The sequence below is a fragment of the Psychrobacter sp. UBA3068 genome, from assembly GCF_002366815.1.
GTDB classification, from domain to species: domain Bacteria; phylum Pseudomonadota; class Gammaproteobacteria; order Pseudomonadales; family Moraxellaceae; genus Psychrobacter; species Psychrobacter namhaensis.
In genome coordinates this window covers 43,997-153,893 of record NZ_DFBY01000007.1, presented here as the reverse complement: position 1 = coordinate 153,893, position 109,897 = coordinate 43,997, and the positions used below count along the sequence as shown (strand labels likewise).

The window sequence follows — 109,897 nt, the reverse complement described above, 5'->3', positions numbered from 1 at the left end:
TTTGCCAATTAGGGACACGCCCTAGTCAGATTTAACGTTAATCCTAAAAAACCCATCCATCAATAATAGAAAAATAATTTATGATTACTTTGCACGGTTTCCCCGCAAGCAACTACTACAATATAGTGAAACACGCTCTGTTGTACAAAGCGTTGCCCTTTCAAGAAAACCTTATTTATGCTGGTAGCGATGCGCTGCTGTCCATCAACCCAGTCGGTAAAGTGCCTGCTATCACAACGGATGAAGGTATGACGCTCTCGGAGTCGAGCGTCATTTGTGACTTTATAGAAGAGACCTACCCTGCCATACCGCTATATCCTAAATCTGCTACAGAGCGTGCAATTGTGCGGCAAATCATGAAGATAGCAGAGCTGTATTTTGAATTGCCAAGCCGCCGCCTCATTCCTTATGTGTTTTCAGGCACCAACGCCCCTGACGCCGTCAAAGAAGAAGTACGTCAAGTACTCACACGCGGCATCCCTGCTCTCAATCGCTTATGCCAGTTTTCGCCGTGGATTGCCGGTAAAGAGTTCACGATGGCGGACATCTATATGCACTATGTAAACGTCGTGGTTAAAGCCTGCGCCTCAACCCAGCTTGACTGGGACGTGTTGGCAGAGATACCGGGTATGAAAGAATGGAGTGACACCATGCGCCAATCTGACATTGCTCAAAAAATAGAAGCAGACCGCTTGGCCAATATGCCTGAATTTATGACACACGTGAAAGCCCAGATACAGGCGGCGCAGCCTAAATAAGATTATTTAAAATAAATATTAATAATGCAGGAGCAAAATTATGACCGATAAAAATAAGCAACTGGTTTCAACCATCAGTGACGACAACAAACTCACCTTGTCTTTAAAAGATATCGACATGCCGCAGCCCGGTGCCGATGAAGTGGTTGTGCGCATCGAAGCGGCACCATTGAACCCCTCTGACTTTGGGGTCATGTTTAGCGCTGCTGACATGTCAACTGCCGTACAGTCGGGCACCGATGACAGCCCTGTCATTACCGCTGATGTACCCGCGAAATTCATGCCAGCCCTAAAAACACGGGTGAATAAAGACACGCCTGTGGGCAACGAAGGCGCAGGTACGGTTGTCGCAGCAGGTTCTTCGCCAGCAGCGCAAGCTTTGATGGGTAAAGTGGTGGCTGTGATTGGCGGCGGTACGTATCGTAAGTATCACTGTGTCCATGTCAAAAGCTGCCTAGAAATGACAGAAGGCACCACGGCTATGGAGGCGGCCTCATCGTTTGTAAATCCCCTCACCTCACTTGCGATGGTCGAAACCATGCGCGCTGAAGGCCATAAAGCCATCATTCATGCGGCAGCGGCGTCTAGCCTTGGTCAAATGCTCAATCGCCTCTGTATGGCTGATGGGATTGATCTGATCAACATCGTTCGTAAAGAAGCGCAAGAAAAACTGTTGCGTGATATGGGCGCAAAATATGTGGTCAACTCAAGCAGCGAGTCGTTCACAGCGGACTTAACCGCAGCAATTGTCGAGACAGGTGCTACCATCTCGTTTGATCCCGTTGGTGGCGGAAAATTAACCAGCGACATCCTAAACTGCATGGAAGCGGCCATTACCCGTGATGTGGAAGAATACAACGTTTATGGCTCAAACACGTTCAAACAAGCATATATTTATGGCGCATTAGACCGTGGCCCGATCACCATCAATCGTAACTTCGGTTTTGCTTGGGGCGTGAATGGGTTTTTATTGTTCAATGCTCTTGGAAAATTGGGTAATGAGACGGTCAAGTCAATGCGTAAGCGGGTTGCAGAAGAAATCACCACCACATTTGCTAGCAGCTATACGCATGAAGTCACGCTAGAAGAAGCGCTACAATTAGAGTCTATCAAAGCTTATGGCAAACAAGCGACTGGTGAAAAGTACTTAATCACGCCTCAGGGTTAATTGTTAGTTAAAGAACAGTTTGAAATAAAAAAAGCAGATATCGATGATATCTGCTTTTTTATTTGCTTGCTGGTAATAGAAGATAGCGTGTCATTAGTAAATTAACCTAACAAAAACGACTAAAGTTATTTACCATGACATCCGTTATGAAAACAAGAAGCAGTCTTTGGAAATTTATTTACGATCGTCAGCCTTACTTACATATGGTTGACTCTACTCATCTTTCATTTGTGTACAGGTTTTTTTCTCTAAAAACATAGTGCAAATTTATTATGCCACGACAGGCGCAATAAAAAAGACACATATAAAAGCCAGCAGATATATAATATCCATATTTAAAGTATGGATACGGAAAACATGGATATCGAAAGCGGTATCGCTAACCAAGTAGAAATCATCTATGAGGATGAATTTTTGGTAGCGATTAATAAAGAGGCTGGTCTCTTGGTGCATCGCAGTTGGCTGGACAAAGGCGAGACACGCTTTGCCATGCAACTCACCCGTGATGCGGTAGGTTGCCATGTATTCCCGGTACATCGGTTAGACAAACCTACATCAGGCGTATTGTTGTTTGCCAAGAGCTCTGCTGTGGCGCGCAGCCTTACCGAGGCTTTTACTGAACACAAGGTAACCAAGCAGTATTTAGCTGTGGTGCGCGGCTTTATGCCAGAGCAAGGCACCGTTGATTATGCGTTGAGTTTTAAGCCCGATGCCATTGCCGATAAATTCGCCAATTTAGACAAACCCGCTCAAGAGGCAGTGACCCATTGGCGACGTTTGGCACAGATTGAGCTGCCATTTGCAGTGTCAAAAAAGCATGATACTACCCGCTATAGTCTAATGCGCTTAACCCCCGAGACCGGGCGCAAGCATCAGCTACGTCGGCACATGAGACACTTATTCCATCACATCGTGGGTGATACCAGCCACGGCGATGGACGGCACAATCGATTTTTTCGTACTCAATATGACTGCGCGCGTATGCTGCTACATGCTCAGACTTTAGCGCTCAGCCATCCGGTCACTGGTGAGCCGTTGTTGCTAACAGCGAAATTAGACGATCAATGGATGCGCATTATGGAAGAGTTTTCTTGGGTAGAGAGCGCTAAAAACTAAGCCGTGTAAAATTTAGGGTTTATCTTAGAAACTCCCTTCAAAGGAGTTGACGTGCTGGCGCTACAGCCAAGTGAATTCAATGTCATACACAGGGATATTTTGATCAAAAATACCTACTACAGTACCAACAGTCCGAGGCACGATCATTGGTGAACTGATGTATGGAAAAAAGAAGTCTATGAGCTGAACTATCTGGCTGAATCTTTTGATCTCAGATCTTTGACAGACAAAGAAAAAGAATACGGACTAGGTGGAAACTGCACCCTGTTCGATGCCGTTCGCCATTGGGCGTATTCTGCGATTAGAGAGTATTGAGGGAGTATTTGACCCCAATTAAATCAGTACTTAAACACGCTCAGAATGTGAATATGATGTTTTCAGAGCTGCTCTCTTATTCAAAAATCAAAGCCACTGTAATCAGATAATGGCCTTTTTAATAGGTTTAGTGAAAAGTGATAGCAGATAAGCCCATGTTTTTTGTATCGGGTAAACGCTCCTTAAATCACAGTGCTTCTATGTTCCTGGGTATATATTTTTCTTAAACTATTGTTTCCTTTACTGTACGTTACGTTTCTTAGATTGACAATGTGGGCTATTGTTTGCAAAATATTCGGCTTGCTCAATTTATTAGTTTAATTAAAGTGTTTGATGGATTTCTTAAGTTAACATTTCTCCTATCAGGCCTCTTGAAGTATAAGAGACATATTTGGTTAACCTACTCTCTATGAATTACGGTTTTCACATGGAAAATTCTAATGAATATTTATGATCTTTCTGACTATCAGCTTTATAAATTAAAATCTTTGGATCCTAATCTAAGCTCGGATTGGCCTGAAGTGCTTCAATCTATGCTACCTGAATTAGATCGAGAGAGTGTTGCCAGTATCTACAACCATCTACTTGTGCCTCGAGGTATTTATCTTGATGCTGATAGAAATTTAGCCCATAGGCGTCCTATTACGTTAAGAGAAGTCATGGCTAGCACCCATGTTCAGGAGCCTGATCTATTAGCTCTAGTAACGAATATGTCTAACATTATTGCTTCACGTTCTACGTGTTATGATGCTTCAAAACTTGCTGATGAAATCGAAGCAATATTTCGTTGTCTGGACCACCTTAATCTACAAAATGAACATGAGAATATAAAAAATATACGTGTCGCTTTTTTATATGACTTAGCACAATGGTTAGATACTGTTGAGTTGAAAGTTTCTCCTGGGCTTCGAAAACTTGATTCTTCTATAGTTAAATCTTACTTAAAGGAGGTCTTTATCAAGCAAAAAATACAAGGGCAAGATTTCCGCCGGTGGGATTCTACAGATCTAGATTTTCAAGATCTTACTGATGTACCTACTTTCATTAGAAATGAGGGAAAAAGTAGAAAGTTTTTTGTTGTAGAAGGACAAGATTATTGGTTTTTAGTTGGAAATTCAGATGTATCTGGAAAGAACCCTTATTCATTTCGGCGCTTTCTTCATGAAGAAACTAGTGGATCGGAGAAATACACTTATCTGACCCATGTTGTTATCAAAAAAAATGAGATGCAAAATTCAGAGTATCTATCTAGTGTGGCTTATGCTATGAGTCGCTTTTATACACTGGATCTCGGGACTCCAGATACACTTCTTAGTTTTATTAAAGAAATCAAGTTTTTGAAAAGTAAGTACTTAAAACCCTTACTAAAAGAACGTTTAGAACAAACTGGCGCTTCTACAGACGCTGTTGTGAATGAGCGTATGTTAAATTATGAAAAGCAAGTTTCTATATTAATACTTCAAAAACTACCCAGAATTCAAGCCACACTTCATAACAAAGTGGATCAAGGCTACCTATTTTATCACTTAGATAAATTAATCAAACAGATGATAGAAAGCGTTCACGATTTTAGACTGCAACCTTTGGTCAGTAATATCAACAGTAGTGGGATTTTGTTAATTAAATTAATGGCGCTAAGAAAGTTGCTGACGAAATCTTATGGTTTTATTCTCTCGCAAGATTTAAGTATAGAGGAGCGCACCGATGCTATGACTACACCACTCCTGAAGGTTCAAGAAAAAATAAATGCGACTAAAGTATCTATGAAAGAACTTAGAGACTTAAAAGAAAATCTTGATAATTACTCCCAAGTTAAAAATAATGGAAGCTTTTGGGAAAAAATAGCGTTGGGAAGAAAGCCTAATTACACGCTAAAGGATATTAATAAAGAGAAGTTACTTCTTAAAAAAGATGTTTTTACATCTATAGTTCGTATGGCTAAAATTCAAGAACAAGGCATGGTCTATGTAGAATTAGAATGCGATGAAATAATAGATAGAAATTATAGACATTATGCGTTAGCAGATGGAAAACTAGGTATCACTCGTCTACCGAGGATATTGCAATTACCTGAAGACCCAAGGAAGCTTAAAATCGAATCTATAAGCCAAATAGTAAATTACAATGTTTTTGAAGCTAATCCATTGTGGGACCCTCTAAGTAATAGATATATAACGCATAAAGAGTTAGCAACTACTTAAGTACAGCGTGGCTCTATTTAAACTCTTAGATCAAGTGCTATTGATAGATAAAAAATTTACTGTCATAGCACTTAATCTAGAATGGTCAAGAGCAGTTTATTCGATCACGCGACTAACCGACTATATCAAAATTAGACCCTAAAGTAATGCCTTCCAAATTTGCACAGAACCCTAGTATCACCCTGATTCATCAATTCTATGCACGTACGCGAGCATAAATCTTATAAAATACACCTTAAATCTATTGCCCTATAAAGCATGCAGACGATAAGAACCCAAATTATCTGAATACAAAAGCCGTTAAAATCCTGTTTAATCCAAGATATAGCCTATTGAACACGCAATCTACTTCCTATTCATTCATTGTGGTACAATTATCCCCAAGGTTCACTTGGGGATAATATTTCTTATAAAACCTACGATTAAAAGCTTTCAATCAAATAATCTATAATTTAGGTGTCCACCTTGGTGTCCAAAAAATTCTATGTATTTTTTAAAAGACACTTTTTAATAAGTAATAAGATCTGTGCAAAGCATCTTCTCAATTTACGCATAATTAGCAAAGAGACAATAATCTTCGCTCTCCTTATTTATCACCATTTATGATGGTTACGGGTACATATCATGGCTGTCGATACTGCATATGACATTAGTAAGCTTGAATGCCGAGATAAAGACTATTCGGTCAGTGTTTCAGGCGTGTCTGGATTAAGCATTCGTATCTCTCCAAATGGCAAAAAAGAATACTACCTACGGTATGCGCATCCGCATATTGGCGGCAAACGACCGCGAATGATGCTTGGTAAGGTGGATGACATCAGTTTGTCTGAGGTTAAGTATCAAGCAGAGACCATACTTGCTACGGTTGCTAAAGGATCTGACCCCAAAGCGATTCAGCAAAAAGAGCAAGTGAATAAATATGCGCACCTAAAAAACGCCACGTTTTCTGAAATTGCACAAGCGTGGCGGGATCATAAGACCGCAGGTCATCACAGAAAATCTAAAAAATCTGCGTTTAGTGAGTCGACCCTCAAATTTTGGGATTTGTGTCTAGGATACATGTGCCAAGAGATTGGCGACCTGAGAATGAACGATATCACCAGCGAGATGATATTAAGCGTCTGCGAGGCAATTCAAAACAATAAAAACCAAGCAGCCTTTGTTGGCGCCAGTACTCGGCTATATACCGAGAAAGTATTCTCATTTGCTGTCGCGCGAGGATTGTGTGATAGAAATGTGGCGATTGATACGCGCGGTGAGCTGGCACCTGCCAATTCCGGCAATCACTTGCCAGCCATTACCAAGCCAGATCAATTCGCGACTCTGTTAAAGGACATGTCTGACTTCAAAGGCGCAAGCAAGATGACACTAGAGGCCATGAATTTACTGCCTTATGTGTTTGTTCGTAGTATCGATTTGCGCTCGATGCGCTGGCAGGATATTGATTGGGACAGCAGCCTATGGGCGTTCTCCCCTACCAAAGGCGAAGGTCGTGATGATATGGTTTCGCACTTAGTGGTGCCTTTAGCCACGCAAGTGATTGAGCGCTTACGACACCTTCAATCCATCAGCGGTCATCAGGAATACGTCTTTGCATCGGCGCGCGCCTCAAACAATGCTTATATTAGCAAAGCGGCGCTGGTGCAGGTGTTTCATCGGCTTGGCTACAAAGATGTGCAGTGCGCGCATGGCTTTCGGGCTTCTGCCAAAACCTTATTGATGGAGCAGCCAGAGCTGCGTTATTCAGACATCGTCACCGAGCTGCAGCTGGGTCATAGAATCAAAGACACACATGGCGGCGCTTACAATAGACTCGATGAGATCGATAGTCGGGTAAAAATGATGCAAGCGTGGGCAGACTATATAGATAGTCTTCGAGGCTCTGCTAAAGAGGTCTAGTGCATTTTATGTAATGACAGCCTCAAAGTGTGACCTGCCAGCTGGCTATCGTAGGTTCTGATAAGCCATTCGACTTAGGATAATTGATTAGCGTACTAATCATTGGTTTCACGATATAACGTGGTCTGCGACTCTTCTCTAAAGTCCTCGTACGTGATGGCGGGCTGAGTCTCTGATTGATCTAAGCTATCTAAGTTATCTAGGCCATTGTCGATGGCTGCTGGTGTTGCAGCCGTACTATTATTGACCGCTCCTTGAGGGTCATCATTCGTTAAGCTGTTGTGTTGTGGCTCAACGGTTGGGAGACTATCAGGGCTGGTATCAGCAAGCAGCGGCTTATCTACCGTAGTTGGGGCAGCGGTACTAACCACGGCTACAGGATCAGTTGCTACCTCATTATTCGTACTTGTCTCAGCTGCATGGAGCGCGTCGCTCTGCGCTGAAGGTGACAGCACCCCTGTAAAAATCAGTATCGCGACGACAATACCAATCAGTAATGAACCAACTACCATACCCATAATCAGCGATTTTTTGTGACTCGCCAGCTTATCATTGTCATGTGCTGGCGCTACTTCTTTAATAGTGGGTTGTATTGGCACATCTTGAGTGTCTAAGTGAGTGTCATCATCAAGTTTATGAGCGGTTTCGTCAGTATCAGAACACATAGGCGAAGCTGGTTCTGTGGCTTGATTGGTGTGATTGAGATCATCATCAAAATTGATATTAAATAGATCGTCATCTAAATCGCTGTTGTCTAAAGAGCTGTCGGTATATTTTGTCTCTTTTTTTATTAGCGGTTCTGATTTAAACGTGTCTTGATCTGGAGACTCATCTGAAAAATCAAAGGTCACGTCTGTTGTTGTAGTGGTTGTACCTGTGGCGTCAAACTGCCCTTTTCTATCATTATCTTGATTGGCAAATGGTTCAGGATTATTTGTACTGAAAGGCGCATCGGCAAAAAAATTGTCAGTGTCGCTATTGTCTTTTTCACCGTCCTCATCACTGTGAACCCGACTGATAAAGCGTTCATAGATATTATTTTTGGTTCGATTACGATAACGCGATTTTTTACTGGCAATTTCCGCCAGTTTTTCCTCAAAATCCGTTGCAATATCTTTTTCTTTGTCGCTCATAGAAGGTTACCAAACCAGTTGATTTTGCTGGTATTAGATGACGGCTAAAATAGAGTTATTATATTTTTTGCTAAAATGTAACAATATCGATGGCAAACAATATAGTTGCTCGCCTCACTATCTTCAAGCACAATTTATTTGATCGATCTCATATCTGTAAATTATATCTAAAAACATACGATCGTTACCCTAAAAAATAGAGACAGTAGATAGCTAACAGGTTTAAGAATATGGACTTAAAACAACTTAATGCATTTATTGCCATCGCAAATTTGCGCAGTTTTAGCGCGGCAGCAGCCCAAACGGGACTGTCACAACCGAGCTTGAGTCGTTTGCTCAAACAGCTCGAGACAGATATGGGTGTGGAATTGATTGACCGTTACCACAGACCATTGCATCTGACCGAGGCTGGGGCATTCTTTTACGATAAAATCAGCGCCATCTTGACAGAGATTGACACTGTCACCAGCATGACCCAGCGGTTATCCGCACCAAGTCCTATCTTAAACATCGGCTTTGTCCCCTCTGTGCTTTATGGTTTGCTGCCTGAAGTCATTGCCATGCTAAAGCAGTCTAGCCCTGATATTGAAGTCAATCTCAAAGATATTAGCTCCTATCAGCAAATGGACGCGCTCAAATCTGGCGACATTGACATCGGTTTTGGGCGCTTCGCTCACCAAGATCCATGGATTCAGCAAATACTACTGCGCCATGAGCGTTATGTGGTGGCCCTGCCCAAAGCGCATGCGTTAGCCCACGTACGTGAACAGCGCTTGATAGACTTGGCAAATAACCGCCTGATTTTGTACCATCAAACCCACTTGCCGATATCAACCACCGTCACAAAACCGAAGTCAACCAAAGGTAATCTCTCAGCCCTCACTCCTGGTACAAAAACCAGCCGTGCCAACAACGAGCAGGCCGTGCTTAGCCAGCCGATTACCGAGCCTTTGCTGCACTTGTTTGCACAATACGGTATTTCACCCTTTATAACCACGACGGTGAGTGACTTACAAGTAGCCCTAGGCTTAGTGGCTGCGGGTGAAGGGATTACGCTTGTCCCTGCCAGCCTACAAACGGTGCGTACCGAACAAATCAGCTATCAACGTTTGGTGCATGAAAACGTTACCTCCCCTATCTATTTACATACCCTCAAAGATTTTGTTCATCCAAACATACCCGATTTGCTGACCGCGATTTATCATGTTTATGAGCAGCGCGGTATCACCTATCGACGTCAGCAGTTTACCTAATAAATAAAGAGGGTCTTGAAATACGCGGTTATTGTCCATGTACTCTTATCATAACTATAATTAGTAAAGAAAAATTAAACAATAGACGCTATATGTAACCTTTCGTTTGTCTTATTAATGAAAATAATCATTATCTCGTATCATTATAGGTGTGCTAAAGTCGCTGCTAGATGTTTCTTTTTGTTTTTTAATTCTCTCTTTCTTATTACTGTTCTAGTTGCAGGCACCCTATCACAGGACAGTGATAGGGTGTCGCTTGCTATAATTTGAGGTATTTATGACTGCACAACGAACACACAACCTTGATAGCGCTGCCAGCCAGGAAGGCTTTAGTTGGCGCATCTTTGGTCCCGGTATTTTGATGGCGACGGCAGCTATTGGTGGCTCGCATTTGATTTCATCCACACAGGCTGGTGCCATATATGGGTGGCAGTTGGCTATTATGATTGTTTTAGCCAACGTTTTTAAGTATCCATTTTTTCGATTTGCCACCGACTATGTTTACGATACAGGCGAAAGTTTAATCGCTGGTTACGCCAAACGCTCCAAGGTATATCTTTGGATATATTTTATTCTATCCATACTTTCAGCCGTGATCAGTACGGGCGCGGTATCGCTGATCGCTGCGGTGATATTGGGCTTTATGCTGCCAGCTTCCTTGGGTCTATCAACGATGGCTTTGTCTGTCATCATCGTTGCCGTGTCGTGGTTCTTTTTGATTGCTGGACATTACAAGCTGCTTGATGGCGTGACCAAATGGATTATGATTGCTCTGACGACAGCGACGGTTGCCGCCGTTATTATTGCTGCGGGCAAGCCGACGGTGATGGCTGCTGATTTTGTCGTTGTTTCGCCTTGGAACCTAGCGACTTTAGGGTTTATCGTGGCTCTGATGGGCTGGATGCCAGCGCCCCTTGAATTTGCTGCGATTACGTCTATGTGGACGTCTGCCAAAGTCAAAGCCGATCACACCACGCACCGCCAAGGTTTGCTTGATTTTAATGTGGGTTACACTGTCTCAGCGATTTTGGCGTTGTTTTTCTTATCTTTAGGCGTGTTTGTCCAATATGGCTCAGGGCAAGAAATTGAGCTGGTTGGCGGCGCTTATATCAACCAGTTGATCAACATGTATACGGCGACCATCGGTGAATGGTCCAAACTGCTGGTCGCCTTCGTCGCCTTTATGTGTATGTTTGGCACCACGATCACCTGTGCTGATGGTTATGGCCGTGCCAACGCTGAGTGCTGGCGTTTGCTCAAAGGCGAGAAGGAGATCAACAAAAAACAAATTGCCTTTTGGACGACTTATGCCATCGGTGGCGGGTTGGTTATTATCACCTTCTTTACTGGCCAATTAGGTGCAATGCTCAAGTTTGCGATGATATCAGCGTTTGTTTCGGCCCCTATCTTTGGTTGGTTAAACTATTCACTGGTCACCAAACATAAAAAGCTATCCTTTGGCATGAATGCGTTGTCGATTGCCGGTTTGATTTTCTTGGCAGGTTTTGCGCTCCTGTTTTTGGCCAATCTTGCCGGTTTGTTTGGCTAAGACAAGCAATCTAGATATTTGACCTTAGACAAAAAGCCCTTTTAGCCTCGCTATAAGGGCTTTTTTCTGCCTGAGAACTTTGAGCATTCAATCAATACGTCTTCCTATTTGTAACTAAATGTAAAAATTTGGTAGTAAAAAATTCTGGCGTTTTAGTAATACGAATAGTGCTTTATATGAATCACTGTATTTTGGATAATGCTATTTGATAAATAAATAGTATTATTTTAATTAAATTAATTATTAAAATAGATTAATCAATACTAAGAAAACATCGCTTTGCCGTCATCGATAATTGGGTATAATCAATCCCAATAATGAGAATAATCACCCCTCCATGTAAGGATTAAGACATGACATTACCTTCAGCAGGCGCCCGCTTTCGCAGTGCCCTGACCCAAAAAAACGACAACAACCAACCCCTACAAATCGCTGGTGCCATTAATGCTTATACTGCGATGATGGCGACCCAAGTCGGTCATAAGGCGTTGTATCTCTCGGGTGCTGGCGTGGCAAATGCGTCATTTGGCCTGCCTGATCTTGGTATGACCAGCCTTGATAACGTCCTAGAAGATGCCCGCCGAATCACCGATGCCGTCGATACGCCCTTGTTGGTTGATATCGATACGGGTTTTGGTGGTGCGTTCAATATCGCTCAAACCATCAAAAAGATGGAAAAAGCGGGCGTGGCGGCGGTACATATCGAAGACCAAGTGGCGCAAAAGCGCTGTGGTCATCGCCCAAATAAAGAAATCGTCAGTATCTCAGAGATGGTGGATCGCCTAAAGGCCGCATTAGACGCCAAAACTGACCCTGATTTTGTGGTGATGGCACGTACGGATGCGCTGTCTGTCGAAGGGCTGGATGCGGCTGTTGAGCGTGCGGTGGCCTTTGCCGATGCTGGTGCTGATATGATCTTTGCTGAGGCGTTGACCGATATTGAGATGTATCGTAAGTTTACGGACGTACTCGACATCCCAGTACTCGCAAACATGACAGAGTTTGGTCAGACTGATCTATATACCACTGACCAGCTATACAGTGTGGGGGTCGAGATGGTGTTGTACCCCCTATCAGCGTTCCGTGCGATGAATAAAGCGGCTTTAAACGTTTATCAGCATCTGTTGAAGGATGGCACGCAACAACAAGTCGTCGATACCATGCAGACCCGTATGGAGCTGTATGATTTCTTAAACTACCATGAGTTTGAGCAAACACTAGACAAGCTGTTTGCCGATAATAAATGATCATAAGCAGCGTTTTTTAAGTGACAATGTTAAGTGACACTGTTTTTTAGTCCATTGTAATAACCCGTTAAAAAGCTACCAACAAAAGGAATGGAAACATGGCAGCACAAAACCAATCAGCAAAAGTATTGTCAGGCGCAGGTCTTCGTGGTCAAGTCGCTGGCAAGACCGCCCTATCTACCGTGGGTAAATCAGGCTCTGGATTGACCTATCGTGGCTATGACGTATCAGAGCTGGCGGACAAATGTATTTTTGAGGAAGTCGCGTATTTGCTGCTTTATGGCAACTTACCAACGCAAAGTGAATTAGACGCTTATCAAGCCAAGCTAAAAAAACTGCGCGGCCTACCGCAAGCGCTGAAAGACGTGCTTGAGCGCATTCCTGCCAGCGCCCATCCAATGGATGTGCTGCGTACTGGCTGCTCAATGCTTGGCAACCTTGAGACTGAAACTGACTTTTCTCAGCAAAATGATCAAACTGACCGTATGCTGGCAGCGTTCCCATCGATCATTAACTACTGGTATCGCTTTAGTCACGACAACGTACGTATCGAGACTGACACTGATGATGACACCATTGGCGGACACTTCTTGCATCTGCTCAAAGGTGAAAAACCAAATGAGCTCCATGAAAAAGTCATGAACGTTTCACTCATTTTGTATGCAGAGCACGAGTTTAACGCCTCAACCTTTACCGCGCGCGTGTGTGCCTCTACCCTATCTGACATTCATTCTTGCATTACCGGCGCGATTGGCTCACTACGAGGCCCGCTGCATGGCGGTGCCAATGAAGCAGCCATGGACATGATCGAAGGTTTCAGTTCACCTGATGAAGCCGAAGCAGAGATGATGGGCATGCTGGCGCGTAAAGATAAAATTATGGGCTTTGGGCATGCCATTTATAGCGAATCAGATCCGCGTAATGTGGTGATTAAAGGATGGGCTGAAAAACTGGCCGCTGACGTTGGTGACGAGGTGTTATACCCTGTATCAGTACGCTGTGAAGAAGTGATGTGGCGCGAGAAAAAACTGTTCTGTAATGCTGACTTTTTCCATGCGTCTGCTTATCACTTTATGGGTATCCCAACCAAGCTATTTACCCCAATCTTTGTCTGTTCACGCTTAACAGGCTGGGCGGCACACGTGTTTGAGCAACGTGCCAATAACCGTATCATTCGCCCAAGTGCCGAATATACTGGCGAAGAGTTGCGTCCTGTGCCAGATATGAGTGCGCGTTAGATTTGTCACTATCGGCTAGCGATGGTGCTGGCTGATAGACGTATGACGACCCAGCCTTGCTCGCCTGCATCAAGGTTTAGGCTGGATCGTCACACGCTCATCCTTTTTAGGTAACCTTATTCATATAACTTTGCAACCGCGTCTTTCTAATTTCCCATGATATTTTTTAGCAAAGCCTACTAGTTTGAATGGTGACATAGCGGGTTTTGCTAAAACATAACGCTTTTACGTCATTGTAATGTTTGACACTCGAGTATTAATTCAAATCAGCCAACAGCCAAAGGTGACTTATGGACAACGCCCTCGTACAACCCATGAATGACTCATTCAAAAAGCCACTTCCGGGAACGGATCTTTATTATTTTGACACACGCGCTGCTGTCGAGAGTATTGAAGCGGGCGCCTATGACAAGCTACCGTTCTGCTCAAAAGTACTGTGCGAAAACTTGGTTCGTCGTTGCCCGCCAGAAGACTTAACAGCTGCCCTAAAGCAGCATATCGACCGCAAGCAAGACCTTGATTTTCCTTGGTATCCGGCGCGCGTCGTTTGTCATGATATCTTGGGTCAGACGGCCTTTGTTGATTTGGCCGGCTTACGTGATGCCATCGCTGAGCAAGGCGGTGATCCCTCTAAAGTAAATCCAATTGTGCCGACCCAGCTGATCGTAGATCACTCATTGGCCGTTGAGCACGGCGGTTTTGAAGAAGACGCGTTTGAAAAAAACCGTGCCATCGAAGAGCGCCGTAACGATGACCGCTTTCATTTTATCAACTGGTGTCAGTATGCCTTTGATAACGTCAATGTCGTACCACCTGGTAACGGCATCATGCATCAGATCAACCTAGAGAAAATGTCACCTGTCGTACAGGTCGTACAGAACAAAGCCGGTGAAGAAGTTGCTTTTGCTGATACTTTGGTCGGTACGGACAGCCACACACCAATGGTCGATGCGTTAGGCGTTATCTCAATCGGTGTGGGCGGACTTGAGGCCGAAAGCGTCATGCTCGGCAACCCATCGTATATGCGCTTGCCAGATTACGTTGGCGTCAAATTAACGGGCAAATTGCAAAAAGGCATTACGGGCACGGATTTGGTGCTTGCCATGACCGAGTTTTTGCGCGATGCAGGCGTGGTCTCTACTTATATTGAATTCTTCGGTGAAGGCGCGCGCCAGCTGACAGTAGGCGACCGTGCCTCTATCTCTAATATGACGCCTGAATATGGCGCAACGGCGGCCATGTTTTATATCGATGAGCAAACCATCGACTATTTACGTCTGACGGGTCGTAGTGAAGATCAAATTAAATTGGTTGAGCAATATGCCAAGCAGACAGGCCTATGGGCTGATGGCATGGAAAACGCTGAGTACGCACGCGTACTTGAGTTTGACTTGTCATCGGTCGTGCGCAACATGGCAGGGCCTTCACGCCCGCATGCCCGTGTCTCTACCACAGATTTGGTTGCCAAAGGTATTGCGCATGGTGCTGATGAAAAACTGCCTGAACCAAAAGACGGGCTTATGCCAGATGGCGCGGTTATTATTGCTGCTATTACCAGCTGTACCAACACCTCAAACCCACGCAACATGGTTGCCGCAGGCCTCGTCGCCCGTAACGCCAATGCCAAAGGCTTATTGCGCAAGCCGTGGGTGAAGTCATCCTTAGCCCCTGGCTCAAAAACCGTAAAAATGTACCTAGAAGAAGCAGGCCTGATGCCTGAGCTACAAGAAATCGGCTTTGATGTGGTCGGTTTTGCCTGTACCACGTGTAACGGCATGAGCGGTGCGCTTGATCCTGATATCGAAAAAGAAATCATCGATAACGATTTATTTACCACAGCGGTGCTGTCTGGCAACCGTAACTTCGATGGTCGTATCCATCCTTATGCCAAGCAAGCATTCTTAGCATCGCCACCATTGGTCATCGCTTATGCCATCGCGGGTAACATTCGTTTTGATATCGAAAAAGACGCGTTGGGTCAAGATCAGGACGGTAATGACGTGTATCTAAAAGACATCTGGTTCGATGATGATGAAGTGGATGCTATCGTTGCCGCCGCTGTCAAGCCTGAACAATTTAATGCCGTTTACATCCCAATGTTTGATGAAGCCAAAAAAGACACGGGTAAAGCCTTAAGTCCGCTATATGACTGGCGAGAGATGACCACATATATCCGTCGCCCACCGTATTGGGAAGGCAAAATGGCCAAGAAAAATGCACTCACCGGTCTGCGTCCGTTAGCGGTATTAGGAGACAACATCACCACCGATCACTTGTCACCTTCTAATGCTATCTTAGGTGATTCCGCGGCTGGCGAGTATCTTGATACCATGGGCCTACCTGCTGAGGACTACAACTCTTATGCGACCCATCGCGGTGATCATTTGACCGCGCAGCGTGCCACTTTTGCCAACCCAAAACTACTCAATGAGATGGTACGCGACGATAATGGTGAGATCGTTCAAGGGTCATACGCCCGTGTTGAGCCAGAGGGTCAAGTCATGCGTATGTGGGAAGCGATTGAGACCTACATGAACCGTGAGCAGCCGCTGATTATCATCGCAGGTGATGGCTATGGTCAAGGGTCAAGCCGTGACTGGGCGGCAAAAGGCGTACGTTTAGCAGGCGTGGAAGTGGTTGTCGCTGAAGACTTTGAGCGTATCCATCGTCAAAACTTGGTCGGTATGGGCGCCCTACCACTACAGTTTGAAAAAGGGACCACCCGTGATACTTTAAATATAGATGGTACAGAAGTATTTGATGTCACAGGTGATGTATCGGCTGGCGGTCGCATGACCTTAGTCATCAACCGTGCTGACGGTAGCAAAACGGAAGCGCCTATTATCTGTCGCCTTGATACAGCAGATGAAGTCAAAATGTACAATGCGGGCGGTATGCTACAGCGCTTTGCCAAAGAGTTTATCGAAGGGACCTTAGATATTGCGTAATTTTTAGCATTCTATGAGTATATAAGGAGCCGATGTTGTATAGCGTAGTTATATGACATCGGTTTTTTTGCTTGCAACCTTTAAACTTAGCCTTTTTACTAATATCTAAGTATCGAGGTCAGCTAAATATTGAGTTTGCCTCACCAATGGCGTAACATGTACAATATAATGTACAAGTTATGGAGTATATCATGAGGGTCGTTAGTTTTTCAGAAGCCAGAAAGCACCTAAAATCGGTGCTAGACACCGTCAATGACGACGCCAATGCCACTATTGTCACTCGACGTGACGCTGATGATGCGGTTGTTATGTCGCTTGATTATTACAATAGCCTGATGGAAACCGTCTATCTGCTCAAATCTCCTGCCAATGCCGCGCACTTAGCGGAATCTATTGCGCAATATCAAGCTGGCAAAACCGTCACGCATGAGCTGATTGATATAACAGACGAAAGTAATAGCAGTGATGACAATGAGCGTGCAGATGGCGACATTGAGAACGCTTGAACGCAAAAATTTTCATATAGTCAAAGGGTTTGATAGTGAGTGAGCAATTAGCATGGACAGATGCGGCGTGGAAAGATTACTTGTATTGGCAGACACAAGACAAAAAAACACTCAAACGTATCAATAAACTTATCACCGACTGCAAACGCAGTCCGTTTGATGGCATTGGCAAGCCTGAACCCCTAAAAGAAAACCTATCAGGATTTTGGTCCAGACGCATCGATGACGCCAATCGGTTGGTATATACCGTCGATGATAACTATTTGACCGTTATTTCTTGTCGCTATCATTATTAACGTCATGTCTTAGTCGTTCGTACTTATTTATCGATGACACCTAATCATATTACAACTTAAAAAGGATTTAACACAGTGACCCAAACCACTTCACCAACCCCCTCTTTTGCCCCACAAGTCTCCGTCCCTGCTACTTATATGCGTGGAGGCACCTCAAAAGGCACGTTCTTTAAGTTATCCGACTTACCTGTGCGTTGCCAAGTGGCTGGCGCGTCGCGCGATAACTTCCTCTTGCGCGTCATCGGTAGCCCTGATCCTTATGGCAAGCAGATCGATGGTTTGGGCAATGGCAGCTCTAGCACTTCAAAGACGGTCATTTTGTCCGCCTCTGAAAAATCAGATCATGACGTGAATTATCTGTTTGGACAGGTCAATATCGCAAAGCCGATGATAGATTGGGCGGGTAACTGTGGCAACTTGACCGCAGCAGTGGGTGCGTGTGCTATTAATATGGGTCTGGTCGCTGCCGATAAAATTGCTAATAGCATTCATGAAAACGCTGATAGCGGTATTTGCGAAGTGCGTATTTGGCAAGAAAACATCGGCAAAACGATTATTGCGCATGTGCCAGTCTATAAAGATGTAAATGATAAAGTACAGGTTCAAGAAACAGGCGACTTTGAGTTAGACGGTGTCACCTTCCCTGCCGCTGAGGTCAAGATTGAGTTTATTGATCCGGTCGACTCATCAAGTGATATGTTCCCAACAAACAACTTGGTCGATGACTTTGATGTTTCTGGCTGTGGTCTAAAAGCTGATCGTGTCAAAGCAACCTTTATCAGCGCGGGCATTCCGACTATCTTTATGCGCGCAGAGGATTTAGGCTTTACAGGCACCGAGTTGCAAAGCGATATTAATAGCAATGATGAGCTACTAACCAAGCTAGAAAAAATCCGTGCGCGTGGCGGGGTCGCTATGGGCTTATTTAAAGACGAAAGTGAGGCGCAAACTAGCCAGCATATCCCTAAAATCGCTTGGGTTGGCAAGTCGCAGAGCTACACCGCATCGAGTGGTAAACCAGTCGAAGCAGGCGAGATTGATTTGGTCGTGCGAGCAATGAGCATGGGGCAGTTGCATCATGCCATGATGGGCACGGCAGCAGTAGCAATTGCCGCAGCAGCAACCACGCAAGGGACATTGGTCAACGAAGCCGCTGGTGGCGGCCAATCTGAAAAGCAGCTTGATGAAGTGCGCTTCGGTCATCCATCGGGAACCTTGCTAGTCGGCGGTAAGACTGAGCTGGTCGATGGACGCTGGCAGGCCAAAAAAGTATCCATGAGCCGCTCTGCGCGCCGTATTATGGCAGGCGCGGTATTTGTGCCAGCGGATGCGTTTTAATCTCACTGATTAGCCTGTTGCCTTGGTCTCACCATATATCATGATCATGCCTCCGATAGTAACCAAGGCCAAGCCAATTTATATAAATATGATTACGTAAAATATTAATACCCATGAGCTAAGCGTTTATGCCAACCACCCCATCACGCCGTGCCCCCTTAGACAAAAAACCGCTGCTAAAAAAAACGGAGCGGCGGGCTTTGCTATGGGATATTCTCAAAAAGCTGGCCGTCTTTGCCGCGCCTTACAAAGGCTTAATTGTGGCAACCTTGATATTAACGGTGCTTGGCTCCTTTACCGCGCAGGTCAACGCCTTTGTGCTGCGCTACGCGGTCGACACCTTGACCGAAATCGCCACCTTGTCCGAGCCTTGGGCAGCTGGCGTACGCATGTTAACGATCATCAGCGCGGTACTACTGACCAAAGAGATACTGTCGATATTTATCTCGTTTGGGCAGCGATTTTTTGGTGAAAAGATTCGCATCAACCTCTCTCGGGACTTGTCACAAAAAATCATCGAGCGGATTCTTACATATCGTATGGCGTTTTATACCAGTAGCGAAAATGACAGTGGAAAACTGCAAACTCGTATCGATTATGGTGTCAGTAGCCTAACCACCCTAGTACAAAACTTCTTTATCGATATGTTACCGCTGTTTGCCAGTGCGATTGTCTCGCTCATCATTATGTTTTCGACCAACGTTTGGATAGGTTTGGTCGGCCTGATCATCATCCCGATTTACTTTTTTATCAGTCAAAAACAGGCAAAGCGCCTACAAGGATTTCGGCGACAGATGCGTGGATACCGCGAAGCCAAGAGCGGTTTGGTGATCTCGCTCATTAACTCTATCAGCGTGGTGAAATCTTTTGTCCGTGAGTCGATTGAGGCTGAGAAACACTTAGCCATTCAAAAAGAGATGACCGACAATCAGCTGCGTATTCGCAGTATTGGTTTTATTTATGATGCCATAAAAACCTTTATCGAACAGATTGGTGTGGTGGTCATTATTCTGCTTACCGCTTATTTTGTGCTGCAAGGTGAAATGACCATCGGCATGATTTTATTTCACGTCATGCTGTTTCAGAATGTCGCTGCGCCGATTCGGCAACTGCATCGCATCTATGATCAGATCAATAATGCCCTCACTTATGCCGAAGGATTTTTTGATATTTTAGAAGATGAAAGCCAAGTCGAAAATGTTGATGGTATAAAAAACCAAGATTTAAAAGGTCACATTGAGCTGAAAAACGTTGATTTTACTTATCCCAATGGTACGCAAGCGCTAAAAGACGTCAGCTTTACCATTAAGCCCAATCGCATTACCGCTTTGGTTGGGTTAAGCGGCGCTGGCAAGAGTACGATTATTAGCCTACTTGTGAAGTTTTATGAGCCAGACGCTGGCAAGATCTTGCTAGATGGGCACGATTTAGCGGATTGTGACACCCATGAATTACGCCAGCACATCGGTTTGGTGCTACAAAGCAATCATATTTTTTCAGGGACCATCAGTGAAAATATCCGCTATGGCAATATGAATGCCAGCATCGAGGATATCATTGTGGCTGCCAAAAAAGCCTCTATTCATGAGCAAATTACCAAGCTGGCGGATGGGTATGACAGTACGGCAAAATCTTTGTCGGGTGGTCAACAGCAGCGTATCGCGCTGGCAAGAATGTTCTTAAAAGACCCGCCCATTGTGTTTTTGGATGAGCCGACTGCCAGTCTGGATGCCATCGCCAGTCAACAAGTCAAAAAAAGCTTGGATTTAATCAAAAAAGACCGTACGGTCATTATGGTCTCGCACAATATCGCGCAAATCATCGACGCTGACGACCTTGTCGTGATAGAAAACGGCCAAGTGGTAGAGACAGGTACTCACGAGGCGCTATATCAAAAAGGCGGCAAGTACTTTGAGATATTTAGTGCCATGTCTGACAGCTTAAACTTGGACAAGATCAGTCAAACCTTGCATGGTTAATGCGTGTCTAAATCGTTATAATGCCACTCTTTTAAAGCCCATTGTTAGAAGCCAATCAATTATGACTTGTGAATTTTCTATAAAAACCTTTGATGAGTTGACCTCAGTTGATCTGTACCACATTCTAAAGGCGCGCTCCCAAGTGTTTGTGGTCGAGCAAAATTGCGCCTACCAAGACATGGATGAGGTGGATTTTGATTGTTTGCATCTGATTGCCCATCAAAATGAAGCGCTGGTGGGTTATTGCCGCATCATTCCGCCTGAATTTAACCAGCTGAAGTCCAATCTTGCCGTCACCGATTCGGCTGTTAAATCCAACCACACATCCATGTCTGCCATTGGTAGAGTGCTCGTACTCTCAGCGCACCGAGGTAAGGGTCTGGCAAGGCAAATAATGACCCATGCTATTGCCCACTGCCGCAAAAAATACGGTAAAAAGAGACCCATTATTATCTCTGCCCAAAGCTATTTGCTCCGCTTTTATGAGTCTTTAGGCTTTGTGCCTGAAGGTGACCACTATCTCGAAGATAACATTGAACATGTGAAAATGGTGTTGTACGTTGCCAAAAAAACCAAAGTGAGAAAAGAGCGTACTGATACTGCCACAACCACGACCAAAATTTTAAGCGCTCTATTGTTTATCATGGCAGCTTTATTTATTTTAGGCCTACTGTATCTGATGATTTAAACGGCTGCTAAGGTCGTAATTCTTAACATAATTCAATTTGGTTGTTCCATATTGAGTGTGCTACTTTTAAATGATGACTAAAACCCCAGTTGGTCAATAAAATAGCCCACTTAAGGAAGAGGAGACAGCCATGTCACAGTCCCAAAATGCGACCGTCGAGAGCAATGTTCGTCCAGAGTATGACGATGAAATTCAAAAAATTGCCGACTATGTTCTTAATTACTCTATAGATGAAGAGTCACCAAACAGTACCGAGGCATGGAGCACCGCTCGTTATTGTTTGATGGATACGCTTGGCTGCGGGCTACTGGCGTTACGCTTTCCTGAGTGCACCAAACATCTAGGTCCAGATTGCGCCGATCAACTGACTCCCAATGGCGCGCGCGTCCCTGGGACCTCTCATAAGCTCGACCCCATCAAAGCCGCCTTTGATATTGGCTGTATCGTGCGCTGGCTTGATTACAACGACACGTGGCTTGCGGCTGAATGGGGACACCCTTCAGACAACTTGGGCGGTATTTTGGCAGTGGCGGACTATATCAGTCAGAAAAACGTCAGCCAAGGTCGTGCGCCCCTCACCATGCGTGAGGTGCTCGAAGCCATGATTATGGCGCATGAGATTCAAGGGGTACTGGCGTTAGACAATTCCTTTAACCGCGTTGGGCTCGACCATGTGTTTTTGGTTAAGCTAGCCTCAACAGCCGTGGTCGCTAAACTCTACCAGCTACCCCGTGAGCGAGTCATGGCAGCGATTTCTCAAGCGCTGGTCGATGGTCAAGCATTGCGTACTTATCGTCATGCGCCCAATGCCGGTAGCCGTAAGTCTTGGGCGGCCGGTGATGCGACCAGCCGCGCTGTGCGTTTGGTTGATATTACTCGACGCGGTGAAATGGGCATTCCAGGCGCACTCACCGCGCCGCAATGGGGGTTTTATGACGTGTTGTTTAGCCACACCAGTAAAGACTTAGCCACCAAACCTGACCATGAGAGACAGTTTACTTTTCAGCGGGAATTTGGCAGTTACGTCATGGAAAATATCTTGTTTAAACTAAGTTTTCCTGCCGAATTTCATGCGCAAACGGCTTGCGAGGCCGCTGTTATTTTGCATCCACGCATTGATGGCAGAATTGATGAGATTGAAAAAATTGTCCTGACCACGCATGAATCCGCGATTAGAATTATCTCTAAAGAAGGAACGCTGGCCAATCCTGCCGATCGCGATCACTGCCTCCAATACATGGTCGCCGTGCCTTTATTGACAGGTGATTTGATGGCGGAGAACTATGAAGATGACTATCATGAGCAGCATCAGATTTTGATTGATGGGTTACGCCAAAAGATGGTGGTGGAAGAAGATCTGCGTTATTCAAAAGACTACCATGACCCAAGCAAACGCTCGATTGCCAATGCGATTCAAATATTTTTTAAAGACGGCACCAGTACCGATAAGGTTGCGGTGGAATATCCTATCGGTCATAAACGCCGCCGCAAAGAAGGCTTGCCTGTGTTAGAAGCTAAGTTTCGTGCCAGTCTGGCGACGCGATTTATCGACAGTCGTTGCGCGTCTATCTTTGCATTGTGCAGTGATCAAGAGCGCTTGGAGCAAACACCTGTACATGAGTTTATGGACTTGTTTGTCGCGAACTAACGTGTGAGCCCCAGCGCATTAACCACCTGTTTATAAACAGGCTCAAACCTACCTTCTTAATGCTGCTGTCATTACCAAGGTATGGGTTCCCCTGCCCAATCAACAAAGCTTCCTGATTGCGCCGCCGTCATGTGGCTTAGCACCTCTAATAGGCACTCTGCACTATAAGCGGGCGAGAATAACTGTCCGTCAGCCACGTTCCCTTGGAATGGGGCTGACAGTTGGGTGTTCACCGTGCCTGGTTGCATGACAACGACACACACGTCTTTGAGCGACCGGCCCCACTCGATACTCAGATTTTTCATCCCCATATTAAGCGCCGCTTTACTCATACGATAGCTATACCAACCGCCCAACTGGTTGTCACTGATACTGCCGACACGTGCCGATACCGTCGCAAAAACCGCTGGTTTATCATGACTACGTTCAGCATTCGCCAATAGGGGTTTGATATGTTTGGCAATGAGCAAGCTTGCCCAGGCATTCACTTGCATGTTCTGTATAAAAAAATCAGTCTCAATCTGCCGGAGTGCTTTTTCTGGCTGCTGCGCGGCCGTGTGTAGTAAACCTGCACAATTTATCACCCAATCAATGTGCGCGGTTTGCTGCTTGATGACGTCAGCCGCTTGTTGGATACTTTGCTCGTCACAGATATCCATAGGTATCCAATGCAGATTGTCTGCGGCAAAATCAGGAACACTGCTATGGTAAGTTGCAAAAACATGAGGGATGACTTTTTCACTATGGCTGGCAGTGTTATCTATTAATTGCTCAACCATGGCTCTGCCGATGCCGCCTGTACCGCCGATAATGAGATAAGTTTTATTATTCATGACGATTCCTTTTTTTTGGGTCTTTTGACAGTTTTTTGAGTAACTAGGATCTGTTCTACCCTTCATTTTGGCGGATTTTTGTTACGTTTACCATGATAAACATGCGTCAGACGTTAACCTGTATTGATGATCGGCCGCGCTCACAACAAAATAATAGCGGTCAACGTCATATTATTTACGCTACAATCATCAAGTACTGTCTGCTAAATGAACGCTTTTATACGGATATGACCGACTTATGCTATCACCCCAAGATCAATTGACTGAGCTGGTACGTACGCTTGAAACTCAGCAACACGTCTTTACCACGGATCCGCTGCTTATCACTGAAAAATTACAAAGTGAAGACGGCAAACCCCTGCAAAAATTGCATCGCCGTGCTTCACGTATCGATAGTAACGGTGCACTGGCGCAAGTGTTGGGTAAGATTGATGGTCGCATCAAGGGTATCATGGTTGTCATGAGCATCGTGTGGTGTGTCTCAGGATTTTTAGGACTGTTTACCTTACTACAGAGCAACGTAGTGAATTTCTTTTATGTGTTGGTCTGTCTGCTGGGGTTTCATACCATTATGCTGGTCGGCTGGCTTGTGATGACCCTGATGAATCAAGGCAAACAATCTACCAATTGGTTTGCCAGTTTTGTCAGCCCCAGTTATCTCATACGCGGCAAAGATGATGTCACCAAAGCTGCCGTTGATTTGTACGAACGTCAATTGCAACACAGTGGTATGCGTTGGTATTTAGGCAAGTTTAGTCATCAATTATGGCTGGCCACCTTAACCGGTATGCTGTTTGCGATTGTATTTTTATTGGTCGTACGTCAGTACAGTTTTAGCTGGGAGTCAACCCTACTCTCCGATCAGGCACTCATAGCGTTGACTCAAATACTCGGCTGGTTGCCAAGCATGGTGGGATTTGATGTGCCAGACAATGCGGCGGTCACTCAAAGCCGATTGGTGACAGACGCGATGCCCCTATCCGTTGCACGGCAATGGGCAAGCTTATTGGTAGGAAGTTTGCTGATGTATGGCATGGTGCCGCGAGCGATAGCATGGACGTTTTGTGCGCTTATGTTTCGCCGTAAAAAAATGCGTTTGGATATCAAACTGCCTTATTACCAAAAAATCTTGAATTTTTGGCAGCGTCATGTGGTAGATGCTGATGATTATCAGGAAGCGCCAGCACCTATCGCCCCAAAAGCGGCGGTTAGCGCTGGCAAGAAAGTGGTGGCTTTACTCGAATACCCATCAGAGCAGGACAACTGGTGGCAAGCGAGTTTGAAGGCGACTCTTAATGCCAGTAGTGAGGTTGAGAATTTCGGGATTATTGATGATCGTGATGATATGGCACGATTAAAGGCTTACTTAGACCACCATCCTGTACAGGTCCTACTAGGCATTCATGAAAACGCACTGCCCGACCGTGGCACACTGCGTAAGCTTGACCAAATCGCCAGTCACGCAAAAGAGGGGCTAATCGTACAATTGCTTGGTGATACTACCCTGACCGATAAAACAGAAGATCAAACGTCTGAGCAGTTCTTAGAATATCAAAATATTCGTTACCAACAGTGGCAAACCGCGCTCTCGGCTCGAAAAATCGGTCTTGTTCATAGTGGCGCTTAATTTATAGTGATACTTAGCACAATGTAGTGATGCTGACAGCCCTGTCTTTTTTGAACAGGATTCATTAGTCAGGACAAGAAAACTGATACGACACCATTTTTTGTACAGTGTTGTTTGCTAAGTTTAGTATCATACCAAAATGACAAGGATGGTTTATAGTGGCTAGGAGGCCCGTATGGCAGCAGATAATACCCTTATGACACTGGGTCAGTATGGTCAGCTATTAGATGGTTACAAGGAGGCATTGAACCAAAGTATATTGGCCATATCCCCTGAATCCTGGCAGTCAACGCTGGCCAGTATTTTACCCACGCACTGGCAAGAGTGGCTGATACCGCTGGCTGGTGGCCCATTTTTCTTACTGTTTTTAGCAGAATGGTTCTATCAATCCAAACGTGGCAAGAGTGACAGCTTTAGCTGGCGTCGCACCATGACCAACTTTAGTTTGGGTGGTTCTTATTTAGGGTTTGAGCTGGTTGTCCACGCCCTTATCGTGCTGCCCATTTGCTTGTGGCTGTATCAATATCGCTTATTTACCATTGAGGTGACATGGCTGACCGCCATTCCTATTTTTGTTGCTGTTGAGTTTAGCTACTATTGGTTCCATCGTGCCTCGCACCGCGTAAACTGGTTTTGGTCAGCGCACGTCGTGCATCATTCCGATGACTATATGAACCTCTCTACCGCCATGCGCCAAAGCTTGCTGTACTCAGTGACAGGCTGGTGGATATTTTTTGTCCCACTGATGATGCTGGGTGTTCATCCAGTATGGGTATTCTTCTTTTACGCGTTAGATTTGATTTATCAGTTCTTTATCCATACCGAAACCGTCGAAAAATTCCCAAAATGGGTGGAGTACATTTTTGACACACCCTCCAATCACCGTGCGCACCATGGGACCAATGGCGCATATATTGACCAAAATTACGGCGGTGTTCTCATTATTTTTGATCGTTGGTTTGGCACTTACGTCGAAGAAGATACTGTCAATAACCCCGTGAAATACGGTGCTGTTGGTGAAGACAGTCATGATAATGTCGTCAATTTAATATTTGGCGTTTTCTACCGTATGTGGCAACGATTTTTTCGTGCCAAAGGGCTTAAGAAAAAGCTCAAAGTGTTGTTTAACGCGCCTAGCGCTGCATCACCTAAGAGCAACTAGCGATTAAAAATAGTTTTGTATGAGTATAAGAGGCTCAACCAGATTTATTGACCATAAACGGCTACTCTATTTTTTGGGTGTTAGGACTGTATAGAATTCACTAAGCAATAACGATACTTTGGATTGGTATTTATATCGCTGCCGCCATTTGGTAGAAAATGCTTTTGCTAGGTTGAAGCATTTTAGAGGCATCGCCACTCGTTATGATAAGCTTAAAGACAGTTACGGGGCTGCGATCATACTAGCTTGTGTTTTTATTTGGTTGCCGCTGATTTGAATTCTATACAGTCCCTAATCTAATAATTGTGTTGTATCATACTGCTATGAAGAAGAGATATCTTGTATTTACCGATTTAGATGGAACATTACTCAATCACCAGGATTATAGTTTCGCTCCTGCAAAAGAGGCCTTAGCACTTTTAAAATATCGCTCAATTCCTCTCATTATCGCAACGAGCAAAACCTTTAGTGAAGTAGTAGTGCTTCAAAAGGAGTTAGGCATGCGGCAGCCTTTTATTGTTGAGAATGGTGCTGGGATATTTGTGCCCTCAGAGTCTGTACTTGCAAAAGAGATGGCGTTTAAAGAGGAGTGGATAAAATTCTCTAAGGCGCACTCCTACATAGAACTGAGAATTTTTTTCACACACATGAAACGGAGCTACTCTATAAAAGGTTTTGGAGATATGAGTGTTGATGAAGTAATACAGCATACAGGTTTGCCAAGAGAAGAGAGCTTAAATGCCATGAAACGCGACTTTAGTGAGCCTTTTTTGATGCAAGACGAAAGAGAGCTTGAGGCTCTTAAAAAAGAAGCAAATGAAAAGGGCTTTGATATAGTAAAAGGGGGAAGATTTTTTCACCTTGTCTCACTCCTACAAGACAAAGCAAAGGCCATGCTGACACTTGCTCACATGTATGAAGAGTATTACAACCAAAAGTGCACCAAGATAGCCCTTGGTGATAGTGCAAATGACTTTACTATGATAAAAAAAGCAGATATTGGTGTTTTAGTTCCCCTTTATGATGGCTCTTTTAGTGCCATAGGAAACGCAGATATAAAAAGAGCAGACTACCCAGGACCAAAAGGTTGGAATAGCTCTATACTGGAGATATTTGATGGACTCTAAAGCGCTTGCAAGAGAGATGTTTGCCGATGCACTTGAGGCGTCTTTGCTAAAAAATTCATCTCAAAATATTGCTAGCTTAAAGAAAATATTTTAAGTGTAGGTAGCAAGAAATATGGTACCCCCTAAACATAAGACTGTAGGGGCACAAATATGATAGATGTAGCGATAATAATAAAAGGTAACCGTGAAGGTTAGAGTGCCGCGCTTCGCTCGCAATGACACTTGCTGTCACTGCGAAGTTTTGAAAAATCATGGCAGTCTAGTTGTATGAGATAACATCAAAAGGGAGAATAAGATGTCAGATTTTTTTCAAAACGGCGTTATAACAACACTACAAAATGTGGGAAATCGCTCCTTAGAAAGCATAGAAGAAGAATTACTGCAGTTTTCAAAACGCAGAAATATGGTGCTTTTGCTTCCCGCTCTCTACTCAGAGTTTGAAATGCCAGCGATGCAGACTATTATTGATGAGCTTAAAAACGTGAAGTATCTCTATAAAATTATACTTGGACTCGACGGTGCAACTGAGGAGCAGTTTTTAGAAGTAAAGAAGCGTATGAGCGTTTTGGAGTGTAGTGTTGAGGTACTTTGGAATGATGGTCCAAACGTACAAAAGATATATAAAGAGCTTACAGATGAGGGTTTTCCTGGTTTAGACATTTCAGGAAAAGGTCGTAATGTCTGGACGATGATAGGTTATGGTCTCACAGATCAAGATAACTATGCTTTTGCCCTGCATGATTGTGACATAGTAAACTACTCACGAGCGCTTGTTGCACGGCTTTTTTACCCCATAGTACACCCAGGACTTGATTTTGAGTTTAACAAAGGCTATTACTCTCGCGTTACAAACAAGCTCCACGGTCGTGTGACCCGTCTTTTTTATACACCACTCATAAAAGCACTCAAGATCACTTTTGGCTCAAACCAGTACTTGGAGTATATGCAGAGTTTTCGTTATGCCCTCTCTGGAGAGTTCGCATTTATTCGTTCTCTTGGTCGTGGTATTGCGATTTCTCCTACTTGGGGGCTTGAGGTTTCAACACTCTCAGAAGTTTATAACAACACCTCAAGCCGTCGTATCTGTCAAACAGAAATCATGGAGAGTTATGAGCATAAACATCAAGACTTAGGCTCAAAAAGTGAAGGTGGTGGCATTTACAAGATGGCAAACGATATAGCCAAAACTCTTTTTAGAATTTTAGCTCAAGAGGGAGTGGTTTTTTCAGAAGCCTCTTTTAAAACACTCCTTGCTTCATACTACCAGCAGTCGCGTATTGAGATTTCAAAGTACCATACACTCAGTAAGATAAATGCCCTTGCGTACAACCGCCAAAATGAGATAAGGGCAGTCGAAGCTTTTGAAGAGGCTATCAAAGAAGCTGCAGCTGAGTTTTGTGAAGATCCAATGGGTGTGGCCTCCCTCTCTCCGTGGATTACAGTGCGTTCCGTTTTACCTGACTTTTCCGATAGATTTAGAGCGATGGTAAAGGAGGAGACAAAATGACAGTTATAACCCCAGTTCGGGATAAGTGATTCATTAAGCTGCTGATAGTATTGATATACTCTATTACTCTTGAAGACCAGCTAAGTCTTTGAAAGCAGACTTCTCTATAAACTACTGTCAAAAGCATGACTTTATAAGATCAGATAACAATTATGCAAATAGTATCGACAACTTAAGCACCGGCTTATCCCGAATTCAGGTTATGATAAGCTTAAAGACAGTTACGGGCTGCGATCATACTAGCTTGTTTTTTTATTTGGTTGCCGCTGATTTGAATTCTATACAGCCCCTAATTAGTGACATAAGATTCTATTATGAATAATGATAAAAAAGACAACCACGCGAGCAATAAGTCAGTCGGGCTCTTTGCGGATAAGGCTTATGAAAGAACACCTGATGCAAAAAATCAGACAGCCCCTCAATCGAATCAAGCGATTACTACGGATGAATCCGTATCATTAAACAAACCAGCCGAGCCTCGGCATACCGTATCTAAAAAAACCATTGCCAGTGGCGAGGCACTTAAACTGGCCGTCGTTGGTCATACCAATACCGGTAAAACCTCCCTACTTCGTACCTTATTACGCGATGTGTATTTTGGTGAAGTAAAAAACGAAGCAGCAACCACGCGCCATGTGGAGCAAGCAAAACTGACAGACAGTCAAACGGGCGAAGTGCTGGTGGCATTATACGATACGCCTGGTTTAGAGGATGCCTCTGGACTCATGGATTGGCTTGAAGACAATACCGCTAGTCGCCGTGATGGTATTGAACGCTTGCAGCAGTTTTTGGCAGCAGATATCGCGCAAAGTGCAGACAATAGTGATACCTCTGTAGGTGAGGACTTACAAGATTATGATTATAGCCAAGAAGCCAAAGTGATTCGCCAATTACTAGCCAGTGACATGGCCATCTATGTCGTCGATGCGCGTGAACCTGTACTCGGTAAATATAAAGATGAGTTGGCGATTTTGTCTTGGGCCGCCATACCTGTTATGCCCGTGTTTAATTTTACGGACAGTCAGGATGCCAATATTGAAGACTGGCAGACAATGCTGGCAAGACGTAATTTACACATCTCCACGCGTTTTGATTCCGTGGCTTTTGAGTTTTCAGATGAAATGCGATTGTGGCAAAACCTTGCCACTATGCTCACTCACTCGGAGATGCTTGAGCAGCTGATGGCGCGCCGTACTGAAAATTGGGCGCAGTTGTATGATGAGGCTAGTATTATCATTGCGGATTTTTTATTAAATGTCGCGGCGTATGTGCGGGAAATCAATCAAGATGACGACCCGATGCCAGTACTACAGCAAATGCAAGAAGCGGTCCGGCAAAGCGAGCGCACGATGCAGCATAGCTTGCTCAATTTATATAAGTTTTATGACAATGCAGTCGCAGCAACCCCGCTTGAACTACAAGCATACCAGCAAGACCCATTTGATCCTGAACTTCTTAAGAGCTATGGTATACGCACCACGTCTGGCGCGGCAGCTGGTGCATTATTAGGATTGGGTATTGATGCTGCCGCACTAGGCACGACATTAGGTCTGGGCGCTGCAATAGGTGGTATAGCAGGCGGTTTGTTGTCTAATACCGGTAGTATCGCGGACAGAGTGGCCGGGGTAAAGCGTTTATACATTGACCCTGCAACCTTGACGTTATTAGCCACTCGGGCGTTAGACTTACTCACTGCCCTACGCCATCGCGGTCATGCGGCCACCGATGCCACACAGCTACTGTATAAAAGCGAGAACAATCACCTTGAAACATTGCCCACAGATGACCGTGCGGAGGCAGAAGCCAATCCAATGACCGTGTGGCCCACGCATAAACTACCAAATGAGCTAAAAAAAGCGCGGGGAAAACCGCAATGGTCATCACTCAGTGGTGGTAAGTCAGAACAAGCGCAGTTGCTACGAGCAGATATGGCATGGTCACTTGCCGGTAAGTTGCAGTCGCACAAGCTTCAGGAGTAGTCGTGAACGGTTATGGCGCTGGGCTTAATAAGGCACTTAAGGCGTCAATGCCGCGCACGTCTGTTTGCTGCAAATAAATTGGATACAGCGGATAATTGGTAAAATTTTGCTCGATATCCTGCATGAGTTGCTGCTGGCGCTCAGCACGCCGCCGCCAAAACGCATCAGACTGCGTCGGTGCTATCAACTGATTGATGACGATCGCGGCGGGTGTGAGCTTACTGTCTTCTAACTGCTTGATAGCCCGCTTGGTTTCAGCCAATGGTAATACATCGGCGGTCATCACCAATACAATTGCGGTTTGGGCGCGGTCATGAAGCAGCAATCCTGCCTGACGGAACAACTGTTTGCGTTTTTCTAGCACAGATACCGCCTGCTCCCAACGATCAGATTTTTTTTGGGCAAACGGATTTGGCACATTGTCTGTTTGCGGGTTATTTTTTTGGTGGATCTGTTTGTGGTTATGACTGTCCAAATGGGTCGCCACCGAGCGCAGTTTGGCCTGTCGCCGCTGTTGTGCAAGCAGTCCATCTGTCCATGCGCCCATCATTTCAGGTAGGACGAGTAGTCTTAAAGTGTGTCCTGTCGGTGCGGTATCAAAAATAATATGCTCATAATTGGCATCTGCTGCCGCAACTAAATGCTGACACATAGATTCGAGCATCGCCGCTTCTTGGGCACCAGGGGCTGATTTTGATAACTGCATATGCTCACGAATTTTGGGCATCATATCTGGATTGGCATAAGATTTAATGGTGCGTTCCACTTGCGCAAAATGCTCATCGACGATGATGTCAGGGTTTAGCTCAATGGCATCGAGATAAGGAGAGATTGCCGTTTTTTCATTACTTACACGTGCGTTTAGTACATCGCCCAAACTGTGTGCTGGATCGGTGGAAACAATCAAGGTTTTTTGATGCTGACTGGCATAATAGCTGGCAAGCGCAGCGGCCGTCGTGGTTTTGCCCACGCCCCCCTTACCGCCGATGAATATAATTGGTTGCGTTGCCAGTTGCTCTACGAATGCTTGCAATGGGTGTAAGGCCATACTCGGATCTCATTTTTTCATCAAACTATAGATTACTAGCAGCAACCAACGTGGTCAAAAGGACATCTGTCCATACCCATTCGTGTATGCCATTCATGGAAGTTTTCTAAAAATAACGGCTGCAATTCTAAGGTATAAAAACTGGCGGGATTATCAATCCCCAAACTCTCAGCAAACATGAGTAGCATAAAAAAATCTTCTTCATCACGCGCAGCACGTGCCATCGTTTGGCGATAAGGTGCATGATAAAACTCATTTAGCCCAGCCACAAACCTTTGCCACCAAGATGGGCGGTTTTTTATATCGTTTGGCATGTTGGTATTTTCCATAAAATTTCTCGTGTTTTCCTTATTACTTATGGTCTATCATGCCTATGTGACACAAAAAACGCCAGCAGTTGCTGACGTTTTTGATAGATACTTATTTGATAGCACACAACATGTTTTACGTGTTGGTTTTTCCTTTGTGCCGCGACCACTCTTTGCGTAGTACGGATAGACTCTCAAACGTCACTAAAATGGTGGCGATTAGAATAATGATATCCATAATAATCAGCAACCAATTGCCATCAGTGTAAAAGGTTTTGAGCTGAATCAATAGCGCAAAGACTGTCATGACTAACAAGAATGACAACGGTGCTAAAGTGTACCAAACAGGTTTGCCTTTACGTAGTAAGATGACGGTGACGATCATCAAGGTTAAGGCAGCCATCAGCTGATTGGTTGTACCAAACAGTGGCCAAATAATCATGCCACCTGCACCGTCAATACCACCTGCACCAAACGCCAATAATAGGCAGCTACCGACTGCAAGCAAAGTTGCTACGACGCCCTTACTCAATACTGGCAGGTTATAGAACTCTCCAAACTCTTGGAATATATAACGTTGTAGACGCACACCAGTATCCATCGTGGTACCCGCGAACAATGCCGCCATCACAGTGAGCATAGTTTGTGACAGCACTAGGTCGATACCAACACCCGCATTTAATATGGTAGCGCCCCCATCAATAAAGGCACCGATAGAACCGTCGCCGAATTTTTGATAAACCGCCTGCCAATCGCCAAGGGTGGCAAAACCTGCGGTGGCTGCCAGTATCGCGCCGAGAGCCAGCATACCTTCACCCAACGCCCCAAAGTAACCAACGAAACGGGCATCTTCTTCTTTATCAATCTGTTTGGACGTCGTTCCTGTCGCCACCAAGCCGTGGAATCCCGAAATTGCACCACAAGCAATGGTGACAAACAATAACGGCATAAGTGATGGCGTACCAACTGGCAGTGCCGTGTTGATGGCTGGCGCGACAATGTTGGGTGTTGCGATAAAAATAGCAGCATATAATAAAATCAAACCGACAAATAACTGTAAACCGTTAATATAGTCGCGTGGCTGTAGCAGCATCCATACAGGTAATAAAGACGCGATCGCTGCATAGGCAAACAAAACCAGAATCCATACTGCATTATCAGGTAACCCCAAAACTGTCTCAGGTAAGACAATAGGGAACATAGGACCCAAGTAGATAAGTCCATACAAAGCACTTACGCCGATAATTGAGACCCAAACCAAACTCATCTTATAGCGATAGATACATTGCCCAATGATAAAGGCCACCACCAATGCGCCCCAAACTGGTAATACAGCCGATGGCGTTTTAATCATCATGTTAGCAATAGCAACGCCAAATACCGCATTTACCATTAGCAATAGCAAAAAGATAACAATCATCATCAAACTACGTACGCGTGTACCCATGACCGTACCGGCAATAGAGCCAATCGACTGACCTTTATTGCGCATACTTGCCCAAATGGCCGACATGTCATGTACGCCCGCCATAAAAATAGTGCCTAATACCACCCAAATGATGGCAGGCACCCAGCCCCAAATCACAGCAATCGCAGGACCAATAATGGGTGCAGCACCTGCCACCGACGTAAAATGATGCCCCCATAATACATACTTATTGGTAGGGACATAATCTACCCCATCTTTCATCGTATGCGCTGGCGTGGGACGACTGTTGTCCAACGCCAAAATTTTGGTGGCGATAAATTTTGAATAAAACACGTAGCCGCAGAGCATAGCGGCAACGCCGAATAATAATACAATAGCACTATTCATCTTATCTCTCCCTAGACAAGTAGTAGGTAGCCTTATAAGTTCAAGCTTTTTAAATCAAAATGTGAAAAATATGCTAAATTAGTGTGCAACGAGTGACTCAACTCATCGATCATCAGACAAATCGTAAAATTTTGCAGGACCATCACCAAATAATAAATCCTTGTATTTTACAATTAGGGCGCATCACTAATCAGCATCTAGTGTGGTGAGTCGTTGAATGGTATTCTGCTGAAATAGTAACCGATTTAACGGTAGATGTAACGTTGGCGAGACATAAAAAACAACAAATAAAGGCAGCATAATGGCACATTATTTTGGATTCGTACCTTCAGATAAATTAAAAACATTGATCAGTGAGGCCGAACAAGTCGTTGCTTCAAATGAGCAGGTAGACTACTACCCTTATCGCGATGCTCTGACGCATCAGACGGCTCGTGACCTTACCGATAATTTATTGGTTGGTTTGGTAGACATTATCCCAAATCCTGAGCGACAAGCATCCATGCGTAAAATCGTTGGAACGATTGAGCGTGCGACCGATACCCTACTCAACATCCTGCTTGGTAAAGAGAATAATGAAGAGGTACTTCCGAGTTTTCATTTTCTAAGAGATCGGGCGACTTTTATTGATAACGACGGCGTGAAACGTGTGGGCTTTAAGCTGTCTGCCGCAGGCGCAAAAACGATTGACGAAGGTTTTGCTGCTATCACACCTGAGCACGTAGACCGAGACAAGTTTAAAAAAGCGCTTGAAACCGTAAATGAAGAGACACTGACGCATTTTATCAGTCGCTATGCTGACACACTAAAGCTAGGTATGATCAAGCGTAAGTCTGTTCCAGTCGCCAAATCTGCGATTGATAAAGGCATGAATATGGCACTGAATAAGCTGTTGCCTGACTTACCAGATAGTTCGCTGAACCGTTTAGCAGATTACTACCGCCCATTTATTGTAGAAAAGTCAGAATAACCCTTAAAATTGGATTAATTTTATCCCAAACATCACATGAGGTTGGGCAAATTCACTAAAATTTGCTAAAATAAGCGGCACTTTTTATCGAAGGCGCACCCGATGACCCAAATCAGTAACCAAGAAATTGAAAAAACATTACGCAACTCAGAGTGCCTTATCAGCAGTATTGAAGTTGCTGCCGCTTATGAGCGCCTTGCCGCTCAACTCAACCTCCATTATGCTGGTCTAAATCCGATCGTTATGGTCGTCATGAATGGCGGGCTTATCCCAGCTGGCCAGTTGTTGACGCATTTGACGTTCTACCATCGTATGCACTATATTCACGCTTCTCGCTATCGTGATAATGAAGGCACCAATGAGCTTGATTGGAAATTTAAGCCTGATGTTAGCATTGAAGGTGAGCATGTTTTATTAATAGATGATATTTTTGACGAAGGCATCACGCTAAAAGCAGTCGTCGAAGAGCTGAGTAAAGAAAAACCATTATCTATGGAATGTTGTGTATTACTTAACAAAGAACATGATCGCAAAGTCGCCGACTTTGATGTGGATTTTGTAGGAATTAATGTTGCGGATCGTTATGTCTATGGCTGTGGTATGGATTTCCACGGTTACTTACGTCACCTGCCGGGTATCTATGCAATTAAAGAAGACAAAATCTAACTCCATCGAGTTATGTTTAAAAAAGCATCCAAATCGGATGCTTTTTTATTGCGTGAAAAACAAATATAACTAAAGATAGTAACTAAAACTGTTGTGCTAAGCCTGTATGGCGCTCAGTTGGCGTCTGAACCGCCTTTTCAAAAGCAGTTTTTGTGCTGTAGATGGTCACTTGTTTTTTAGCACGTGTCACCGCCGTATAAATAAGCTCTTTGCTTAGCAATCTTGCATGACTATTATCGAAAGTAATGGCCACATGGTCAAATTCAGACCCTTGTGATTTATGAATCGTCATCGCATAGGCGGTGGCAACGATCTCTTCATTGAGTAAATTCACAGCAATACCTTGAGTTTTGCTTTCAAAGAACACTTCTAATCGATTCCTTTCGTCACCTGTTTGCAAACAAAAGCCAATGTCACCATTGAACAATCCTAACTCGTAGTTATTTTGTAGAATCATAATGGGACGGCCATGGAACCATGTGTTTTGACCGAGCGGTAGTTTTAGCTCAGCAAGGTGCCATTGTGTCAGATAGTTATTGATATAGTGATCACCCCACTCCCCATTGTGGCCAGCACTTAGGATTTTAAATTGGTTAAAGGTTACCATTAATGAGTTTATAGTACTTTTTACTAATTCTGGCACAGATTTTTCTATTTTATTTTTTAGAAGATTTTTAGTTTTATTTATGTATGGCTTGTATTTTTGGGTTATTTTTTGGATAGTTTCTTTGTTACTTAGGCTATTTATCATTTTATTATCTATAAGTGTCTCTTCTTGTTGCGTATTTACATATTGAAATCTCAATGCGTCATCTCGTTTTAGTAACTGCCAAATTTTTTGAATGTCTACCTCTACCTCATGAATTTGATGGGCAAGCTGACCAATGCCTGAATCTGAGCTAAACCGACGGCTCTCGATTAGCTCTGCATGAACAGCCTGTAATGTCGGAATACGGCATAGATCGGCCAGCACCGCTCCTGCATCCACGGCTGCTAACTGATTGGCATCTCCCAACAAGATAAGCCTTGCTCCTGGTTTCACTGCACTTACAAGATAATTAGCCAACTCAACTCCAAGCATCGATGCTTCATCAACGATGATAATATCTTCCCCTAGTGGGTTATTGGCATCGTAACGTGGTCTACCCGTTCGACCGATTCCTAGCAAACGATGGATAGTTTTGGCTTCTTGCAATTGCATCGCTACATTTGCTGTGTCTAAAGCGGCTTGCAAAGACTCTTGCATTCGCTGGGCCGCCTTACCAGTTGGCGCGGCTAACGCTAGGCTCGCACTATCTGTACTGAATCGAATGCTCTCCTGTTGATCGCCCCTCCTCTCTGCAGCTTCTTGTAATGCAATAACCAGCTGAGCGACCGTATAAGTTTTACCCGTGCCTGGACCGCCAGTGATGATACTAAATGCATTGTTGTTGGCCACGTTGATGGCTTTTACTTGTTGCTCGTTTAAATTGTCAGGTATTGATAACGCTAGAGGGGTTACTTCTTGTGCTAGAGTCCTATTGATATGCTGTGCTAAGTTAAACTCTGCTTGCCAAGAGCGATGTAGCCAAAAAATTATTGATATGGTTTTTGCTTTTATATTTTGATTATTAGTTAGTTTATAAATGATGGGTTGATTTATTCTGCTTAGGCTATTTTCTTCAATAACATCAGCATCAACCTTTGCAAATAAAGCGTGTTGTTCCACTAAATCTATCAAAAAATTTAAGTCAGTATTTTTCAGTAGTTGATATAAGCTGACAATCGTATTAAAACGCTTGGTTAGCCTCTCTTTTTCATGATTGCTAAGCGCCAGCTGCATCCAAAGCTGATTGCCCTTGCCAAATAAAGTGTCTAGCAAAGCAAATAATGATATATCAACTGTTGCGTTATCTTCTATTTGAGTGTTTATTTGGTTGTCTATTAGCGCAAAAACTGGCATTGCGAGTGTTTCTAATAACTGTTGCTGCCACGCATACAATGTAACGACTTCATTGTTGATTTGACCTTGTAGTGGTACTTCGTGCTCAGCTTCCTCAACGGTTAATACCGTATGCCCTTCTTCTAAATGCGTCGCTAACATAACAAAAAAAGCCGTGAACAAATTGCTGTCTTCTATTTTATCGACTTGATCGCTATTAGTATTGGTTGGTGCCTCTGTCGCATTATATGCTGAATGCGTTTGCTGGCGACGTAATAGGATATAGTCACTAAGGTTACTGGCCCAAGTTTCTTGTAAACCAATTGCCGCTTTGCTTTTGTTGTTATTATTACTCATCTTATGCTTGTCTCTATATTGATCTGATTAATCGAGATGATATTTTTTGGATAGTGAACCGTTATTTAACCCTTACTAGTCAGGCATGCCAAATAGCGTATCTAATCCTTTAATAAAATCAATTGGGATATCCCAAGTCACCAATCCATAACGATTAGTGCCTGATGTGTTACTACTAGGCTCATTAGGGTTTTGTGATGCAGAAGCAGCGGTTTGAGGATTAGGGTCATATACACCACGTAAAAATACGTACTCTACAGGGCCTAGATATTTATCTTCATTGCCTGCGTAATCACTGATTCTCATGGAGAGCAATCGGTGCAAAGCCACCTGATAAATTGCTGCTTGTAACCAATATCCTGCTTTGGACATTGCTTGCTTAAGGGTGTTTTCATCATAATTGCTTAGGCTATTTCCTAAAAAGTTACTTTTGTAATCGACGACATAATACTTGCCAGCGTGCTCATATACCAAGTCAATTTCGCCGCGTAAATAACGATACAAGTGCGTTTTATTTTGTGGCACCAGATTGACGTGCTTGTCTGTGTCGTCAGGTAAGTATTGTTGAAACAGCTGATTGATATCCTGAGCTTTAAACCGTTCTGACAACCCCATGTTAAACTCTAATTCAGCAAATCGCTGACTTGCGTTAAGAGAGCTTAAGGGTTGATTGGAGGCCAATAGCGGCGCATGTATCACCTCATCAATCCAGTTGAGTAACGCGTCATGCTTTGTCGTATCTATCGAATCAGGCTCAATGAGGGCACCTGCTCCGCCCTCGTATCCTTGTAATCTACGGCTTTGCAGCTCAGCACTGCTATAGACCAGCGGCAGCTGATAGCTACTAACGGCTCTATCGACAACCCCAGACCACTGCGACTTGTTGGTGAAATCAATTTTTTCAAATATCTCGTGTAAAAATGTACCGGCATTGGCTCCTTTAACAAAAGTAAAGCGGATATCCTCCTCAGACTTGAGATTTAACCCTTCCACTTTTTCAGGGTGCTCACTACTATGAGATAATGGCTCAACCGAGGCGAACGTATCTCTCGTAACGATCTCTATCGCATCATCAATACGCTCATCCACTATGACCATCGCTTGTGTGGATTCGTCCAACTGACGGGCGAGCGCGGTAAAACTGGTCTTCGCCCAACCATAAAAGTAGTTTGTCTTCATAACCTCTGAAAAAGCATCGTACTCAATAACTTCTGTCATGGGTTTGATCGTAGTAAGCTGAGTCGCATCGTTTAAGCCTACTGGGTTGGCATGGTTCGCATGGTGGTCATTATGGAACTCATTGACTTTGTGACCTCTGATCATGCCTATCGTGCCTTTGAGCCTATTAGGCAATTCAAAATTTGCTTCTGAGGACTCAAACCAATAAAACACGGGCTTTAACTCAGAATCCACATTTCTTTTCGGGTCTTGCAGTACCACATAAAGCTGTTCACTGGCGCGTGTAAATGCCACATAACCAAGACGGCGCAACTCCTCAAAACCCTCTTGCGTCTCGATAGCAGTATAGTAATCGTCGGTGGTGGCAGATCCTTGTAGTGGCGAGAAGCGGCGCTGATTGCCAGTTAGTTGATGTTGTAGGGATTGCTGCACTAGGGCGGAAGGGGCTTGCTGGGCGTTATACAGATACAACCCATAGTTTTCTTTATTCCCAGATTTTCGGCTGGCACTGCCCATACCCAAGACGTAGACAATGGGAAACTCGAGTCCTTTTGACTTATGAATAGTCATAAGCTGCACGCCAGACTCTGTCGGTAGCGGATACTGCTTGGCCCAATCACTATTGGGTGCAGCATCTATGTGCTGTCTAAACCAAGCCAATAGTTCATGCTCACCCATGCCTGTACCATACTGCGCCAATACATCCATCACATGACGCAGATCCATGATGTGTCGATCTCCTTCTGGATGAGACGCTAAAGATTGCCAGACCCCTTGTGGCTGTACGGGATTTTTATCCAACAGGTAATGTAGCGCCGACAATATGCCAAAATGTTGCCAACGCTGCGCCCCTTCTTTTAGATAGGTAATAAAGTCTTGATAGCTTCTTTTATTATCAATCGTTGACGCGTTTTTTGAATGAGCGCGTGTTGTATTATCGGCCACAACAATACCTGACTTATGGTCGGTCATCATCGCTTTAACATCTTTAATGCTTAGATCATACAGATGACTGGTCAACACCCGATTAATCATGTCATGACGGTATGGATACAGCATGGCGCTAAGCAACGCTGCCACATCTTCTGCCATGACCGTTTCAAAGATACTGACATCGCTGGTGGTCAAGGTTGGTACGCCCAGTTTCACCAACTCGTCTTCAACCCGCTTTAAGTTCTTTTTGGCACGAGCCAGCACGCCTATATCACTAGGCTGGATGGCTTTGCCTTTTAGTGTCTGACCACTACTGAGCAAAGTGGCAATATGACGCGCGGTGATTTCATGCTCATCGTACTCAAGTTCTATATCCTTGCCACTAGGCAAGTGCAATACGCTTACTGGCTGAGCCGAGAGCACCTCAGTCACCAAGCGACTTCCTTGTATGTCTTGATGACTAAACCAAGACAACTGATTTTTAGGTCGCGCTGCTTTAATATGCTGGTAATAGATACCGCTACCTAACTGTGCCAGCTTATTGTTACCAGTCGTTGCTGTAGGGACGCCAAACCAGCAGTTTAGTGCATGAATCACACCTGCATTTGAGCGACGGTTGGTATCGAGCGTCCAACGGCTGCTGGTGTCAAACTGGGCTTTCATATAGTTATAGTTGGCCACATCGCCACCACGAAACCCGTAAATGGCCTGCTTTGGGTCACCAACCAATAGCAAAAACTCACGATTGGTTTTATTGGACGTTGACGGCTTATCTTTTTTCTCTTGTGTTTGTTTGTTTTTTGGCAAATAAATGCTTTCAATCATAATGGCTTGTTCACCACTGATATCTTGCGACTCATCGATCAGTGCCACTGGATAATGATGACGAATATAACGCGCCAGCTTATCTCCTTGTCGGCCCGTTAAGGCTTGGTTTAAACGCACCATCTGCAAACTAAAGGTCGTCTCACCACGTTCTTCTAAAATCACTGGCAGCCTATCACGTACGGCAAGCACAATCTGACGGTTAAGATTGGCTAATAGCAGTACAATGTGCTGATTTAATCTCTCAACCATGTCTAGAAGCGCCATTAACTTGCTAATGGTCTCTAATTCAAAAAGCGTCTGATGCTCTTTTTCTTTATTCTTATTGAAGTTCTTAATTTTGCCATCTTCATCTGGATATCTGGCATCCTGCAATGAGGTCAGAATCTTATGCTCGCGCTCATTTAAATAGCTGTTAAATGAAAGCTTATATTCTGCTATCTTTTGGTGTACCTCAATGAGGGCGTCAAACTGTTTGGTTAAATTAGAACCGCCACGAAATCCTTGCGACTTTCTGTAATCAGGATTTAAATAGGGCTGAATATCAGTTAAGTCTAATTGTGCAAACTCAGCAATAAGCTGCTCATACGCATTAAAGTCAAAGCTTTGCTCTAGTCTTACCTCATCAATCGGCGCGGAAATAAAGTTAAGCGAACGAGAAACAAACTTTTTATGATCATGAACCGCTGTCAGCTTGCCCTGCTGATCCATCAGTGCATATAGTTTAGGCTGCTCATAATGTAAGCGGCTTTGGAACTGGCGCAGCTCATCATGAATAATACTGTCAGTCACCTGCTCAATACTGCTGTCTTCGATAATAGCCATGCCTTGCTGATGACCCGTCTCGCTACTGTATTCGGTCAACCATTTTTGCGCCAAGCTATCCAGTGTACCGACAAACAGCTTATCCAATGTCGTTAATACCAGCGCGGTGCGGCGCAGTGCCTCCGCCATCGGGTAGCCATACACATGATCTAATAAATAACTCACTAAATGTAGGTTAATAGGATCTTGCATGGTGTCATCTAAACGCACATATCTAGCTTGCTCTATCAACCAATTTTCACGCGCTTTTTTTGCTTGGGCACGATTTGCAGTCGCCACTTGCTTGTCGTGGGCAAAATCTTGATTAAGATCATCAGCGTTTGCCTCACTATTTAAATCCGTGCTTGCTGGTTTGTCATGGTTACTGTTGTCGTTGTCATTAACACCATCACCATCAGGCGTTACCTGCAAAATTTTGGGATACAAGATATCTTTATTATTGGTATCAGCACTCAGATTATTGACCCACTGCAATAGTTGATAAAAATCCACCAAACGATCATGAATACGCTGACGCATCTCCGCTGCAGCGGCGCGCGTAAAGGTCGTAGCAATGATTTGTTCTGGCGCACGCCGCGCTTCAATCAGTAGGCGCAGCACAATACCAGTTAGCGTCCAAGTCTTACCAGTCCCTGCTGAGGCTTCGATAAGGTGCTTACCCGTTAGTTCAACGTCCACCGCTGGTATCACATCTGCCTTAGACTCAGCCATCGCAGCCGAGTCATCAAATTCACTTGAATCCTCATCAAATAAATCCGATTGTGTAGAGATATCAATGGTATTGGTTGTGTCAGTAAAGTCTGTCATATAGGCGTATACTTTTAATGATTATCTATGAAATCAAAATCTATCAGGTCAAAATAAACAGCGAAATAAACTGGGCGGTAGCCATCCTAGCTAATTATCTAAACCGTTTAGTGCGACAAACATTGGCTCGTACAGCGGCTGTGCCAAGGTAGTTAAGGCCGCTGTTAGCGCTTTAAATGCGTCTTGATCGCGCAATAGGTATTGCCAAATGGCGTGCTGTGAGCAGTTATCGTATACCGTGTCTGAATGATAACTGGGTCTTAACCAGTCGGAAAAATCTGCACGTTTTGGCCAATAGCCGCCATTTGTGCCCTCGTTTTCTTTAACGTTTGAACGCTTGCCAAGGTAGTTGAGTGCATACTCAGGCAGTAGCGTAATAGGAACTTGACCTGACAGGTTGCCAAAAATCGCCCACTTAATCAGCTCAATCACCGCATATTCATAGGCAATAGGACTTAGCTTGAATGCGATAGTATTTTTATAGCTATCTACTTGCGAGCTGGCTTTATTAAAGCGCCAAATACTTGTGCCATCGTTTAATGCCACTTGCTCAGCTGTGGTGCGTCTGGCAACTTGCCAGTATAAATGTGATAACCAAAACTTGAGTAAGTGTCTGGGACTCGCAGAATTTGGCAAAATATTTAACCACTGCTTTGGTGAGTGCTCAGTATAAGATACGCCTGCCTGCTTATGAGCATCTATCGGCACCAGACCTTTAATCTTAATAGCCTTTGGCAACAGTGTCAGCATTGCTTCAATATCCGTCTGACAGCTTGACTCATTAGTATCAATAGTCTTAACCCTATTGATCACCGACTTTAGCTCTAGCTGCACAGAATGCTCGCTCGTTGCAGTCAGTAGCTGCAAACCTGTGGCCGCTTCTTTGCCCTCATCAAAACCATTAGCAATTAACTGCTCTTTGAACTCCACACATTGCTGCTGTAGTTTTCGTTGCTGATTGGGTAGCGTGGTTTGGCGCGCCACCCCTGCTGGCATCATTTTTTGGTACATCATAGTGGCGTTAGCATTTTCAATCGCTGCATTGCCATCACTTTGTTCGGTTGCATTAGCCGCCAGTGACTTAAGCAAATGCGCTTTAATCTGATAAGTCGTCAAACTGTCTAAAAACAACGGTTCTTGATGCGCCAACGCTTCTTCGCCTTGCACCACATGCACTTTTTGCGTACGTAAAAATGCTTTGGCCGGGTGACGTACTTGATAAACTAGGCTGCCTTCAATATCTATCTCCCCGATGTTAAATACAAATTGGATAATCGCTTTAGTCGCCTCACTGATATCAGAAGTATCATCTAGCGCTAACATCTCAGCCAAGACAGATAAGGTTTGATTATTTACTTGTCCCAGTTGACCCAAGCCTTGACCAAGCATCGTAGCGATTGCTCCGTACTGTGTTTTGGTTGGCAGACCAACTAGTTGCGTGTGCTCGCTCGCGATCCTACCATTTAAGGTATCAAACACAGCTTGCCATAGCGGCGCGGGTGGAAATTGTTTTTTCTGCGCCAGCTTGGTTTTACGCATGGCTTTATTTAATAAAATACCCAGCTCATCCGCTACACTAATAGAGCCACTATCCTGAGCATCATCATTGGACTGACGCTCATTGGCATTGAGACTGGATATATTGGTCTGTTGCTCAGAAGCTTCCGTACCTTCCATTTCTATTTCAAACAGACTGCGATGGAAAGGCAATGCTGGATGCTCAGTCACTAACCACTGTGTGATCAGCTTAGGTAAGTAGCGTTTGAGACTCTCGGTCGTTGGGTCAATATTTTCAGGCAGGGTGTCAAGTGAATTCACTTGCCACTGTACTTCACCTTGTAAGAACTGTAGCAACTCACTGACTGGATTGGCTGGTAAGTGCTCATGAGTATCCGTCAGGCTTTGACCATTGTAGAATATCCAGCACGCACTACGTGCACACAGCATCGCATCTAAAAATGCCCCATTGTCATCATCCTCGCTGACTCTATCACCGCGACGAGCGTTAGTAGCTTTTATCAAGTCATATCGGTTATCACGGTCACGCGCAGGAAACTCAGAAAGATCCATATTAAGCATCACCACCAATTCAAAAGGCACATTCCTAAGGGCACCAAATCGACCAAATGTAATTACGCCAGTGGGCTCAGCACTGACTTGCTGACTTTCTAACTCGTCTTCGATACTATCTAGCATAAAACTTAGCTTTAATGGTAGCTGCTCAACGCCTGCCAGCCTTTGTTCCACTTCCTTATTGGCGCTATCACCGCTCGCGTACTGTTTATAATGACGATTGGCGCGCAAACTTGATTTAAAGCCATTCATGGCATTATATATGGCACGCATCGTCCGCGTTTGATCGACATCGCCAAAGTAGCGATGGATCACTTGCGTCTCAATCTGATCCAGCCAATCTTCCGCTTTCATTCTTTGGGTATGATCGTCACGTCGTTCCACCAAACCTACATAGATACGGCTAAGCGCTTCCACAATCATCGCATCATTTAGGCTCACTTGTGGCAATGGCAAACTCATCTCAGGCATTGCCGTACTTGCCCAGTCACCCTTATGCAAAGGGTATAAGCAATTACTCAAACTGGCCTCTGGCATCACAAGCCCCAAGGCCAATCGGTCTAACGCTTGGGCAAAACTAAAGCGATAATCGTAGTCATTAGCGTCTAAGGTTTGCTTAAGATGCCGCTCATCAAAGCCGCGGATAAAGCCCGCTTCTACCAATAAATCACAACCACGGCTCATTTGCTCATGAGTCAGCCCAAAGCTTTCAAACAAAGGAGGCAACATCAGCCAGTCTAAGACCTCAGCTGCTTCAAAACGGGCGCTATGACTGCCCAACAATTTGTAAAACCCAATAATCGCTTCCCATAGCTGACGAATGTCAGTATCGACAACACCCGTTACCTTTGCGGGCAAGGTCAAACCATCTTGACCTTTACCACTGACGAAAATAGAACCAATGAGCGCATGATGTCGCTCAACATCCGGTAGCAACACCACAATATCGGATATGTGGCGTTTTTTCTCACCCGTTTGGATAGGTTCATTTAGCCAGCGACCAATCATAATACGCAGTACTTCAAGCTGGCGTTGTAAATTGTGACACGAATGAATGCTTAGGCTATTATCTTGCGATGATATGGCCCAAAAACGATCCTTTTCAAAGCGCTTATTTTCTAGCACGTCATCGTCGTACCATGGCGTGTCTGACGCTTCTTGCTCAAAGCCCAACTCTATTTGCTGACTGACGGCCTCTGACACTTTTGCCGCTGTCGCCTGCTGGGTCGATTGCTCATCCAGCATCAACACATCGTTTTGCAAACGTCGCAATAAGCTTGAGGTGTTTTGTGCCTCTTGAAAGCTATCAGCGCTATCAACATCATAGACGCTGCCATCAATAGTATTACCCGTTTCATCAAAACTAGTATCAAAATTATCCTGCCATTCGACAAGCGCCTCTTGATATTGCTCATTACCTGACAAATTCGCCAGCATGGCAAAGGTATCGCGAGACTGTTTTCCCAAACGCGACAACAAACTATGCCCATAATCACGTAAAAACACACTTTCAGGATTGATGATCTGTTGACGCTGTAACCACGACTTATCGACAATATCTGCCCAAAACAGCTTTGAGGGGTTGTAGTGTAATAATGTGATGTCCATGTATTGCGATAAGCGCTGTAAAAAATCAAGCTCGGTCTGAGGCAGTTGCTGAATGGTAAAAATGCGCAGCACCTTGGGCAATTGATCACGCTCATTTGCCTTATTATGCTTTAAGGCTGACCAGAAATTGTCTTCAATGGTCACACGGTGCTGATGAACATCGGCAAACAGATGCGACCATAAGAATCGTTGCGCAACTTCCAGCTCTACATAATGCTCCACCAACCATTCAGGCGTACCGCGTGCATACTTGTCAAAGCGCAGTGATAACGCGTCTTTATCCGCTATCAGTGCATCTACATCAAGTGGCTTATTATGTGACCATAATGCCAGCCAATCCTCACGGTGGGTTAAGTAGCGGTTAAACACTCGGGTCAAATCACTTGCCAGCTGCCAAATACGCGCATCTTGCTGCGCCTTATCTTGTTGTGCCGTGTCTAGTCGTAGAGCGTCTTGTTTAACATTTTCTTGTGGCCCCTCAATCAAAGACGCCAATAGCGGGTGTACTGGGTGCGCTTCATTTTTAACAATCGACTCTTGATAGTAAGTCAGATACCCAAACAGGCGCCATTGCATCACTGTCGGCGATAATACGGCAACTTCAGGCACATTCAAAACTGCTGTTTCAGGGTTATTCTCTAACAAATAGGCGTTATGACGGGTGAGCACATCCTGCATCAGCGTCCACTGATACTGACCCCAAAATTTAGTACGCACCAACGTACTGATGCCAGCACGACTGGCAATCGTCTTATCCAACCAGTCGCCCAATACCATTGAGGGCACAATGACAATAAAAGGCTCAAAAACAGATTGTTCCTTTGACTGATATTGCAAGAGCAATTGATCCACAAGATTTTCGGTACGGTGCGATTGAATAATAGTAAACATAGAGGATAATCTAGATGAAATGGTAGAATAATGAGACGAACAAACACGAATTAAAGTAGATAAGATAAAAAATCTAAGATTAAAGATGTTGATAAAAATAAAGATCAAGCCACAAACGATACTCATCAATACATGTTTGGCAGTCGTTACGGTATTGCATTTCTGCTAGCATGATGATTATAAACAAAAAGTGACAACGCTCATTGATTTTATGCATTGACGATGAGCATTAAAACTGCGCTGACTGTCAGTGTGCCATTGATGGTTATCGTTTACTAGTGTAGATACCAGTATTATAATACCTTGCGACGGCTGGTGTCGCCTTGTTACGCTGCTCATGTTTAACAACAGCTCACGCTTAACAGAAGAGAGAATGACGATTTTTTTAGTGCCACTTCTGTGCCTTGTGTACATTTAACTTTTTATCAACGAGACAATTTAACACTATGCCCTTGCGTCCTATTGATGCCATTTTCGTTCACCCTCAACAACGTTTATACGTGGTTTACTATCGTGGTGAATTATGGCAGTTGCCGCGTATGAAAATTGATAACACGTCATGGCAAAATAGGCGCCCATTTACTGATGATAGCAGTGCCCTCTATCTCAGTATTCATCAGGCTATTAGCGACCCTGTGTTGGCAAAAAAATTGCGGACACTAAATTTGCCGAACGCAGTGCGCGGCAGTACGTTACCACGCTTTGAAGCATGGTGGGAAGCACACGGCTTTAGGTGGCTTAAAGACAAACTTACCACAGGGCAATCACCACTAGCAGCGCATCAAGCGACAACGCTTACAAAAGCGATTGACAACCACTCCACTTCCCCTTCAAACTATCAACCCGCGCGCTCCGGTGACGGTACTGGTACTGGTCATAAAAGCAGTGAACAGGCAATAAAACCCTCTGAAAATACAGATGTTTTTGCAGAAATGCTGGCCGACTTAGCAGACGAAGTGCTGCATCAGCAGATTTAAACCAAGCCATACGTCACGTACACTGTCTTATTTGGCGTTTAAAATAAACCAACTAACAAGAAGAGCGGTCACCTATGAAAGACTACAAGCTGCTACTGGCTGGGCTGATTTTACTGCTTTTGATACTCTTCATTGCTGTCTTCACTTGGTTATGGATTCATAATCGTAAGAACATAGATCCCCTACCTGTCATGGCCAACAAAAAAGAACCTATCGTAGTGCCTGAAGAAGAGGAAAATGCCGTCTCCAACAGCACCTTATACATACAAGCGGAAGAAAATTTACAAGCAGCCTTAGAAGATGTCGTTGTCAGCTTTGAGTCTCGCTATCCTCACGTACAAGTGCGGGCAAGCTACGTGCCCGCTCATACTCTTCTGACACTATCGAATGCCACTTCTAGTGACGATGAGCGCTCAGAGTTTATGGTAGGTGTAGATATGATTATCGCTAATGATAGCCTGCCCACAGAACGACTGGCGCCATTACAAGCAGAGCTACAAGCCGCTCAAAACAATCAAGAAGAAGCGATCAGTAAAACCGATACGGCTAAGATAGACGATACAAATTCACGCAGTCTAAACTCTTACAACTATGCGTTGAGAGACGAGAAAACGCTTGAAGGTGTTATTTTGACAGACAATACTGCCGCTGTTAACTTCCGAAACTTTTTACTCTCGAGCACAGGACAAGACATATTAAAAAAATATGATTATCACAATATTGAGGGTTATAAAAATAGCGTAGATGACTTATTTAATCCAACATCACGGGCAAAACAGGCGTCAAGTGATACCTCTGTAGATGTTGCTGATGCGCTTAGTAACGGCAAATCCTGATAAATTGTCTCTATTTAGGTTTTGTTGATTGCTTTTATGACAGCTTTTTCCTACAATGTCTCTCCATAATGCGCCTATAGCTCAACAGGATAGAGCAGTTGCCTCCTAAGCGACCGATCCGAGTTCGAGTCTTGGTGGGCGCGCCATCAAATATAACGATATATCCTAACAAGCCCTTGTAAGCCCCGCGCTGCAAGGGTTTTTTAATGCCTATTACACTGTAGTCACCGATTAATAACGGTATCATAGACGGTATTCGTCGATACCTCAACACAGGATACCGTCATTATGACCGTACCTATCAAACTTCTTACAGATTCTCAGGTGAAAACAGCTAAACCGCCAAGACAGATACAGTTTGAATTTTGCCCTCAGCCTTCATTACTAAAACCTACCAAGTTAACATCTAACAAATTGACATAAAGGGTCAGCTTATACTACCATTGATAATTACTTTCAGTCATCTCAACGATGAATCCATCATATCCTTTTGGAGTAATCCCATGCAATGGACTAAACCTGCTTTTCAAGACATTCGTATCGGTTTCGAAATCACGATGTATTTCGAAGCTCGTTAAAACTTACTAGACCTCAATCCATTAAAAGCCCTAGATGATTAGGGCTTTTATTTTTTTGGAAATATTGATTTATGTATATTCATGTTTTAGGCTCAGCGGCTGGTGGTGGTTTTCCACAGTGGAACTGCAATTGCTATAATTGTCATGGCGTTCGTCAAGGGACGATTGAAGCACAGACTCGTACCCAGTCATCAATCGCCATATCAGAAAATGGCACAGATTGGATTTTATTCAATGCGTCACCGGATATTCGCCAGCAATTATTTGAGTTTAAGGCGGCCCAGCCAGCTCGTGGAGTGAGAGACACAGGGATCACCAACGTGGTCTTGATGGACAGTCAGCTTGATCATACTACAGGGTTATTGACGCTACGCGAAGGCTGTCCAATTCGGATTTGGTGTACTGACATGGTCTACCAAGACCTCACGACGGGATTCCCTATATTCAATGTGCTAAAGCATTGGAATGGCGGCCTACAATACAATCAAATTGATCCAAAACAGACATTTAACATTGAAGGCTTTGACGATTTAGAATTGACCCCTTTGGTGATTAGAAGCTCAGCGCCACCCTACTCTCCGCATCGTAATGATCCACATGATGGCGATAATATTGCCCTCATTGTGAAAGATTTAAAAACACAAAAACAACTCTTTTATGCGCCAGGTTTGGGCAAAATTGATGATCAGGTTATGCAAATCATGAAAGCTTCTGATTGCGTGATGATTGATGGTACGCTATGGACTGACAACGAAATGCAAGAATGCGGCGTTGGTACAAAGACGGGTCAAGACATGGGGCATTTACATATCAGCGGTGAAGACGGCTCACTCCATTATTTAGATCAGCTCGACCATACTCGCAAGATTTTGATTCATATCAATAATACCAATCCGATACTCAATGAAAAATCTGAGCAGGCTACCCAATTAAAACAACATGGTGTTGAAGTGGCTTTTGATGGTATGCAGATTGAATTGTAAGGCGACAGCAAGATGAAGACGATGCAAGCAGAAAAAACAGCACTTAGCCCAGAAGCGTTTGAACAAGCGATTTTGGCGAAAGGTCGGTATTATCATATTTACCACCCTTTTCATATCATGATGCACGAAGGTCAAGCGACGCAGCAGCAAATCCAAGCGTGGGTCGCCAATCGATTTTACTATCAAATCAACATCCCGCTAAAAGATGCGGCCATTATGGCGAACTGCCCCGATCAGCGGGTGCGTCAAGAGTGGATTCAGCGCATGATTGATCAAGATGGGGTGTATCCTGATGGCGGTGGCCGTGAAGCGTGGTTAAGTCTGGCAGAAGCGGTGGGGCTTACGCGTGAGCAGGTAGTTTCTGAAGAGTTGGTGCTACCGGGCGTCCGCTTTGCCGTCGATGCGTATGTGAATTTTGCTCGCCGTACGTCATGGCGAGAGGCTGCTAGTAGCTCACTGACAGAGCTGTTTGCTCCGCAGATTCATCAATCTCGCTTGGAGTCTTGGCCAAAGCATTATCCTTGGATTAAAGAAGAAGGGTATACCTATTTTCGCTCACGCTTGAGTCAAGCTCGCCGCGATGTTGAGCATGGTTTAACCATCACATTAGACTCGTTCAAAACGGTTGAACAACAAGAGCGCATGCTTGAGATCCTACAATTTAAGCTGGATATTTTGTGGACCATCTTGGATGCCTTGAGCTTGGCTTATGTCCATAACCAAGCCCCTTACCAAAGCGTCACTAACGATAATGTCTGGCATAAAGGATTGTTTAAATGAGTTTACCTGATCTAGACCAATCTATCGTACCGGTGTGGCGGCATGGTTATCGCTTTCAGTTTGAGCCGGCGCAAAATGCTTACGTCTTACTTTACCCTGAAGGTATGATCAAACTCAATGACAGTGCCAGCATCATTGGTCAGCATATTGATGGTGAGGCATCCATTGCTGATATTATTAAAAAGGTGAAAGCCATGTTTGGAGATATTCCAGAAATCGAGCAAGACATTATCGAGTATATGCTGGTGGCCCAGCGTGAACATTGGATTGACTTAGAATGACTGCGCCAGTAGGGCTACCATTATGGCTACTTGCGGAGCTAACCTATCGCTGCCCCCTGCAATGCCCTTATTGCTCAAACCCCATTGATTATGCTCAGTATAAGCAGGAGCTGACGACAGAGGAGTGGTTTGATGTGTTTGATCAAGCGCGGCAAATGGGCGCGGTGCAGCTTGGGTTTTCTGGTGGTGAGCCTCTCGTTCGTCAAGACTTAGAAGAACTGGTCGCTTATGCCCATAAACAAGGTTTTTATACCAACTTGATCACTTCAGGTATGGGACTGACTGAGGCTAGAATCGCTAGTCTAAAAGAAGCGGGCCTACAGCATATTCAAATCAGCTTCCAAGCCAGCGATCCTACGGTCAATAACGCCTTGGCAGGCTCAAAACATGCTTTTGAACAAAAGTATGAGATGTCACGATTGGTTAAAAAATACAACTATCCGATGGTGCTCAACTTTGTGATTCATCGGCAAAACATTGATCAAATTGATCAGATTATCGAGCTGTGTTTAGAGCTTGAAGCAGACACTGTTGAGCTAGCTATCTGTCAGTTTTATGGTTGGGCATTTGAAAATATCGAAGGTCTATTGCCGACCAAAGCGCAAGTGGTTAGAGCCGAACGCATTACCAATGAGTATCGCAAAAAGATTGAAGAACGTGGTATCAAATGCAAGCTCATTTTTGTAGTGCCTGATTACTACGAAGAACGTCCAAAACCTTGTATGGATGGTTGGGGCAAGATTTTCTTGACCGTCGCACCCGATGGCACTGCCCTACCGTGCCATGCCGCCAGACAGATGCCTATAGACTTTCCTAATGTAAGACAAACGCCTCTAAAAGACATTTGGTATGACTCTGCCAGCTTCAATCAGTTTCGCGGTGACGACTGGATGCCCGACATGTGTCAAAGCTGCCCAGACAAAGAACGCGATTATGGCGGCTGTCGTTGCCAAGCCTTTATGCTGACGGGCGATGCCAAAAATGCTGACCCTGTGTGTGGCAAATCGCCTTATCACTACTTGATTGAAGAAGCGCGGGCCAACAGCGAAACGCCCGTCCCTTTTGAAGAGTTGCGCTTTAGGAACCCTAAAAACTCTAAACTATTAAGTAACAAACAAGTGAGCCAAGAACAATTGATTCCTACTCGTACGGTAATGGATTAAACATGAACGCTCAGCCCATAATATTTGACGGACATAATGATCTATTAACCCGCCTGTGGCTGAGCTCAGGGGAAGATCCTGTGCATGATTTTATTCATGGCACGCTACCGGGGCATTTAGATTTACAACGTTGCCGACAAGCAGGATGGATGGGCGGCTTATTTTCTATCTTCTTGCCACCCTACGCTTATATTAAAAACAACCATCCTGATAAGTTAGTAAATCCTTCGCACTCAGACTTCACTCCGCAAGAAATCATTGATATTTGCCGTGCCCAGTTAGCGCTTGCACAGCAATTACAGGCGCGCTCAGATGGTCAGATTCAAATTTGTACGTCTATTGCACAAATTCGAGCCTGTCAAAAAAATCAACAATTGGCCATCGTCCTTCACCTTGAAGGTGCTGAATTTTTAGCCATTAAGCCGGAATTGTTGGATGTTTTTTATGAGTCTGGGCTCAGAAGTATCGGTCCGCTTTGGAATAGAAAAAGTCTCTTTGGTGATGGCTTAAATGCGTCCTTTCCGCACTCGCCAGATACAGGCTCTGGTCTCACAAATCAAGGCAAAGACCTTATTTTATCGTGTCGTAACAAGCGTATGCTGATCGATGTATCACATATGAATGAGCGCGCTTTTTGGGATACGCTAGAGATCGCTGATCAGCCTATTGTCGCAACCCACTCCAATGCGCACGCTTTGTGTCAGCAAGCAAGAAATCTGACCGATCGCCAGCTGGCGGCCATCAAACAAAGCGATGGTATGGTTGGGGTAAATTTTGACGTTGCTTTTCTTCGTGCGGATGGACAGCGTAACACGCAAACCTCGCTTGATGTGATTGTCGATCATCTGGCGTATTTGATTGACCATCTAGGTGAAGACCATGTTGGTTTTGGCTCTGATTTTGATGGTTGCCTGTTGCCTGATGATTTGTCTGATATCAGTCGCCTCGAAGTGCTGATTGAGCGCATGCAACAACGGCACTTCTCCGATCAACTCATTGAAAAGGTGACGTCAAAAAATTGGTTTAGTGTTTTGAATAAGATATGGCACTGATCACGTATATGACTCTTCATAAAAAACCGTTTTTCTGAATTAACGAATACTAGTGATATCTGGGTCAGGTAACAGCAGGCGGATAATAATACCACGACTAAAACTTAGATTAACTAAACAACCTTATAGACACTTTAAAACTGACTCAACTTATCTTTAAAAACCCAGCTCCTTTGCCATCAAAATCATATTTTGAATCACTGTTTATCACCAGCAGAAAAAAGAAACGACACTTTAACAAAAACCTCCTATCAAATATCCTAAGCTCACTACCCTTTTAGATTCAGCATAGGGTTGAACTGGTGTGGGTTGTCAGCTTTGACGCGCTTTGAGAACAAGTGCCTGTGACGCTTGTTAAATAAGTCGCACATTCCAAAGTGACTTGACTGCACTTGATAAACTCTCTACTTTATTAATACTCTGCTGCACTAAGAGCCCGTTTATTTATTAATAAGAAAGTTAAGGACGATTATGGATAACAACGTATTACGTGAACGCATTAGCTTGTTAGGGTCATTTCTAGGAGATGCGATTTCTCGTCAGACTGGCGAACAAACGCTTGATACGATTGAGACCCTACGAAAAGGTTTTATCCAGCAGCGCCGCGCGCCTAACGAAGCAAACAAGCAGCAGCTCATTGACTTTATTGCCTCATTAGACAATCAAACCCTAAAAAACGTCATCCGCAGCTTTTCTATCTATTTTTTCTTAGCCAATTTAAGTGAAGAAAACTATTTGCGTGAAGAGCGCCATGCACTACGTATGCAATCCGATCAAAGCTGGGAAGGATCGTTTCGTCGCACCTTACTTGAATGCCGCGCGCGCAATGTTGAACCCACTCAAATGCAGGAGCTGATTGATCAGCTAAAATTTATCCCTGTATTTACCGCCCATCCTACTGAAGCGCGTCGCCGGACAACGATGAATCTATTGCAGAGTTTATTCACGCATAGCGACGCCTTAAACAATCTTGCAGAAGACAGTTTTGCCTACGAGCAAGCGAAAGAAAAAACGGCACAAACGATTGATTTATTGTGGTCCTCGGATGAAGTGCGTACGCGTAAGCCCTTAGTTTATGACGAGATCAATAATGGCCTACACTATTTTAACGCCAGTTTATTCAATGCCATTCCTAAGGTTTACCGTAATATTAAAGACGCCATTGTTGAGGTTTATCCAGAGCTCACAGACTACCCATTACCGGCGTTCATAAGCTTTGGGTCTTGGATCGGTGGCGACAGAGATGGCAATCCTTTTGTCACTCATGACACCACAGAAATGGCCGTATTGATGCATGCAGATACTGTCTTACGTCACTACCAAGTGTTGATCAAAAAACTGCGCCGCCAGCTGATTCACAGCGATACAATCGTTACGATTGCCCCTGAGGTGTATGCCAAGATCAACCATTACGCCGAACTTGATCAGCGGGTATTTGCTTACAATCTTGATGATTATAGTAATGAGCCTTATCGCCGGTTACTCTCTTTGATTCTTAATAAAGTCAAAGCCACCAATCAACTGATTCAAAGTAAAGGTGATGATAGCGAGGCTAAAAAAGACGCTTACGCCAACCCACAAGAGCTACTAGAAGACTTACGCATCATCCGTCAAAGTGTGAATACACACGATACCGTGCATGGCGAAGGCTTATTGCTCGATACGATTCGTTTGGTCAAAACCTGTGGTTTTCATCTGGCCGCGCTCGATATTCGTCAAGAGTCGTCTTATCACAGTGAAGTCATTGCCGATATTTTTGCCAGTGCGTCTAATTTGCCAGACTATCAAACACTTAATGAAACGGAGCGGCAAGAGTGGCTGACGCGCTTGCTTGAAAGACCCGGCACACCGCTCATCTATAGCGACAACTTGAGCGATAAAACCCGCGAGCAATTGGCGTTGATGAACTCAGTGGCGACCTTACGTCAACTGGTCGGACAAGATACTTTTGGCAGTTATGTGATTTCGATGACCAACAACGCCAGTCAATTATTTGAGGTGTTGCTACTCATGCGTTTTGCAGGCTTATGCAGAGTCGATGACAAAGGGCAATTATCCGCTGATTTACCCGTCGCACCCTTGTTTGAAACCATCGAAGACCTTAAAAACATCGATCATATATTACCTGCCGTTTTGGACAACCCGCTGTATCGAGGACTGCTTGCGCACTCAGATAATACCCAAGAAATCATGTTGGGTTATTCAGACTCCTCGAAAGATGGCGGTATCATCACCTCGGCATGGCAGCTTTATAGTGCGCAGCAGACCATCAATCGTATCGCGGATGAATATGGCATCAAAACCCGCTTATTCCATGGGCGCGGGGGCTCTGTCAGTCGTGGCGGTGGCTCAACCCATGACGCTATCGCAGCTCAACCAGCGGGTACACTACACGGACAAATTAAAGTCACGGAACAAGGCGAAGTCCTTTATGCCAAATACGCCAACACCGATACCGCTGTATTTGAGCTGACCATGGGTATTACCGGTACGCTTAAAGCATGCTCCTCAAGATTTGTCGTCCAACCACCTGAGTTGCCAACTTATGAGTCACTCTTTGCGCGTTTAGCAGAAGCAGGTGAGCGGCGTTATCGAAAACTTACGGATCACACGGAAGGGTTTTATCAATTCTACTCACAGGTGACCCCAGTACAGGAAATTTCTTTATTAAATATCGGCTCACGCCCAGCCCATCGTAAAAAAGGCTTACCCAGTAAAACGACCTTGCGAGCGATCCCTTGGGTATTTGGGTGGTCATTGGCCCGTTTTACGTTACCTGCTTGGTATGGCGTCGGTAGTGCGCTGCATAGCGTCAAAGAAGACGAAGCATTGATGAAGGAGATGAATGATTGCTGGCCATTTTTTAACGTGTTTATCAGCAATATCGAGATGGCTTTTACCAAATCTGAGATGAGTATTGCTCAGGCCTATAGCCAATTGTGCGACGACGACACGCTACGTGAAAACATCATGGAAGCCGTCATTGATGAACATGAGCTCACCTATTCAGGCCTGAACGCTTTACTGGACCAAAGCTCCTTATTATCTAATCAACAAAATCTTGCCGCGTCACTGCAATGGCGAAACGCGTATTTAGATCCGATTAATTATATACAAATCGAGTTGTTAAAACGTGCCAGACAAGAAGAGACTACAGATAAAGACGGTACTCTTGCCGTTGAAGACCCACTCATCCGTAGTATCAATGCGTTGGCGGCTGGTCTGCGTAATACGGGGTAACGTAAAGAACAGCATATTTATTCACATCATAGTTGACCAAAATCGCCTTATATCCTTACACTTTAGCTTGTACTTTAGAGTGGGGATATAGGGCGATTAATAATAAAGCTCAAATGCGCTTCGCATATCTAGTATCATACCAATATTGACAGCTCACCCCTACGTTATTTACTGATATTACAAGAGGAACATACAGTGTCGCAGGCTACGCCCACTATCGAACCCGCCCTTAATCTGAGCAAAAAACAAAACTCCACATTAAAAACGCTCACGATCATAGGTTACCTAGAAGGCACTTCTTTTCTATTATTACTCTGCATTGCCATGCCCCTAAAATACATGATGGGCATCTCAGAAGCTGTGCAATACATCGGTATGGCACACGGTATATTGTTCATCGCTTACATCATCATACTGATGGTGACGGCCGTTAAAATAAAAACGCCTTACTGGACCATACCCGCAGGCGTACTTGGGTCTTTCTTACCATTTGGCCCATTTATATTTGACCATTTATTAAAAAAGAACCTAAAGAACAATACATAAAAAGGTCTGGGCCTGCTCAAACCTCACCCAGACCTTTTATCCTAAAAAAGCTTGGCAGTACGAGACGTTAAAAATCAACGCTGATATCAAAGATATAATAACGGCCAGGTTCATTAAAAGTACGGGCACCGGCATTTGTACCCGTGCCTTCTCGTTTAATTTGCTTGTCAAATAGATTTTTGATACCCGCCCCCACAGTGATGTCATCCGTCAGTTTATAACGCGTGCTAACGTTAGCGATCGCGTAGGGTTTGCGGTCAAGTTTTAGTGTGTCAAGCGCATCACCCGTAGTCACAGAAACGTCAGGGGCTTCAATGGTGCCATAGTAGCTGACGCCAACATCCGTGTTCCAGCGCGGAGTGATGTCCCAATTGACATTTGAGTTCATGGTAAATTTAGGAATTAAGGATAACGGCTCACCATTGTCTTTACGCTCTGAGCGGATATTACCCGTCAAGTTAGTCGTCCACGAGACCGTATCAGTAACGGGGACTTTTACAAACCCTTCAAGTCCCTCAATGATAGCCTCCCCTTGGTTTTCCCACTGGAAAATCGAGCGATTGGTCGCATTGTCTACAGCCACGCGCTCTATCCCCGCACCTATTCGATTGTCATAAGCATTATGATAGTAAGTCAGGCCCGCGTTAAGCCCAGTACCATCATCGTAGATGAAAGACAGCTCTTTATTCCAAGAAATCTCATTCTCAAGCTCAGCGTTACCCAATACTTGACAGCCTCGTTGATCAGTAGGTATCCAAGATGGGCAGCCATTACCTCTGGTGTAGTAGATGTAGTTTGGATCGAGCTGATACAGCGCTGGTGCTTTAAAAGCGCGACTGACACCCGCTTTTACTGACCAATTCGGACTAAAGTCCCAAGTGGTATTAAGACTCGGTGACCAATTGGTACCTGTTTGGCTGTGATAATCAAGACGTACACCAGGCGTGATGTACCAATCAGGCGTAACTTGGTAATTGTCTTCTAAATAAGCACCAACAAGATAAGCGTCTGAAACTGGATCACGCTTAGCAGGATCAGTCTCTGTATCGCCGAACTCAAAGCCTTCCTCAAACACGAAATCAGAAACCAGCGGATTGTCTAGTCTTTCACCACGGAACTCTGTGCCAGCAGTCAGTGTATGACGATCAAAATAAATATCCCACTCTGATTTAGCGTTTAGCGTGTCATAAGTCGCTTCTGTCCAGACATACTCTCCTGCCTCAGGTGGCGAAATTTGACCTTCATAACGGCCAGCAGCACCTTCGTTTAGACGCTCATTAATGGTACGCGTATACTCTAGGTAGCTGTTACTACTGGTGTTATCATATTCACCGCGGTGAGTGAATGCAGCTCCATAGCGCTCCATTTTATTGGTTTCTTGGCCTGCCAAGGTGTTGACCAATTCCTCATCCACCGTTTGAAACTGCGAATCACCTGTCCAGCGGTTACTTTGATTACTATAATGTACCTCAAAGCCGACGGTATTCATTGCACCCATGGCGTATTCAAAAAGCTGACGAGCGTCTATGTTTTCAACACCTTCACGGCCTGCTGCAACAGAAGCCGCTGGTCCATCACGACCATCCACAATTTGAGCCTCTTCCTCATTAATATAAGGGTCATCCCCTTCACTGTCATGATATCCAAGCGTCGTACGAAAAGACAGCTTGTCCGTCAACGGGCCGGCCATATTGATGTTAGTACGCCAATCCTTGCCCTCAAGATCACTTTCTGGCATCTCATAATGTCCAGTCACAGAAAACTCTTTTTTATTGGGAGACTTGGTGATGATATTCACCACCCCGCCCATACTACCAGAGCCATAGCGAGCTGCGGCCGGACCACGCAACACTTCGATGCGCTCAATGGCGCTTGGCGGTACCCACTGTGAGTCACCACGAGTGTCTTGCTCGCTGGCACGACCCGGACGAACAGCATTACGGGATGTGACGGGACGACCATCGATTAAAATAAGCGTGTTATTCGGACCCATCCCGCGCAGATCAATTTGACGCTGGTTACCCCGTTGACCTGAAGTAGATGTTCCTGAAAGATTCGCACCCGGCATTTTACGTACGATTTCTGCGACATCATTAGACAGTAATGATTTTTCGATCGCCTCTTCACTGATAATGGACAAACCAGCAGCCTGCACCAGCTCATCTCTCGCCGCACGGACGACAATCGTGTCCAGCTCAACGCTTGGCATGGATTGTTCTTCGGCAACCTCTTGTGCTGCTGTTTGTTGTGATGTAAGACGCTCATTACTCTCAGCAGCAAACGCAGTCGTACTAAAAATAGACGCGATGGCGATGCTTAGTAAGGCCTGATTGGTTGCTAAACCGCGTTGCGGCTTACGTGAATAAAAGCACGTTTTATCGGTAGAAGCATTTGAAAACATTGGCATAAATAACAATCCTAAAAGTACTTAGTTTTATCAAGACCTTTTAGCTTGTTTGATAAAAGGATGCTCACATGCCATAACGCCCATTTGTTACATCAGTATGAGGACAGATGAACAAAGCGCATGAATCTTAAGACATGGCACATAAGTAAAGTTGGCGCTTTAGCAGACTAAACGGACTTTTTACCCTTTCAATGACACAAGCTAAACGACTAAAGTATGAATACAGCCCACCACCTGACAAGAGCTTGCGCAAAGCAATATCCACTGTCTGGTGTTAAAGAACGTACACTCTAGCAACATTATAAATATAATACAAATAATAATGATAATTATTAACATTTACATTTGTAATAAAAATATAGTAGCGACAAACGTGGGGGTGCTCAAAGCTAAAGCCGCTAACAGGTAGCGGCTAACAACGATACTCTTAGGGCTATAGCTCGGCAGTTAATCTAGGGCTAGGAGCGTACGCGGCGAACTTCCTACGTTAGTCGATAAGTAGTTACTCAATAAGTATTTGCGACCTCTTAGTAATCCACCGTATAGCTCAGGCCATACGTGGTACCTGTGGCGGGTAGACGGTTCATATCGCCAAACGTGGTTTGATGATAGACCGTTTGATAGTCTTTATTGAGTACATTATAAACGCCATAACCGACACGGCCGACAGGCATTTTTACTTGACCCAATACATCTAACGTCATGTAACCTGTGACGGGTTGCGCACTTGTATTAGGGTCTTTTTGTTGGTCTTTAAAGGCCCTATCATCGCCACCAATTGCCAACGCTTGCAAGCGGATATTGCTGCCTTCATCAAAGTTATATTGTGCAAATGCCGTGCCTTTGAGTGGGGTCAAGCGCACCGCATCCAGCTCAAGCCAATCGCCGTCTTTCTTATACTGACCACGCGTATAAGCCACGCTACCGCCTACTTGCCAGTTATCACTGATATCCTGAGTGAGCGAGCCTTCTACGCCATAGACGCGCTCATCGGTGTCGACTACTTCTACGGTATAGCCGTTGGTAAACTGAACGGTTTTATCTGAAGTATTATAAAAACCCGTTACTCTGGCTGACGTATCACCTCGCTTACCTTCCCAGCCTAAGTCGTAGTTATTAATGGCGATTGGCTGCACGTTGTCCGAGTTCACCACAAAACCTGCCCGCACATCACGTAGGGCACGCTGTATGTCAGCGGTCGTGAAGCCTTGTGAGAAATTAGCAAATATCTGATCGTTCGGTGTTAGCTGATAACTGCTGCCGATATTAAACAAGGTTTTGTCATGGTCAGTATCACCCTTTGCTACTTCACCGGCCTGATAGTCAATGCCATACTGCTTGCTCACACCAATGATACGAGGATCGTTAAAGTATTCGTCTAACAGTTGCTCATAAATCGGGATAAAGGCATCCGTTTTTGATTTGAGCTTTTGATAGCGCACACCAGCACTAGCATGCCATTTATCCGTCATATCTATATCCGCATTGACAAACGCGCCAATCTTATCGATGGTGGTCTCTGGCCCAGCATTGTAAGTCTTGCCGTTAGACACAGCGGTCAGACCATTACTGGCGATGAACTGGTTTAAGTCTTGCCCATAGTAGGTTTGTTCGCTGTTTTCACGCTCAAAATCCGCACCATAGCTCAACAGTGTGTGTTTGCCACCAAGCTCTGTGTCCGTCTGCATCGCTGCACGTAAACCCATTACTTCGATATCGGCTTCTGACTGCATCACGTAAGTTGCAGCGCCTAGGAGCTTGCCTAACGTGTCTTCATCGGTTAGGCCGTTTGCCTGCCAGACTTCAGTGGCTTGTTTATCAGCAGTTTTGCCAGAAGGATAAAAACGGCCTTTTTCATCACGGTAGTAACCCGTAATGCTTAGGTTAGAACCAGCAACGTCGTCATTGTTATAATTGAGGTTTACTGAGGTCTTGGTGGTATAAGGCTGATTTTCGATATGCGCACCATCGATCGCTTTTAATGAGGGAGGTGCTGCATCAGGATCTAACAATACTTGTAAATTTTTACCATAATCTGGACCATAGTCGGTATCTTGCTCATCGTTATAATAAGTCACCGCCAGATTCACGCTTTGGCTGTCATCGATGTCCATACCCAAGTTGGCATTGACACTTAATGACTCTGTATCTTGCTGATCGGTCTGATAGACATCTGGGCCGATACGGTCGCCGTGGCTGTCGAACTTGCCGCCTTTATTGTCATAGTCCACATCTAGACGGCCATAGACGCGCTCGCCGCCATAACCCAAGCTCTGTCCCACATGATAACCCAATGAATCTGATTCAAATTCACGACTACTATCAATCCCTAAGCGAGTTTGACCCATAAAACCCATCCCTGCCGCTGATTTAGTCACTAGATTGATCAGCCCGCCTGCCGCGCCTGCCCCATAAATACTCGTGGCACCAGACAACACCTCTACTCGCTCAAGCTGAGCCGGATCAATACTGTTTAACTCTCGCGACAAGCTGCGTGATCCTGATAATGGCACACCGTTCAGCAAATACTGCACTGGACGGCCACGCATGGTCGTACCATAGTTACTGGTTGAGCCACTACTGGCACCCAAACTCGGAATCAGCTGAGCCAATATATCGCCTGTCGTACGGTTGCCTGTGGCCTGCTCTCGAATACCTTCTTCACCAATCACTTGGGTAACCGCTGGCATCTCACTGATTTTTTGTGCCAATGCTGTCCCTGTTTTGGCTTTGGCTGTGACCGTAATAGTATCTAAAGTCACGTTTGGTACCTCACTGGCTACCGAGTTTTCGGCCGTGTCTATCATTGGGGTAATAACGTTGGTTTGCGCATATAACTGCTGGCTAATACATAAAGTAAGAACGGATAGAGCAACTTGATGATGGCTTTTCATTGTCATTTCACTTATTTGAAGAGTAACTGAAAGATGGAGAAATATCGGTGCTATGTTTAAACTTTCTTGCAGAGCGTACTAATTTTGTGAACGATATTGTAAATGATAATTATTAACACTTCCATACCTATTTACAAATTCAAAGGTTATTGGGTTCTTCATAACAGATAAGTGCGCCAAAGAGAGGCATCACCAGCTCTATTGACATACTCATCTACCCTACCTACCTGTGACTAAAACAATAAGTCCAGTTGATTGTTTTTATAAGCGTCAAAAAATAGCTGGAATTTTGTTTCATCTTGCTGATGCTTGTCTTGGCAATCAGGCAATAACTGCTGAGCAACTTCTAGCGGCAATACAAACACCCCATCATTATCCATAATAGCGATGTCGCCTGAGCGAATAAGGGGGCTTTGCGCGCCAAAACGATAGCGGATGTCAGCTCCCAACACGCCTTTTGCTTCATGACTCTTGAACGTAGTGACCGCGCTCACGCCTTGAGCAAACACAGGAAAACCCAGTTGCTGAATTTGTAACGAATCGGTTGCCTGTCCAATGACAATGACGCCTGCAAGCTTTTCATAAATAGCAGCGCAAGTACGCAACGCGCCCCAGCACGCTTTGATACCTAATACTTGCGCATCAATACACAAGACGTCGTTGGGCTGCGCTTGGATCAGTGCTTGATTGATTACTTCTGTGTTACCGGAGTTCAAAACCACTGTCACGACTTTTCCAGCGACCGTGTGCGTACAAGAAGATAGCGCTGTGATGTCTGGTAAATACCCCACCTCAGTCAAATGACCAATTGTGGAGGTGGCTATTCCTGTATAGTTTTCTATAAGCGTATCAATATCGATGTCATCCATTGCTTTTTATCTCTCCATCCTGTCGTATTAAATCCACCATAAGGTTTGCTTCGATGTTTTTTGCTCTAAAAAAAGGATTGATGGTTCTGCTCTCCCCTGCCGGCATACTGCCATGAGGATCGTCACCGCGCTCAATGACGGGCAACAGCAAGGTTTTATGCGGATAGTACGGATTGGTCAGTAGCTGCTCACGGATAAACTTCGATTGATCGGCATCAAAGTCAATACATGCCAGCGCGTTCTCAATACTGCTCATTGCCTCAAGCCACAACACTTTTTCACTCATCTCATAATGCTCAGACAGCGCTTCAATGATGGCGCGGATATTGACCAATATACCCAAAGACTGTAAATAAAATATCAGCGCTTGCGGGGTCTCTCGGTACAGTCGGTTTCTAAAATTGGGCGGGCTTAAATACTCAGGATCTGCGATCTGATGACGCGCAAGCCACGGTAGGTAAATGCGTAACGAATCATGATCGCGCAGCAATAAACTGGTGAAACGATGGTGTTTGCTGACCATCACTATATTCTGTCCATGCATCTCTGGCGCAAGTCCCAAACGCAAGCAGCGCAGCATCGTACCCAAAAACACATCGCACAGATTTTGGAAGCACCCCATAGCAGCGGCTTTTATGTGTTCTACGTTTATGACCGCTGATTGATAGCCTAAATACTTCGCTTGAATCATCTCATCAAAGGGATGGTGACTGACGCCATCCTTATAGACCAACATACCTAGGCTTGCCATAGGCATCAGGCGGACTGGATCATCGCACAGATCGGCAGGCAAACTTCTGAGCATCGCGCCCAGATGCGTGGGTTTTTCTTGATAAAAATAAGGATTGGTCGAGCACTTGTCATGTAGATGCATAGGCGACATATAGCCCCACCAAACACGCTCATCCCACAGCCGCAGTGTCGCTGATAATGTGCCATCTATCTGCCTTGCCTGCATCAAAATAGCTTGGTTTTTTTCACCATTAATCAGCTTTAGGCCTGGCAAATAGCGTTTGGAGTTTAAGGCATACACCCCTATCGGCAGCTTGACACTATGCGGTGTATCGGCACTCAATAACATACTACGCATGGAGGCGCTGGCATAAGTGGTTGGCGCATTAAAGGTTAATTTGACGATCGTGCCATCTGCTAAATCCTTGGCATAGCTCTCAGCGTAACCATCAGCATCATTATTAAAGGAAGAATGACCAAAAGAACCATTGCCAGAAGCATCCGCAATCACCTGAGTCAACTGCCAAGGATGGACAGGTAGCGCCACATGCGAATCGCTCAAATGACGCTCCGCCATCTCCTCTGCCAGTCTCTTCTGCTGTGCTTTATCTAATAAATACGCCGCTGGATTCTGTCTGTTGATGTCCTCTACCTGATCCGCCACCATGAGATGAGTTTTGGCAACCGCTACCCATGCCAACGCAATGGGCTGGTTAAACTCTGCCATGTAGCGCTCATACTCTATGGCGGTAAAACCCAGTTTGCCCTTTGCCAATGGATGAAAAGGCCGATCCATTAATGAGCCCCATTGCTCGGCGGCGATTAGCGTTTGATACCAATGCGGTTGACCATAAACCGTCGTGGTGATGTACGCACGAGCAGACTGGGTCTTGGCAATGAACGCCGCCTGCAAGCTCTCTTTTAGCTTTAGTATCCCGCTCTCACTCAAAGACGCGCGATCCATAGCAGACAGTAAAATATCCAGAAGCGTCTCTACGGTTTCTACGATCTCTAGTGGTTTAAACGAATGATCGTTGGAACCATCGCTATTAAGCCCAGAGTCGTTGAGATGAGGCGTATTTTGTTGGCGGTATAAAACGGGCAAGCATGATTTATGTAATCGCCATGCCACTGTATACCCCGACTCTACCAGTAACAGTAAGCGGTCACCTTTACTCGTCTGAATCACCAATAGCGGGTTATTTTGAGCAAAACACGTTTGATAAGCGCTTGGTAATGATGCCAAACACTGCTGCCATTTTTGGCTGGCTAGATAGTCAATGGTCGTTGTCACCTCAATCAAAGGCGCTTTTATCCACTGCTCAAGTAAGACGCACTCGATCAGATACGTGATCAACGCGCTTTGTATTCTTGCCACGTCTGGTTTGATATCTGGATGATCCGTCTGAACCGGAAATAAAGTTGGCACTGTCTTCATGTTTAACATGGCATCTGTACTCGGCTTTTGGCTAATGGGTTGTTGATATATTTGATTGGAAATACTTGATCGCCGTACAAGCGACGCTTGGCCAGAGACTCAATGCGCGTTTGCGGCGCGAAAACATCAAACAGCGCAAACCTTGCTTTATGCTCTGGGTGACAAGACTGGTACTCTGTGACGCAGTCAGACACCTGTTGCCAAAACTCGGCCTCAGGATAGTGATAATGGGTTTGCATAAAGATAGCAATGTCCGCAAATGCTACAAAAAACAAGCAAGCGACCGTCATATCTCGAATACCATCGGTGTCCTCTGTTTCGATAAAAGAGCCGCGATTGAGCGCGGCATGAGCGGCCGGCAAGCGATAAAAATTGGGAATTAAATCTTGGCGGGTCAGATGTTTTGGAGAATAACGCACCCCATCATGCAAGTCTTTTAGTAGGACTTTTACGGGGAAGCCTGCTTCGTGGACCAGCACGATATTTTGCGCATGACACTCCAAAGCGACACCATGACCAAACAAGAGGTGCAGTACCGGCGGCACCGTTACTTTGATAAGCTGGGCAGTCCAAGCCTCAGCGCCGTACTTTTTAATCCAGGGATCAATGAGTATCGAGCCGTCCATATTGATATAACTAACCCCATTTAACGGAAAAGCGGTTTGACTGGTCGATAGATATTGGCTCACATTTTCACGCCAAATCGCGCCCAATCCGCCATAGATATGTGGGTGCTGGTAGCCACGTTGTTGTAGCACCTCATGATCTAAACTGACACCTACTGTCTCACCCAAAAAGGCGATTTGTAGCGCCTGCGCTGCCGCATCTTCTGCCACCAATTGATTTAACCATTTGGTCACGACCGCGGCGTTCATCACTGTATGCTTGGCTAAGATACGGGTGCTTGAGGTATTCATCAGATGCATACTGAGTTTTAAATAAGCTTTATCTGCTTGCAACATAGACAAGGAGCGAATCGACTGCTGGGCGCGGTATTGATTGCCCGTACTACCTAAATAAATCACTTCCTGCGTGTCAATAAGCGGCTGCAACGCTAAAATTAAGGTGTTTTGCCATTGCCAAGGGTGGGCGGGTATTAAACCATAAGCGGTAGCCGTAGTGGCTTCGTTTTCATTTTGCTCACTCGTGGTCGCAAGGATATGGGTTAACTTGTCATGTAACGCGGCAAAATTATCCGCGCCTACATAGTCTTTAATCCACTCGTCGACATCAATATCAATAGCGGTATTGCTGACCAACAGATCCTTTTTGACCGCCAACCAAACCACCTCGATATTTTGATCAAACTCTGGCCCATAGTCATAATTGTCTTGTAAATCAAAGCCGATACGCGACTTAAAACAAGGATGATATGGATGCCCCGCCATCAAATAGCCTTCGAGTTGCTCATAAGTGAGCGTATCAACAGCAGTGGCCATGTTTGGTACTGATAAATTAGGTGACAGTCGCTGCACTTGGGTTTCATTGATTAAAGTGTGACGCAGCTCTTTGATAAAACTGTCTTTTAACGCAGCATCTTCTATTTTTAACAAAATATCGCTAATGACATTCTCAAGCGTGGCATTGTAAGCCTTGCCAGCGATGATGCGCTGTACGTTGCAATCATTAAAACGAATAATCTCAAAGCTATAATGGATATAACCTTGAGCCTGATAATGGATATTATCAGCGGCTTTGATGGTAAAGTCTAAGAGGACGGTGTCACTGCTCGATGCCGCACTCTCATATTCAAACTCAATGATGTTTTCATACAGCAGTGCTTGTAGGAGCTGTTTGATCACGCGTTGTTCTACGCGCTGCATGGCCTTATGATCGATTGGCGCTTGCCACGGCGCAGTCACGTCAATCGTTTGGCCATGATTTTTATGGTCTATTTGATGATTTTTCATAGGTAACTACCCTCTCTTAAAACTAAAAAATAAGCGGTTGAATTAAGTCAGTACGGTTTAATAAATATTAAAGCGAATGATAATTATTTACATTTTTTGTTTAAAAAAACGCCTTAGTCTGGTTTGTTTGATGGACTGGTCGAGCAGGGTTTGTTGAGCGTTCGATCATTCATTCAGACAGCTTTGGGTAATCGCCGCGCTGAAAAAATGGTCAAAAACAAAATCACAGCCAAAATAACAAACACTTCTTGAATAGCCGTGCCAACGCTTTGTATACTACCAGTCGCTAACAACTGGGCCCCGCGCCCTGCCACGTAGAGCGTCACCAACGTTATAAAAATAGTAGAAACGATTCGGCGACTGATGTTGTTGAGCGCCGCACCTTCTGTCACCACCTCTTTGGCTAAGCTGCTAAAACCGACCGTGGTGGTGGGCAGATAGGCCAGTCCCACCCCCACCCCTTGTAAACTCATAATCAACATCAATAACCAAAGCGTTGGCTGATACAAGCACCATGCCAACAGCAGCATAGATGACGCACTAAGGATGATACCTAAAATCCCTATGTCTCTAGCGCCGTGCTTATCCACTCGCTTGCCTGCAAAATGCGTGGTGATACTAGACATTAGCGTCGCGGTCATCAAAATCACGCCAGTCCACAAGGCACTCTCGCCCATGACCTCCTGAACTAAAATCGGCAATAATAACAAACCCACCATCAGACCCAAAGTCTGCGTCACGCTAATAATCGTACTATGCAAATACACGGTATTGCGGAACAGGCGCACGTTTAATAATGGCTGACTCTGACGGCGCTCATACGCCCACCAAACCATAAAGGATACCAAGAACATAGCAGCAAGCAGACTGGTCTTAATCACACTCGCAAGACTGGTATAAAAGTCTGTTTTAAGCGTGCTAAGCCATGTCATCAAAGCCAGCAGCCAAATAAGCAAGCTGACAAACCCTTTCATATCAAAAGTCTTACTGGCCTTGGGCGAACCGATATTCGGTAAAAGCCGCCACACCATCAAAGTGACCACCGCACTTAGCGGCAGCGTCACGGCAAACAACGTCCACCATGTAAACTGCTCAACCAAGTAAGCGCCTATCAATGGACCAAATGCCAGTGACATCATAATGACAATACCCCACAGTGCCATCACTCTGCCGTGTCTATGCTGCGGATAAATCTGGTAGAGCATGCCGATAGACAGCGGAATCGTCAGACCCCCACTCAGCCCTTGTATAGCGCGCGCTACAATCACCATCGTCATGGAGGGCGCACACATCCCAATCACTGAACCCAGCATAAACCCAATAATTGCGGTTAAATAAACCGGCTTAAACGCAAATTCTTTATGTAAATAACCACTGAGCATTAGCCCCACGCTCATAGACAGCACATAAGCATTCAGTACCCAGCCGCCCATCACAATATCGACGTCGAACACCGACATAAAGATGGGAATAGCAGGATTGAGGGCACTATTACCAAAGCTGATGACTGTACCGCCAAGCAACAGTGTCAGCAGCACCTGATGACGCGAATTACTTGTCAATTCCTGACTGCTGTTAAGAGATGCCATCATTTATATCATTGACCAGTAAGGGCGTGACCAGCACTGCCGTACTGCCAAGCGTTGTAAAAAGTGATAGGTTTAGGGAGCGTAAAAACTTCATTTATGAAGCAACGGCACCATAAAAATTAAGATAGCCCCTCGATTCAAAAAACTCATCACGATGACAAAAGTAAAGCGATGCCTTTTTTTCAGGCATGTCGATCAGTCGTTGTACATGATAGGCAAAGCTATCGGCCACCCATTTATACACCTCAACCTTGCTATCTGGCTCGACCACTATTTTTTTGGCGTCGGTATGCTCGAAGATAAACTTACTGAGCATCATCACTATTGGTTTGAGATACCCTTTGCCAACGACGGCAGTATCACCCAATAATAGATGCCAGCCCATGTCATTTTCTTCGGCTTTGTAATAGTGAGACAAACGATCGCGAGCACCTTCGTAGATCTCTACATAGCCGATCGGCATATCCTCACAAAGTACGATGTAGAGACGCTGATGGTCATCGGCCAGCATTTTTTCAAAATGTACTCGCAGCTGCGGCATAGGCAGATGTAGCTGCCACTGCTCGACCACATGCTCAGCGTGCATCCATTGATAGAGCATTGGCATGTCTTCAGGATATTTAACCGCTCGTAGCCCAAACGCCTTGCTATAAGCCTCTACGGCAAAGGTGGCTGGCAGATTCTGTGTGATGGTCGGCATAAATAGCTCCTTATTTTGTGTGATTTAGAGGTGAAATTTCTCTCAGTAGAGACGTACACTTTTTAAAAGTAAATCGACGATACTGCTCATTGATATAGTCGATTCTAAATAAAACAGATACGTTATATACCAACGCTGAGCTGGAATGAATTTTTCTTGCTTGCTGTGCCTTCGCAGACAGAGGCTGCAAAAAAATCATTCCAGTCACGCTGATTCGTTTTTATATTGAACTAACTATATAATGACACTGACATTAGACCGACGCGCCAAATTGTTGGAATACTTCTAACGCATCAGTGTCATATACGGTCTTACCTATCAATTGATTGATGATTTGCCCAGCTCGATAGGCACCCAATCCCAAGTCAGGTGTGCCCACGCCATGAGTGTGAATTTCTTGATTTTGTACAAATATTTTGCCGCTATGGTTATCACGATTTTGATACATGAGCGCGTAATGCCGATCAATCTTTGGTTGCCCAAACTCATCATACTCAATGGCATGCAGCAATGGATTTAGGCAGGCAGGTAGCGCATGACGATAACCCGTGCCAGCGATGAGACAGTCGTAATCCGCCGTAAATGTCTGCTTCTGCTCACACTGTTCAAATGTTATCTTTAAGGTGTCATCCGATAAAGTATCATCAAGGGTTGCCTCAACCACTGCACAATTGGACAACAGTGTCGTGTGTGGTGATTGATTGCCAATGCTGCGCTCATAAAGCTTATGATAAATATCGCGTATGGTGTCAAACCCCATGCCTTTGTAGAGCAAGTCCTGTTTGGGCGCGACTTTTGCTTTGGTCGCGCCGTCCAATCGATAAAAATAATCGGTATAAGCGGGACTAAAATGCTCTAACCCCAATGGCGAGTATTCCATCGGAAAAAAGCCAGATGAGCGGGTTACCCAGTCCAATTGGAACTTTGGTTCATCGTTGCTATCAAATTGTTGATCAAACAATTCGCGATATACCTCAGCCGATGACTGACCAGACCCTAAGACCACAATTCTGGTTAATCTATCATCTGCCTTATGACTATTACTTTGGCTATTCTCCTGATTGCCTTGTACTTTAATCGCTTCAAAATCGAAATTATTGGCAAAGTGCGCAGTGTGCATACAGCGCTCAGGGACTTGCTGAGCAAGCTTTTGCAATGCTGGCGGCAGTACTGGCTGTGTGCCCGTGCCTATGACTAGGTTTTTGGCATAATACGTTTTTCGCTCGCCTCGCTCTTGAACTGTGACGACAAATCCCTGATGCGTAATAGCACTGGCATTGGTATTGGCGCTATTGTCATTATCGAAGCCAGTACCGTTGTCATTAAACGCCACGTCTATCACTTGCGCATTAAATACCAAACTATCTAGTTGCCCTGCTACCCATTGGCAGTAATGATTGTATTCTTTGCGATAAATCTTAAAGTCCTCTAAAAAATAAAACTTCAGCAATCGATGCTGCGTATGTAAGTAGTTCAAAAATGAATGGGGACTGGTCGGGTCTATCAATGTCACCAAATCTGCCATAAAGGGCACTTGTAGCGTGGTGTGCGGTAAGATCATACCTTTATGCCAATTAAACCCCGCCTTTTGCTCAAAGAATTTGGCATTGACGTCTGTTTTGTCAAGCAATGCCGCTAGACTAAGATTGAATGGTCCCAAACCGATACCAAGAATATCTAACACGTTGATTCCTTATTGCTTTATAGCACTTATTCACATATTGATTTATATCGAGCTATCGTCAGGTCACTATAAAAGCCTGTCAGCAGAACTGGCATAAAGGTTCCAAAACCTCTGTCATCGTCGATGCAGCAAGTAAGGAAATAGTTATCAGTTCTGCAGGATAATGACTTGTACCTGTTTCATTGAATATTGACCATACTTACCCTAAGCGCTCATAGGATTGGAAATATCAACATAGATAGACTGAGTTTCAACAGGCGCCGTTAGCTCATCCAACGCATAAAGTCTAGTCAGCAAATTGCCTTTGAATGGCAATGTCGGACTACGCAGCAATAGATCGATTAAAGAGCGGTGCGGATACTGACTGTCTAGCGTCTCTAAGCAATCTCGAAACGTTGCCAATAAAGTGACTTCACTGACAATCTGAGTACGAGCAATCGCGGTGATGAGACCAAAGATCGTATTACCCACTAAATAATAAGCAATACGCGAGTCAGCAAAATCTTCTGGAATAACACACTCTGCTTCACTGATGAGCTCAGGATACGCATCGATAAGCGGCTTGGCGTATTCAGCAATATAGCCAAAGCTTTGATTGTCCCTCGCCCAAAACTTCGCAGGATAGCCATCTTTTAGCTCTATCAGACTGTTTTGTTGATGCACCTCAAACGCAAGCCCATGCTTGTAGTACATATGGATGAGCGGTACAAAACCGACTTTTAGATAAGTATCAAACCATTCGGTCGCAATCTCGTCCAACTGCTTACCGGTACGCTCATGGATAGACTGGAATAAAGTGGCAAAGCGATTGGTGAGACGAGTGGGATGATCTTGACTCAAGCTTGCAAGATTGGTGACTTGCATGGACTGGGTAAAAGGATTATCACGCAAGATACAAATGGTCTCATCGATAATTTTGCCGTCTATAGACAACGCAATCCAAGCAGGATCATTTAATACCGCAATCGTGGGATATTCAGCGCCCAACTGCTCACCGTAGTCGCTACGCCATATTCGACAAGCATGCATACCGCGCTTACACTCTTTTGGCAAATTGATACGCACCGAATTGGTAATCGCTACCGACAGCGACAGTTTGAACATCCAAGGTGCCTCAAATGCCGCAAGTGTACGTACCGAGGTTGTCGGATGCAAATGCCACCCAAGTGCGCCCAAATCAAAGAGCTGACCTTTTTCAGTTAACGCCTGATACCATGCTTGTTGCTGCAAAAACGTCGCTTGCCAAGGATGCAATGGCAATAGCTTATGGGTAGGATACTTGGCAATAAGCTGTCGTTGATAATCGCTCATATCCGCGAGCAACTTGGTCTTTAGCTCAGCGGTAATACTATCGCCATCGACGAACTCTTCGACAATAAAATTAGGATGCACCAGCCAATAGTTCAGCTGTGTTTTACTATTGGTTTCGGGGGCATACTTTGCCCATTCAGCACCATAAAAACCTGCGCGTCCTTTGGGCGTTGGATGCATGGCATGTCCATAAATCAGACTTTGCTCAGTTTGAATAAAATCTTGTGTGTCATCGACAATGTCATCCATCTTATCACTGCGATGCTCTAAAATAATTTGCAATCCTTCGTAACTCTCAAGCCAGCGTTTGAGCACGCCATTACCGTCCAGTTTTACGTCATCTTTGTGCTGATGCACGATGTCTTCGATAATAAAAGACGCAAGGCTCATAGCAGAAGGCTTTAGCCATTGGGGTTCTGACTGCGTATCATTTGTCGAAGGTGTTTTTAACGAAGCTGCATTGAATACAGAAGGTGTATCCGCAAAACGGTGCTGACCCAATTGGCTGACTCTATCCACGGGCACCGCCATAATGGTGTCATGCGGGGCAAGGTTTAATACCAAAAGAGGCTTATCTTGTGAGATTTGTTTGTATTGCCCATCCTGCTGCTCTACGGGTACGATCTTGCCGCGACCTGTCTCATAACTGTAGGCGTTCACTAAGTTTTGTAGTGTCAAACGATCAAGCGTTTTATGGTGCATCATAGTGTTGTCCCTCATAATTTTGGAGTCGATCAAAACCAGTGATAGTCATCTGTTCTATAATATTGTCGATGTCACAGGCTTGCGTATTAGGATTTAAAATAGTGAATTTTAGGCAAAGGCACTGCTCAAACTGCGTGGTGGCCACGTTGGCAATATTATTAATTAACAAGTCCTGCGCAATTTGGCGATTTAATTGCGACAGCTGCTTGTCTGACAATGCGGTATTTTTTGGCTTAAAATAAAATAAGACACTGCTAATAATCGGCTGATGCACCAACACAAAATCTGCATGGTTTTCAATCAGCTTTGCCGCTTGTCTCGCTGTCCTAAGACAGGCGTCAATCAAAGCGCCATAATCATCCGTCCCTAATAAATCAAGCGCCATCCAAAGCTTTAAAGCGTCGAACCGACGCGTGGTTTGGAGAGAATACGTGACCAGATTTGGGATGTTGTCTTTTTCATCATCGGAGGAATTGAGATACTCACTATGATGACGAATGCTCTCAAAGTCTTGTTGATCCCGTAATAAAAAAGCACCGCAGCTGATCGGTAAAAAGAAATGCTTGTGAAAATCCAATGTAATGGAATCCGCTGCTTGGATACCCTCAATAAGGTGTCGATAACGCTGAGATAGAAGTAACGCCCCGCCCCATGCTGCATCTATATGTAGCCATATTTTTTGGTCACGACATATATTGGCAATGTCTATTAAAGGATCAATCGCGCCCAAATCTGTGGTGCCAGCCGTAGCGATCACTGCCATCACATTATCCGCGCCTGTCTCCTCTATTTTTTGCTGTAGATGAGACATAAGCATCGCGCCACTCACATCACTCTTTACCTTTTCAACGCACCGAACGCCAAGCCCTAATAATGCTGCATTTTTTTCGATAGAAAAGTGCGCTTGATCTGAGCAAAGAATGATGCCACGCGGCTGACCCAGCATGCCCTCTTTATGTACATCAACCCCTTTAGCGGTATAGAATTTATTGCGTGCCAACAGCAGTCCCATTAGATTGCTTTGGGTACCACCACTGGTAAACACGCCACCTGCCTTGTGTCTCGCTTGGTTATCAACCGGAGCGTCTGTTTGGGTGTGTATTTGAACATCATCATTGGTTTCAAATTGGCACAGCTGACACAACCACTCAACCAAATCTTTTTCGATATAAGTGGCGGCAGGGCTTTGATTCCAAGAATCCATGCTTTGATTGGTTGCGGCAATAATCATCTCAGCAATTTGGCCAACCACCAAGGTCGGCGGGTGCAAATGCGCTAGGCAATGACGGTGTGCTGTAGACACACAGTTGGGCAAAAATTTGTCTTGTATGTCCGCCAATATGGCCTCGATATCTCGTCCTTGTGACTGGATATTGATTGAGGTCGCCGCTTGTACTTGCTGCGGTGTGCCGCCTGAATACACATTATTGTCATTAAGCCACTCTTTAATAATGGCGCCCGTTTTGTGCATCTGCGTGAGGTATTGCTCACTGGTTTGCTCGTTTAATAAATGCAAAGTATCCTCACCAGTTTATCTTGCGTCTCTATTAAAATGAGAGAGGCGATGGTTGTTATACGTTTTTCTCGAAACAGTCATACAGGTATGACGGTGTGCCACTGAGCGCTATTGGTTCTCTTGTAGCGCCCGCTCAAGCTTATCTAATACTTGGTGTAGCTCGTCTTTGGTCACGTTAAGCGGTGGTAAGAGACGCAGCACAGTACCGCCGCGTCCTCCTTTTTCGATGACCAAACCGTGTCTAAAACATGCCTGTTGAATGCTCGCCGCCGCTGCACTATCGGCAGGATAACTACCATCGCTTTGTCTGGGAAGATCTGGATCTATAATCTCCATGCCGATCATCAGACCTCGACCTCTGACATGACCAATTCTAGGATAGCGTTTTTGTAAGCCGTTTAGCTCTGCCATAAACCAAGCGCCCATCTCAGCCGCATAAGACGCCATATCATGGTCTTTTAGATATTCGAGGGTCGCAAGTCCTGTTGCCATTGCTAGCTGGTTGCCACGGAAAGTGCCAGAATGGTTGCCCGCTTGCCAAGCATCGTATTGTTTTTTGATACCAAGTACTGCCAGTGGTAAACCACCGCCAATGGCTTTTGACATGACAATCATATCGGGATCGATGCCTGCATATTGATACGCAAACCAGCGCCCTGTACGGCAAAACCCTGTTTGCACTTCATCAATAATCAATAAGATATCCAGTTCTTTGGTCACCCGTCGCACCTGCTTGAGCCACTCAATCGGTGCTGGATTGACCCCGCCTTCACCCTGAATCACTTCTAAAATAACGGCCGCGGGTTTGACCACGCCGCTCTCTACATCTTTTAAAAAGTTTTCAAAATAAGATATATGAGCGCTAACGCTTTGCTCAGAAGACAAACCAAAAGCGCAGCGATACGCGTTGGGGTATGGTAAAAATTGCACCGGGCTCATCAGGCCTTCGATGCCTTGCTTGGGTGCCAAATTACCAGTGACAGCGAGCGCGCCATGCGTCATACCATGATAGCCACCGCTAAAGCTGACAACGCCTGAGCGACCAGTGACTTGTTTTGCCAATTTAAGCGCTGCTTCTACAGCATCAGCGCCCGTTGGTCCACAAAACTGTAAGCAATACTCGTCTTTCTCGGTCGCTAAGAGCGTGTACATGAATTCACTAAATTTGTCTTTTAATGGCGTGGTAATGTCTAAGGTGTGCATTGGTAGATTGCTGTCCAAAAGCTGTTTGATACTCTCAGTGACCACAGGATGATTGTGTCCAAGTGCCAGCGTCCCTGCTCCTGATAGACAATCTATGTATTTATTGCCTTCCACATCAGTAATCCAAGCGCCTGTGGCTGATTGGATCGCAAAAGGCAATTTGCGAGGATAACTGCGCACCTTAGATTCAAACTGAGCTTGGCGATGTAAATAGCGTTTGTTATTATTTTTTTCTTTTAGAAAAGACGTAGACATAGCATCGAACCTTATTCGTTTTATGCACTAAAACTCGACTACAAGTTTTACTGTTTGCAGACTGCTTATGGACATCATTGAACACACAGTTATTGGTGTGGTCGTTGCAAAGACAGTCGGCATCATTTAAAAAACGTAGTGTAAATCCACTACAAACTCAATAAAAATAGTAAATGATAATAAAAGTGATAATCATTATCATTTGTGAAACATATTATTGATGACCTTGACTCTTCTGTCAACCCACTTTATTCATTTTTAAATGATTGGCTTGAGGATTTATACAAAATGAAGCTGTATTCATGCTTACTAGAACGCGAACAAAAATATTCATGAGCATAAACCCATGAATATGAATTATTCGCCTGTCTCTTTAATATCAGAAGCTATCGACTGACAGCAATCGGTACTTTCCGAATCAGCCATAAGAAATAAGCACCGCCAATGATGGCAGCAACTGTGCCAGCAGGCAGCTCATATGGAAAGATGACATAACGCCCTATCCAATCTGCCAATACCATCACCCCTGCGCCCAATAGTGCCGCCAAAGGCAGTTGTCGCTCAAGTCTTACCGCACCAAGGGAGGTCGCCAAATGTGGCACCATCAAACCAATAAAACTGAGCGGTCCTACCGCAAGCGTACTGGCTGTACTAAGCGCTGCCACTAGTGCTAATAGCGCTATCGTCACTGGGGTTACGGCCACCCCTAGCGTGCGAGCGACGCCCGTACCCAAACCAAGGACCCGTAAGGGTTTGATGAATAATAAGCTTAAGGCAAATAAGACAAGCGCAATGCCGATGAGATACCATACCGTACTAGGCTGAGCGCTATAAGTCGTCCCTGATAACCAGCTGAGCATCGCCTCTAGGCGCGGATCACCAGACAGCTTGACCATGTGCATCACTCCATCCATCATGGCAGCAATACCGATACCAACCAATAACAGATAGCCTGAGCTTACCCTGCGTGCCAGCCAAATAATCAATAGCAATACGGCTATCGCACCAGACAATCCTGACATCAGCAAAGTACCTGCGCCGGCGGAAAACCCTAAACTTGGTAGCAATAAAAACCCTAAAATAACCCCAAGCGCTGCCCCCGAGCTGACCCCCAATACTTCTGGACTTGCCATCGGATTACGCGTGAGTGTTTGTAATAACACACCTGCCACAGCTAGCATCAGACCCGTTGCCGCCGCACTCAAGCTGCGTGGTAGTCGATACTGCTCGGTGATTGCCCAGTCCGTACTCACACCCCAGCCGTTGACATCCTGCACAAAAAGGCAAGCCAGTACGATCATCACGACCACGCCAAGACCCCAGCGCCAATATGCGACAGGCGTGTTCTTACCCGTCAGCGTTGGAATCACTGTCTCTATACGCTCACGTCGCTGACGTAAAATCAGCCAAATAATGAGTGGTGCCCCAAGAATACCCGTCATAGCCCCTGCAGGAATTTGCATACTCAGTATCGGCTCAAGTAATAACGCCACGTTGCTGGTTAGCCATAACAGCAGGGCACCTAGGCCAAAAGCAGCGACCAAACGCTTGCTGATTGAAGAGACACCAAGGGCATTGACTAAGCTTGCAGCACCAAGACCAATAAAGCCTATCAGACCGACTTCACTGACCACCAAAGCCGTCACGATAGCCACAATAAGTACCACGGTGGCACGTATACCGTTAATCGGCACCCCCAAACGCTTGGCTTGCATGTCATCCAAACTCATCAAGGTCAGTGGCTTCAATAAAGGCAAGCACACAGCCGTCATCGCAATCGTGGTAATCGCAAGCATCAAACTGGTAGACCAGCTGTTTTGCGCCAAAAAACCCGCGGCCCACGACAACATCCCGTTACTACGTTCAGCAAAAAATAACACCAATACGTTGGCGACGGCAGCGAGCAAAATATTTACCACCAAGCCTGCCAATATTAAAATCAACGGGTTAAATCGACTGGGTGCCGATAAAGCAAAAACCAACCCCATACTGATAATTGCCCCGACAAAGGCGACATAAACACCACCATAAATCGCCAAGCTTGGCAAAAACAGCGACACGATCAACATCGCCAATTGTGCTCCTACGCCGACACCCAAGGTGGTGTCTGAAGCGAGCGGGTTTTTGACCAGTTGCTGTAGCAAGATACTGACCACCCCAAGCAGCCCTCCTGCCAGCAGCGCCACGATACTGGTCGCCACTAGATGTAGCTGTGTTGCCATACTGGCGATATCCAACTGCGAGCTTGGAAGGAATAACTCGCTTATTGGGCGCGTCCACTCCTGAGCGATCAATGCCCAACTGCTCCATAATGACAACAGGATGAGGGTGATAACCATAGCCCACAGTCGCCAAGAATTAATGAACGAGGAGACGTTTTGTGGTTGCGGCGGAGTTGGCGGGGGGCCGGATGATTGTTGTCTTGTTTTTGGGGACTGCTTTGATAATTCAACCGACTGAGAAGTGGAAAGTGACGTCATAGGATTGGCAATATTATTAGTATTATTGGCATTAAGGTGTTGAGGGTGATTGTCAATGTGGGTGTTCATGACGCAGCTCCGCCTTTTAATTCAACAGTGGATAAGTTATGTGCCAACCCTACCAATGATGACATGCCGCCATAAATCCATACGGGTGGCAGCTCGCCCATACAACGCTGATTCCCATAGCTTAAGCGTTGCCACACCAAACTGTCTTTAATCTCAGCCCTAGTGATTGGACTAAGGGGATCTATAATTAATAAGCAAACATCTTCATCTAACTGCGCCAAATCGCCCATTCGTATCGGAACGAAGCCATAACTATTGCCTAGGCCCAGTACCACAAGCTCTTTTTGCATCTGTGAAAGCGCGGGCTGGAACAAACTATTAGCAACATACATACGCATATTATTAGCATCCGCAAACTGTACGACGGCGAATTTCTTGATGTTTGGATAGCGCTGTTGCAGGCGCGCACCAGCAAGATTGATATCTTTATGGCTTTTGATAACATAGTCTTCAGCCAGTTTAGGCTCATCGATCAGCTTGCCCAGCTGGCGAGTTGGCTCAGTATAATCCGCCCAAGTCGCACTCTCCCCTTTAGCGGCAAACATAATCGACTCTGCGGGGACGTCACCATAAAGACTGCGAGCATGCTCATAAAAAAAGTTATCCACGACCATATCTACTGGCAGCTGAGCGATTAACTCGGCATTGGGCTGATAACGGATACCGACATCAACCGTCGAAGTTGGCAGTTTAGGCGTGCCGACCCATCTGTCCCACACTCTGATATCGCCTGTCGCAATCGGAGGATAGCCCATGGCCGTCAACGTCGCCGCATTGCCCCAATCAGGAGAAGCAATATTGATTTTAACGTTATCAGGCTGATCTACCCGAGCATCTTTTTGTCCCGTTGTTGGTTGCTGACACGCAGTAAGGGCAGTGGTGAATACCAATGCTGTGATGACAGCCCACCCCTTTCGCTTAAGCAGCACAGAGTTGAAACAATCAGATACTGAAGGTTTGATTATCAGACGGGAGAATTTGTATTTGTACAGAACAGAAAACATAAGGGTCTATCTTTTTAGGCGAGTAAGAAGAATCAATGAATAAAAAAAGAAGATAAATCAGACATCAAGCGATGGCGACAGGTTGTCCCGTTATAGGATGACGGAGCAGCTGCATATCCACATTAAAGATACTGCGCAGTATGTTGGGCTGCATGGTGCTTTTGATATCACCCTTGTGACAAACTCGGCCGTTTTTTAGGGCGATAATTCGATCCGCATACTGCGCGGCCAGATTAATATCATGCACAATAATAATCACACACAAGCCCTGCTCATCGACCAAACGACGAATAAGCTGAATCACTTCTAATTGATAATGCATATCCAGTGCTGCTAATGGTTCATCGAGCAATAGATAACGGGTGTCTTGCGCCAGACACATGGCAAGCCAAACTCGTGCTCGCTCACCGCCTGACAGCGTGGTAGTCGTACGGTCAGCGAACGCCTCTACTTGAGTAATACGCATCGCTTGTGCAACTTTATCCTTGTCAATTTGGTTGGGCTTTTGTAGCCATTTTTGGTGTGGATATCGTCCTAGCATGACCAGCTCGCGCACCGTAAATCCAGCCGCATCCGGCAATTGCTGCGGTAGATAGGCCATTTGCTTGGCCAGCTCCTTACTGCTGTAGTCGCTAATGTGGCGCTCATCTAAGCGGATACTGCCACCATTAATTGTCATCTCACCTGCCAACGCTTTAATCAAAGTGGATTTGCCTGAGCCGTTATGCCCCACTAAGGCGACCAGCTCATTGGTATCCATCTCACAGCTCACATTGTCTAGTAACGTGTTGCCTTGGCGGCTGATGGTCAGTTGATCTGCACATAACATATAGTTACCCGTCGTTCATTAAAGTCGTGATATTTGTCTAAAAAAGCCAATAAAAATTGATTTTACTCGTAAATGATAATAAAAACAATTATCATTAACTTAATATATTTTTTATCTTCCTCCACTATTGTTCGTGAGTATATAAATGACCCATTCTACCTCCTCTGCTAATCCCACTTCTTATGCCCAAGCAAACGCCTATACCCCCTTAAACTTTCCTGAACTTGCCAGCGCCATCACTCACATCAATGAAGAGCATTACGATGAATTGCTCGGGTTTTTGACCGCTTTTACTTCTCTGTCGTCAGAAGACATGGATGAGGCAAGCGTACAGCTGGTTGATATCTATGCCGAGGCAATCGCTTTACAAATACAATATAAAGGCACAAAAAAAACGTCTGCTCAGGCACACAACCCGACATTTTTTATAGCCTTTACAGCGCCCATCACCCAGTTTAGTGACTTAAATACGCAATATATTTTGCTCAAACAACAAGCGGATAAAAAACTCGGCAAAAAAACCATCAAACTGACCAAACAGACTTTTTTAGTACAGGACAGCTATAAGGTCAGTCCAAATATGCTGCGTCTTGAATTGACGGGGTCTACGTTGGATGTCTCCAACAAAAACTCTGTCCCTGTTGATGAAGCAGGTTATGCGTACTTGTTTGATTTGGCGCATAATGCCAGCGCTTCACAAAACGTTGACGATAAGGCCTCGCCTACGCGTGCTCATTGCTATTACACATTAAGAAAAGCATGGCAGACGTCAGATGGCGTACGCGCATGGGTTGATGTTTTTTTGCATGGGGATACGCCCGGTGGTCATTGGGCACGCTCATTACAAGTAGGCGATACCGTCATGAGTAAACGTGAGTTCCCTGAAAAAACGGCCCATTTGCAGGATGGACAAACGTTACTGATTGCTGATGAAACCTCGATGCCCACCGTGGCACGCTTACTGGAGCTTTGGGACAATCCTCTACCGCCTTTGGTGCTTTGTGTTACCCAAGAGCTAGCCGATCAAGCGTACTTTGATGCAGTTAAAATAGGCACTGATAAAAAAAACGGTGACAAGACCAGACAAAGTGCTGAGTGTCAGATAGACAACAGCTTTATGCTGTTGTCTTTGGTGACAGGTAAGGTCAACTCAGGAAAAGAGTTGGCTGCCTTAATTGACCACACATTGGCCAACTATCTGACTAACCACCCCATACAAATTGATACAGTTTGGGGCGCTTTAGAGGCGGGTACAGCAAAAGCACTTCGAGGGCTGATTCAACAAAGGCTAGGATTAGAGCGTAGTGATTCCGTTATTAAGGTATATTGGCGCAAAGACTGAGGCTACTTATGAGCCTGTCTGATATCCTGCTTACACACAACTGACTTCCAAGGTTTGACTAAGTGACGCAAGGTTATAGTTTGCAAACTCACCATACAAATTGACCACATCGCCCATAATCAGCAGTGCTGGTGTGGGCAGGCTGGCGGATGCTTGCTGCTCGGCGATATCCTTTAACGTGCCGATGAGTACTTGCTGCGTGGGTAGGCTTGCGTGACTGATGATCGCAAACGGCGTCGCACCGTCTCGCCCTGCCTCTATCAACCCTTTTGTCATCTCATCCAAACGATGCAATCCCATATAAAAAACGACCGTCTGAGTACTGTCCAGTAATTCACTATAGTTCTCATTGGGTGCGCCCAGTTTTTTACAAGCTGTGACAAACTGCACCGATTGGGCGTGATCGCGGTGTGTCAATGGGATACCCGCGCGACTCGCCGCGGCACTGGCTGCAGTGATACCAGGAATAGATTCAAAAAAAATACCATACCGTACTACCTCTTGGATCTCTTCACCGCCCCGTCCAAAAATAAAAGGATCACCGCCTTTTAGTCTAACCACTGTTTTATTAGCAAGGGCGTGCTTGACGAGCAGCTCATTGATTCCCTCTTGTGGTAGCGCATGATTGGCACGACGTTTACCGACGAATATCTTTTCGGCAGTCAGCGCACACATGTCCAAAATATCTTCAGAGACCAAACTGTCGTACAGCACCACATCTGCGCGCTGCATCACCCTCAGCGCTTTTAGCGTCAACAATTCAGGGTCACCAGATCCTGCGCCTACCAGATAGACCGCGCCTTGTTTCTGACTCAATTGGGTATCTTGCACCCCGCTCTCCATGCACTTTTGACTCGTTAAACCGTAGGGTGCGCTGTTTGCAATAAAGGCAGGTGAATTGGGCATGATGGTCGCTCCTGATGACAGTATAAGTACAGTAAAGTAGCGTACTAAAAATAAGGCGATTTAGTAAACTTCTACTCAGGCTCAGCCAATTTTTAGTCGCACATTATCCGTTGCAAGCGACATGCCACCAAGCCATTAAGCTGACTCTAATTGAGTATATTTTGTGATTAAGTCATTAATCTGACCGACACAAGAGCCACAATTGGTACCCGCTCGGCACTGCTCTCCAACAGCTGTCGCACTGGTACAGCCCTGCTTAGTGATCGCCTCAATAATACGGTTTTCGCCAACGGACATGCACGAACAGACGAGTGGCCCAGGATCGACATAGCCACTGGCAGGACGGCCAGCCAGTAACCATTTATAACGCTGATTGACAGGCATTTGATTGGCATCGGCAAAGCAGCTATCGAGCCATTGGACACTGGGTAAGGCCTTGGGCGTTGGTGCAAGATAGACAGCCATGATGAGTTTCTCATTAGCCCCCTCACCCTCTATTGCGCTATTGTCTGTATGATCAGTGCTGGCTGACACGCTGCTGTTTACCGCTGCACGAATGGACTGGGTCATAATGAAGCGCAATTGATCACGCTGTTTACTGACGGTGAACGCCGTATTGGTCGTGTGCGTTTGTGATGCCAACTGCCCTAAAGGTTGTATCGCTTCTGCAAGCTGCTGCCAAAAGTCAGAGGTGTTTAAAGTATGACTCACACTGATATTTGGGCTGGCAAAATTAATCAGTACACTATTCATTTGACGGCTTAAGTTCCAAGTAAGGGCGGGCAATTGGTTTGCCAAAGCAGCATTTGTCCCTGTGTGACTCTTTTTTTCGAATACATCTTCTTGCACCCTCTTTTTCTCAAAATTGTCCAAGATCGTACGCAATTGCACTATAACGGTGTCTTGCCAGTCAGGATGCACCAAAATCTTACCAAACGTGTGCATGGGCACTGCGGTAAGACGGATGGCTGAATTTTTAAGCTCGGGCTGTCCTGAGTGCGGATCAACGACCGTTGGAATAAGCGTACCCATACGGGCAAAGCTGGCAAAAGCATTGCTCCAGTGCATCGACATAAATGCATCACCAACTCGCATCACATCGCTCATTGCCACTTGTACCAGCACCTGACTTGCCTCTTGCTCAGCTATCACACCTTCTTCATACTGACGATGCAGTTGTACAAAATCATCAGTTTCCACACCAAGCTGCGCGGCATCATCAGGATGTAGCGTCAGCACTGGCTTTGACTGGTGTTGATTTAACTGCGGGGCGAGGCCCGTTCGAGTCATGGTATGCCATTGATCGCGCAATCTACCTGTGATGAGACGCAAATCAAGGGTTGGCGCATTCAGTTTTGACGATATATTGTTGTATCGCCGTTTGTGTCTTTGCTTGTGTCGGTGCCGATTGGGCACACTGGCATTATCAGCAGGCGTGATGGCTATCAGCTGTGCTTTGATGCAAGAGGCCGTCTGAATAGTCATATCACCTAATAAATCATCTGACCGCTCATTTGCCGCCTCAGTCATTGAAATACGCGCGCCGCCCCACTGAAATGGCCGCATCATGTCGTAGTCTTCATTGCTAAGCGCGTTTGGCATGCGCCGATGGTGGATAGAGTGATTGCTATGCGTTGCCTCTGCCATCAAAACAGACAGGTCTTTGGCAAGATTGAGATAACGCGGCTGGTTTTTGGTTGAGACAGTTTGATTTTTATCATTGCCATAGGCTGTCAATGCCACGTGCTCATTAAATATCTCGCTGGGGTGCTGATAATCAAACCCTGAAAAGCCCATACGCTTGGCGACTTGCGACAGTATCCACCAGTCAGGCTTTGCCATACCTGTCGCAGGCAGTAAAGATCGCTGACGCGAGATGCGCCGTTCAGAATTGGTCACCGTGCCTGATTTTTCGCTCCAACCTTGGGCCGGCAGGACAATATCAGCACATTTTACCGTATCACTGTCTACTGAGCAGTCCGACACGATTACCAAGTCGCATTCAGCAAGCGCTTGGCGAAATCTGTCCGCCTCTGGCAAACTCACCACAGGATTGGTTGCCATAATCCAAATGGCCTTGATGCGCCCATCCAAAATTGCATCGGCAGCATCGCAAGCTTTGACACCAACATTTGCAGCGATAGACTGAGGGGACGCCCAAAAATCCACCACCAGCTGACGATGCTCCCTATTGTCTAAGTCCAAATGGGCCGCCAATAAATTGGCAAGCGCGCCAACTTCTCGCCCGCCCATCGCATTGGGCTGACCAGTCAATGAAAATGGGCTCGCCCCTACTTGACCCACGCGCCCCGTAAATAGGTGGGTGTTGATAATGGCATTGACCTTGTCTGTGCCACTTTTGGATTGATTCACCCCCATACTAAATGCAGTCACGGTCTTGTCATTGGCAGCAATCCACTCATAAAACTGACGGACACTATCGGGTGACACTTGACAGGCGCTCGCCACCTTGTCAATCGTCCACATTTTGGCTGCATACAAAGCCTCATCAACACCCACACATTGCCTAGTATATTGCTTGTCTTGGCAACCGTGCTGCTCAAGATAACGCAATAAACCATTATATAAATGCGTGTCAGTACCAGCCGCAATGGGCAAATGCAAATCGGCAAACTCACAAGCGTCCGTACGCCGCGGATCAATCACGATCAGTTTTTTATTTGGGTTCAATTTTTTGGCCGTCAAGAAACGCCCAAACAGGATGGGGTGACACCATGCCATGTTTGAGCCAACCAGTACCAATAAGTCACAGGTTTCAAAATCCTCATAATTACCCGGCACCAGATCTGCACCAAACGCGCGCTTATGTCCCGCTACCGCTGATGACATACACAGCCGAGAATTGGAGTCGATATTATTGTTACCGATAAAGCCTTTGATGAATTTATTGGCAACATAATAGTCTTCAGTCAATAGCTGGCCTGAGACATAAAACATAATACTGTCGCGCCCATACTTATCGATCGTATCATTTAAACGCTTAGCAATATCCCCTAACACAGTGTCCCAATCGGTGTTCTCAATAAGTGGCTGCCTATCAGACGTTTTGATAGGATTCAAGTGAGAAGCGATATTCAATGGCAGAGGCTGCTGTTGCTGCATGGATGCCCGCTTGTTTTGATAGTAAGGCTGAATCAATCGGCGCTCGGTGCCAAGCGTCTGGACAAGCGCGCTGCCTTTTGAGCATAATTTGCCAAAGTTAGCAGGATGCTCGGGGTCTCCTTTGACACTGATTACTCCCCTATCATTAACACTCGCTAGGACACCGCAACCGACGCCGCAATAAGGACAAGTGGTACGTATCATTTTGCTCGCGCCATCAGCTGGGGTCAGCGATGATGCTTCATGGACATCTTCAGCAGTGCTGATGGTATGAGTCGCTATCGTCTGGCTCATCGCTGTTTTAGCGGGGTGAGCCAAATGACTTGACGCAGCCGTTTGCTTGGTATGACTGGCATCTGTGATTGTATTGGTCGCTGAGATTTTATGAATAGCCATGTCACTCATGACGCCTCCTCCACTAATTCAGTCATGTCTACGTCGTCACTTGTGCTATCAGTGCTGACATTGCTCATAGCCAGTACGTCTAAATCACAATAAGCGCTACCAAAGATTAAATGATCTTTTATGCCCGATACATCGACGTTATCCGTAATAAGCTGACTGTAGAAACTGCCATCATTGACATCACCATAGAGTACGGCGCCAACGAGCCGATTATTTTTCAGGTAGAGACAGTGATAATGGTTTAAGGTAGGCTGGCGATAGACGAGGGTTTCGATGGTCTCAGCGTCGCCATCGTCAAAGGCAATTTGACCGGCCGAATAGGCTGCCACGCCAGATACTTTTAATTTTAATGACAAGGGTTTACTGACGAAGGGTTTCCAGTGCGTTTGTAAGGATTTGGTATTATCTGCTGCTATGACGGAGCTTGATATTACCGCTTCTTTTAAAACCGTGACGAGCGTATCAACTTGCTGATTTACCGGGGCGATCATGCCGAACAGCTCCCCATCTAGCTCGACACACTCACCAATCGCATACACATGAGGACAGCTGGTGTGCATGCAGTTATCAACGACAATACCGCGATTGACATCAAGCCCGCTGTCTTTGGCCAAGGAGGTATTGGGTATCACGCCCACTGCCATCACGATAAAATCAGCCGGTAAGATACGGCCAGACTCTAAGACCAACCCGCACACCTCGTCCCTATCATTGATGGCGATGGCTTCTGTCTTTGCAGATACCTCAAGACCAACACCGCGGCGACTTAACTCAGCTTGTAAAAGCTGGGCGGCTGGCAAATCCAGCTGGCGATTGAGCACATAGTCATCCACGTGAATGACGGTCATGCTTGCCCCTTGCATGGCCATTGCACAGGCGGCTTCTAACCCTAGTACGCCGCCGCCAATCACCAATCCTGTTTTGCCTTGACGAGCATACTCAATCAAAGCTGTGACATCAGCCACGTCTCGAAACACATGAACGCCTTTTGCCGTATGATTGGGAAATGGAATAACGCGGGCAGTTGAACCAGTGGCAATGACCAGTTTGGCATAACGGAGCACTTGTCCATTGTCAAGCTCAATAGACTGCTGCTCAGTATCAATCGTATCGACACTCAACCCAGCCAAGACGGTGATACCCAGCGCCTCGTAATCCGCTTTATCGTATAAATAGGTGTCCTCAAACGCTGCATCTCCTGAGAGTACAGGCGACAACATAATGCGGTTGTAGCCTACTTGTGGTTCTTTACCAATCAGAGTAATGGGTAGTGGTATGTCAGGGCTTTTTAAATGCAGGTTGTCTAAGCGCTCATTTTTCGCTTGTATACTTTGCTGCTGTACCCGTGCAAGCTCAATGGCGAAACGGCTACCTGCCATACCCGCACCGATGATGATAACACCCTCGCTACCCATTTTATCGTGGCAACAGTTGGTTTTGTGAGCATCAGTGCTGTATTCGTCAGCGCTATATTTATCATTACCATATTTATCATTACTACATTCACAAGTATGGTCGGTTACAACTTGATGGATAGGTATGTCAGGGGAATCTGTATCAATCGCAGATTTGGCGGCATTTTTTGATGTATGGAGCAACATAAAACGAAGTTCCTTAGCAGCATAGTGCAGCGTTAAACAAGTGATGACATGTCTTTGAAAATGGGCAACCTATGACAGATGTACCCATAGCAACAAGACAATGATGGCAGTCTGTACGAAGCAAATGCCATGCCACACCAGTAAAGGATTGCGTTTAATAAGCGGCTCAGGGTCGCGGCTGCGTGCGCGGTTATCAGGGTTGAAATCTTGTAAAAACTCACCAATGGCTTGATAACGAACATTGGTATTAGGATGTAGCGCCCGTATAAGCGCTTGTTGGCTAACAGGCGGTATGTTTTGCTGTCGCAGTGGCTGCGTTGGCATGACTAAGGTCTGCTTCGGATTCATCAACTCTTGCGAACCAAACGGCAGCTGTCCTGTCAATAGCTCATAACCAATCACAGCGATTGAGAACAGATCAGAGTGCACCCCTTTTGGTGCATCACTGTAGTACTCTGGTGCAGCGTAGTGCAGATCGCCCTTGGGAGGACGTGTACTGTCTTTTAAGATTGATGAGCTGGCAGAGCCAAAGTCAATCAGTTTCACCGCGCCTGATTTGGTCAACAGCACGTTTTCGGGCTTGATATCTTGGTGCAAGAGATAATTGCGGTGCATCACTCGCGCCGCCATACCTATTTTGGTCAGCAAATCATAGGTCTGCCAAACATCGCATGGGGCATTTCGTTCAATGAAGTCACGTAAACTCTCGCCTTCGATATACTCAGTTAGGTGATATAGATAGGTGGTGCTGGCGGGTACTGGATAGTAACGCAGTAGTCCTGAGACGTTCAGCCCAGAACCCATTCCATGAGCGTGGGCTTTGTTTGAATCCATCGCTTGCAAGCGATTGGGGTCAGCTTGATTATAAGCAGATTCGCCCGCGCGCCGGTGCTTTGACAAGCTCAGGCCAATTTTGCGCTCTTGTAAAAAATCACGCAAATAATGACCATCCGCTATGGTATCAAGGCTCGGCGACTTCAGCACAAAGTCATTACAGTCTTTATCTTGTACCCAATACACGTGACTGCGGGCAGTGCGCGCAATGATGCTCAGCACGGTAAAACCATCAATGCTATCCCCTATTTCTAAAGCTGGCGGCAGCTGATAGCGAGGAGTATCGTGGGTCGCGCTGGTATTATGCTCAAGATGAGCGCCATCACACTCAAAACGAGCGCCAGAATTCTCTGTTAAATTGGATGGTTTTGGCATCGCATTCATACTTAGCATAATCATACTTAGGTTGTCATGACTGCCTTCTGTAAAAGCGTGCTCACACAAAGTCTGACTGGCATGAAATCCTGCTGGCAAGCTGTGCGTGGCCGACAGCGCCTGACACATGTTTGTCGCCGCCGTACTCAGCTCAAACGCTAACTCAACCTCATCGATGTGCTCATAAATTCCATCCGTCATTATTGCCAAGCACTCGTTTTGATGCAGCGTAAACACCGATTGTTGCAAGTCCAACTGACTGTCTGCGCCGATAGCCGCCGACAGCGCCCCTTTTTCTTCCCCCCGATGAATGCGGTGGTCTTCACTAAGAACCGTCAGACCGTCTAACCCAACACGGTAAATACGAGAATCGCCTGTATGAAACAGATGGATACGATCACCAATGCATAATAACCCTGACAGCGTAGACAACAAAGGCGGCACCCGCTGGTACGCTTGTGGAAAATACAACATATCATTGGCTTTATTTACCGCCGTCCTAATGATGCTCGCAATGTAATCATCATCCAAAGGCGTGATTTGAGGTGGATCTCGTGACGGCTGTTGTACGTGCGGCAACTTTGATAGTGCTAACGTTATTTTTTCCGCGACCGTATTGACGACCAGCTGGCTTGCCTGTTTGGGAAACTGGCAAGCACTGACCCCATCTGCCATCAGCACCAACAGTGGCGCTGGAGGCATTGCTATACTTTTAACTGATTCGCCTTTGTTTAAGTCGTCCGATTTGGTCGATGTTGAAGCCAAAAAATGATACGGCAGGCAGGTCGTGATCAGTAGACTGTCTTGGTTTTCGGCTTTACGACCTTTCATCGTAAAAAAGTCAAGCCACCACAACGCAGAGTCTGCGCTGTGGTGACTGGATTCACTAGCCCTACTCATTGCCACACTTGCAGCACTACTTGCCTGATCGACACTCATATGAGCACCTTGTTGACTGTTTTTTTGTATGTCTTTTTGAATGGTATTCAAAATCATCCTTATTTATTTTCTCGTGCTAGCTATGACTGACTTGAATCTCAGCAAATGACCCATCTGGCATCTCTTCAATAATGACCCCTTCAGGTTCTTTGAGTAAAAACAGCGCAAAGAAACCCACCACTGCCGTCGCAGCGATGACGAAGAAAAACACTTGATAAGACACCAGACTCAGTACCGTGAGATAGACCACCGAACCAACGTTACCGTACGCACCCGTCATACCAGCGAACTGCCCCGTCATACTACGCTTGATCAATGGAATCACCGCAAAGACCGCCCCTTCTCCTGCCTGCACAAAAAACGAGCAAAACATGGTGATTAACAACGCGAGCGCAAGTGGCCATGTTGAATCAAGAATGCCCATTAACAAATACCCAACAGCCAAACCTGCTGTCAAAATCAGCAAGGTGATTTTTCGACCAAACTTATCACTGAGCCAACCCCCACCAGGACGTGACATCAGATTCATAAAAGCATAACTCGACGCCAACACGCCCGCCATAACGATCGAGAGATTAAAGGTCTCTTGATAAAACAATGGCAACATCGATACGACAGCAAGCTCTGAACCAAAAGTTGCAAAGTACAGAATATTTAAAATACCGACCTGCTTAAAGTCATACCGATGCGCGTCAGGCACAGGCGTGGTAAAGACCTCTTTATTAAAGCGATAACTGCTGATGAACTCGTAGATATACAGGACAGCAAGACCAATATAAATCAGCGTGACACTAGACTGGCTGAGCAGGCTCACGCCCGCAGGTGATAGCTTCCATGCCAACAAAGCTAGTGCCAAATACATGGGTAATTTAAACACCATCATCAGCCAAAAGTCGCCCGATGAGGTCACCATCATAGCGCCCGACTTTTTGGGTTTAAAGTAAGTCGCACCCTTAGGCGTGTTTCGCGCCATCTTATAAAAAATCACACTATAAAGCGCCATCACCACACCTGACACGGCGGTGGCATAACGCCAGCCTTCATCGCCCCCAAAGATCGCTGCCGCTATAATCGCCACGGTGGGTAGTAGTAATGCCGCTGCGGCTGAACCAAAATTGCCCCAACCCCCATAAATCCCTTCCGCCGTGCCCAGCTCATTGGTTGGGAACCAATCACTCATCAAACGAATACCAACCACAAAACCTGCGCCAACAAACCCCAATAAAAAACGGGACAACGCCAAGGTGTTGTAATCTTGCGCGAACGCAAACGTAAAGCAAGGAATCGCACCGATAGCCAAAATCGCCGTATAGACAAGACGCGGGCCGAAACGATCGGTCAACATACCGATAATGACACGGGCTGGGATAGTCAACGCCACGTTCAATATCAGAAGCGTTTTGACTTGGTCTTTTGTGAGACTCAATGTCTCACCAATCGCGGATAAAAACGGAGCGTGGTTAAACCACACAAAAAAGGTCAGAAAAAACGCCATCCAACCTAAGTGAAGAATTTTATTTTTACCTGAAAAAGATAAGACGTTTAGCTTGTCTGGGGTAGAGGCAACAGGGGTCGATGATGACGATGACATAGGCAGCGGCTTCCTTAAATGGTTAACTTCTCGGTTATTGCAAAGCGTCAAATGTTCAAAAAAAATCCATTAAGACAGTTAAGGCGGTGCAATGGCTATGCCAGTTGTGGTAATAAATTGCGTTTTTAAAATGAGCAAGGGTTTTAAGGCAGAGCTACAACGCCTGCTTGCTAAGCTTTTACGACGCTTTTACCACGGCACTAAAACTTTATGACCCTTTTTATAAGAACCAAAAAAAGAGGAGAAAAACAAAAGCAGTGTTTTGACCTACCCACAACGAGAGAACCCAAATTGGGGCAACGTAATCTCTATGTTGGTGCATTTGTATCTTATGGAGGCATTGATAGAAAACTTATAATCGACATTCTGATCAGCAACACAGACAGAGGCATCTTTTTTTCTTTTGCCTCTGTTAAATTTCTCAGAAACCTTAATAAGCATACTGTTTGCCCTTGTCTTTTACTCAACCGCTTATAACGGCGTGCCTCAAGAAATACACAAGAATAAAGTTGCTTGGCACAATTATTGAATGCTCTGTATGAGTAGGCATCTAAATGTCATTTATCAGCTATATAGAGGACAGACGCATGAGTAGCACTACAATAGGCACAAAAAACACAAACACAGAAAGTAAAGGCAACTTAGTCGTGATTGGCAACGGCATGGTCGGTCATCATTTTGTTGAGAGAGCCATTGAGCAAGGCTTGCATGAACAATTTGAGATTCATGTATTTGCAGAAGAGGACCGCCCTGCTTATGACCGTGTGTATTTGTCCAGTTATTTTGAGCACAAAGATGCCAGCAAGCTAAACCTAGTCGATTTAACCACTTATGATTCATCAAAAATACAACTGCATTTAAACCAGCGAGTTGTGGAGATCGACTCGATCAATCAATCTATAACCACGCAAGCTGGCGAGAAAATTGAGTACAGTGAGCTGGTACTAGCAACAGGATCGTATCCTTTTGTACCACCGATTCCCGGTCGTGAGCATCCGCACTGTCATGTGTATCGTACAATTGCAGATTTGGACGAGATTTTGGCCATTGCTGAATTACCCAAAGTCAAAAAAGGCGTGGTGGTTGGTGGCGGACTACTCGGACTAGAAGCGGCAAAAGCGCTGGTTACCCTTGGCCTTGATACGTATGTGGTCGAGTTTGCCCCGCAGTTGATGGGGGTTCAGCTTGATGCGGCAGGTGGCGAGATTTTAAAGCGTAAAATCGAGGCGCTGGGCGTCACAGTCCTAACAGGCAAAAACACCCAAGACATTGTTTCTAATACAGATAGTGCAGACAGTGATGCCAATTATCTCACCATGCAATTTACCGATGGCAGCTCATTAGATACCGATATGATTGTGTTTAGTGCGGGTATCAGGCCGCAAGATGGCATAATAAAAAACAACCCTGAATGCGGGATTACCATGGGAGCACGAGGTGGTATTTTGATCGATGAGCAATGTCGCACCAATGCCGAGCATGTCTATGCCATTGGCGAATGCGCGGTGTGGAACAATCAAGTCTTTGGCCTCGTGGCACCCGGTTATAGCATGGCGAGCATTTGTGCTGCCCAAATTGCCGGCAATCAGGAACAAAGATTTACGGGCGCTGATATGAGCACCAAATTAAAACTGATGGGCGTTGATGTCGGTAGTATTGGCGACGCGCATGGTGCTGCTGACAACAGTCTAAGCTACCTGTACCAAAACCCTGCCGAAGGTATTTATAAGAAGCTTGTCACCACAGCGAACAATAAACGTTTGCTTGGTGCCGTGTTGGTCGGTGATACCGAAGATTATAATAACTTGCTGCAGTTGTATCTCAATGACATTGATCTGCCAGCGCATCCCGAAAGCCTGATACTACCCAACGTCGAAAAACCTATGATGGGCATCGACAATTTACCCGATACCGCCACGATTTGCTCTTGTTACAACGTATCGAAGGGGGCGATTTGCTCCGCAGTCGCAAACGGCGCGTACTCGATTTCTGACATCAAAACCGTAACGAGTGCCGGCACAGGCTGCGGCGGTTGTGCGCCAATGGTAAAAGACACCGTGAGTTACCAGCTAAAAACGCTTGGTTTTGAGGTCAATAACGACTTATGCGAGCATTTTGCTTATTCTCGTCAGGATTTATACAGCTTGATTCGCGTTCATGGTATCAAAACCTTTGATGAGCTGCTGACGGAGCATGGTCGCGGTCATGGTTGTGAGATTTGCAAACCGACCGTTGCCTCTATTTTGGCGTCGTGCTGGAATGATTATGTGCTCAAGCCTGAACTAACCCCGCTACAGGACAGCAACGATTACTATTTAGGAAACATCCAAAAAGACGGCACTTATTCAGTCGTGCCGCGCGTGCCGGGTGGTGAAATCACTGCCGATAAGCTCATCGTGCTGGGGCAAGTCGCAAAAGAGTTCAATCTATACACCAAAATCACAGGCGGACAACGTGTGGACTTATTTGGTGCACGTATGGAGCAGCTGCCTGATATCTGGACACAACTGGTGCAGGCAGGCTTTGAGACGGGGCACGCCTATGGTAAATCGCTACGCACCGTGAAGTCTTGCATCGGTAACAACTGGTGCCGATATGGCGTCGATGACAGCATTGGTCTGGCGTTAAGATTAGAGGATCGCTATAAAGGCGTGCGTTCACCGCACAAGATTAAGATGGGGGTGTCAGGTTGTATGAGAGAGTGTGCTGAAGCACAAAGCAAAGACTTTGGCATGATTGCGACCGAAAACGGCTGGAATTTATTCGTCTGCGGTAATGGCGGTATCACGCCGCGCCACGCCGAGCTGTTCGCAACCGACCTCGATACCGAAACCCTAGTCAGATATATCGACCGCATCATTATGTTTTATATCAAAACAGCCGACAAGCTCCAGCGCACTTCAAAATGGCGCGAAAGCTTAGAGGGCGGGCTTGAGTACTTACAAGCAGTTATCATTGAAGACAGTTTAGGGATTGCAGAAGAGCTTGAAGCACAGATGGAGTTGCTCATCGAAAATTACGTCTGTGAGTGGGCTGAAACGATTAACGATACCGAAAAGCTCAAACGCTTTCGTCACTTTGTGAACAGTGAGCAAGGCGATGACAACGTCGTGTTTGTGACCGAACGCGATCAAATCCGCCCCGCCACGGATGCTGAAAAATCGGCCATTCAAGTGGTGGAGTTGGCTTAATTAGAGACCAGCAGAACACTTTATTAACGCGACCATACTCAAGGACAACGCTCCATGAAACAGCACACTATTTGCCGCCTGAACGACATCATCCCTGACACGGGCGTTTGCGCACTGATAGAGGGCAAACAAATTGCCATCTTTCGCACCAAAAAAAACGACCTCTTCGCCCTTGATAATTATGATCCATTCAGTCAAGCCAACGTGCTGTCTCGCGGTTTGATTGGTGGCACAATGATTGTGAATGAGACGGGCACAGACGAAGAGGTGCTTTATGTCGCCTCGCCTATTTATAAACAGCGCTTTAACCTTGCCACAGGACAGTGCTTAGACGATGGAAATGTAACACTGGCTGCTTATCACGTGGCGTTAAACAACGATACTGTCATGCTGCAAAACTTTTAAAAAACTTGGGCGCGCCCTCATTGAAGACACGCCCTAGTTGTTTGAGATAAAGACTTTATTGATGTAAAAATCTCTTACACTGCTTTAACTGGCTCATGACGTTTTACCCGACTAATCGTTAGTCCTGTAAAACCAAACAGTATCGTCAGTAGTAACGACAAATAACAGAAGAACGCGTAAGGCAAATAGTCAAGCACAGGCACGCCTAACGCTTGGCTGATAAACACACCGCAGACACTCCAAGGCACGAGTGGATTGATGACTGTACCTGCATCCTCAATGGTACGAGACAGGTTTTTGGGGTGTAGATTTAAGCGCTCGAAGGTGGGACGAAAAGCAGTACCAGACAACAAGATACTCAAATACTGCTCGCCAATCAGCACGTTGATACTGAGTGCTGACATGGCAGCGGCAAATATGGCACGTCCTGACGTGGTTAATGTGTGTTTTATACCTGATAATAGGGCTGGCAAAATACCTAATGCGGTCAAAAGCCCACCAAGACTTAACGCCAGTATCACAATCGCTTGAGTAAAGAACATACTTTGTACACCGCCGCGCGACAGCATACCCCCAACCTCTCCAAGCTCTAATGAAGCGGCGGGCGCATAGCCTGCAAATAGATAGCCACCCAATTGCCCAAAGCTTGGCGAGCTATGCAAGTAAGTAATGATAAGAGCGGCCGCGATGGTACAAATAATCGTGTAGATGGCATTGACGCGAAAAACCGCTAACCCAACCAGTACCACAAAGGGCAACACCGCATATCCGTGCACCAAACCACTTTCAATCAGCTGGCCTTGCAATACGGTCACTTGACTGAGATCAGAACCTGCCGTCTGCCCTGAAAAAAACCAAAAAATAATGACTGTCAGTATCCACGCTGGTACGGTGGTGTACATCATATTACGAATGTGCTCAAACAAATCGATGCCCACCACAGAGGAGGCTATCGTACAAGTATCAGATAATGGCGACATCTTGTCCCCAAAAAACGCACCTGAGACGACCGCACCAGCTGCAATCGCTACATTGGCATCAAAGGCGTTACTCATACCAATAAACGCCACGCCTAACGTTGCCGCTGTCGTCAAACTACTGCCCAACGCAATACCGATAATAGACGTTAATACAAAAGCGGAAATATAATAGTATTCAGGGGATATCAACTGAAAGCCGAAATACATCAGCGTTGGAATGGCACCTGACATCATCAAGGCGGCGACCATCAGACCGATGAAGAAGAACAAATATATCGCACCAATACCCCGCATAACCCCTGATGCCATTTGCATTTGCATTTCATCAAAGCTCAAGCCTTTAAACAGACCAATAGCCAGTAGAACGCAGATAGCGAGTATGAGCGATAAATGAGGCACCCAGCCAAAACCAATCATGGTAATGCCCATAATGGCAATGACAATGGCAGAAATCATAAATGCCAGTTGAGGTGAAATTTGGGTTAATATTTTTGGAGGCATCACACATCCTTAGAGCGCCAGCGTAATCTGGCGTTAGATTGAATTTAAATATTGAATTTAAGTGGAGGCAAGTTTAATGAGTTTGTTTGGCGATTACCAATCGGATTATTGATCAAATAAGCCATCGGTCTTAGCCGCCATGACAAAGTCATTACGGTGCAAACCTTTAATACTGTGCGACCACCACGTTACGGTCGCTTTGCCCCACTCGACTAGGATGCCTGGGTGATGCCCTTCTGCTTCGGCTATTTCTGCCAGTTGATTGGCAAATGCCATCGCCTTAACGAAGTTTTTAAATTTATATTGTCGTTGTAACTGTTTGATGCCATCGACTTCAATCAATGACCAATCTGGTATTTGTTGTAACAGCACGCGTGCCTCAGTCTCATCGACTGTCGGTGCGCCAATACGGCACGCTTCGCAGCTGCCTTGTGATAACTCAGTCATCATAATATCCTTATTTTAACGATTGTTTTTTTAATACACATATACCTGTGTCGATGTCGGTTTACCCTTCTCTAAATATTTAACACGCCAAAACTATTTTTTAGGCCACTAACTGGTTTTAACTGAATATGTAGGCTGGAACAATCCGAGTGTGCGGGCTTGCTTGATTACGCCCATGATGTCACTATCGACGATGTCAAATAGCGTATCTAAATCGTCGATGATGTAGTAAATTGGCTGAATTTGATCGATACGATACGGCGTACGTAATACATCCAATAAATCAAAGGCTCGATACTCTGGGCCGTTTTTTGGCTCATCACTCAGCGCGTAGATCGTCTCAGAAGGTGAGCTTAGAATGCCGCCGCCATAGATTCTGCGATCTTCACGGCGGCGCCCAACCAAACCAAACTCAATGGTAAACCAATAGAGCCGTGCCAAAAACCACCTTTCTTCTTTAGTCGCATTAAGACCAAGCTTGCCATAAGTTTCATTAAACGTTGCAAACGCAGGATGGGTCAGCAGTGGGCAATGTCCGACGATTTCATGAAAAATGTCAGGCTCTTCGATATAATCCATGTCTTCAAATCGACGGATAAAAGTCGCCACAGGAAATCGCTTATCAGCCAGCAGTTTAAAGAATTTGCCAAAGCTGATTAATGCAGGAACAGCCGCTGTCCTCCAGCCTGTGGTCGCTTGTAGTACTTCATCAATGTCACTTAGCTGCGGTATGTGCGTGGTGGGGAGATTTAACTTCGTTAAACCTTCTATGTAGGCTGAGCAAGCACGGTTGGGGATTTGATCGGCTTGACGCGCAAGCAGTGCTTGCCACATGGCATTGTCATCATCACGGTAATGAATATAACCATGGCTATCTGGTTGATGTGAGACGTAAGGTAGCTTTTTATGAGTGGCGTCGTCATGAGTAGACGCATCAGTGCCTATAGCCTCGTCTTTAGAGATGAGCGTGTCATTCATACTGACTGTGTTGTGAGCAGTGGTATGTTGTTGGCGTTCCATGCCTATACTCCTTTTATTGCGATCAATCTTTTACTTTTTGATTAGTAAGTTTTTGATATGAGTAACGTTACGGCCAGCGCTCTACATATCACTCACTGACTTATCACTCACTTACTTCAGTTACCTTGTTGGTAAGTAAAAGGTTGATAGGGACAAGACAAACTCCTTTTGCCCTGCCCATTTATCATGTTTAAAAGATTTATTGAGGTAAAGCCTGACTGAAAACTACGGCGTTTCCGTCTCTTGTTGACCAACCGTGCCGCGGCGTACTTGATCGCGCTCGATGGATTCAAACAGCGCTTTAAAATTACCTTCACCAAAGCCTTCTTCGTAATCGCCTTTACGTTGGATAAATTCGAAAAACACAGGGCTACCCAAGATGGTTTCAGAGAAAATCTGTAGCAATAGACGTGGTGTGCCGCTTTCAGTCGTACCATCTAGCAAGATACCGCGCGTTTGTAGCTCAGAAACATTCTCGCCGTGGCCTGGTAGGCGCTCATCAAGCATCTGATAGTAAGTCTCATTTGGCGCCGTCATTAGCGGAATACCAGCGGCTTTTAACTTATCGATACTAGCAAGCAAATCATCACAGGCTAAGGCAATATGCTGGATACCTTCACCATTGAAATGCATTAAATACTCTTCGATTTGGCCACCGCCCTGCTTTGACTCTTCGTTCAATGGTATACGGATTTTACCATCAGGCGCAGTCATGGCTTTACTGGTCAGACCTGTGTATTCGCCTTTGATATCGAAATAGCGAATTTCACGGAAATTGAAAATACGCTCATAAAAGTTTGCCCAATAAGCCATGCGACCACGGTACACATTGTGGGTTAAATGATCGATGACCTTAAAGCCATATCCAATCGGGTTTCTATCAATATCAGCAAAAAACTCAAAGTCGACGTCATAGATAGACTCACCATCTTTATAACGGTCAATTAAGTAGATCAGCGAGCCGCCGATGCCTTTGATAGCAGGTAGTCTCAGCTCCATCACGCCTGTTGGTACGTCTACTGGCTGAGCGCCCATCTCAATGGCACGCTCGTAGGCTTTTTGAGAATCTTGTACGCGAAACCCCATACTACAAGCACCCGCACCGTGCTCTTCAACGAAGTAGCTGGCTTGACTTTTTGGCTCACGGTTTAGGATAAGATTGATGTCACCTTGACGGTACAAAGCGACATCTTTTGAACGATGGTTGGCCACATGCACAAAGCCAAGCTGTTTAAATAACGCGTCGACCGCGTCTGGTTTAGGGGAGGCGAATTCAACAAAATCAAACCCATTTAGGCCCATTGGGTTGTCAAATAAATCTGCCATTGTCATCATCCTTAATTTCAATTGGTGGTATAAAACACAGTAAAATAGTATAAAAAAGTACTTTCAATCAATAATTCTTATTGACGATGTATTTATATTAGATTAGCTTTATTTATAAGACTAATTGTTTTTTATGATTTATTTATCAGGTTTACTTATGAATATCAGCATTCGCCAATTAACCGCTTTTATCAACGTCGCTGACAACGGCAGTTTTACTCGTGCCAGCGATCAGATGCATTTGACCCAATCTGCCGTCAGTGGCTTGATTAAAGAGCTAGAATCCAGCCTCGGTATCGTGTTATTTGACCGTACGACCCGCCAGCTGTCTTTGTCAGCCGTAGGACGACATTTATTACCGCAAGCTCGGCGCATCTTGAATGAGATGCAACTGTTTGAAAATGAGGCCAGTAGCTTGACAAGCTTAGCGCAAGGGCAAGTACGGCTCGCCGTTTCACAGTTTGCAGCTTCCTCTATGCCAGCAGTCATCGCCCAATTTGCCAAGAAGCATCCTGAGATTAGTGTGTCGTTATTGGATTGTTCGGCAGAAAATTTGCTCAGACACATTCAAGATATTGAAGTGGATTTAGGGGTTGGTACTGAGCTTGGTTTTATGGAGACTGAGGATGATATCAGCGCCGATTTGTTGTACCAACTACCGTTTTGTGTGGTCACACCGGATAACCATGCGCTGGCGCAAAAATCTGAAATCACTTGGCAGGACTTACTGGGTATTCCGCTGATCACGCTGCAAGGCCCCTTTATCGAGCAAGTAACGGCAGAGCTGGATGACAGGGTTGCGACCCATATCCAGCAAGCTCGCTACAAAGTAAATTTTATGTCCACCGCCCTTGAGATGACCCGCCAAGGCTTTGGTATCACCTTGTGTCTGCCCTATATGCCTGAGGTCATTGACTGGGTCAGCGCCAACGGCTTACAAATGAGGCCATTGATGCAACCTTTTAAAATGCGTCAATTTTTTATATACCAACGCTCTTCTAGAGCGATGTCCCCTGCCACCATTGCCTTTAAGGCATTCTTGCAGACCTATTTTTCTAGCCATTTTAATGACTTACAACGTATCTAAGTGTTGTCCACTCAAGCGTGACTCGCGCTTATACACGTCTAAAAAAAATAATTTTAGCCCACTATTTGGTTAATTATTCAAGATAACTGAATCTCATATTGAGTTAACCGTCAATTTGCTCTATGATTTTTGCCGGTTCGATTTATATTTCTATAAGGAAGCAACATGTTTGAACGTATCGACTATTACGCTGGTGATCCAATTTTAGGGCTGATGGAAAAATTTTTGGCGGATAACAACCCCAATAAAGTCAACTTAGGCATTGGTATTTACTATGACGAAAACGGCGTACTGCCTGTACTCGACTGTGTAAAAACTGCCGAACAACGCATTGCAGACCCTATCGCTCCTCGCCCGTACCTCCCTATGGCAGGCTTGCCAGGACACCGTAAAGGCTGTCAGGAGCTGCTCTTTGGTAAAGACGCTCAAATCTTAAAAGACGGTTTGGTGGCGACTATCGCAACGATCGGTGGTTCTGGTGCCCTAAAAGTCGGCGCTGAATTCATCCATGACTGGTTCCCGCAAGCTAAGTGCTACGTGAGCGATCCTACGTGGGGCAACCACATTGCCATCTTTGAGGGCTCTGATGTTGTCGTTGGCAAATATCCGTACTACGACAAAGCCAATAGTAGTGTCAAGTTTGATGAGATGATTGCGTTCTTTGAGACGTTGAATAAAAATGATGTGGTCTTGCTCCACCCTTGCTGCCACAACCCAACGGGTATGGATTTGACCCGTGAGCAATGGGATACGGTACTAAACGTGATTCAAGCGCGTGAACTGATTCCATTTATGGATATTGCTTACCAAGGCTTTGGCGAAGACATGGACAGCGACGCTTATGCCATTCGTAAAGCCGTCGATATGGGTTTGCCATTATTTGTCAGCAATTCCTTCTCTAAAAACTTATCGCTGTATGGCGAGCGTGTTGGTGGTTTATCGGTGGTTTGTCCAACCGTAGACGAAACCGAGCGTGTATTTGGTCAACTAAATGCTACCGTACGCCGTATCTACTCAAGCCCACCGTCACACGGTGGCCGCGTCGTCGATATCGTGATGAATGACGAAGCGTTACACGAACAGTGGGTTGGCGAAGTGTATGCGATGCGTGATCGCATCAAAGCCATGCGTTTCAAGCTCAAATCCGTGTTAGAAGCCAAAATTCCTAACCGCGACTTTGATTATATTACCCGTCAAAATGGGATGTTCAGCTTTACCGGCTTAACACCTGAGCAGGTCGAACGTCTACAAAGCGAGTTTGGTATTTATATGGTCTCTAACTCACGCATGTGTGTGGCTGGCTTAAACACCAGCAATATCGATTATGTTGCCAATGCGATGGCAGACGTTTTAAAAGACTGATTCGGTTTTGTAGCCAATGACATGGCTTAGAAAAAACAGATAATAACAGACAAGGCTGAGCAATTTAGTTGCTCAGCCTTTTTTATGCGCGGTGTTTTTTATGCACGGTGTTTTCTCAACTAATAAAAGTGAATAGCAACCCACCACATCCGCCCTGCGTAACACGAGTGATAAAAACTCTGCATAAAAATCCTTGCAATATACGCCTCTATAAATTACATTATTCATAAGTGGTTAACTATAACGTAATTTATTATTCATTCTTAGCAAGGAGCCCCTCATGTCAACGACTGACACCGCCCTCACCTCGTTTATCGACATCGCGAGCGATTCTGATTTCTCTATTCATAATCTGCCTTATGGCATTTTTAGCGACACTACCGATGGCAAACGCCGCGCTGGTGTGGCCATTGGCGAGCAAGTATTGGATCTGTCTGTCATCGAAGCAGAAGGTTTGTTAAATTTAGAGGGTGGTTCCTATTTTGATCAACCCACCCTAAATGCTTTTATTGACTCTGGTCGAAATAACTGGACTCAGGCACGTAACACCATTCAATCACTGCTATCTAGTGACAATGACACCTTACGTGACAACGCAGACTTGCAGAAAAAAGCCCTGTTTAAGCAAGCAGACGTCACCATGCACCTGCCTGTGCAAGTACCAGGCTTTACAGATTTTTACTCTTCTAAAGAGCACGCAACCAATGTGGGTACTATGTTCCGTGACCCGAACAATGCGCTCCTCCCTAACTGGACTGAGATGCCAGTTGGCTATAACGGCCGTGCTAGTACAGTTATCGTGACTGGTACAGATGTTGTACGCCCATCGGGTCAGCTAAAACCAAATGCCGATGAGCGCCCTGTTTTTTCAGCCTGTAAGCGTCTGGATTTTGAGCTTGAGACCGCTTTTGTCGTCGGTAAAGGCAATAATATTGGTCAACCGATTGCAGTAGATGATGCTTTTGCGCACATCTTTGGCATGGTTTTGCTCAACGATTGGTCAGCCCGTGACATACAAAAGTGGGAATACGTGCCTTTAGGCCCATTTAACGCCAAAACGTTTGCCTCAGAAGTGTCCCCTTGGATTGTGACCATGGATGCGTTGGCCCCTTTCAAAACCTCATGTCCAACCCAAGAGCCAAAACCGCTTGCTTATCTGAACGAAAAAGACACGGATAATAGCTTTGATATCAATCTATCGGTAGAGCTACTACCTGAAAATGCTGAGAGCGCCACGGTGGTTTGCGAAACCAACTTTAAATACATGTACTGGTCAATGGCTCAGCAGCTCACCCACCACACCATCACTGGCTGTAAAGTAGAAGTGGGTGACATGATGGGCTCAGGTACCATTTCAGGTTCAACGCCTGACTCTTATGGCTCAATGCTAGAGATCGCTTGGAACGCCACCAAACCCGTCACACTCAAAGGTGGCGAGACCCGCAGCTTTATCGAAGATGGCGATACCGTGATCATGAAAGGCTATAGCGAAAAGAACGGCATTCGTGTCGGTTTTGGGGAAGTACGCGGCAAAGTATTACCCGCTATCAACTTTGATTTTGACAAATAGTATTGACACATAAAACAGGCGTGCAATGAATCAAACTGAGCTACCAGTCATCTCACTTCCTGTACTGGTGGCTTGTTGAGTGACACGCCTTATCAAAAGGAGTTTGATATGAGCTTTAAAATTGAAAAAATCCATCATGTGGCCTACCGCTGCAAAGACGCCAAAGAAACCGTTGAATGGTATCAAAAACATCTAAATATGGATTTTATCCTCGCATTCGCTGAAGATCATGTACCCTCGACCAAAGCCTTTGACCCTTATATGCATGTCTTTTTAGACGCGGGTAATGGCAATGTTTTGGCGTTTTTCGAGGTGCCCAATCAACCAGAGATGGGCTTTGATCCCAATACACCAAACTGGGTTCAGCACTTGGCACTCAAGGTTAAAGATCGTGAAGAATTACTGGTGGCTAAAGATCATTTAGAAAAAACGGGGATCGATGTGATCGGGGTGACCAATCATGGTATCTTCCATTCTATTTACTTCTTTGATCCCAACGGTCACCGCTTAGAGCTGACCTATGACGACTCCGCTTCCGAATCAAAAATTTCTATGATCACCGAAGAGATGAAGCAAGAGATGCTTGATGAGTGGGCACGTACCAAACGCGCACCAACGCATACTCAGTTTTTGCATGCTGAAGAATTGGCTGAGGCACGCGAGGTAGTCCCTGTCGGTGAGTAAGCCTCACTTGATGCACCCTACTCCCTAAGGTAGCGCCTGTGTTCTTGGCTATGCCACTTGATACCGCTGCGCTATCGCTATTATTTGCTCAACCACGTTACGTTGTTTACTCATTGGTAGCTGCTCTGTGGTTCCGATGATTGTAATGGCGTACTCTAGTGGCAAGCTTTCGACAGAGGGCTTGTCATTGCTAAAGGGCTGAGAAGCCGTAATACTGGTAAGTGGGGGCAAGATTATAGGTACTGTGATGGCATTGATACCCATCAACATATCGCCCGTGACGGTCGCATAACCTTGGGTGCGAATCTTAGCTTGCAGTTGGGTAAAATTTTGCCATTTATCGGCTATTACCGCGTCATTTTTTGTCTGCCACTCTGCCATGACCAATGGCTTAACAATCTTGTCAGGTTGATAGCTCGCAAACAACTGTCCTGTCGCCGAGGTCGTCAGCGGCATACGTGAACCAATACGTGTAATAATGCTAATTGGGCTGTCCGGCTCAACAGATTGTATGATGATAGGGCCTTCACTAAACCATTTAGCGATTTGTACCCCGCAGTTGAAAATGTCTTTTATTTCACTAGCAACCTGCGTGAGACGCTCCAATACATTGTTTTGATTGTATCCTGTGTGCCCCAACGCTGCCAAGGCATTGACCCTCTCGCCTAGTCCATAGCGGCCATCGCTAAGCTTACGGGCGTAGTCTTTACGAATGAGACTGACTAAATAACGATGGCACTTTGCCGGATGCATCTGCATCACTTGGCCGATGTCCTTTAGCATCATAGGCTCGTTGTGCTCAATGAGAACATCTAATATCGACAGTCCAATCTCGAGTGACTGCACGCCACTTTGGTTTTTGCTCGTGGCAGAGTTATCTATAAGGCTTTTGGCTACTGGCATGGGTTGCTCGATTAAATATCAATTAAATAAAAACGTGACTCAGTAATACTTGTCGTTGACTGTGTGAAATAAGCTTGGTATCAATCATTATAACGTCTTATTCTACAGTCAACATACCACAATAAAAGGAATTAATAATGATGAAACTTTACGGCTACTTTCGTAGCAGCACCTCTTACCGTACTCGTATCGCCTTGAATTTAAAAGGCTTAGATTACGATAATATCACCGTTAATCTGGCGCAAGATGAGCAGCTAGAGAAAGCGTTTCAATCCATCAATCCTCAAGGATTGGTGCCTGTTCTGCAAGCTGACGACTTATTGTTGTACCAAAGTCCGGCTATTTTAGAGTGGCTGGAGGAAGTCTATCCTGAAAATCCCTTATTACCTAAAGACCCAGCTGGTCGTATGCACGTGCGCGCTATGAGCGCCATGATTGGCTGTGACATTCACCCAATCAACAACCGTCGTATCTTACAGTATCTACGCCATGAGTTGTCAGTAGATGAGAAGGAAGTGATGGCATGGTGCAACCGCTGGATGAGTGAGGGTTTTGCTGCTTTAGAGAAACGCCTAGCGACCGATAAAACTCGTGGAAAATTCTGCTACGGTGACAGCCCTACTTTTGCAGATTGCTATTTGGTTCCGCAAGTCTCTTCTGCTCACCGGTTTAAGGTAGATCTAAGTGCTTATCCTAATATCGTCGACATCGATACGCATTGTCGCACGCTAAAAGCATTTGCAGACGCTGATCCTACGATGCAACCTGATGCGCCAAAAGCCTAATAAGTCTCAAAGCATTCCTGTAATGAGTGTCTAACGCCAGTGGAAACCAATGGGAAAACGAATAGCCACTTAAGAAAATTTTTTATTCTCTGTCTAAATGCGTTAAACCCTATCTCTTTAATCCATAAAAAAGCAAGACAGCGACTGTCTTGCTTTTTTGTGTCTTGTTAATCATCTTAATACTTGGCGCGGCTGCTTACTCAGTCGAAATGGAAGCCTGCACCGATCGAGGCACCTGCATTGCCTTGCGTATCTGCAGTACCGCTTAGCTTCATGACCCAACGACCGTCATTAGATAGTTTAGAGAAGCCGATAGCAACGGCGCTTTCTCCATTGTACGTACCCACACCGCCTCCTATCATCGACTTACCTGAAATATAGGCTTGTGGTAGTGAGGACATCGCCATGGCGGCTGAAATACCCGCGTTTGCATCGTCTTCAACTTCACCAATTTTATAGCCTAATTGATTCATGTTGTCACCTAGTCTTCTACTAACCGCATCTAATTGACCGAAGTTCACGGCGTCTCGAGCTTCTACCCCATCAGCAACACCAGTCATACGCTGATTGCCTGCATATAGACCTTGAGCGGTCATACTTGGACCATCTTGCATACTAATACCGTTGCTGTTGATAACCGTCGTACCAGCGGTCACACTATCTACGTTAATGTTACCATTCAAGTCAAATTTGATGCTACTGCCCTCTGCGGTGGTCGTTATGTTGTTACCACCTGTGAAGCTTAAGACGCTAGCATCCCCTACTGGTTTGTTGATATTAGCACCACTGTCTGCCCCAAAATTGAGACCAGCATCGAGCCTGTCCTTATTGGCCGCGATGTTTGTAGTATTGGTGCTGATATTGGTGGTGTTAGTGGCAATATTAGTGGTATTGGTGGTGATCGCCGTGGTGTTGTTTTGTACGTTTTCATTGATTGCAATCGTACCTTGTCTGATAGAAGCAATCGCACCATCAATATTGCCTTGACCGGTCCCGCCGATATTGCTATTGGTAAAAGTACCATCTAGCGGATTGTAGACGGTATTACCGCCAATAATGCTGCTGATACCACTGCCTTGTGCATAGAGCTGACCACCGTTGATGGCATCTTGGCTGCCTGCTGTCACCGCACCATTTTGAACATTGGTAATCTTGTTATCAGCGGCATCAATACCACTTTTAGTGACGCTTGGACCACCCGCAATAGTGAGACCGTTATCGTTGATAGTGGTATCACCCGCTGTGACGCTAACCACGCTAATATCTGGATTTAAATCAAAGCTGATATCATTCGGGCCAGCAGGTACCGCCGCCGCACTTGCACCTATAGCAGCATTATTGACTAACGTTCTAGACACTTTAATGTTGCCATCTTTGCTATTCATATCAACCGTGCTTCCTTGTCTGACCATGGTAGCAACATCACCTTGAGCTGTGATCCCCCAACCTTGATCTAAAGCAACGGCGACTTCGTTTAATTGCCCGACGTTTACGGCATCAGTGTCTAGAGTGCCTTTACCGACATTGCGGATTGGGTTGCCACCATTGTCAAGACCACGGCTGCTCAGCAAGACCGTTCTACCTAAGCCATTATCAACAAAGGTAAAACCTGTGCTGTTCATGATGCTATCCCCTATCTGCATACGACCATCGTCGCCCAAGTCCAATTGGTTGTTGAGACGAACCTGAACACCAGTGGCAGAGGCAATGGTAGTAAGGTTACTATCACCGGTCACATTGATGGTATCTCCCAAGGCGAATTGCTGGTCATTGGCGCTATTGCCATCACCAATTTTGATGCCTTTAGCGATGTTTTCGTTAGTCTCAAATAACTGACGACCGTTCACTGCGTCCTGACTAGTAGTGCTCAACAATCCATCAGCCACATTCGTGATTTTATTGTTGCCATTGTTAAGCCCATTGTTCGTCAGCGCCACTTGGCTGTTATCACCGTTATATAAAGTGATACCCGCATTATTAACCTGAGTATTACCAGTAGTGACACTTCCTGTATCACCAAGGTTAATATCTTTAGCCAACCTGACAGTTAACGTATCAGCGCCATTAGCGGTGACACTAATGTTTTTCGTCGCTGGATCAGCATCGATAGTATCGCCACCTTTAACCGTGAGCTTTTGACCAAGCTTACGGTTGACGTCAGTCCCACTATCCCCGCCAAAGTTTAGGCCTTTATCCATTGTGGTAGTCGTGGCTTGTAATTGACCAAAGTTCACGGCATCACTATCTAACACACCGGCAGCAACCCCTTTGATCTGATTACCACCATTGTCAAGACCGGTACTGCTCAGTCTGACGGTACTGCCTTCTAGGAAGCTGACACCACCAGTGTTTAACAAGGTGTTGCCTGTAGTCACTTCGGTAAAGGCAACCTTGTCCTTTGTAGACACTTTAATACCATTGTCCTCAGCGGTGAGTACAATATTATCCCCTGTTAGGAAATTGGCAGTATTGTCTGTTTTATCCAGAGTTTTGACATTTTGACCATCAATCTGTGTGATGACAGTCTGCATAGCGCTGTCCGCTTTTACTAGACTGGCTTTGCTGGATTCGCTCAAGTCAACTGCGTAGTCAGTCATGTTAGTCGCCTCGTCTTTTTCACCTGCGGTGACAATGACTGCGGCAGACCCAGCTGAAGCGGTGACACCATCAGCATTGACAGTATAGACGTCTTGACCATTACCACCTGTCGACTTCACAACTTTAGCAACGTTAGTACCTGCAACCAC

The 109,897-nt window shown here is 45.3% G+C and carries 74 protein-coding genes, 1 tRNA gene and 2 pseudogenes; 43 read left to right on the top strand and 34 right to left on the bottom strand.

Annotated elements, in window-relative coordinates; all coding sequences use genetic code 11:
* The first annotated feature begins 80 nt into the window (after window positions 1-80).
* From B2P60_RS01545 to B2P60_RS01525, 5 genes are all read left to right on the top strand, one after another.
* Window positions 81-758, top strand: coding sequence for a glutathione S-transferase family protein (locus tag B2P60_RS01545; protein WP_286739026.1), 678 nt, complete (start codon window positions 81-83; stop codon window positions 756-758).
* A gap of 40 nt (window positions 759-798) precedes the next feature.
* Window positions 799-1,926 (top strand): zinc-binding dehydrogenase, encoded by a 1,128-nt coding sequence (locus B2P60_RS01540; protein WP_286739025.1) that lies wholly within the window; start codon window positions 799-801, stop codon window positions 1,924-1,926.
* A 357-nt stretch (window positions 1,927-2,283) separates the two neighbouring features.
* Window positions 2,284-3,042: a tRNA pseudouridine(65) synthase TruC gene (gene truC, locus B2P60_RS01535; protein ID WP_286739024.1), complete on the top strand. Its 759-nt coding sequence runs from the start codon at window positions 2,284-2,286 to the stop codon at window positions 3,040-3,042.
* A 755-nt stretch (window positions 3,043-3,797) separates the two neighbouring features.
* A complete protein-coding gene (locus tag B2P60_RS01530) occupies window positions 3,798-5,558 on the top strand; it encodes a hypothetical protein (protein ID WP_286739022.1) in 1,761 nt (586 codons plus the stop codon).
* A gap of 624 nt (window positions 5,559-6,182) precedes the next feature.
* A complete protein-coding gene (locus B2P60_RS01525) occupies window positions 6,183-7,457 on the top strand; it encodes a tyrosine-type recombinase/integrase (protein WP_198333574.1) in 1,275 nt (424 codons plus the stop codon).
* A gap of 95 nt (window positions 7,458-7,552) precedes the next feature.
* Here B2P60_RS01525 and B2P60_RS01520 read toward each other — a convergent pair whose 3' ends face one another.
* Window positions 7,553-8,590 carry a hypothetical protein gene (locus B2P60_RS01520; RefSeq protein ID WP_230710063.1) on the bottom strand — a complete coding sequence of 346 codons (1,038 nt, stop codon included), beginning with the start codon at window positions 8,588-8,590 and terminating at the stop codon, window positions 7,553-7,555.
* 230 nt (window positions 8,591-8,820) lie between these two features.
* On the opposite strand from B2P60_RS01520, the gene B2P60_RS01515 reads away from it, so the two are divergent.
* From B2P60_RS01515 to B2P60_RS01465, 11 genes are all read left to right on the top strand, one after another.
* Window positions 8,821-9,843, top strand: coding sequence for a LysR family transcriptional regulator (locus B2P60_RS01515; RefSeq protein ID WP_193004972.1), 1,023 nt, complete (start codon window positions 8,821-8,823; stop codon window positions 9,841-9,843).
* A gap of 277 nt (window positions 9,844-10,120) precedes the next feature.
* Window positions 10,121-11,392, top strand: coding sequence for an NRAMP family divalent metal transporter (locus B2P60_RS01510; RefSeq protein WP_198333572.1), 1,272 nt, complete (start codon window positions 10,121-10,123; stop codon window positions 11,390-11,392).
* A 353-nt stretch (window positions 11,393-11,745) separates the two neighbouring features.
* The gene (gene prpB, locus B2P60_RS01505) at window positions 11,746-12,639 is read left to right on the top strand and encodes a methylisocitrate lyase (RefSeq protein WP_286739019.1); all 894 of its coding nucleotides are present in this window, start codon (window positions 11,746-11,748) and stop codon (window positions 12,637-12,639) included.
* 98 nt (window positions 12,640-12,737) lie between these two features.
* A complete protein-coding gene (gene prpC / locus B2P60_RS01500; RefSeq protein ID WP_193004968.1) occupies window positions 12,738-13,877 on the top strand; it encodes a bifunctional 2-methylcitrate synthase/citrate synthase in 1,140 nt (379 codons plus the stop codon).
* A gap of 314 nt (window positions 13,878-14,191) precedes the next feature.
* Window positions 14,192-16,825, top strand: a complete 2,634-nt coding sequence (gene acnD, locus B2P60_RS01495) for a Fe/S-dependent 2-methylisocitrate dehydratase AcnD (protein ID WP_286739035.1) — start codon at window positions 14,192-14,194, stop codon at window positions 16,823-16,825.
* 191 nt (window positions 16,826-17,016) lie between these two features.
* The gene (locus B2P60_RS01490) at window positions 17,017-17,331 is read left to right on the top strand and encodes a type II toxin-antitoxin system Phd/YefM family antitoxin (protein WP_193004967.1); all 315 of its coding nucleotides are present in this window, start codon (window positions 17,017-17,019) and stop codon (window positions 17,329-17,331) included.
* A 32-nt stretch (window positions 17,332-17,363) separates the two neighbouring features.
* On the top strand, window positions 17,364-17,627 hold the full coding sequence (locus tag B2P60_RS01485; RefSeq protein ID WP_193005058.1) for a Txe/YoeB family addiction module toxin: 264 nt from the start codon (window positions 17,364-17,366) through the stop codon (window positions 17,625-17,627).
* Between the two features lie 75 nt (window positions 17,628-17,702).
* Entirely contained in the window at window positions 17,703-18,965 is a 1,263-nt protein-coding gene (prpF, locus tag B2P60_RS01480; RefSeq protein WP_286739017.1) for a 2-methylaconitate cis-trans isomerase PrpF, read from the top strand.
* A 128-nt stretch (window positions 18,966-19,093) separates the two neighbouring features.
* Window positions 19,094-20,944, top strand: coding sequence for an ABC transporter ATP-binding protein (locus B2P60_RS01475; protein ID WP_286739016.1), 1,851 nt, complete (start codon window positions 19,094-19,096; stop codon window positions 20,942-20,944).
* Between the two features lie 61 nt (window positions 20,945-21,005).
* Window positions 21,006-21,632: a GNAT family N-acetyltransferase gene (locus tag B2P60_RS01470; protein WP_286739015.1), complete on the top strand. Its 627-nt coding sequence runs from the start codon at window positions 21,006-21,008 to the stop codon at window positions 21,630-21,632.
* Window positions 21,633-21,762: 130 nt separating this feature from the next.
* Window positions 21,763-23,280: a bifunctional 2-methylcitrate dehydratase/aconitate hydratase gene (locus tag B2P60_RS01465; RefSeq protein ID WP_286739013.1), complete on the top strand. Its 1,518-nt coding sequence runs from the start codon at window positions 21,763-21,765 to the stop codon at window positions 23,278-23,280.
* A gap of 71 nt (window positions 23,281-23,351) precedes the next feature.
* Here B2P60_RS01465 and B2P60_RS01460 read toward each other — a convergent pair whose 3' ends face one another.
* Window positions 23,352-24,113, bottom strand: a complete 762-nt coding sequence (locus B2P60_RS01460; protein ID WP_193004962.1) for an SDR family oxidoreductase — start codon at window positions 24,111-24,113, stop codon at window positions 23,352-23,354.
* 238 nt (window positions 24,114-24,351) lie between these two features.
* Between B2P60_RS01460 and B2P60_RS01455 the strand changes: the two genes are divergently transcribed.
* The 6 genes and pseudogenes from B2P60_RS01455 to B2P60_RS01430 all read left to right on the top strand — a co-directional run bounded on the left by B2P60_RS01455 (window position 24,352) and on the right by B2P60_RS01430 (window position 31,515).
* Entirely contained in the window at window positions 24,352-25,740 is a 1,389-nt protein-coding gene (locus B2P60_RS01455) for a DUF2868 domain-containing protein (protein ID WP_286739011.1), read from the top strand.
* 175 nt (window positions 25,741-25,915) lie between these two features.
* Window positions 25,916-26,902 carry a sterol desaturase family protein gene (locus B2P60_RS01450; protein WP_286739010.1) on the top strand — a complete coding sequence of 329 codons (987 nt, stop codon included), beginning with the start codon at window positions 25,916-25,918 and terminating at the stop codon, window positions 26,900-26,902.
* A 94-nt stretch (window positions 26,903-26,996) separates the two neighbouring features.
* Window positions 26,997-27,179: pseudogene (locus B2P60_RS01445) on the top strand (transposase); the annotation flags it as partial.
* 46 nt (window positions 27,180-27,225) lie between these two features.
* Window positions 27,226-28,029, top strand: a complete 804-nt coding sequence (locus B2P60_RS01440) for an HAD-IIB family hydrolase (RefSeq protein WP_286739009.1) — start codon at window positions 27,226-27,228, stop codon at window positions 28,027-28,029.
* 295 nt (window positions 28,030-28,324) lie between these two features.
* Window positions 28,325-29,536, top strand: coding sequence for a glycosyl transferase (locus B2P60_RS01435; protein WP_286739008.1), 1,212 nt, complete (start codon window positions 28,325-28,327; stop codon window positions 29,534-29,536).
* A 314-nt stretch (window positions 29,537-29,850) separates the two neighbouring features.
* Complete coding sequence (locus B2P60_RS01430; RefSeq protein WP_286739006.1) at window positions 29,851-31,515, top strand: DUF3482 domain-containing protein; 1,665 nt, start codon at window positions 29,851-29,853, stop codon at window positions 31,513-31,515.
* Between the two features lie 10 nt (window positions 31,516-31,525).
* On the opposite strand, the gene B2P60_RS01425 is transcribed toward B2P60_RS01430, so the two are convergent.
* From B2P60_RS01425 to B2P60_RS01415, 3 genes are all read right to left on the bottom strand, one after another.
* Complete coding sequence (locus B2P60_RS01425) at window positions 31,526-32,563, bottom strand: ArsA family ATPase (RefSeq protein WP_286739004.1); 1,038 nt, start codon at window positions 32,561-32,563, stop codon at window positions 31,526-31,528.
* A gap of 35 nt (window positions 32,564-32,598) precedes the next feature.
* A complete protein-coding gene (locus tag B2P60_RS01420; RefSeq protein WP_227670190.1) occupies window positions 32,599-32,892 on the bottom strand; it encodes a cory-CC-star protein in 294 nt (97 codons plus the stop codon).
* Between the two features lie 115 nt (window positions 32,893-33,007).
* Window positions 33,008-34,687 carry a carbon starvation CstA family protein gene (locus tag B2P60_RS01415; RefSeq protein ID WP_193004955.1) on the bottom strand — a complete coding sequence of 560 codons (1,680 nt, stop codon included), beginning with the start codon at window positions 34,685-34,687 and terminating at the stop codon, window positions 33,008-33,010.
* A 301-nt stretch (window positions 34,688-34,988) separates the two neighbouring features.
* Here B2P60_RS01415 and B2P60_RS01410 point away from each other — a divergent pair, with 301 nt between their 5' ends.
* Together B2P60_RS01410 and B2P60_RS01405 are read left to right on the top strand one after the other, a co-directional pair.
* Window positions 34,989-35,657 (top strand): hypothetical protein, encoded by a 669-nt coding sequence (locus B2P60_RS01410; protein WP_286739001.1) that lies wholly within the window; start codon window positions 34,989-34,991, stop codon window positions 35,655-35,657.
* Between the two features lie 102 nt (window positions 35,658-35,759).
* Entirely contained in the window at window positions 35,760-36,323 is a 564-nt protein-coding gene (locus B2P60_RS01405) for a hypoxanthine-guanine phosphoribosyltransferase (protein WP_193004953.1), read from the top strand.
* An 82-nt stretch (window positions 36,324-36,405) separates the two neighbouring features.
* Here the strand turns inward: B2P60_RS01405 and recD are convergent, their stop codons facing one another.
* The 3 genes from recD to B2P60_RS01390 form a co-directional block, all read right to left on the bottom strand.
* Window positions 36,406-38,601 carry an exodeoxyribonuclease V subunit alpha gene (gene recD, locus B2P60_RS01400; RefSeq protein WP_286738998.1) on the bottom strand — a complete coding sequence of 732 codons (2,196 nt, stop codon included), beginning with the start codon at window positions 38,599-38,601 and terminating at the stop codon, window positions 36,406-36,408.
* Between the two features lie 75 nt (window positions 38,602-38,676).
* Window positions 38,677-43,170, bottom strand: coding sequence for a UvrD-helicase domain-containing protein (locus B2P60_RS01395; RefSeq protein ID WP_286738995.1), 4,494 nt, complete (start codon window positions 43,168-43,170; stop codon window positions 38,677-38,679).
* Between the two features lie 90 nt (window positions 43,171-43,260).
* Complete coding sequence (locus B2P60_RS01390) at window positions 43,261-47,742, bottom strand: exodeoxyribonuclease V subunit gamma (RefSeq protein WP_286738993.1); 4,482 nt, start codon at window positions 47,740-47,742, stop codon at window positions 43,261-43,263.
* Window positions 47,743-48,188: 446 nt separating this feature from the next.
* On the opposite strand from B2P60_RS01390, the gene B2P60_RS01385 reads away from it, so the two are divergent.
* From B2P60_RS01385 to B2P60_RS01335, 11 genes are all read left to right on the top strand, one after another.
* Window positions 48,189-48,719: a hypothetical protein gene (locus tag B2P60_RS01385; protein ID WP_193004949.1), complete on the top strand. Its 531-nt coding sequence runs from the start codon at window positions 48,189-48,191 to the stop codon at window positions 48,717-48,719.
* A gap of 74 nt (window positions 48,720-48,793) precedes the next feature.
* Window positions 48,794-49,555, top strand: a complete 762-nt coding sequence (locus B2P60_RS01380; protein WP_286738991.1) for a hypothetical protein — start codon at window positions 48,794-48,796, stop codon at window positions 49,553-49,555.
* A gap of 70 nt (window positions 49,556-49,625) precedes the next feature.
* Window positions 49,626-49,701: transfer RNA gene (locus B2P60_RS01375), tRNA-Arg, on the top strand.
* Between the two features lie 357 nt (window positions 49,702-50,058).
* Window positions 50,059-50,133, top strand: a complete 75-nt coding sequence (pqqA, locus tag B2P60_RS01370) for a pyrroloquinoline quinone precursor peptide PqqA (protein ID WP_075107140.1) — start codon at window positions 50,059-50,061, stop codon at window positions 50,131-50,133.
* 71 nt (window positions 50,134-50,204) lie between these two features.
* Complete coding sequence (gene pqqB, locus B2P60_RS01365; protein WP_286738988.1) at window positions 50,205-51,116, top strand: pyrroloquinoline quinone biosynthesis protein PqqB; 912 nt, start codon at window positions 50,205-50,207, stop codon at window positions 51,114-51,116.
* Between the two features lie 21 nt (window positions 51,117-51,137).
* Entirely contained in the window at window positions 51,138-51,896 is a 759-nt protein-coding gene (gene pqqC, locus B2P60_RS01360; RefSeq protein ID WP_286739034.1) for a pyrroloquinoline-quinone synthase PqqC, read from the top strand.
* Window positions 51,893-52,177 (top strand): pyrroloquinoline quinone biosynthesis peptide chaperone PqqD, encoded by a 285-nt coding sequence (gene pqqD, locus B2P60_RS01355; RefSeq protein WP_193004945.1) that lies wholly within the window; start codon window positions 51,893-51,895, stop codon window positions 52,175-52,177. Before pqqC ends, pqqD begins: the two co-directional genes overlap by 4 nt.
* Window positions 52,174-53,340 carry a pyrroloquinoline quinone biosynthesis protein PqqE gene (gene pqqE / locus B2P60_RS01350; RefSeq protein WP_286738980.1) on the top strand — a complete coding sequence of 389 codons (1,167 nt, stop codon included), beginning with the start codon at window positions 52,174-52,176 and terminating at the stop codon, window positions 53,338-53,340. Before pqqD ends, pqqE begins: the two co-directional genes overlap by 4 nt.
* Before the next feature lie 2 nt (window positions 53,341-53,342).
* Window positions 53,343-54,392 carry a dipeptidase gene (locus B2P60_RS01345; RefSeq protein ID WP_286738977.1) on the top strand — a complete coding sequence of 350 codons (1,050 nt, stop codon included), beginning with the start codon at window positions 53,343-53,345 and terminating at the stop codon, window positions 54,390-54,392.
* 471 nt (window positions 54,393-54,863) lie between these two features.
* Window positions 54,864-57,632: a phosphoenolpyruvate carboxylase gene (gene ppc / locus B2P60_RS01340; protein WP_286738976.1), complete on the top strand. Its 2,769-nt coding sequence runs from the start codon at window positions 54,864-54,866 to the stop codon at window positions 57,630-57,632.
* 195 nt (window positions 57,633-57,827) lie between these two features.
* Window positions 57,828-58,178 (top strand): DUF3817 domain-containing protein, encoded by a 351-nt coding sequence (locus B2P60_RS01335; RefSeq protein WP_230709428.1) that lies wholly within the window; start codon window positions 57,828-57,830, stop codon window positions 58,176-58,178.
* Between the two features lie 67 nt (window positions 58,179-58,245).
* On the opposite strand, the gene B2P60_RS01330 is transcribed toward B2P60_RS01335, so the two are convergent.
* The 14 genes from B2P60_RS01330 to B2P60_RS01265 all read right to left on the bottom strand — a co-directional run bounded on the left by B2P60_RS01330 (window position 58,246) and on the right by B2P60_RS01265 (window position 81,773).
* Window positions 58,246-60,585: a FepA family TonB-dependent siderophore receptor gene (locus B2P60_RS01330; RefSeq protein ID WP_286738975.1), complete on the bottom strand. Its 2,340-nt coding sequence runs from the start codon at window positions 60,583-60,585 to the stop codon at window positions 58,246-58,248.
* Between the two features lie 527 nt (window positions 60,586-61,112).
* The gene (locus B2P60_RS01325; protein ID WP_286738974.1) at window positions 61,113-63,479 is read right to left on the bottom strand and encodes a TonB-dependent receptor; all 2,367 of its coding nucleotides are present in this window, start codon (window positions 63,477-63,479) and stop codon (window positions 61,113-61,115) included.
* Window positions 63,480-63,712: 233 nt separating this feature from the next.
* A complete protein-coding gene (locus B2P60_RS01320; RefSeq protein ID WP_198333549.1) occupies window positions 63,713-64,348 on the bottom strand; it encodes an RraA family protein in 636 nt (211 codons plus the stop codon).
* Window positions 64,341-66,518, bottom strand: a complete 2,178-nt coding sequence (locus tag B2P60_RS01315) for an IucA/IucC family protein (protein ID WP_286738973.1) — start codon at window positions 66,516-66,518, stop codon at window positions 64,341-64,343. Before B2P60_RS01315 ends, B2P60_RS01320 begins: the two co-directional genes overlap by 8 nt.
* Window positions 66,519-66,520: 2 nt before the next feature.
* On the bottom strand, window positions 66,521-68,428 hold the full coding sequence (locus tag B2P60_RS01310) for an IucA/IucC family protein (RefSeq protein ID WP_286738972.1): 1,908 nt from the start codon (window positions 68,426-68,428) through the stop codon (window positions 66,521-66,523).
* A 173-nt stretch (window positions 68,429-68,601) separates the two neighbouring features.
* Window positions 68,602-70,020, bottom strand: coding sequence for an MFS transporter (locus tag B2P60_RS01305; RefSeq protein ID WP_286738971.1), 1,419 nt, complete (start codon window positions 70,018-70,020; stop codon window positions 68,602-68,604).
* A 91-nt stretch (window positions 70,021-70,111) separates the two neighbouring features.
* Entirely contained in the window at window positions 70,112-70,717 is a 606-nt protein-coding gene (locus B2P60_RS01300) for a GNAT family N-acetyltransferase (protein ID WP_286738970.1), read from the bottom strand.
* A gap of 253 nt (window positions 70,718-70,970) precedes the next feature.
* Window positions 70,971-72,401, bottom strand: coding sequence for a lysine N(6)-hydroxylase/L-ornithine N(5)-oxygenase family protein (locus tag B2P60_RS01295; RefSeq protein WP_286738969.1), 1,431 nt, complete (start codon window positions 72,399-72,401; stop codon window positions 70,971-70,973).
* A 204-nt stretch (window positions 72,402-72,605) separates the two neighbouring features.
* Entirely contained in the window at window positions 72,606-74,417 is a 1,812-nt protein-coding gene (locus B2P60_RS01290; RefSeq protein ID WP_286738968.1) for an IucA/IucC family protein, read from the bottom strand.
* Window positions 74,404-75,933 carry a pyridoxal phosphate-dependent decarboxylase family protein gene (locus tag B2P60_RS01285; protein ID WP_286738967.1) on the bottom strand — a complete coding sequence of 510 codons (1,530 nt, stop codon included), beginning with the start codon at window positions 75,931-75,933 and terminating at the stop codon, window positions 74,404-74,406. Before B2P60_RS01285 ends, B2P60_RS01290 begins: the two co-directional genes overlap by 14 nt.
* Before the next feature lie 108 nt (window positions 75,934-76,041).
* A complete protein-coding gene (locus B2P60_RS01280; protein ID WP_286738966.1) occupies window positions 76,042-77,391 on the bottom strand; it encodes a diaminobutyrate--2-oxoglutarate transaminase family protein in 1,350 nt (449 codons plus the stop codon).
* A gap of 386 nt (window positions 77,392-77,777) precedes the next feature.
* A complete protein-coding gene (gene fhuB / locus B2P60_RS01275) occupies window positions 77,778-79,940 on the bottom strand; it encodes a Fe(3+)-hydroxamate ABC transporter permease FhuB (RefSeq protein WP_286738965.1) in 2,163 nt (720 codons plus the stop codon).
* Complete coding sequence (locus B2P60_RS01270) at window positions 79,937-80,944, bottom strand: ABC transporter substrate-binding protein (RefSeq protein WP_286738964.1); 1,008 nt, start codon at window positions 80,942-80,944, stop codon at window positions 79,937-79,939. The genes fhuB and B2P60_RS01270 overlap by 4 nt, the downstream gene beginning before the upstream one ends.
* A 64-nt stretch (window positions 80,945-81,008) precedes the next feature.
* Window positions 81,009-81,773 (bottom strand): ABC transporter ATP-binding protein, encoded by a 765-nt coding sequence (locus B2P60_RS01265; protein WP_198333539.1) that lies wholly within the window; start codon window positions 81,771-81,773, stop codon window positions 81,009-81,011.
* Between the two features lie 145 nt (window positions 81,774-81,918).
* On the opposite strand from B2P60_RS01265, the gene B2P60_RS01260 reads away from it, so the two are divergent.
* Window positions 81,919-83,115, top strand: coding sequence for a siderophore-interacting protein (locus B2P60_RS01260; RefSeq protein ID WP_198333538.1), 1,197 nt, complete (start codon window positions 81,919-81,921; stop codon window positions 83,113-83,115).
* 30 nt (window positions 83,116-83,145) lie between these two features.
* Here B2P60_RS01260 and cobA read toward each other — a convergent pair whose 3' ends face one another.
* From cobA to B2P60_RS01235, 5 genes are all read right to left on the bottom strand, one after another.
* Window positions 83,146-84,021, bottom strand: a complete 876-nt coding sequence (cobA, locus tag B2P60_RS01255; RefSeq protein WP_286738963.1) for a uroporphyrinogen-III C-methyltransferase — start codon at window positions 84,019-84,021, stop codon at window positions 83,146-83,148.
* Between the two features lie 135 nt (window positions 84,022-84,156).
* Complete coding sequence (locus B2P60_RS01250) at window positions 84,157-87,549, bottom strand: molybdopterin-dependent oxidoreductase (protein WP_414706612.1); 3,393 nt, start codon at window positions 87,547-87,549, stop codon at window positions 84,157-84,159.
* Window positions 87,546-89,150 (bottom strand): NAD(P)/FAD-dependent oxidoreductase, encoded by a 1,605-nt coding sequence (locus B2P60_RS01245; protein ID WP_226949381.1) that lies wholly within the window; start codon window positions 89,148-89,150, stop codon window positions 87,546-87,548. The genes B2P60_RS01250 and B2P60_RS01245 overlap by 4 nt, the downstream gene beginning before the upstream one ends.
* 69 nt (window positions 89,151-89,219) lie before the next feature.
* On the bottom strand, window positions 89,220-91,349 hold the full coding sequence (locus B2P60_RS01240; protein ID WP_349678341.1) for a protein kinase domain-containing protein: 2,130 nt from the start codon (window positions 91,347-91,349) through the stop codon (window positions 89,220-89,222).
* Between the two features lie 25 nt (window positions 91,350-91,374).
* Window positions 91,375-92,889, bottom strand: a complete 1,515-nt coding sequence (locus B2P60_RS01235; protein ID WP_198333536.1) for a NarK family nitrate/nitrite MFS transporter — start codon at window positions 92,887-92,889, stop codon at window positions 91,375-91,377.
* Window positions 92,890-93,476: 587 nt separating this feature from the next.
* Between B2P60_RS01235 and nirB the strand changes: the two genes are divergently transcribed.
* Together nirB and nirD are read left to right on the top strand one after the other, a co-directional pair.
* Window positions 93,477-96,080: a nitrite reductase large subunit NirB gene (gene nirB / locus B2P60_RS01230; protein WP_198333535.1), complete on the top strand. Its 2,604-nt coding sequence runs from the start codon at window positions 93,477-93,479 to the stop codon at window positions 96,078-96,080.
* Between the two features lie 54 nt (window positions 96,081-96,134).
* Window positions 96,135-96,485, top strand: a complete 351-nt coding sequence (nirD, locus tag B2P60_RS01225; protein WP_198333534.1) for a nitrite reductase small subunit NirD — start codon at window positions 96,135-96,137, stop codon at window positions 96,483-96,485.
* 74 nt (window positions 96,486-96,559) lie between these two features.
* Here nirD and B2P60_RS01220 read toward each other — a convergent pair whose 3' ends face one another.
* The 4 genes from B2P60_RS01220 to hppD form a co-directional block, all read right to left on the bottom strand.
* Window positions 96,560-97,966, bottom strand: coding sequence for a Na+/H+ antiporter NhaC family protein (locus B2P60_RS01220; protein WP_286738962.1), 1,407 nt, complete (start codon window positions 97,964-97,966; stop codon window positions 96,560-96,562).
* 105 nt (window positions 97,967-98,071) lie between these two features.
* Window positions 98,072-98,413, bottom strand: coding sequence for a 4a-hydroxytetrahydrobiopterin dehydratase (locus tag B2P60_RS01215; protein WP_193006389.1), 342 nt, complete (start codon window positions 98,411-98,413; stop codon window positions 98,072-98,074).
* Window positions 98,414-98,521: 108 nt separating this feature from the next.
* Window positions 98,522-99,433 carry a phenylalanine 4-monooxygenase gene (gene phhA, locus B2P60_RS01210; RefSeq protein ID WP_286738961.1) on the bottom strand — a complete coding sequence of 304 codons (912 nt, stop codon included), beginning with the start codon at window positions 99,431-99,433 and terminating at the stop codon, window positions 98,522-98,524.
* A gap of 225 nt (window positions 99,434-99,658) precedes the next feature.
* Window positions 99,659-100,759, bottom strand: coding sequence for a 4-hydroxyphenylpyruvate dioxygenase (gene hppD, locus B2P60_RS01205; protein ID WP_286738960.1), 1,101 nt, complete (start codon window positions 100,757-100,759; stop codon window positions 99,659-99,661).
* A 157-nt stretch (window positions 100,760-100,916) separates the two neighbouring features.
* Here hppD and B2P60_RS01200 point away from each other — a divergent pair, with 157 nt between their 5' ends.
* The 4 genes from B2P60_RS01200 to B2P60_RS01185 all read left to right on the top strand — a co-directional run bounded on the left by B2P60_RS01200 (window position 100,917) and on the right by B2P60_RS01185 (window position 105,462).
* A complete protein-coding gene (locus tag B2P60_RS01200; RefSeq protein WP_193006386.1) occupies window positions 100,917-101,846 on the top strand; it encodes a LysR family transcriptional regulator in 930 nt (309 codons plus the stop codon).
* Window positions 101,847-102,011: 165 nt separating this feature from the next.
* Window positions 102,012-103,208, top strand: coding sequence for an aromatic amino acid transaminase (locus B2P60_RS01195; RefSeq protein WP_198333530.1), 1,197 nt, complete (start codon window positions 102,012-102,014; stop codon window positions 103,206-103,208).
* 280 nt (window positions 103,209-103,488) lie between these two features.
* On the top strand, window positions 103,489-104,778 hold the full coding sequence (gene fahA, locus B2P60_RS01190) for a fumarylacetoacetase (protein ID WP_193006384.1): 1,290 nt from the start codon (window positions 103,489-103,491) through the stop codon (window positions 104,776-104,778).
* Between the two features lie 108 nt (window positions 104,779-104,886).
* Window positions 104,887-105,462 carry a VOC family protein gene (locus B2P60_RS01185; RefSeq protein WP_193006383.1) on the top strand — a complete coding sequence of 192 codons (576 nt, stop codon included), beginning with the start codon at window positions 104,887-104,889 and terminating at the stop codon, window positions 105,460-105,462.
* Between the two features lie 48 nt (window positions 105,463-105,510).
* On the opposite strand, the gene B2P60_RS01180 is transcribed toward B2P60_RS01185, so the two are convergent.
* A complete protein-coding gene (locus B2P60_RS01180) occupies window positions 105,511-106,365 on the bottom strand; it encodes an IclR family transcriptional regulator (protein ID WP_198333529.1) in 855 nt (284 codons plus the stop codon).
* A gap of 140 nt (window positions 106,366-106,505) precedes the next feature.
* Here B2P60_RS01180 and maiA point away from each other — a divergent pair, with 140 nt between their 5' ends.
* On the top strand, window positions 106,506-107,150 hold the full coding sequence (maiA, locus tag B2P60_RS01175; protein ID WP_286739031.1) for a maleylacetoacetate isomerase: 645 nt from the start codon (window positions 106,506-106,508) through the stop codon (window positions 107,148-107,150).
* Between the two features lie 200 nt (window positions 107,151-107,350).
* Here maiA and B2P60_RS01170 read toward each other — a convergent pair whose 3' ends face one another.
* The gene (locus B2P60_RS01170; RefSeq protein WP_414706614.1) at window positions 107,351-109,681 is read right to left on the bottom strand and encodes a YadA-like family protein; all 2,331 of its coding nucleotides are present in this window, start codon (window positions 109,679-109,681) and stop codon (window positions 107,351-107,353) included.
* A 35-nt stretch (window positions 109,682-109,716) separates the two neighbouring features.
* A pseudogene (locus B2P60_RS12315) lies at window positions 109,717-109,897 on the bottom strand (hypothetical protein); the annotation flags it as partial.

What these genes read in the sequence shown, in the direction of transcription:
- B2P60_RS01545 (WP_286739026.1), top strand. Translation starts at nt 81, where the DNA reads ATGATTACTTTGCACGGTTTCCCCGCAAGCAACTACTACAATATAGTG.
- B2P60_RS01540 (WP_286739025.1), top strand. Translation starts at nt 799, where the DNA reads ATGACCGATAAAAATAAGCAACTGGTTTCAACCATCAGTGACGACAAC.
- truC (WP_286739024.1), top strand. Translation starts at nt 2,284, where the DNA reads ATGGATATCGAAAGCGGTATCGCTAACCAAGTAGAAATCATCTATGAG.
- B2P60_RS01530 (WP_286739022.1), top strand. Translation starts at nt 3,798, where the DNA reads ATGAATATTTATGATCTTTCTGACTATCAGCTTTATAAATTAAAATCT.
- B2P60_RS01525 (WP_198333574.1), top strand. Translation starts at nt 6,183, where the DNA reads ATGGCTGTCGATACTGCATATGACATTAGTAAGCTTGAATGCCGAGAT.
- B2P60_RS01520 (WP_230710063.1), bottom strand. Translation starts at nt 8,590, where the DNA reads ATGAGCGACAAAGAAAAAGATATTGCAACGGATTTTGAGGAAAAACTG.
- B2P60_RS01515 (WP_193004972.1), top strand. Translation starts at nt 8,821, where the DNA reads ATGGACTTAAAACAACTTAATGCATTTATTGCCATCGCAAATTTGCGC.
- B2P60_RS01510 (WP_198333572.1), top strand. Translation starts at nt 10,121, where the DNA reads ATGACTGCACAACGAACACACAACCTTGATAGCGCTGCCAGCCAGGAA.
- prpB (WP_286739019.1), top strand. Translation starts at nt 11,746, where the DNA reads ATGACATTACCTTCAGCAGGCGCCCGCTTTCGCAGTGCCCTGACCCAA.
- prpC (WP_193004968.1), top strand. Translation starts at nt 12,738, where the DNA reads ATGGCAGCACAAAACCAATCAGCAAAAGTATTGTCAGGCGCAGGTCTT.
- acnD (WP_286739035.1), top strand. Translation starts at nt 14,192, where the DNA reads ATGAATGACTCATTCAAAAAGCCACTTCCGGGAACGGATCTTTATTAT.
- B2P60_RS01490 (WP_193004967.1), top strand. Translation starts at nt 17,017, where the DNA reads ATGAGGGTCGTTAGTTTTTCAGAAGCCAGAAAGCACCTAAAATCGGTG.
- B2P60_RS01475 (WP_286739016.1), top strand. Translation starts at nt 19,094, where the DNA reads ATGCCAACCACCCCATCACGCCGTGCCCCCTTAGACAAAAAACCGCTG.
- B2P60_RS01470 (WP_286739015.1), top strand. Translation starts at nt 21,006, where the DNA reads ATGACTTGTGAATTTTCTATAAAAACCTTTGATGAGTTGACCTCAGTT.
- B2P60_RS01465 (WP_286739013.1), top strand. Translation starts at nt 21,763, where the DNA reads ATGTCACAGTCCCAAAATGCGACCGTCGAGAGCAATGTTCGTCCAGAG.
- B2P60_RS01460 (WP_193004962.1), bottom strand. Translation starts at nt 24,113, where the DNA reads ATGAATAATAAAACTTATCTCATTATCGGCGGTACAGGCGGCATCGGC.
- B2P60_RS01455 (WP_286739011.1), top strand. Translation starts at nt 24,352, where the DNA reads ATGCTATCACCCCAAGATCAATTGACTGAGCTGGTACGTACGCTTGAA.
- B2P60_RS01450 (WP_286739010.1), top strand. Translation starts at nt 25,916, where the DNA reads ATGGCAGCAGATAATACCCTTATGACACTGGGTCAGTATGGTCAGCTA.
- B2P60_RS01440 (WP_286739009.1), top strand. Translation starts at nt 27,226, where the DNA reads ATGAAGAAGAGATATCTTGTATTTACCGATTTAGATGGAACATTACTC.
- B2P60_RS01435 (WP_286739008.1), top strand. Translation starts at nt 28,325, where the DNA reads ATGTCAGATTTTTTTCAAAACGGCGTTATAACAACACTACAAAATGTG.
- B2P60_RS01430 (WP_286739006.1), top strand. Translation starts at nt 29,851, where the DNA reads ATGAATAATGATAAAAAAGACAACCACGCGAGCAATAAGTCAGTCGGG.
- B2P60_RS01425 (WP_286739004.1), bottom strand. Translation starts at nt 32,563, where the DNA reads ATGGCCTTACACCCATTGCAAGCATTCGTAGAGCAACTGGCAACGCAA.
- B2P60_RS01420 (WP_227670190.1), bottom strand. Translation starts at nt 32,892, where the DNA reads ATGGAAAATACCAACATGCCAAACGATATAAAAAACCGCCCATCTTGG.
- B2P60_RS01415 (WP_193004955.1), bottom strand. Translation starts at nt 34,687, where the DNA reads ATGAATAGTGCTATTGTATTATTATTCGGCGTTGCCGCTATGCTCTGC.
- B2P60_RS01410 (WP_286739001.1), top strand. Translation starts at nt 34,989, where the DNA reads ATGGCACATTATTTTGGATTCGTACCTTCAGATAAATTAAAAACATTG.
- B2P60_RS01405 (WP_193004953.1), top strand. Translation starts at nt 35,760, where the DNA reads ATGACCCAAATCAGTAACCAAGAAATTGAAAAAACATTACGCAACTCA.
- recD (WP_286738998.1), bottom strand. Translation starts at nt 38,601, where the DNA reads ATGAGTAATAATAACAACAAAAGCAAAGCGGCAATTGGTTTACAAGAA.
- B2P60_RS01395 (WP_286738995.1), bottom strand. Translation starts at nt 43,170, where the DNA reads ATGACAGACTTTACTGACACAACCAATACCATTGATATCTCTACACAA.
- B2P60_RS01390 (WP_286738993.1), bottom strand. Translation starts at nt 47,742, where the DNA reads ATGTTTACTATTATTCAATCGCACCGTACCGAAAATCTTGTGGATCAA.
- B2P60_RS01385 (WP_193004949.1), top strand. Translation starts at nt 48,189, where the DNA reads ATGCCCTTGCGTCCTATTGATGCCATTTTCGTTCACCCTCAACAACGT.
- B2P60_RS01380 (WP_286738991.1), top strand. Translation starts at nt 48,794, where the DNA reads ATGAAAGACTACAAGCTGCTACTGGCTGGGCTGATTTTACTGCTTTTG.
- pqqB (WP_286738988.1), top strand. Translation starts at nt 50,205, where the DNA reads ATGTATATTCATGTTTTAGGCTCAGCGGCTGGTGGTGGTTTTCCACAG.
- pqqC (WP_286739034.1), top strand. Translation starts at nt 51,138, where the DNA reads ATGCAAGCAGAAAAAACAGCACTTAGCCCAGAAGCGTTTGAACAAGCG.
- pqqD (WP_193004945.1), top strand. Translation starts at nt 51,893, where the DNA reads ATGAGTTTACCTGATCTAGACCAATCTATCGTACCGGTGTGGCGGCAT.
- pqqE (WP_286738980.1), top strand. Translation starts at nt 52,174, where the DNA reads ATGACTGCGCCAGTAGGGCTACCATTATGGCTACTTGCGGAGCTAACC.
- B2P60_RS01345 (WP_286738977.1), top strand. Translation starts at nt 53,343, where the DNA reads ATGAACGCTCAGCCCATAATATTTGACGGACATAATGATCTATTAACC.
- ppc (WP_286738976.1), top strand. Translation starts at nt 54,864, where the DNA reads ATGGATAACAACGTATTACGTGAACGCATTAGCTTGTTAGGGTCATTT.
- B2P60_RS01330 (WP_286738975.1), bottom strand. Translation starts at nt 60,585, where the DNA reads ATGCCAATGTTTTCAAATGCTTCTACCGATAAAACGTGCTTTTATTCA.
- B2P60_RS01325 (WP_286738974.1), bottom strand. Translation starts at nt 63,479, where the DNA reads ATGAAAAGCCATCATCAAGTTGCTCTATCCGTTCTTACTTTATGTATT.
- B2P60_RS01320 (WP_198333549.1), bottom strand. Translation starts at nt 64,348, where the DNA reads ATGGATGACATCGATATTGATACGCTTATAGAAAACTATACAGGAATA.
- B2P60_RS01315 (WP_286738973.1), bottom strand. Translation starts at nt 66,518, where the DNA reads ATGAAGACAGTGCCAACTTTATTTCCGGTTCAGACGGATCATCCAGAT.
- B2P60_RS01310 (WP_286738972.1), bottom strand. Translation starts at nt 68,428, where the DNA reads ATGAAAAATCATCAAATAGACCATAAAAATCATGGCCAAACGATTGAC.
- B2P60_RS01305 (WP_286738971.1), bottom strand. Translation starts at nt 70,020, where the DNA reads ATGATGGCATCTCTTAACAGCAGTCAGGAATTGACAAGTAATTCGCGT.
- B2P60_RS01300 (WP_286738970.1), bottom strand. Translation starts at nt 70,717, where the DNA reads ATGCCGACCATCACACAGAATCTGCCAGCCACCTTTGCCGTAGAGGCT.
- B2P60_RS01290 (WP_286738968.1), bottom strand. Translation starts at nt 74,417, where the DNA reads ATGATGCACCATAAAACGCTTGATCGTTTGACACTACAAAACTTAGTG.
- B2P60_RS01280 (WP_286738966.1), bottom strand. Translation starts at nt 77,391, where the DNA reads ATGTCTACGTCTTTTCTAAAAGAAAAAAATAATAACAAACGCTATTTA.
- fhuB (WP_286738965.1), bottom strand. Translation starts at nt 79,940, where the DNA reads ATGAACACCCACATTGACAATCACCCTCAACACCTTAATGCCAATAAT.
- B2P60_RS01270 (WP_286738964.1), bottom strand. Translation starts at nt 80,944, where the DNA reads ATGTTTTCTGTTCTGTACAAATACAAATTCTCCCGTCTGATAATCAAA.
- B2P60_RS01265 (WP_198333539.1), bottom strand. Translation starts at nt 81,773, where the DNA reads ATGTTATGTGCAGATCAACTGACCATCAGCCGCCAAGGCAACACGTTA.
- B2P60_RS01260 (WP_198333538.1), top strand. Translation starts at nt 81,919, where the DNA reads ATGACCCATTCTACCTCCTCTGCTAATCCCACTTCTTATGCCCAAGCA.
- cobA (WP_286738963.1), bottom strand. Translation starts at nt 84,021, where the DNA reads ATGCCCAATTCACCTGCCTTTATTGCAAACAGCGCACCCTACGGTTTA.
- B2P60_RS01250 (WP_414706612.1), bottom strand. Translation starts at nt 87,549, where the DNA reads ATGAGTGACATGGCTATTCATAAAATCTCAGCGACCAATACAATCACA.
- B2P60_RS01245 (WP_226949381.1), bottom strand. Translation starts at nt 89,150, where the DNA reads ATGTTGCTCCATACATCAAAAAATGCCGCCAAATCTGCGATTGATACA.
- B2P60_RS01235 (WP_198333536.1), bottom strand. Translation starts at nt 92,889, where the DNA reads ATGTCATCGTCATCATCGACCCCTGTTGCCTCTACCCCAGACAAGCTA.
- nirB (WP_198333535.1), top strand. Translation starts at nt 93,477, where the DNA reads ATGAGTAGCACTACAATAGGCACAAAAAACACAAACACAGAAAGTAAA.
- nirD (WP_198333534.1), top strand. Translation starts at nt 96,135, where the DNA reads ATGAAACAGCACACTATTTGCCGCCTGAACGACATCATCCCTGACACG.
- B2P60_RS01220 (WP_286738962.1), bottom strand. Translation starts at nt 97,966, where the DNA reads ATGCCTCCAAAAATATTAACCCAAATTTCACCTCAACTGGCATTTATG.
- B2P60_RS01215 (WP_193006389.1), bottom strand. Translation starts at nt 98,413, where the DNA reads ATGACTGAGTTATCACAAGGCAGCTGCGAAGCGTGCCGTATTGGCGCA.
- phhA (WP_286738961.1), bottom strand. Translation starts at nt 99,433, where the DNA reads ATGGAACGCCAACAACATACCACTGCTCACAACACAGTCAGTATGAAT.
- hppD (WP_286738960.1), bottom strand. Translation starts at nt 100,759, where the DNA reads ATGGCAGATTTATTTGACAACCCAATGGGCCTAAATGGGTTTGATTTT.
- B2P60_RS01200 (WP_193006386.1), top strand. Translation starts at nt 100,917, where the DNA reads ATGAATATCAGCATTCGCCAATTAACCGCTTTTATCAACGTCGCTGAC.
- B2P60_RS01195 (WP_198333530.1), top strand. Translation starts at nt 102,012, where the DNA reads ATGTTTGAACGTATCGACTATTACGCTGGTGATCCAATTTTAGGGCTG.
- fahA (WP_193006384.1), top strand. Translation starts at nt 103,489, where the DNA reads ATGTCAACGACTGACACCGCCCTCACCTCGTTTATCGACATCGCGAGC.
- B2P60_RS01185 (WP_193006383.1), top strand. Translation starts at nt 104,887, where the DNA reads ATGAGCTTTAAAATTGAAAAAATCCATCATGTGGCCTACCGCTGCAAA.
- B2P60_RS01180 (WP_198333529.1), bottom strand. Translation starts at nt 106,365, where the DNA reads ATGCCAGTAGCCAAAAGCCTTATAGATAACTCTGCCACGAGCAAAAAC.
- maiA (WP_286739031.1), top strand. Translation starts at nt 106,506, where the DNA reads ATGAAACTTTACGGCTACTTTCGTAGCAGCACCTCTTACCGTACTCGT.
- B2P60_RS01170 (WP_414706614.1), bottom strand. Translation starts at nt 109,681, where the DNA reads ATGCAGACTGTCATCACACAGATTGATGGTCAAAATGTCAAAACTCTG.